The organism is Rhodococcus sp. WS3 (assembly GCF_003797085.1).
Lineage (GTDB): Bacteria > Actinomycetota > Actinomycetes > Mycobacteriales > Mycobacteriaceae > Rhodococcus_F > Rhodococcus_F globerula.
In genome coordinates this window covers 1,543,790-1,659,132 of the sequence record NZ_RKMA01000001.1, presented here as the reverse complement: position 1 = coordinate 1,659,132, position 115,343 = coordinate 1,543,790, and the positions used below count along the sequence as shown (strand labels likewise).

Annotated in this window: 82 protein-coding genes and 1 tRNA gene (2 of these 83 running past the window's edge); 49 read left to right on the top strand and 34 right to left on the bottom strand. The window is 60.6% G+C overall.

All coding sequences use genetic code 11. The features are described 5' to 3' along the window. Positions 1-878, bottom strand: the 5' portion of a protein-coding gene (locus EEB13_RS07515) for a hypothetical protein (protein WP_141484952.1). The gene continues 262 nt to the left of window position 1, outside the view; the window shows 878 of its 1,140 coding nt (coding positions 1-878); it begins with the start codon at positions 876-878; its stop codon lies off the left edge, out of view. 584 nt (positions 879-1,462) lie between these two features. On the opposite strand from EEB13_RS07515, the gene EEB13_RS07510 reads away from it, so the two are divergent. Further along, positions 1,463-2,632 (top strand): hypothetical protein, encoded by a 1,170-nt coding sequence (locus EEB13_RS07510; protein WP_261984462.1) that lies wholly within the window; start codon positions 1,463-1,465, stop codon positions 2,630-2,632. 15 nt (positions 2,633-2,647) lie between these two features. Here EEB13_RS07510 and EEB13_RS07505 read toward each other — a convergent pair whose 3' ends face one another. From EEB13_RS07505 to EEB13_RS07495, 3 genes are all read right to left on the bottom strand, one after another. Then, positions 2,648-4,144, bottom strand: coding sequence for a sugar transferase (locus EEB13_RS07505; RefSeq protein WP_258956890.1), 1,497 nt, complete (start codon positions 4,142-4,144; stop codon positions 2,648-2,650). Between the two features lie 155 nt (positions 4,145-4,299). Continuing rightward, positions 4,300-4,992, bottom strand: a complete 693-nt coding sequence (locus EEB13_RS07500) for a GAF domain-containing protein (protein ID WP_072782266.1) — start codon at positions 4,990-4,992, stop codon at positions 4,300-4,302. A gap of 407 nt (positions 4,993-5,399) precedes the next feature. After that, positions 5,400-5,473 (bottom strand) — tRNA-Gly (locus EEB13_RS07495). A gap of 210 nt (positions 5,474-5,683) precedes the next feature. Here EEB13_RS07495 and dcd point away from each other — a divergent pair. Genes dcd through EEB13_RS07475 form a run of 4 tightly spaced genes read left to right on the top strand, consistent with a single transcriptional unit; the run spans position 5,684 to position 8,324 of the window. Then, positions 5,684-6,253, top strand: a complete 570-nt coding sequence (gene dcd, locus EEB13_RS07490; RefSeq protein WP_033235759.1) for a dCTP deaminase — start codon at positions 5,684-5,686, stop codon at positions 6,251-6,253. Positions 6,254-6,268: 15 nt separating this feature from the next. Next, positions 6,269-6,553 carry a hypothetical protein gene (locus EEB13_RS07485; protein WP_095886885.1) on the top strand — a complete coding sequence of 95 codons (285 nt, stop codon included), beginning with the start codon at positions 6,269-6,271 and terminating at the stop codon, positions 6,551-6,553. 58 nt (positions 6,554-6,611) lie between these two features. Then, the gene (locus EEB13_RS07480; RefSeq protein WP_141484950.1) at positions 6,612-6,794 is read left to right on the top strand and encodes a hypothetical protein; all 183 of its coding nucleotides are present in this window, start codon (positions 6,612-6,614) and stop codon (positions 6,792-6,794) included. 6 nt (positions 6,795-6,800) lie between these two features. Beyond that, positions 6,801-8,324: a hypothetical protein gene (locus EEB13_RS07475; RefSeq protein ID WP_141484949.1), complete on the top strand. Its 1,524-nt coding sequence runs from the start codon at positions 6,801-6,803 to the stop codon at positions 8,322-8,324. Positions 8,325-8,327: 3 nt separating this feature from the next. Here the strand turns inward: EEB13_RS07475 and EEB13_RS07470 are convergent, their stop codons facing one another. Next, a complete protein-coding gene (locus EEB13_RS07470; RefSeq protein ID WP_045064254.1) occupies positions 8,328-9,080 on the bottom strand; it encodes an IclR family transcriptional regulator in 753 nt (250 codons plus the stop codon). Further along, a complete protein-coding gene (locus EEB13_RS07465) occupies positions 9,080-10,585 on the bottom strand; it encodes an APC family permease (protein ID WP_141484948.1) in 1,506 nt (501 codons plus the stop codon). Before EEB13_RS07465 ends, EEB13_RS07470 begins: the two co-directional genes overlap by 1 nt. A gap of 237 nt (positions 10,586-10,822) precedes the next feature. On the opposite strand from EEB13_RS07465, the gene EEB13_RS07460 reads away from it, so the two are divergent. Genes EEB13_RS07460 through EEB13_RS07445 form a run of 4 tightly spaced genes read left to right on the top strand, consistent with a single transcriptional unit; the run spans position 10,823 to position 14,202 of the window. Beyond that, complete coding sequence (locus EEB13_RS07460) at positions 10,823-12,403, top strand: flavin monoamine oxidase family protein (RefSeq protein ID WP_033235753.1); 1,581 nt, start codon at positions 10,823-10,825, stop codon at positions 12,401-12,403. Positions 12,404-12,437: 34 nt separating this feature from the next. Beyond that, positions 12,438-13,109, top strand: a complete 672-nt coding sequence (locus tag EEB13_RS07455) for a Rid family hydrolase (RefSeq protein ID WP_141484947.1) — start codon at positions 12,438-12,440, stop codon at positions 13,107-13,109. After that, positions 13,109-13,303 carry a Sec-independent protein translocase subunit TatA gene (gene tatA / locus EEB13_RS07450; protein WP_033235751.1) on the top strand — a complete coding sequence of 65 codons (195 nt, stop codon included), beginning with the start codon at positions 13,109-13,111 and terminating at the stop codon, positions 13,301-13,303. The genes EEB13_RS07455 and tatA overlap by 1 nt, the downstream gene beginning before the upstream one ends. A gap of 20 nt (positions 13,304-13,323) precedes the next feature. Then, positions 13,324-14,202, top strand: coding sequence for a DMT family transporter (locus tag EEB13_RS07445; RefSeq protein WP_045064240.1), 879 nt, complete (start codon positions 13,324-13,326; stop codon positions 14,200-14,202). An 11-nt stretch (positions 14,203-14,213) separates the two neighbouring features. On the opposite strand, the gene EEB13_RS07440 is transcribed toward EEB13_RS07445, so the two are convergent. Genes EEB13_RS07440 through EEB13_RS07425 form a run of 4 tightly spaced genes read right to left on the bottom strand, consistent with a single transcriptional unit; the run spans position 14,214 to position 17,213 of the window. Further along, positions 14,214-14,831 (bottom strand): class I SAM-dependent methyltransferase, encoded by a 618-nt coding sequence (locus EEB13_RS07440; protein ID WP_141484946.1) that lies wholly within the window; start codon positions 14,829-14,831, stop codon positions 14,214-14,216. Next, on the bottom strand, positions 14,828-15,586 hold the full coding sequence (locus tag EEB13_RS07435) for a PIG-L deacetylase family protein (protein WP_051730639.1): 759 nt from the start codon (positions 15,584-15,586) through the stop codon (positions 14,828-14,830). The genes EEB13_RS07440 and EEB13_RS07435 overlap by 4 nt, the downstream gene beginning before the upstream one ends. After that, positions 15,580-16,518: an acyl-CoA dehydrogenase gene (locus tag EEB13_RS07430; RefSeq protein ID WP_092802658.1), complete on the bottom strand. Its 939-nt coding sequence runs from the start codon at positions 16,516-16,518 to the stop codon at positions 15,580-15,582. The genes EEB13_RS07435 and EEB13_RS07430 overlap by 7 nt, the downstream gene beginning before the upstream one ends. Continuing rightward, entirely contained in the window at positions 16,515-17,213 is a 699-nt protein-coding gene (locus EEB13_RS07425) for a glycosyltransferase (protein ID WP_116102049.1), read from the bottom strand. The genes EEB13_RS07430 and EEB13_RS07425 overlap by 4 nt, the downstream gene beginning before the upstream one ends. Positions 17,214-17,496: 283 nt before the next feature. Here EEB13_RS07425 and EEB13_RS07420 point away from each other — a divergent pair, with 283 nt between their 5' ends. Next, complete coding sequence (locus tag EEB13_RS07420) at positions 17,497-18,144, top strand: HemK2/MTQ2 family protein methyltransferase (protein WP_141484945.1); 648 nt, start codon at positions 17,497-17,499, stop codon at positions 18,142-18,144. A 90-nt stretch (positions 18,145-18,234) separates the two neighbouring features. Here the strand turns inward: EEB13_RS07420 and EEB13_RS07415 are convergent, their stop codons facing one another. From EEB13_RS07415 to EEB13_RS32435, 4 genes are all read right to left on the bottom strand, one after another. Next, complete coding sequence (locus EEB13_RS07415) at positions 18,235-18,438, bottom strand: cold-shock protein (RefSeq protein WP_003943666.1); 204 nt, start codon at positions 18,436-18,438, stop codon at positions 18,235-18,237. 289 nt (positions 18,439-18,727) lie between these two features. After that, a complete protein-coding gene (locus EEB13_RS07410) occupies positions 18,728-19,204 on the bottom strand; it encodes an ATP-binding protein (protein WP_051730638.1) in 477 nt (158 codons plus the stop codon). Between the two features lie 159 nt (positions 19,205-19,363). Continuing rightward, positions 19,364-20,140 (bottom strand): GAF and ANTAR domain-containing protein, encoded by a 777-nt coding sequence (locus EEB13_RS07405; RefSeq protein ID WP_141484944.1) that lies wholly within the window; start codon positions 20,138-20,140, stop codon positions 19,364-19,366. Positions 20,141-20,163: 23 nt separating this feature from the next. Beyond that, complete coding sequence (locus EEB13_RS32435) at positions 20,164-20,478, bottom strand: ANTAR domain-containing protein (RefSeq protein WP_410055745.1); 315 nt, start codon at positions 20,476-20,478, stop codon at positions 20,164-20,166. A 184-nt stretch (positions 20,479-20,662) separates the two neighbouring features. Here EEB13_RS32435 and EEB13_RS32430 point away from each other — a divergent pair, with 184 nt between their 5' ends. Next, a complete protein-coding gene (locus EEB13_RS32430; RefSeq protein WP_410055758.1) occupies positions 20,663-20,833 on the top strand; it encodes a hypothetical protein in 171 nt (56 codons plus the stop codon). Continuing rightward, entirely contained in the window at positions 20,793-21,098 is a 306-nt protein-coding gene (locus EEB13_RS07400) for an ANTAR domain-containing protein (protein WP_141484943.1), read from the top strand. Before EEB13_RS32430 ends, EEB13_RS07400 begins: the two co-directional genes overlap by 41 nt. A gap of 252 nt (positions 21,099-21,350) precedes the next feature. On the opposite strand, the gene EEB13_RS07395 is transcribed toward EEB13_RS07400, so the two are convergent. Then, complete coding sequence (locus EEB13_RS07395) at positions 21,351-21,701, bottom strand: helix-turn-helix domain-containing protein (RefSeq protein WP_233365989.1); 351 nt, start codon at positions 21,699-21,701, stop codon at positions 21,351-21,353. A gap of 485 nt (positions 21,702-22,186) precedes the next feature. Between EEB13_RS07395 and EEB13_RS07390 the strand changes: the two genes are divergently transcribed. The 3 genes from EEB13_RS07390 (at position 22,187) to EEB13_RS31420 (ending at position 25,311) form a co-directional block, all read left to right on the top strand. Continuing rightward, on the top strand, positions 22,187-22,399 hold the full coding sequence (locus EEB13_RS07390) for a hypothetical protein (RefSeq protein ID WP_141484941.1): 213 nt from the start codon (positions 22,187-22,189) through the stop codon (positions 22,397-22,399). A 343-nt stretch (positions 22,400-22,742) separates the two neighbouring features. Beyond that, positions 22,743-24,887, top strand: a complete 2,145-nt coding sequence (locus EEB13_RS07385) for an acyltransferase family protein (RefSeq protein WP_141484940.1) — start codon at positions 22,743-22,745, stop codon at positions 24,885-24,887. 283 nt (positions 24,888-25,170) lie between these two features. Then, a complete protein-coding gene (locus EEB13_RS31420) occupies positions 25,171-25,311 on the top strand; it encodes a hypothetical protein (RefSeq protein WP_187328508.1) in 141 nt (46 codons plus the stop codon). 178 nt (positions 25,312-25,489) lie between these two features. Here the strand turns inward: EEB13_RS31420 and EEB13_RS07380 are convergent, their stop codons facing one another. Together EEB13_RS07380 and EEB13_RS07375 are read right to left on the bottom strand one after the other, a co-directional pair. Further along, positions 25,490-26,068, bottom strand: coding sequence for an SGNH/GDSL hydrolase family protein (locus tag EEB13_RS07380; RefSeq protein WP_141484939.1), 579 nt, complete (start codon positions 26,066-26,068; stop codon positions 25,490-25,492). 87 nt (positions 26,069-26,155) lie between these two features. Next, positions 26,156-26,599 carry a hypothetical protein gene (locus EEB13_RS07375; RefSeq protein ID WP_141484938.1) on the bottom strand — a complete coding sequence of 148 codons (444 nt, stop codon included), beginning with the start codon at positions 26,597-26,599 and terminating at the stop codon, positions 26,156-26,158. Between the two features lie 1,560 nt (positions 26,600-28,159). Here EEB13_RS07375 and EEB13_RS07370 point away from each other — a divergent pair. From EEB13_RS07370 to EEB13_RS07355, 4 genes are all read left to right on the top strand, one after another. Then, the gene (locus EEB13_RS07370) at positions 28,160-30,130 is read left to right on the top strand and encodes a hypothetical protein (protein ID WP_141484937.1); all 1,971 of its coding nucleotides are present in this window, start codon (positions 28,160-28,162) and stop codon (positions 30,128-30,130) included. Then, positions 30,127-31,863: a phospholipid carrier-dependent glycosyltransferase gene (locus EEB13_RS07365; protein ID WP_141484936.1), complete on the top strand. Its 1,737-nt coding sequence runs from the start codon at positions 30,127-30,129 to the stop codon at positions 31,861-31,863. The genes EEB13_RS07370 and EEB13_RS07365 overlap by 4 nt, the downstream gene beginning before the upstream one ends. Before the next feature lie 83 nt (positions 31,864-31,946). Then, the gene (locus EEB13_RS07360; RefSeq protein ID WP_261984461.1) at positions 31,947-33,080 is read left to right on the top strand and encodes a cellulase family glycosylhydrolase; all 1,134 of its coding nucleotides are present in this window, start codon (positions 31,947-31,949) and stop codon (positions 33,078-33,080) included. A 267-nt stretch (positions 33,081-33,347) separates the two neighbouring features. Continuing rightward, positions 33,348-34,265 (top strand): UTP--glucose-1-phosphate uridylyltransferase, encoded by a 918-nt coding sequence (locus tag EEB13_RS07355; protein WP_141485557.1) that lies wholly within the window; start codon positions 33,348-33,350, stop codon positions 34,263-34,265. Positions 34,266-34,328: 63 nt separating this feature from the next. Here EEB13_RS07355 and EEB13_RS07350 read toward each other — a convergent pair whose 3' ends face one another. Continuing rightward, positions 34,329-35,783: a glycosyltransferase gene (locus tag EEB13_RS07350; protein ID WP_141484934.1), complete on the bottom strand. Its 1,455-nt coding sequence runs from the start codon at positions 35,781-35,783 to the stop codon at positions 34,329-34,331. Beyond that, the gene (locus tag EEB13_RS07345; protein ID WP_141484933.1) at positions 35,777-37,243 is read right to left on the bottom strand and encodes a hypothetical protein; all 1,467 of its coding nucleotides are present in this window, start codon (positions 37,241-37,243) and stop codon (positions 35,777-35,779) included. Before EEB13_RS07345 ends, EEB13_RS07350 begins: the two co-directional genes overlap by 7 nt. 1,218 nt (positions 37,244-38,461) lie before the next feature. On the opposite strand from EEB13_RS07345, the gene EEB13_RS07340 reads away from it, so the two are divergent. From EEB13_RS07340 to EEB13_RS07305, 8 genes are all read left to right on the top strand, one after another. Continuing rightward, a complete protein-coding gene (locus EEB13_RS07340; RefSeq protein WP_141485556.1) occupies positions 38,462-39,949 on the top strand; it encodes a sugar transferase in 1,488 nt (495 codons plus the stop codon). A 116-nt stretch (positions 39,950-40,065) separates the two neighbouring features. Continuing rightward, positions 40,066-41,385 (top strand): UDP-glucose dehydrogenase family protein, encoded by a 1,320-nt coding sequence (locus EEB13_RS07335; protein ID WP_141484932.1) that lies wholly within the window; start codon positions 40,066-40,068, stop codon positions 41,383-41,385. Between the two features lie 216 nt (positions 41,386-41,601). Next, positions 41,602-42,657 carry a glycosyltransferase family 4 protein gene (locus EEB13_RS07330; protein ID WP_141484931.1) on the top strand — a complete coding sequence of 352 codons (1,056 nt, stop codon included), beginning with the start codon at positions 41,602-41,604 and terminating at the stop codon, positions 42,655-42,657. Continuing rightward, the gene (locus EEB13_RS07325) at positions 42,647-43,639 is read left to right on the top strand and encodes a glycosyltransferase (protein WP_187328507.1); all 993 of its coding nucleotides are present in this window, start codon (positions 42,647-42,649) and stop codon (positions 43,637-43,639) included. Before EEB13_RS07330 ends, EEB13_RS07325 begins: the two co-directional genes overlap by 11 nt. Next, positions 43,636-44,850 carry a polysaccharide pyruvyl transferase family protein gene (locus EEB13_RS07320; protein ID WP_141484929.1) on the top strand — a complete coding sequence of 405 codons (1,215 nt, stop codon included), beginning with the start codon at positions 43,636-43,638 and terminating at the stop codon, positions 44,848-44,850. The genes EEB13_RS07325 and EEB13_RS07320 overlap by 4 nt, the downstream gene beginning before the upstream one ends. A gap of 65 nt (positions 44,851-44,915) precedes the next feature. Beyond that, complete coding sequence (locus tag EEB13_RS07315; RefSeq protein WP_141484928.1) at positions 44,916-46,169, top strand: hypothetical protein; 1,254 nt, start codon at positions 44,916-44,918, stop codon at positions 46,167-46,169. Then, entirely contained in the window at positions 46,166-47,665 is a 1,500-nt protein-coding gene (locus tag EEB13_RS07310; RefSeq protein ID WP_141484927.1) for a hypothetical protein, read from the top strand. Before EEB13_RS07315 ends, EEB13_RS07310 begins: the two co-directional genes overlap by 4 nt. Beyond that, the gene (locus EEB13_RS07305; RefSeq protein WP_187328506.1) at positions 47,652-48,758 is read left to right on the top strand and encodes an acyltransferase family protein; all 1,107 of its coding nucleotides are present in this window, start codon (positions 47,652-47,654) and stop codon (positions 48,756-48,758) included. The genes EEB13_RS07310 and EEB13_RS07305 overlap by 14 nt, the downstream gene beginning before the upstream one ends. Positions 48,759-49,262: 504 nt before the next feature. Here the strand turns inward: EEB13_RS07305 and EEB13_RS07300 are convergent. Then, the gene (locus tag EEB13_RS07300) at positions 49,263-51,113 is read right to left on the bottom strand and encodes a DUF4012 domain-containing protein (protein ID WP_141484925.1); all 1,851 of its coding nucleotides are present in this window, start codon (positions 51,111-51,113) and stop codon (positions 49,263-49,265) included. A gap of 173 nt (positions 51,114-51,286) precedes the next feature. On the opposite strand from EEB13_RS07300, the gene EEB13_RS07295 reads away from it, so the two are divergent. The 3 genes from EEB13_RS07295 to EEB13_RS31415 all read left to right on the top strand — a co-directional run bounded on the left by EEB13_RS07295 (position 51,287) and on the right by EEB13_RS31415 (position 69,288). Continuing rightward, entirely contained in the window at positions 51,287-67,276 is a 15,990-nt protein-coding gene (locus EEB13_RS07295) for a non-ribosomal peptide synthetase (protein ID WP_261984460.1), read from the top strand. A gap of 129 nt (positions 67,277-67,405) precedes the next feature. After that, the gene (locus EEB13_RS07290; RefSeq protein ID WP_261984459.1) at positions 67,406-69,025 is read left to right on the top strand and encodes a polysaccharide biosynthesis tyrosine autokinase; all 1,620 of its coding nucleotides are present in this window, start codon (positions 67,406-67,408) and stop codon (positions 69,023-69,025) included. A 113-nt stretch (positions 69,026-69,138) separates the two neighbouring features. Then, complete coding sequence (locus tag EEB13_RS31415) at positions 69,139-69,288, top strand: hypothetical protein (protein ID WP_187328505.1); 150 nt, start codon at positions 69,139-69,141, stop codon at positions 69,286-69,288. Between the two features lie 93 nt (positions 69,289-69,381). Here EEB13_RS31415 and EEB13_RS07285 read toward each other — a convergent pair whose 3' ends face one another. Beyond that, positions 69,382-69,906, bottom strand: a complete 525-nt coding sequence (locus EEB13_RS07285; RefSeq protein ID WP_141484924.1) for a low molecular weight phosphatase family protein — start codon at positions 69,904-69,906, stop codon at positions 69,382-69,384. 115 nt (positions 69,907-70,021) lie between these two features. Between EEB13_RS07285 and EEB13_RS07280 the strand changes: the two genes are divergently transcribed. Both EEB13_RS07280 and EEB13_RS07275 read left to right on the top strand, forming a co-directional pair. Further along, complete coding sequence (locus tag EEB13_RS07280; protein ID WP_141484923.1) at positions 70,022-71,341, top strand: UDP-glucose dehydrogenase family protein; 1,320 nt, start codon at positions 70,022-70,024, stop codon at positions 71,339-71,341. Between the two features lie 146 nt (positions 71,342-71,487). Beyond that, positions 71,488-73,086 (top strand): Hsp70 family protein, encoded by a 1,599-nt coding sequence (locus EEB13_RS07275; RefSeq protein WP_141484922.1) that lies wholly within the window; start codon positions 71,488-71,490, stop codon positions 73,084-73,086. Position 73,087: 1 nt separating this feature from the next. On the opposite strand, the gene EEB13_RS07270 is transcribed toward EEB13_RS07275, so the two are convergent. Next, positions 73,088-74,353 (bottom strand): YibE/F family protein, encoded by a 1,266-nt coding sequence (locus EEB13_RS07270; RefSeq protein WP_033235722.1) that lies wholly within the window; start codon positions 74,351-74,353, stop codon positions 73,088-73,090. Positions 74,354-74,807: 454 nt separating this feature from the next. Continuing rightward, positions 74,808-76,061 (bottom strand): pyridoxal phosphate-dependent aminotransferase, encoded by a 1,254-nt coding sequence (locus EEB13_RS07265; protein ID WP_033235721.1) that lies wholly within the window; start codon positions 76,059-76,061, stop codon positions 74,808-74,810. Positions 76,062-76,164: 103 nt separating this feature from the next. On the opposite strand from EEB13_RS07265, the gene EEB13_RS07260 reads away from it, so the two are divergent. Then, a complete protein-coding gene (locus EEB13_RS07260) occupies positions 76,165-78,093 on the top strand; it encodes a prolyl oligopeptidase family serine peptidase (RefSeq protein WP_141484921.1) in 1,929 nt (642 codons plus the stop codon). Here the strand turns inward: EEB13_RS07260 and EEB13_RS31410 are convergent. The 8 genes from EEB13_RS31410 to EEB13_RS07225 form a co-directional block, all read right to left on the bottom strand. Further along, positions 78,081-78,224: a hypothetical protein gene (locus EEB13_RS31410; protein WP_187328504.1), complete on the bottom strand. Its 144-nt coding sequence runs from the start codon at positions 78,222-78,224 to the stop codon at positions 78,081-78,083. The two genes, EEB13_RS07260 and EEB13_RS31410, sit on opposite strands and share 13 nt — an antisense overlap. Before the next feature lie 207 nt (positions 78,225-78,431). After that, positions 78,432-79,340 (bottom strand): hypothetical protein, encoded by a 909-nt coding sequence (locus tag EEB13_RS07255; RefSeq protein ID WP_141484920.1) that lies wholly within the window; start codon positions 79,338-79,340, stop codon positions 78,432-78,434. A gap of 230 nt (positions 79,341-79,570) precedes the next feature. Next, on the bottom strand, positions 79,571-82,846 hold the full coding sequence (locus EEB13_RS07250) for a (Fe-S)-binding protein (protein ID WP_141484919.1): 3,276 nt from the start codon (positions 82,844-82,846) through the stop codon (positions 79,571-79,573). A gap of 418 nt (positions 82,847-83,264) precedes the next feature. Further along, positions 83,265-84,575 (bottom strand): S1 family peptidase, encoded by a 1,311-nt coding sequence (locus EEB13_RS07245; protein ID WP_141484918.1) that lies wholly within the window; start codon positions 84,573-84,575, stop codon positions 83,265-83,267. Between the two features lie 150 nt (positions 84,576-84,725). Continuing rightward, positions 84,726-86,075 (bottom strand): protease, encoded by a 1,350-nt coding sequence (locus tag EEB13_RS07240; RefSeq protein ID WP_045064168.1) that lies wholly within the window; start codon positions 86,073-86,075, stop codon positions 84,726-84,728. Between the two features lie 110 nt (positions 86,076-86,185). After that, on the bottom strand, positions 86,186-87,259 hold the full coding sequence (locus tag EEB13_RS31405; RefSeq protein ID WP_187328503.1) for a hypothetical protein: 1,074 nt from the start codon (positions 87,257-87,259) through the stop codon (positions 86,186-86,188). Between the two features lie 106 nt (positions 87,260-87,365). Next, positions 87,366-89,783 carry a helix-turn-helix transcriptional regulator gene (locus tag EEB13_RS07230; RefSeq protein ID WP_141484917.1) on the bottom strand — a complete coding sequence of 806 codons (2,418 nt, stop codon included), beginning with the start codon at positions 89,781-89,783 and terminating at the stop codon, positions 87,366-87,368. Positions 89,784-89,796: 13 nt separating this feature from the next. Next, complete coding sequence (locus tag EEB13_RS07225) at positions 89,797-91,425, bottom strand: Hsp70 family protein (RefSeq protein WP_141484916.1); 1,629 nt, start codon at positions 91,423-91,425, stop codon at positions 89,797-89,799. A gap of 305 nt (positions 91,426-91,730) precedes the next feature. On the opposite strand from EEB13_RS07225, the gene EEB13_RS07220 reads away from it, so the two are divergent. The 5 genes from EEB13_RS07220 to EEB13_RS07200 all read left to right on the top strand — a co-directional run bounded on the left by EEB13_RS07220 (position 91,731) and on the right by EEB13_RS07200 (position 99,820). Then, positions 91,731-93,986, top strand: a complete 2,256-nt coding sequence (locus EEB13_RS07220) for an IniB N-terminal domain-containing protein (protein ID WP_141484915.1) — start codon at positions 91,731-91,733, stop codon at positions 93,984-93,986. A 106-nt stretch (positions 93,987-94,092) separates the two neighbouring features. Further along, a complete protein-coding gene (locus EEB13_RS07215) occupies positions 94,093-95,967 on the top strand; it encodes a dynamin family protein (protein ID WP_141484914.1) in 1,875 nt (624 codons plus the stop codon). Further along, the gene (locus EEB13_RS07210) at positions 95,964-97,436 is read left to right on the top strand and encodes a dynamin family protein (RefSeq protein WP_141484913.1); all 1,473 of its coding nucleotides are present in this window, start codon (positions 95,964-95,966) and stop codon (positions 97,434-97,436) included. Before EEB13_RS07215 ends, EEB13_RS07210 begins: the two co-directional genes overlap by 4 nt. 104 nt (positions 97,437-97,540) lie before the next feature. Beyond that, complete coding sequence (locus EEB13_RS07205) at positions 97,541-99,124, top strand: MFS transporter (RefSeq protein ID WP_092802564.1); 1,584 nt, start codon at positions 97,541-97,543, stop codon at positions 99,122-99,124. A 24-nt stretch (positions 99,125-99,148) separates the two neighbouring features. After that, complete coding sequence (locus EEB13_RS07200; RefSeq protein WP_141484912.1) at positions 99,149-99,820, top strand: FMN-dependent NADH-azoreductase; 672 nt, start codon at positions 99,149-99,151, stop codon at positions 99,818-99,820. Here EEB13_RS07200 and EEB13_RS07195 read toward each other — a convergent pair whose 3' ends face one another. Beyond that, positions 99,821-100,831 (bottom strand): TIGR03617 family F420-dependent LLM class oxidoreductase, encoded by a 1,011-nt coding sequence (locus tag EEB13_RS07195; protein WP_141484911.1) that lies wholly within the window; start codon positions 100,829-100,831, stop codon positions 99,821-99,823. Next, positions 100,828-101,346: a hypothetical protein gene (locus tag EEB13_RS07190; RefSeq protein ID WP_187328502.1), complete on the bottom strand. Its 519-nt coding sequence runs from the start codon at positions 101,344-101,346 to the stop codon at positions 100,828-100,830. The genes EEB13_RS07195 and EEB13_RS07190 overlap by 4 nt, the downstream gene beginning before the upstream one ends. Before the next feature lie 251 nt (positions 101,347-101,597). Between EEB13_RS07190 and dnaK the strand changes: the two genes are divergently transcribed. The 9 genes from dnaK to EEB13_RS07145 all read left to right on the top strand — a co-directional run bounded on the left by dnaK (position 101,598) and on the right by EEB13_RS07145 (position 111,950). Then, positions 101,598-103,451: a molecular chaperone DnaK gene (gene dnaK, locus EEB13_RS07185; RefSeq protein ID WP_033235710.1), complete on the top strand. Its 1,854-nt coding sequence runs from the start codon at positions 101,598-101,600 to the stop codon at positions 103,449-103,451. Further along, positions 103,448-104,053, top strand: a complete 606-nt coding sequence (gene grpE, locus EEB13_RS07180; RefSeq protein ID WP_092802553.1) for a nucleotide exchange factor GrpE — start codon at positions 103,448-103,450, stop codon at positions 104,051-104,053. Before dnaK ends, grpE begins: the two co-directional genes overlap by 4 nt. Before the next feature lie 22 nt (positions 104,054-104,075). Continuing rightward, positions 104,076-105,251, top strand: coding sequence for a molecular chaperone DnaJ (gene dnaJ, locus EEB13_RS07175; RefSeq protein ID WP_033235708.1), 1,176 nt, complete (start codon positions 104,076-104,078; stop codon positions 105,249-105,251). Then, positions 105,251-105,658, top strand: coding sequence for a heat shock protein transcriptional repressor HspR (locus EEB13_RS07170; RefSeq protein ID WP_033235707.1), 408 nt, complete (start codon positions 105,251-105,253; stop codon positions 105,656-105,658). The genes dnaJ and EEB13_RS07170 overlap by 1 nt, the downstream gene beginning before the upstream one ends. Before the next feature lie 342 nt (positions 105,659-106,000). Next, positions 106,001-107,218, top strand: a complete 1,218-nt coding sequence (locus tag EEB13_RS07165) for an ABC transporter substrate-binding protein (RefSeq protein ID WP_141484910.1) — start codon at positions 106,001-106,003, stop codon at positions 107,216-107,218. Next, positions 107,215-108,072, top strand: a complete 858-nt coding sequence (locus tag EEB13_RS07160; RefSeq protein WP_033235705.1) for a branched-chain amino acid ABC transporter permease — start codon at positions 107,215-107,217, stop codon at positions 108,070-108,072. The genes EEB13_RS07165 and EEB13_RS07160 overlap by 4 nt, the downstream gene beginning before the upstream one ends. Before the next feature lies 1 nt (position 108,073). Further along, a complete protein-coding gene (locus EEB13_RS07155; protein WP_141484909.1) occupies positions 108,074-109,924 on the top strand; it encodes an ABC transporter permease subunit in 1,851 nt (616 codons plus the stop codon). Continuing rightward, entirely contained in the window at positions 109,924-110,643 is a 720-nt protein-coding gene (locus tag EEB13_RS07150; RefSeq protein WP_033235703.1) for an ABC transporter ATP-binding protein, read from the top strand. Before EEB13_RS07155 ends, EEB13_RS07150 begins: the two co-directional genes overlap by 1 nt. Before the next feature lie 134 nt (positions 110,644-110,777). After that, positions 110,778-111,950 (top strand): NADH:flavin oxidoreductase, encoded by a 1,173-nt coding sequence (locus EEB13_RS07145; protein ID WP_033235702.1) that lies wholly within the window; start codon positions 110,778-110,780, stop codon positions 111,948-111,950. Positions 111,951-112,016: 66 nt separating this feature from the next. Here the strand turns inward: EEB13_RS07145 and EEB13_RS07140 are convergent, their stop codons facing one another. Then, the gene (locus EEB13_RS07140; protein ID WP_141484908.1) at positions 112,017-113,195 is read right to left on the bottom strand and encodes a serine hydrolase domain-containing protein; all 1,179 of its coding nucleotides are present in this window, start codon (positions 113,193-113,195) and stop codon (positions 112,017-112,019) included. A 191-nt stretch (positions 113,196-113,386) separates the two neighbouring features. Here EEB13_RS07140 and EEB13_RS07135 point away from each other — a divergent pair, with 191 nt between their 5' ends. Beyond that, on the top strand, positions 113,387-115,012 hold the full coding sequence (locus tag EEB13_RS07135) for a flavin-containing monooxygenase (RefSeq protein ID WP_141484907.1): 1,626 nt from the start codon (positions 113,387-113,389) through the stop codon (positions 115,010-115,012). Further along, on the top strand, positions 115,009-115,343 hold the 5' portion of the coding sequence (locus EEB13_RS07130; protein WP_141484906.1) for a mycofactocin-coupled SDR family oxidoreductase. 457 nt of this gene lie beyond the right edge of the window; only the first 335 of its 792 coding nucleotides appear in the window; it begins with the start codon at positions 115,009-115,011; its stop codon lies off the right edge, out of view. The genes EEB13_RS07135 and EEB13_RS07130 overlap by 4 nt, the downstream gene beginning before the upstream one ends.

The following is a 115,343-nucleotide window of genomic DNA, read 5'->3' as shown; positions in this document are numbered from 1 at the left end:
CCCCACGCTCCGAAATCCGTATAGATGTCAGCGAATTCAGAGTTAGTTGTGAAATTCGGTGCAAACGAGACCGAAAAATCGTAGGAGTCTGCGCCGAGCGACTCCTTCGCTCTGACCTCATGCGCCGGAACCAGAAAGCTGGGCAGCGCCGCCGACACGGAGGCGACGACACTCCCTGGCTTGTCGAAAGTGCCGCGCATGATCGCATCCGACACGCCCATGGACACCTGAGCCGGCACAGCGAGATAGGCGCCGGACTGATAGAGATTCATCGCGATCGGGTTCGAGACTCCCGCATCGCGGTAGTAGTTGCCGTTCCGGACGTAGTTGAGCGCCGTGAGCATCAGGAACATGATCGCTACAGCGGTGATGATGTGCCAAGGCCGCAGAGATTTACGGTCCGCGCCCACGGATTTGCGGGGCACCGCTGTCTGTAAGACGACGTACACCACGACCGCCATCAGTAGCGAGAGGCGGGACGCGACCATCGAGTTTGCCACCAGGAGAAGAACGGCCCACAGTACGAATCCAGGATGGAGCACCTTTTTTCGCCAGAGGTAAACGCTGATGGGTGCCGCCAGGATGGTCGCGTATCGAAGCGTCGCGATTCCGGCCGAGTCGGGTAGTGCCTCCGTGAAGGCGTTCCCGGTCTGGGTGGTCAAGGCGTCGACAATGGATGTCGCCGCAGTAATTCGGTAGTACGCATACGCCACGCCGATCGTGGACACTGCGAGGATGAGGAAAAAGTAGCGCCGTTCGAAGTTCGTGCTGGTTGTTCGCTCGACGAACTCCCGTGTCGGCGTTGTGCCCAGTCCCAATCTCCAACCGATCGTTGCGAGCACCACAACCATGCCGTACCAAACCCCAAGCAACGTCACGCCGGCAATGGTGAAAGGGGCGGGTTGGAGGAATCCGCGCAAATTCAGCAGTGAGCCGGCCGGACACTTACCGGCCGAACACCAACCGATCAGGGACGCCCATGCAGTGAAAGATCCCAGGACGGGTAACAGGATTAGGACGGCCGGTGCGAGCCACCATGTCGCTGTACTGCTTTGGGGCGAGTTATCGCCAGCCGCTTTCGGCGAGAAATCAAAATGCATGTTTGTCTTGGTGCATCATTGCGGAATCATTCTGCGGCAGCGCAGGAATGAAACTTCGATCAGGGGGAAAGGATCTCGAACCATACATCGCTGAGCTCCCTCCATCTTTAAAGTGGCTCGATCTCAGCGAGCACGGCAGCCAATCCGTGGCATACACTACTACAGGTGGAGTGTGCATTACGGGACAGAAGCGCGGATGCGCACTGGCCACTCGGAATTAACTTGATCAAATTGAGTGCCAACGTGATTAACGTTAGGTTGCCGCGTTACGGAGCAGTTATCGCCATCAATTTCGAAGAATCGATGATGTGGACCGCGTCTTCCGAGGCCAGAGAGTGACGCGCATTCGATCAGTGCTAGACGTGAAGCGCGTTGAGCCACTGGTGCAAATCGTCGCGGGCCTGGCACTCAACGCCTTCCCGGCAATTTTCATCGCAGTATTCGCACGCATTGCACCCATCGAACAACAAGGCCGCCTTGCCGTTTCGCTGGCGATCGGAACTTACGTGGCGCAGCTGCTGTCAGCACTCGTCGTCGAGTCGCGCCTTGCCACCCCGGAAGCGGATCACAAGGTATCGATGCCCTGGTGGATAGCATTGATGAGCTTGGCATCCGGGACCCTCCTCATTGTGAGTCCGGCGGTTCCGCCAACGGCCATCACACTGATCGGAGTTCTGGGACTGTCGTCGGGCTTGCTGATGGCCCGGACGATCGGCGTAGTGCGGGGTAGATGGAAGCTGGAATCGGTTGCCGCTTCGATCCTTATGGCCGGTTGCCTGAGCGCATTGGTCCTTGCCGTGTACGACAACTCCAACTGTGTCAGGGTTCTTGCAGCGGGCGCTCTCGTGGCCATCCTCATCAGATGTTGGCCTCTGCCTGCTCGCCGAGATCTGGGCTTTCCTCCTGACCTGACCAAGGCTGCGTGGGTCACCGGCGAAACTGCGACAGTCGGTATGGTCCAGCCGGCATTGGCATCTTTCATCCTGGCCGTCCTCGGACCGTCAGCTGCTGTTGGATTCCGGGTTGTATCAACCATTTCGGGGATCCTCGAACCGATTCTCGCCTACGGCCGAGTACGTCAACTCGCCCACGGACACAAAGGCGAGGTAGCCAACGTTGCGATGATCATTGTGGTCGGAACAGTGGCGATCTTCGCTAGTGCCTATCTGGGTGTGTGGAGCCTGATTTTCGGCCCTGCTTGGAACAGTTCACTGTATGTCGCTCTGGCAGTTGCCTGTGCGTGGAAGTTGTGCATGTTGGTGACAACCATCCCCTTTGCGGCTCTGCGCCGGGCGGGGCGCACAAAAATGGTGTTCTGGCTCAGGGCGGCGAACACTGCTCTTTACGTGGTGCTCGGACTGACTTTCTTGTTCAGTTTCCATTCCAGCACTGCAGTATTTCTTTCGTTTGTCATCACCGAGGTGCTCATGTTCGTGCCCTATCACGTGGCAGCCGCGAGGTTAGCGCCGGAATACAACTCGGTCTTCCTCAGCGGGAAGCGAGCGAACGGACTCGCGTCCGAGAAGGCATGAAGACTGCCTCGCCCGTCATTCGGCCTTTTTGAAAACTGCCAGCACGGTCAGCATCAAAATCTTGATGTCGAGCCACAGAGACCAGTTCTCGATGTAGTAGTTGTCCCATTCGGCGCGGTCGGCGATGGAGGTCTGTCCGCGTAAGCCGTTGACCTGAGCCCAACCCGTGACGCCCGCCTTGACCCGGTGTCGCTCGCCGTAGCGGCGGATCTGCGCCTCGAAAAGGGTTACGAACTCTGGACGTTCGGGACGCGGTCCGACCAGACTCATGTCACCCCGGAGGACATTGAGCAGCTGGGGGAGTTCGTCCATCGACGTCGACCGCATAAGTTTTCCGATCCGGGTCCGTCGATCGGTTCCCTCGACGCCGCCCGGTGCGCTACCGGTTTTCGGAACAAACGTCACGTGGTCGGGATCGGGTAGCCGCATCGAACGAAACTTGAGGCAGCCGAAGATCTGGCCGTTGCGCCCCACCCGCTCTTGAGCAAAGAATATCGGTCCCGGCGAACTCCAGCGCACCAAGAGCATGAGAGTGAGGAAGAGGGGGGACAGCACGAGAAGGATGCAGCCGGCGACGATTCTGTCGCTGATGTGTTTGACCCGGAACTGCCAGCCTCGGGGATTGGTGTGAGGCACTGACAACAAGGGCATGCCGCCGATGTGGTCGATGAGGCTCTTCGAGCCGATCACCTCATACATGCGTGGCACCACCCATACCCGAAGTCCGTGGCGGTGGGCGATGCGGACCGCTCCGGTCAGCAGCTCACCGTGAACTCTCGTGAATGCGATGACCAGGCGTTCGGCCTGGGTTTCGGCAATGACGGACTCTAGGCGATCGACAGCGCCCAGGTACGGCACCTGGTCGGCCTCCGTCCCCTGGTCACTGCGTATGGGGGACTCGTCCGACAGCACTCCGACTGGGTTCATGCCGTGTTCAGGAGCCGCGATCATCCGAGCGATCACGTGCTGGGTGAGCTGTCCGGATCCGATGACCAACGTGGGGGACACGAGATGGGAGTTCTGTTGCAGGCGTCGTTGGACCACCACGCGAACCAGACGGCCGAATGGAATCAGGATGCTCGCGCACACCCACAGTTTGGTCACGGCAGCACCGGGGCGATCGGTGATTCCGAACAGGACCAGCGCGCACAGCAGCAGCATTGCTGCGATCGAGCCAGAGGACAGGATCCCGTAGAACTCGTCGAGGAATCGGCGGTTGAGCGAGCGGCGATACAACGACCGCGCGCCCATGACGATTACGACCAGGGGAACAAAGAGTGCGAAGCACCACATGGGTGGATGAACCAAAACTGATGTGAGCGCCCACCACCATGCGAGTGCCACCGCGATTGTCGCCGACAACACATCGATGGAAACACTGACGATGGTGCTCAGCGGATCGGTCCGAATGAGCTGCCCGAATGTTTTACGAGAATTCGAAGAAGTAGGTGGGGGGCCTCCGGGGGCGGTCGAAGTCTCGACCTCCAACAATTGCGGCAATTCCCACTCCATCCACGACAATCCCGAATTAATCAGACAATTCGTACATTCACCATTAATCGCATTCTATAGGGGGACTAACGATATTTGCCGTAGCAACTCGCGCTTGGTTTGAATGCGACTCGGCGTCACAGTCAGCAATCGAAAGATACTCGGCAGCGGTATTTTTATTTGTCGAAGATTACGTTTTGGACGACGTCGGCAAGGTCGGTCATGATCTGGACCTCACCACTCGACCAATGATGCGGTTGGCTGTCCCACGCGCACAGCGTCCCTACGGGATGACCTGCGTCGTCGATGATCGGGATGCCGATGTAAGCGCCCACTACGCCGCTTTGGGCGGCCGAATGATCCCTGAGTACCGGGTGGTCGGCGATGTCGTCGATTATGAGTGGGGAACCGCTCACGACTGTGTAGACGCAGAGTGAGTCGGGGAGGGGATGGGTACGTTGTTCCCCGGTGTCGCCTGAGCGGGAGGCGATCGCGGCGTTGACTTGCTCGACGTCGGTGATCATGTTCAGTGCAGCGTTCGGGATCCCGACCGCGTCGATGGTCAATCCGACGATCTGATCGACTTCGGGATGTGGTCCGGGCGCGAGTAGTCCGGTGTCGTAGACAGCGCGCAACCGAGCACTGTCGTTGAGCGCCGACCACACGTGCGATTGCTCGCCGCTGACAGCGGCACGCAGCCCTTCGAAGACGGCGACAAGCGCGGGATCCGTATACACCTCGTTGATCGCAGCGAACGGGTCGCGAATGGGGCGTTCGGCAGAATCCGCGATCGTCTGCTCGCGTTGACCCGCGCCGTCGTCGCTTGCATTATCGGAACTTGTTGCGTCTGTCGGACTCGGTGGTGTCATATCTCTTTCCTGGTGAATCGGTAGCAACATGTATTACCGCGATTGGTCCGCTCGGCGCCGCATCTCCCATATCCATACCTCATGCTGCTGTATTTATGAATATTGGTGATGCGGACTGAAGCGGACGGACTGTCTCTCGGTACCAGAATGGGAATTTTGACATTGCATTCTAGGGTCGAAAGTCCTGCCTTACGGGTAACCGTAATGTTTCGCAGACGTGGAGGGAAGATATAGCCTGATTGAGATTCGAAAGCTCTCGATTTCTCACCTGGTGTAAGAGCAAATCGAGTCCGACCCGACTGCGCGGCATTCTGGGCTCGAAACATCGTGGTGTGCAGGCGAATCTGATGCCGGCTAGTGCGTGGCGACGACGGTTCGCAGAGGAACGATTGGTCCCGGTTCATAGATGGAGCCGATGACGGGAATCGAACCCGCGTATTCAGCTTGGGAAGCTGATGTTCTACCATTGAACTACATCGGCGTCGCAGCCGGTCGGAGGGGTTTTCGCCCCCGATCAACGTGCTTTCCGAAGGTTATCAGACGCCATTTCCGATGTGTGGGAGCCCCGCCCGGCAACTAGTGCTCACACTCGATTTCTCGCGACACAAGAACCCGAGCTGTTCGTCACAGCATTGTGTGATCTGCCTGGTGATTGGTCTGTGCTGAAGTGGCGACCCGGTAACCTCTACCTGTGCTGCTCTCCGATCGTGACATCCGTGCCGAAATTGCCGTTGGACGCCTGGGAATCGACCCGTTCGACGATTCGATGGTTCAACCGTCGAGCGTCGATGTGCGCCTGGACGGTTTGTTTCGGGTTTTCAACAACACGCGATACACGCATATCGATCCGGCGCAGCGCCAGGACGAGCTGACAAGCCTGGTGGAGCCCGCGGAGGGTGAGCCTTTTGTGCTGCACCCCGGTGAGTTTGTCCTCGGTTCGACGCTCGAAGTGTGCTCGCTGCCCAACGACCTTGCCGGCCGCTTGGAAGGTAAGTCGAGCTTGGGTCGTCTGGGTCTGCTGACGCACTCGACTGCTGGTTTCATCGATCCGGGATTCAGTGGCCACATCACGTTGGAACTGTCGAATGTCGCGAATCTTCCGATCACGCTGTGGCCGGGAATGAAGATCGGTCAGCTCTGCCTGCTCAAGCTGTCGAGTGCTGCAGAGTTCCCGTACGGAAGTTCCGAGGCTGGTTCCAAGTATCAGGGTCAGCGCGGTCCCACGCCGTCGAAGGCGTACCTGAACTTCAACCGGGGCTGACGGAAGACCGCACGTATGACCGCGTTGTTCTACGGCATGGTTTTCATGAACCTGCTGTTTGTGACGAGCACGGTGTGTTTGGTCAAGCCTTCGCGGATCAGCGCGATTGCCACGGCGTTTGCCGCGCTGATGTGGCTGCTGCTCAACGGCCCGCTCGAAGGGCAAGTGTTGTGGTCGCTGACTCCGGAGAACGGCCTCACCGTGTCGGATCTGTTCTCATTCGTGGCGTTCGGTATTGCGGCACGGGGATGGTTTGTGGCGGGTAATCGCAGGCGTGGGAATCGTTTCGGACGGCGATAGCAGGCAGATAGACGTCAGCTATGGGGAATCTCCCCCAAACCGGGCATAATTGCAGGTTATGTGGTGGATTGTTGTCGGCGGACTGATCCTCTGGGTGGCTTGCGCCGTACCTATCGCCATTATTTGGGGTAAAGCCATCGCCCGACGCGACCGCGCTGATTTCGAAATCCGCGATCAGGACTGGTCTGCCGAGCTGGCCAGGTCGATCGAAGCGGAAACCGATCCCGAGACCGAGAAGTGATCGGCCATGGAACTGCCGTCCGACACTCCGGCCGATGTGGTCGAGGCTGCGGCAGCAGGTCCTCGTGTTCCGAAATTTGATTCCACACTCGGTATTCCGGTAGTTCCGGCGGCTGGGCCGGTCGGCCACCGCTTGGTGGTGATCGGAGATTCTCTCTCACAAGGGTTTCAGAGTGGGGCTGTCTTCAATACCGACCTGTCGTATCCGTCGATCATCGCGTGGCAACTCGGCTGGTTCGATAACTTCCGATTCCCGCGATACGGCGGCCCGGGTGGGCTACCGCTGAACATCGAATTGTTGCTGCGCACACTGGAAGAGCGCTTTGGAACTTCGACGGACGTGTGGGAGATTCCGCTGGCATTATTCGCGGCACGCGGATTCATGGATCAGGTCGAGGACTACTGGGAGCGTGGCCCGGGTAGCGTCGCGCCGACGTTCTCGGCAATCAATCACAACCTGTCGGTGTATGGGTGGGATGTGCGCGACGCTCTGACGAAAACCGCTGCGAGTTGTGAAGCGGCACTGCATCAACCACACGACGATCTGCTCAGCCAGATTGTCGAGAACAACGGCGAGCGGACGGCATTGCGAGTGCTGCCGCGAGGGTCCGATGCCGAGAAGAAGATGACGGTGTTCGACGCGGCAGCCGAACTGGGCAAGGAGTGCATCGAAACCTTGGTCGTGTTTCTCGGGGCGAACAATGCGCTGCGGACCGTGACCGACTTGCGAGTGCAGTGGAGTGGCAACAAGTTTCGGGACCCGGATGGCAAACGGGATTACACAGTGTGGCAGCCCGATCACTTTGCCCAGGAGTACGCCGAGGTGCTTGCCGCTGTCCGAAAGATCAACGCTCAGCACGTCATCCTGTGCACAGTGCCGCACGTGACAATCGCCCCGATCGCGCGGGGGTTGGGTGGCAAAGTCGAGACAGGGTCACGGTATTTTCCGTACTACGCCCGGCCGTGGGTGCGTGACGCAGACTTCGATCCACGACGCGATCAGCACATCACGGGAGCGCAGGCTTGGGCGGTTGATACTGCGATCGACCTGTACAACACGGGGATCGAGCGGGCTGTGGCGAGCGCACGCCGGGTGGGCAAGGACTGGCACCTCTTCGACGTCGCGGGGCTACTCGAGCGGGTCGCATCGAGGCGGTATGTCGACGACGTCAACGCAAGGCCGTCGTGGTGGACGCCGTACCCACTGCCCAAGGCATTGACTGATCTTGCACCCGTGCCGGATTCACGATTCCTGGCCGCGGACGGTATGGGCGGCCGAGCGTCGGGTGGGTTGTTCTCTCTGGACGGCGTTCATCCGACCACGGTGGCCTATGGGGTTCTGGCCCAAGAGTTGATGAACATCATGGCCGGCGCCGGTGTGCAGTTCGATTCCCCGACGGTCGATTTTGATCGCCTCGTCAGACGAGACACGCTGGTGCGCACTCCGCCGCAGAATCTGGATCAGACGCTCGGACTCATCGGGTGGGCAGACGAACACCTCGGTTTCGTGAAACGAATCTTCGGGCTGTGATGATCAGCTCGCTCGGCACAATGATGGAGAGACCATCCGGCCGGCATAGTCGCGGAGCAAAGCTTCCAGTCCGGTGTCCTCGGTGGACAATCTGCCGGTCGGGCCGATAGCGGCCAGCGAGCCCACAACACCGTTCTGGCCGTCGCTGATCGGCACGGCGAGCGCTGAGCGGCCGATGCGAATCTCGTCGACTTCTCGCGCCGGCTCACCGCGTCTGATGCGGGAGAGTTCGAGTTCGAGGTGGTCGGCGTCGGTGATGGTGTGGGCGGTGATCCTCTTGAGCGGCGAGGCTGCCAGTTCGGGCCGCGAAGATAACAACAGTTTTCCGATTGCGGAGGCATGCAGCGCGCTCACGAGGGTGCGCTCACCGCTGAGTTCGTGATCGGGATCGCGGTCGATCAGCCGGACCTTTCCCTTGTCGTACGACGCGAGATATACGCCGTAGCGCACTTGTTCGCGCAGTTCTTCGAGCAGTACGGAGTTGTCCACGGGGGTGGGTTCGGCAGCAGCTCCGGCCAATTCGCGGGTGCGTCGGCCAAGTGCAAATCCAGAGAGATCCGCGATACGCACCAGATAGCCGTCGGCGACAAGGATGTTGAGCAACCGGTAGGCGGTCGCTGGAGGAATGCCGGCCAGCGCCGCAATGTCTTTGGCGGTGGCACCGGAACCGAGTTGCGCTGCGGATTCGAGCAATGCCAATGCGCGCTGGACTGCTCTCGGTTCATGTCCACCGAGATCTCGAGGTCGACCGACCATCAGCGCGGACCGGCAGCGTATTCGCCTACCAGCACGATATTGCCGGCGGCATCGGTGCCGAAAACTCCGGCGCCGGGAAGTACGTCCTCGGTTTCGGGCTGATCGAAGGCGCCGATGTGCAGGAGGCTTTGAGGGCTGCGACGACGCAGATAGAACTGCCACAGCGTGCCCGAACTGAGTATCACCAGCACTGCGATCGGTGCGATGTACGTGTGATCAACGATGTTCGCGTACACCAGGTATCCGAGGACAACTGCGCCCGCACCACTGCCACAGGACGCAGCGGCAAGCACGCGGGGTGTGTCTTCGCCGATGCGCGTGAGGAATACGACGGAGCTGATCGCGACCAGCGCGTAGGCGACAATCACGGCTGCCCGCACCGTGAGGCGCAGATCTTCGAAGAACACGCCTCGTCCGATCAGGGCGAAGGTGCCACCGCCGACCAGCACGGTGGCAACAACAACGCTCAACGCGACACTCGGGGTGCGGAAGGCGCTGTGTACGTGCGCAAAAGCGCGGGGGAGGAGTCGCTCCACACCAAATGAGTAGAGCAGGCGCGACGCGGCGTTCGACGACGCCATCGACGACGCCAGCCACGAGCAGCCCATTCCGATGTTGAGCGCGATCACCACGGCTGGGCTGACGCCGGTCGAAGTTCCGTGCAGATAGGCGTTGACGAGGGTGTCGCTGCGTCCGGTCCAGGCGGCCCAGCCGGCAAAGATGAAGAGGCCACCGCAGATGATCGGAGTGAAAAGGACTGTGCGCGTCACGGTTACCAGTGGGCGGCGGGCTTCGGGGCCGAAGAAGGCGGCGCTCTCGAATCCGGCGAGCGCAAAGAGTGCAGCGAGTGCGGTGATCAGTAGTCCGTGGCCGGAGGTGGACGGAATGATCTGCGCGTGCTGATCTCCGCCGATCAGCATGAGCGCGACTATGAAGAGCAGGGAACAGCTTTCGGCCACGAGGATTGCGAGTGCTGCAAATCTGACGCTCCGGAGCAGGCACGCAAGGATGAGTGCGGCGAGTACGGTGTACAGGGCGATCAGCTGAAATGTGCCGTGGACGCGTATGCCGGCAAATCCGAGCAGCGTAATGACCGCCAGCCCACCGTGATACAGGGTCATCACCGCGCTGCCGACGTATTTGACGAGTATGGCTATACCGGTGGTGATGGCGGCCCGGGTGCCGAGTCCGCGAAAGGCAAAACTGTGAAGTCCACCCGATGCCGCCATCCGTCTGGTGAATTGGGAGATGCAGAACGCGATCAAGGTGACCAGCACGGTCGCGATGATGATCGTGATCATCCCGCTCAGTAGGTGTCCGTGTGTCAGCATGGTGACCGGCAGCACAACCATCGAGACAGCCGGTGCTGTGGTTGCTACCGATTGCGCCAGGACTTCGGCGCCCGAGAGTTGTCGACGCCCGAGAGCGCGCAGCGGTGAGCGCGCGGGTGGTTGCTTCTCGCGCGTGGTGAACGATCGCGCGATGGCCTCGGTGAGTGCGGACATGCGCGGGACGCTAGTGCACTTCTGTAACGGAGAAGTTTCCTACGTGAGTCCCCTGATCGCACCCGGCTGAGAGAGCACCTGTCGGTGCGGCAGCTGATTCTCACTCGATTCCCACGGACTGTTTCCTGCACGACAAGTTCTCGACCCATCGCCGAGCCATTGTTGTTTCCACACCAACAACCCGGGTCGCCGGGCGCACACTTGGGAGCTTGAATGTCGTACACACGTAGATCTTTCATGCGCAGTCTGGGACTCACCGGCGGCGCGGGCCTGGCACTGGGAGCCATGGGGTCGATCGGTTTGGCGCCGGCAGCATCGGCGTCGCCGCGACGTTTTCAGGCACCGGCAGCAGGTGACCTGATCGGACAGGTCAAGGGCAGTCATTCTGTTGTCATTCTGGGCGGTGGCCCGGCCGGTCTGTGCTCGGCGTACGAGCTGCAGAAGGCCGGATACAAGGTCACCGTCCTCGAAGCCCGCACCCGTCCGGGTGGACGAGTGTGGTCGATCCGTAACGGGACGGAGGAGACGGATCTCAACGGCGAGACCCAGACCTGCACGTTCTCCGAGGGCCACTTCTACAACCTGGGTGCCACCCGAATCCCGCAGAATCACAACACCATCGACTACTGCCGCGAGTTGGGCGTCGAGCTGCAGATGTTCGGCAACCAGAATGCCAACACGCTCGTGAACTACACCGGCAGCAAGCCCCTTGCCAATCAGTCGATCACGTACCGCGCAGCCAAGGCTGACACCTACGGTTACATGTCCGAGCTGCTGCAGAAGGCCACCAACCAAGGCGCCCTCGACGAGGTTCTCACGAAGGAAGACAAGGAAGCGCTGTCGTCGTTCCTCAAGGACTTCGGCGATCTGGGCAGTGACGGACGCTACGTGGGGTCGTCGCGCCGCGGGCACTCCGTCGAACCGGGTGCCGGTTTGAACTTCGGCACCGAGATCGAACCCTTCGGGATGAGCGATGTAATCCAGGGCGGCATCGGACGCGCGTTCTCCTTCGAGTTCGGCTACGACCAGGCCATGACCATGATGACCCCCGTCGGCGGGATGGACCGGATCTACTACAAGTTCCAGGACAAGATCGGCATGGAGAACATCGAGTTCGGTGCCGAGGTCAGCGGAATGAAGAACGTTCCCGAAGGAGTCACCGTCGACTACGTCGTGGACGGCAAGGCCAAGTCGATCACCGCCGACTACGCCATCTGCACCATTCCGCCGCACCTGATCAAGCGCCTGAACAACAACCTGCCCTCCGACATCCTCCTCGCTCTGGAGGGAGCAAAGCCGTCGTCGTCCGGCAAGCTCGGCATCGAGTACTCGCGTCGTTGGTGGGAGACCGAAGACCGGATCTACGGCGGCGCATCCAACACAGACCGCGATATCTCGCAGATCATGTTCCCGTACGACCACTACAACTCCGACCGCGGAATTGTTGTCGCGTACTACAGTTCGGGTAAGCGTCAGCAGGCTTTCGAATCCTTGACGCACAAGCAGCGCCTCGCCAAGGCCATCGCCGAAGGCTCGGAGATCCACGGCGAGAAGTACACCCGCGATATCTCGTCCTCCTTCTCGGGCAGCTGGCGTCGTACCAAGTACTCGGAGTCGGCCTGGGCATCATGGGCCGGAGCGGGAGATTCGCACGGCGGCATGGCAACTCCCGAATACACGAAACTGCTCGAGCCCGTCGACCGCATTTACTTCGCCGGTGATCACCTCTCCAACGCAATTGCTTGGCAGCACGGCGCTTTCACGTCGGCGCAGGACGTTGTCACCCACCTGCACCAGCGCGTCGCGCAGGGCGCCTAGCTTTTCAACTACCTTCCACTTCCGAGGAGTCACCATGAAATCTCGCACCACCAAAGTTGTTGCCGCAGCGTTTGCCGCGTCCGTGCTGATCGGCACCGCGACCGCGTGCTCGTCCGAAACGGCCGAGGCGGAAACCGCCACCAGTTCCTTCATCTCGAGGTCGGTTCTCGAAGCCGGACAGGCCAATCCGATGATCGCGCAGGGTGTCGCCATCGGCGCTGATACAGCGGTCTACAAGACCAGTGGCATCGGACCCTCGGCCGGAAACAAAGCCGCACCCGAAGGATCTCCCGAGTCGTACATCGACTCGCAGTTCTCCGGTGGCGTACTGCCGGCCGGGGTGACAGTCACCGAAGCGCAGGGCATCAACGTGCTCAAGAAGATTCGTGACAATCTCGAAGCCCAAGGCCTGACGCTCGAAGACGTAGTCACGATGCGCGTCTTCCTCGATAATGCTCCGGGCTCGGACAAGGCCGATTACACCGGCTGGAACCGCGCTTACCGTCAGTTCTTTGCCAACACGAACCTCGACTCCGGTGAGACGGAGTTGGTTCCGATGGGAACTGCGGCACCCATCGCGCCGATCGAACGAAACAGCGCTCGCCCCACTCGCTTCGCGCTTGAAGTTGCCGGACTGCCGGTTGCCGGCTGGCTGGTCGAGGTAGAGGTCGACGCGGTGTACCCCGAGGGTAAGGAACCCGCCTGATGGGCGCGCTCAGCCCGACCCACTGGGCCATCGTCGCGGTAGTGCTGCTGGTGTTGTTCGGTTCCAAGAAGCTGCCGGACGCGGCCCGCGGGTTGGGGCGGTCGATGAGGATTCTCAAGTCCGAGGTCGGTGAACTGCAGGCCGATACCGATCTTGCACTCGATTCCGAGTTGGCGCCGAGCAAGAAGTACTGATCCTGTGCGAGGCTGACGAGGTGTCCCACACTTTCCTCGCAGTGTTGTTTGCCATCGGTGCAGCGGTCTGTATCGCGATCGGCACAGTAGTTCGCCAGCGCACGGCAGCGGTGGTCCCGGATGATTCTATCGGTGCACTCGGACCGATCACGACGCTCGTGCACAGTCCGATCTGGTGGCTGGGCACGATCGTCGGGATGGTGGGTTACGCACTTCAAGCTGCTGCGCTCGGCTTGGGATCGCTGCTGCTGGTGCAGCCGCTTCTGGTGTTGTCCCTGCTGTTTGCGCTCCCGCTCGGCGCAAGATTCAGTGGGCGCACGATCAGCGCGCGGGAGTGGTTGTGGGCGGCGGCGCTCACCACGTCGGTGGCGGTGCTGATCATCGTCGGTGATCCGCGGCCGGGGCAACCGCGAGCGGAAACGCACCATTGGGTCATGATCACGCTGATCGGGCTGCCGTTTGTCGCGCTGTGTCTTTTCGGAGCACATCGGCGCACGGGATCGGCGAGGGCATTGCTCCTCGGAATTGCAGGCGGCTCACTGTTCGGAGTTGCTGCAGTGCTCACCAAAGGTGTTGTGCACCTTGTGACGCTCGGACCTTCAGCCGTTCTTACGTCCTTCGAGTTCTATGCACTTGTCGCGGTTGCAGCGGTCGCGACTTCGGTGCAGCAGTCAGCTTTTCAAGCGGGGGATCTACAAGCGTCGCTGCCGGCGACAACAATCATGGAGCCGGTGATCGCGTCGTTGCTCGGGTTTGTGGTTCTCGGCGAATACCTCGATGCGGATCGTAAGGTGGCCGCGGTTCTTGCACTCGCCGTTGTTGCGATGATCGCGGCGACCGTTGCTTTGGCCCGCAATGCGGCTGACAGCGCGGTTTCGGTGCCGCAGAAGGTTCGTTGAAAGCTCCGGCGTCAGACGAGGCCCTCTGCCCTGGCCACAGACTGCGGAGGTCGTGAGTCCTTGACGAGTACGTCGATCACGACGTCTTCGTCCTGATACGCCGCCAGCTGCGCGAGGCCGGGAGTTTGCCGCACCATCGAGTGAACGCCGTCGCCGGCCTGCGGATACTCGGGCACGATGTGACGCCAATGGGCGCACACCAGCGTGCCACCGGGTTCGAGGTGTTCGACGGTTCGCTGCATCGCCTCGGTGAGCTTCTCGATGCTGAGGTAGTAGCCGATCTCGCTGAGCACGATGAGGTCGAACGTGGCGTCCGGCCAGGCGTCGTCGCCCAGGGCCCATTCCCTGAACTCGACGTTGTACCCGGCGAGTCGTCGACGAGCCGTTTCGAGCGCTGACGGCACGATGTCGGTGGCGATCACCGCGTCGCAACGATCCGCCAACATTTTGGTGAGGACCCCGATGGAACATCCGGGTTCGAAGGCGGAGCGGTATCGGGGCTTGGGCAGCATTGCGGTGGTGAGTGCGTATTTTCTCTTTTCGTACCAGCGTGTTTCGAAGTCCCACGGATCCGACTGAGCTGCGTACATCTTGTCGAAGTAGTCGGGTGGAAGTTGCGGATCACTCATACGAATACGGTCTCATAGGTGCGCAGCAGCCGGGTCAGGGCGTGTGGCGGGAGTATCGGTTGGTCGGCGGGATGATTGGAGAGCGGCAAAATCTGGGTGGTGAACTGTTGCACCGCAGAGGTTTTCGCTTGACGCACATCGGCAGGCAGGGTGATGGTGTGCAGGCGATCCCACGGAACGCTCGGGTGTTCCGGAGTTGCCCAATGCCACGTCCAGACGGGGTACTCGATCAGGCGAGCACCGGTGTAGGCGCACGCCTGCGCTGCTGCAGTTCCCGTTGCCTCGTGGTCGGGATGGCCGTCGCCGCGCCAGGTCGAGGCGCACCAGGTTCCGTCTGGTGCTTCGGCGAGAATCTCGTGGAGTCGCTCGGCTAGCTCGTTGCTGTGCGTGCGGATGTCTCCGTCAGGCAGCATCAACCGGACCGGGACGGGGGTACCGAGTTCCTCTGCCGCTCGGACAGACTCGACCCGTCGACGCTGTTCGAGCTCAGCTCTCGTGAGGGTGGGAGAACCGGGGTGTGAAGCGCCGCCGTCCGTAACGGAGACGATCTGAACATCGATGCCTGAACGCGTCGCCATCAGCGCTGTTCCTCCGAGGCCCAGAATCTCGTCATCCGGATGAGGGGCCACGATGACCAGACGCTTACATGACGAGAGATCGAGCTCGGGGAAAGGGCGCTGCCACTGCTGCCACACGGATTCCGGTGTGCCGCCGTCGTCGACGGGCTTCTGCGCAAACAGTTTCGAGTTCACCACGTCGATGATCCTTGTGCTGTCAGGCGGCCGAGCTGAGCGAGATCCTTCTCGGCATGACTTTGCCGAAGGTAGACGGTGAGATCGGCAACGCGGGCAGCATGGTCGCCGTCCAGGCACAAGGGTGCTGCTCCCAGAGCTCGCCCGACTCGATCGAGGGTTTCGGTAGCTGCCCGTTCCACGATCGAACGGGCTGCCAGTGCTCGCTGTTGTGCCTTTCCGTTCTTGTCGAGAGGATCGTCGTCGATTTCGGCTGCGGCGGCGTCGAGGGTGTAGCGAGCGGCGGTCAACGCGGCATCAACAGCCCCGAAATGGGCCAGGATGTAAGGGTCTTCGGAATGCGCTGCCTTGTTCCTCAACGCGTCGGCGACACCGCAGGCGGCGCCGTACCAACAGGCCGCCACACCGATAGCCCCGTGCCAGAAACCCGGCCGGGTCAGATAATCTCCGATGTTGCCGACGGGAATTGCCGGTACGGCGTCGAAGTCAACTGCACTGGAATCACTTTCGGCCATGCCGACCGCTTTCCACGAACCGGGGACCGGATGCACGCCGGGCAACCCGAGTTCGACGGCAAACAGCGAGGGTGTGCCGTCGATCAGTGCGGTGACCAGAGCGTGCGTGCAGATATTTGCTCCCGAGCACCACAACTTACGTCCGGTGAGCGTCCAGATGCCCACGTGCTCCGAGGCATTCACCACGGGCTGCGGTGGTTCAGCTGCCCACACGCCCCACAGTTGCCCAGGTTCGGGTTCCGGCCCGTCCAGTTCCGCCAGTATCGCAACCGCGTCGGTGTGCGCCTCCGCCATTCGGCCGAGCACGACATTGTCGCGAGCGAGTTCGGCGAGGGCATTCCATCGTGCTGCCGTTGCGCCGCTGCCCGGCAGTGGCAGGTAGAGGTCGGTTTCTTTCAGAAGCGTTTGTAGTCGTGTCATCGCGCCACATCCACTGTCTCGGTGCCGAGTTCTCGTATATGCCCGGCAAAACCGCCTGGTGTCCGTCCATCCGTGCGAGCCGAGGTTGTGACTGCAATGTCCTGCGCCCACGCGATCCTGGCACCGTCCTCGCTGAGACGGCGAACCAGATCGACGTCCTCACCTTCCTCGAGATGGGAGAATCCTCCTACGCTCCAATACTTGTCGGCTCGGATGCCGAGATTTGCGCCGTGGATGTGCCCGTGGCGACCTATCGGATGCGCGTGATACCGCTGTTCGTAAAGCTGCTGGACGGACGACGGCTGATCATCCCAGTCGGCGATGCGCACTGTTCCGGCAACAACGTCCGCGCTCTGCGCGTACTCGAGTTGCCGCGCAAGCCATGTCGGGCCGACAACCGAATCCGCGTCGGTGGTGGCAAACCACGTCGACGCGGACGCAGTGCGACTGTCGGTGCCGAACGTCGAGAATCCGGTGGCACGAGATTTTCCGACATTGTGGTGCTGTGCTCGAATGACGTCGATGCCGCTCGGGATCACTTCACCCGATCGGTCGGAGCAGCTGTCCAGGACCGTGACAATCCGAACGGGAACATCGATCCGACGCGTGGCCTCGAGCAGTGCGTCGATGCAGTGCGGGAGGTCGATCGCTTCGTTGTGGGCGGGGACTACTACAAGAACCTGGTCGATGGTCATAGCGACGATCCTTTCCTCACCCATGCGTCACGCCGTGTTTCTTCCGGCGCGGACTTTCAAGGAAACCATATGGCCGCAATTATCCGCGCCCTTCCCGCGATCCGCCCGCGAGGCGAAAGATGTTTGTGTGAAACATGTCTCGATCGAGTTTGGAGCAGTGAGGAAGTGGGTAAGCCATCTCGCCTGGCGGGTCCTTCGGTGGTGTGAACATGTGCCTCGTCGGGTAGCCGACTTCAGCGACGAATTGAAGACTTCACGCTGACCATCCACTGAGGAGTCGATCATGATCGTGCGGTTACCAGGCGTGTATCCACCGCAGCACGACACATCCCTGCTGAGCGACGCGCTGCTGTTCGAGCCGTTGACGGCCGGCAGCAGGGTTCTGGATCTGTGCTGCGGAACCGGCGCTCTGTCCGTTGCCGCGAGGCGCGCCGGTGCGGGGCACGTCGTAGCGGTTGATATCTCCCGGCGCGCGCAGGTCAACACATGGCTCAATGCTGTGGTCAATCGAAAACGCGTCGACGCACGCCGCGGTGACCTGACGGATGCGGTGGGCAGCGAGTTGTTCGATCTGATTATCTCGAATCCGCCGTATGTCCCTGCACTGGACGACGCGCTGCCGACGGTGGGCATCGCGCGTGCCTGGGACGCGGGAAAAGACGGACGTAGCGTGCTGGACCGGATCGCGGCGAGTGCGCCCGATCATGTGGCTCCGGGCGGAACGCTGCTGTTGCTCCAGTCTGCGCTCTGTGGAGTCGACAAAACCGCGGCGATACTGGAGGAATTCGGGATGCTTGTCGAAGTGTCTGCGCGTGCGTCGGTTCCCTTTGGCCCGGTGATGACTGGGCGCCGGATGATGCTGGAATCGCGCGGGTTGATTACGGCCGATCAGGATACCGAGCAACTGGTGATCATTCGCGCAACAAAATGACGACCGGGATTACACATGAGAAAAGGCTGGATGCCTGCAGCTTGTGCGGGCTTCCAGCCTTTTCAGTCTGAAGTCAGACGGGGATCGAACTCAGATGGCGCGAACGTTCTGAGCCTGGGGGCCCTTCTGGCCCTGTCCGATCTCGAACTCGACCTTCTGGCCCTCGTCGAGGGACTTGTAGCCGCTGCCCTGGATCTCCGAGTAGTGAACGAACACATCCGGTCCGCCACCTTCCTGCTCGATGAATCCGAAGCCCTTTTCACCGTTGAACCACTTGACACTGCCCTGAGCCATAACCAAATTCTCCTGGATCCATCGAGCCGAGCCCTCCCATCGAGAGTTCGGTCTCACCCTTGATCCTGCCATGCTCTTCTTTTTCTGTCTTCGATAACTTCCACAAAACCTTGACGAGTATCGACAATCAGGACATCGACTCACGGGTGCGATTCACCTAATAGTGGCTCTGACCTGCTGTGGAGTTGTGTCTGAGGGGTTTGCGCGTCATAGGCGATGTTGCGGATTTTTTTACGCTCGGCGTGTTATCGAAGGCGGGATGTCGGGTGGAGAACCCATCCGATACGTGTTACTCGGGGCGCTGAAGAAGGTTCTTTTGCAGGGTTACCGTCACGGTGGCGGCGTTAGTTGCATCACGCCGGGGAGCGTCGTCGGTCCCTATGTAGGCAATTGCGCCTTGGCGCACAACGTCGAGTTCGGCGTGGTCGGTGAGCGACTCGAGTACAAACCAGCTGAACGAGCTTTTGCCGGCGGGCTGTTCTGCGGTCGAGATTGCCGACACTGCGATGCGGAGCGCGTTCTCCGGGGCTGTGAAAGTGCAGGTGATGTCGGTACCTGGTGCTGCCAGCGCGATCAGCATGCTGGCTGCTTCGTCGATGGCCAATTCGAGGTCGGCTACGCCGTCGACGTCGAAACCGTGGTTGTAGGCGATGTTGCAGGTCATTCCACGTAGGGTGCTGAGTTGGTCGGCTGCGGCGCGCACTCGAATACAGGCGAGTGTGGGGATTGTCGATCCCGCGTGCAGATCAGTCGGCAAGGTTGTCACTGGCTATGCTCCTGGGTCGTGTCGTAGGGTCTGAAATCGGGTAAGCGAGGTTATAGTTACTTCGCTCCACAGACAGAGGCATACCCAGGTGTAATTCGTTATAAACCAATGGTTCGGCAAAGTGACGCAAGTCGTACCCTTGGTTTGTTTTGTCCAAATTCACCCTGTGGCTTTGGCACGCTCGACAATCTCCTCGGCAATGACATGCAGCTTCTGCTGCTTTCGCTGCGACTCCTTGACGAGGACGTCGAACGCCCTTTCGGAACCGAACCCGTGTATTGCCATCAGGATTCCTTTGGCCTGTTCGATGGTTGCCCGGGACTTCATCGCTGTGTTGAGACCCGCGATTTCGTGTTTCGCGAACTCGATTTCCCTCGACACGCGCAGTAAACCCTCGATCGAGGTTGTGTACACACGCAGGATCAACGCGTCCACTTCGCTGAATCCGTGGGCGCCACGGCTGTAGATGTTGAGTGCTCCAGCGTGTCGGTCGTAGATCCAGATGGGTGCTGACAGGAAACTCTGTACTCCCGCTCCGCGAAGATTTGCTGTGAAGGTCGGCCAACGCAGTTCGGAATCCGCGACGGTAGCGCGCACGACCGATCGCGTCCGCGCGGCCTCGAGACACGGGCCTTCTCCGGATATGTACTGTTCGAAGTCGACATCCAGGACGGCTTTGTTGGTGCTCGCTGCGGTCCGGGGGACCCCGGATTCGGAGAGAAGAGTCACCCCGGCCATGTCGGCTCCGGAAATAGTCTCCACAGTGCGTACGCATACCTGCTGCAAGAGGGCATCGGTTGCGTTGCCTGGACCTACGCGTGCGGCGACATCGGACAATGCGGTGACGAGCGCGTCGAGTTTCTCGATGAGCTCGCCTGGATCGATGTCCTCGCCCAGTGCTCTGTCGAGGACGTTGTCTTCAGAGCGCTCCTTCATAGCTACCCCGCTCAACTGGTTACTCAGGCCGGCCCGTCATCGATGGACGCGAGTTTCTGACGGACTACATCAAGTATATTGTCCGAATTTGCGGCGGATCGGGTTTCCAATTCACGAAATGCAACCGAAGCGTCACAATCGGTTTGGTTCATAACGACGCCCACCGCACGCTCGATGTCGACGCGCACTCCGATTGCGTCGCGCAGAGCACCAGTCGCTCTGCCGCGCTTGTCATCGTGAGCCCGCAGCTTCGAGAGCACTTGAGCGAACCCACCGGTGATTGTCCGGCAAAAGTGGTACTGCAGCCGATTTGGGAGGTGGCAGGTGGCGTGGTTCATCGCCGACTCCGACTCTTGGACGGGGAGGCGAAAGCGATTGAAAAATCCGCTTGGGGGAATGCGGGCCACGGATTGAATCGGCATCGAGATCGTCTGCGAATCCGTCGAGGAGGGGTTTGAAACGCACCACAATCTGGTGCACCGCAACCCTGTGGTGCTGAGTGCATTGACGGGGGCGGTGGTCATGATCGACGACTTCGAGATTGCCGGCCCCAGATGGCATGCGTTTGCGCAAGCCGCGGCGCGCTCCGGACTCGGCGCCTGCCGCGTGTTTCCGCTGAGGCTTACCGAGCGGCCTCTCGGTGCACTTTGCTGTGTTCACGACCGATCCGTGGAACTCCCGGCCCCGGGATAACGCGTTTGGCCAGTCGCTGGCTGATCTGGCTGCAATTGCACTGTGGATGTCCGACGTCAACGAACGGTCTGGAGCGGCAACCATTGCGGCACAACATATTCTCGCCTCCCGCACCACAATCGAACAGGCCGGTGGAGTGATTGCCGAACTCAATCAGGTCGACATCGACTCTGCCATGAAGACTTTGGCTGCCCGGGCAGCAGACCAGGGTATGACTGTTGCGCGGTATGCCGCGTATGTGGTCGAGGATCCTGAACTTTGTTGATCGCAGGATTGTGTTGATCGATATCCTTGCGGCGTAGGAATTTTCAGCGTGGTGGGTAGGACTTTGGTCCGTGTGTCTGGTGGACGTAGTGCGTGAGTTTGGAGAAGGGTGGAGGTCCAGGCGGGCGATCACCAAATGGAATCTCAGTTGGTAAGGCCGTGTGGTTGCGGGCGGGTGATTCGGTCACGATGACGGCGGTAGATGGTGGACCGGCGCAAGTGATCGCAGGATCGACGCCCGGTTCGAGGTATCTCACCAGCCATTACTTGCAGTGTCGGCCGTTCGGCTCAGTATCTTTATTGTGGAGTCTTCGCGTCGGGAGAGCTCTGCCAACAGTTCCTGTGTGCTGAGCTCCGATGTCGGAAGTCCGTCAGGTGAGGCCTCCTCGACTGTCAAGTACTCCGCAGCGATCAGGATCTCCCGGATGGGGGCATCGAAGACACGACTAGCCAAGCGCATCGTCTCCTGAGTGGGCGGGCGCTTCGACCCGAGCCACCGTTTCAACTCGGACGGTCGGATCTGTAGCGCACGCGCAGCATCGGAGATGTCTTGGTCAGGGCGAAGTTCTAGTTGACGCTCGACCCATCGAGAGAAACCGCTCATATCGGACATATTGCCTGAGTATGGGTCCGTGCACCAGTGGGTGTTGCGATTGTTTGTGTGACATTGTCGGTTGCGCGACAGTTCGGCAACATTCTCGTGCCAACTGTGCATTCGGCTAGTTACAAAAACGTAAGTCCGGAGACCTTTTGCTCGGGCTCCAATGCGGGGTACATAGTGAGTCTTTCTGGGGCGGTTGGTCGTGCGGGTTTCGAGCCTTGTGGACCACCCGACGAGATAGTCGGAGTGAGACGATTCCTGGGTGACGAAAAGCTCTCGATCTGGACGAAAATTCTTGCGCATTGATCCCCGCATTGATCCCACTGGCCAGTTGGAAACTCTGCTTGTGGGCGGACTGTGCATCCTTGCCGTAGCGGCAGTCGCTTGCGGTCTTCTCTACGACCAAAGTCGTTGGGCTGAGCTCGTACTGGCGGACTGACCGTCTCCGGGACGAAAGGCCTACGCTTCGCGGACCAAAGAAATGGCATATGAAACTATTCTTCAATGTCGAAACACCAGAACAGAAGGTTAAGCGCCGGGTTAGACGTGTAGATCCTGTAGATCAACTGACGACTCGACTGGTCATTGCTCTGTGTATCTTCACCGTGTTTGCAGTTATCTGGGGAATTCTCTTCGACACAGGTCGCATGGCCGGGCCTGTAAGTTTGGGCACCATTTCGCTGCCGCTTGCCATCGCGTGACTTACGTTCCGCCATTCCGCCTGAAAGCAGATGTTCTTTGTGTGAACGGCTGACGCCGAATCACAGCTGACCAGTGGCTGGAATGGAACTGGCACCGTGCTGAACAAGCGTATCGCTGGCCTCGTGTTCGAGGTCGTAGTGGTGCAATGAGCGCACATTGTGGGCCTGCGCCACAATGTGCGGGGCATTCTGAGCAATTCTGGGCGGTAGCTTTCTGTCCCGCATTTGACGGGACTAAAGTCCATTGTGCATTTCACGATCGGGCAAATACCCCACTTGACGGCTATATTCCGTTAGTCCCTCAAACATTTTCGAGGGTTCATATTTATTGAGGGGTCGATTCGTGGTTACTGCACTACTGGCGGGGTCCGATCGCGGGCGGCGGCGTAAGAGTAAGCAGGAGGTGAAGCCGAATCAGCGCCTCGACATTCAGGGCCTGCGCATGGTCGCGGTCATGCTGGTCGTGCTGTCGCATCTTTTCGACTGGCCTCGTGGTGGCTTCATCGGTGTCGACGTCTTCTTTGTGATCTCAGGATTCTTAATCACCGGATCGCTGATGCACACCGTGGCGAAGACGGGCAGCATCTCGTTCTCAAGCTTCTATCGTCGCAGGGTCCGGCGCATTCTGCCCGCAGCCACACTCGTCTTGGTCGCGACTGTCGCGGCCTCGTATTTCATCTACGGCGCGGCGCGCTTCAAGTCGACGGTATGGGACAGTGTCGCGGCATTCTTCTTCGTGTCGAACTGGCGCTACGGAATCGAGGGCACCGACTACTTCACCGCGTCGGGCCCGGTCTCTCCGCTACAGCACTACTGGTCACTGAGCGTGGAGGAGCAGTTCTACTTCGTGTGGCCGGCAGTCATCTTCGTGATCGCGGCCATGGCAGCACGTATGGCGTGGACAGGTCGGGCCCGGATTGCGCTCGCGGGCGGCGTCATGGGCGTAGTGGTTATGGCCTCGTTCATCTATTCGCTTCTCGACACCGCGAGCAATCCGACGTGGGCTTACTTCTCGACTCTCACTCGCGTATGGGAGCTGGGCGTCGGCGCACTACTGGCGATCACCATTACCTACTTCGATCACATCCCCGATCGGTTCCGGCCATTCATTGCATGGACTGGACTGATCATGATCACCGTGGGCGCCTTCGCAATCACTGAGGGTGGGGGCGGATTCCCGGCACCGTGGGCCGCGGTACCAGTACTGGGCGCGGCGCTGATAATTTGCGCCGGAGTCGGTGGCGAGCAGAAGTATTTGCAGGTGCTGACGAATCGGGTAAGTACTTACATCGGAGATATTTCGTATTCGCTGTACCTCTGGCATTGGCCCATCATCATCTTGCTCGCCGCCGTGATGGACAGTGGCATCTATTACTACATTGCGGCTCTTTTTCTCATGTTCGGATTCTCAATTGCCGCTTACCATTTCTTCGAGAACCCGATCCGCGCATCGAAGTGGCTTGAGACTGGGGCAGAACGTAAGGAACGCAGCTTCCTGGACGTATCTCGTTGGCGTTTGCCGGCATTGAAGATGAGCGAACTCAACCAAACCATTGGCATCGGCGCGGTGGCACTCATTACCGCAGGGTTCGCCGCGTACGCGCTTCAGCCCGCGACGCCGCCGACGGCTCCGCCCACCCGTACTGTCGCGCAAGCGGAGACGGTCTCGGGCACCCCCGAAGCTGACCTCGCTGCCCAGATCAGCGCGGCTGTCGACGCGACGGAATGGCCCGAACTCGTCCCGTCTATGGACGATGCGATCCAAGGCAAGCAGGCGCCGGCAGACGTGCTCCCCTGCGGCGCGGTCAAGCGCCTGCCCGCATCCTCATGCACCTGGGGCAACCCAAATGCCGAGAAGAACATCATTCTTATCGGCGACTCGGTTGCTATGACCTATGTCGAGCCGCTGCGGAAATTCGCGGTCAACAGCAACGGAGAATGGAACATCCGCGCCGAAGCGATGTTCGGATGCCGGTTCGTCGACATCACGTTCCGTGACGACAACGCGTTCAACGAGTCATGCCCTGGTCGCAAAGCGGACGCGATAGCCGCCGTCAACGAAGTCCGGCCGGAGGTTGTCATCATCGCGAATGGATACGGCAACACAGATTCCGCCGAGTGGGAGGCCGGGATCACCCGGCTCACCTCCCAGTTCGCGGCGAACGCCGGGAAGATTGTGTTCCTCTCTGCGCCGCCGAACGGAAAGAAGCCAGCGGACTGCTACAACCGATCGAGCACACCCGCCGACTGCCTCAATCAGGTATCCGAGATGTGGACCGAGCGAGCCGCAGTCGAGCAGCGGATCGCCCAGTCCATCGGCGCAACGTTCATTGATTCACGCGGCTGGTTTTGCACTGCGGACAACTTCTGCCCGAGCTTCGTTGGCGTCACCCCGGTGAGGCTGGATGCCACGCACATGACACCGGAGTACGCGACTCTCATGTCTCCAGCGTTCGCCGCGACACTCAAGTCCGCCGGTATTGCCTAGCCGCAAACCCGCTACTGGGATCCAGCCGGTGTTGCCGGTGCTGCAGGTTCTAACCGCCGGCGAACTCCACCAAAGCCCCCCGTATCGCCGAGATGTACCGATACCGCATGCGCAATGCGCCGATCGACGAGGGATGCTGGCTATCATCCGACACCAGGAGATCCCGGTTCCGTCTCCTCTCAGATTGCTCTCAGTAAGCGAGACTGTGCCGGATGCAGTTGCGTTCGCAGAGAGGGTCGCGGCGCCAGCGCTGGTAAACCCTGTGATCGGTGCGCCTGCGGGGATGCCTGTGCCGACTACCGGTGAGGCGACATCTTTCGCCAGGAAACTGTTCGCTCCAGCGCTTCCCGGCGCTGTGATGTTCGGCGATCCGCTAGTGGTGGTCACCGTGGTCACCGTGGTCACCGTGCGTGAACGTTCGTAACCGGTTCCGGTCAGCCACGACACCGGAATCCAGTTGGGTGGGTCGAACGCAGCTGGAGCCGACGCGATCGCGACTCGCGCAATCTGTACCGATCCGCGTGCGAGCGCCCGATCCCCTGCCGCGTTCGTGTCTCCGGTCGTGTACGTAGGCAATGGATCAACCGTTCCGGTCGGGTCGATCAATGCGATGACGTTCTTCGCGGAGGCCGTCGCGGTCCTGAGCGCGCGCAACACTTTCGCGATCGGCGCGCCGGTCTCACCATTGGACCCGCGAGGTCCGGGGCCGATGGCGATCGCCGGGTTTGAGGGAAAGCTGCGGCGTGGGCGGCGTACAACTCCACGGCTGCCGCAGCAATGGCCACCTCCGCCTCAGTCGAGTCATTGCCGGAGCCTTCAAAGATCGACAGGTCGAACTTGATACCCGACGCGATCGCCGCATTGAGCTGCGTGGTGAAGTTGCCGTTTCCGGCGTCAGTGATGTACCCGGCACCGGACCGGGCAAAGTTGTAGAACTCGATGTCGAGATCGTGCGCGAGCCCCCAAACCCACGAGTCGAGAAGTCGCGCCACCGAACCGGAGTTGTCCGAGAACGAGGTCCCGATCACCAGAGCTTTGAGGCGCTTGCGCATCGGTGCGGTGATGGTCGCAGTCTTCGTGATGTCGAGCCACCGGAAACCGCACCGGGCGAACTCCACTCGCCACACGTGCGGCCTTTCCAGCATCCGTGGGAGTGACGTGCGTCCAGAAGACCTGTTCATTACCCAGTGCTCCGTCGGATGTGACCACCGTGGGAGCCTGACCATTCATCACGCCACCCACATACTGATCATCACAGATAATCCGCATCATCGGCGCTGCCGCAAGGGCTCGTGCTGCGATCTGAAACGGCTGGTGGTGACAAACTCGATGGCGTACCCGGCGCGCACATCGTCCGCGGTGGACGCTCCGATCGAGTTGCGTACATAGGCGCTGTCGAGGTTTCCGGAGGTCAGTAGCGGGACGCAATGCAGCAAATCCATGGGGCCACGGAGGACGCCGTAACGCAATCCGTCCTGGATCGGCCACGTCGAGACGGTGCCCGAGTAGTTCTTCCACGTGATCGCCGGCGGTGTCGGGTAGAGATCGCTCACGGTCTTCGGTCGGCGATTGGTGAGCGCCCGGAACATCTCGCGCTGCGTGGCATTAGTGCTTGCCGCTTCAGTCTTGTCGAGCTTCGACGTGGCCACCGAACCCGGGGCATAACTGCCATACAGAACAGCTTTCGCGGCGGTACTGAGGATGACCAGCATGGCCCAACGTCGTCCTTGGACGACAACCCAACCGCCGAAGCGACTGCGCCTTTGGCCTCATCACGCGAGGCTGCGAGCGTTCAGACAACAGGCTATCCATGCCCACTTCTCAAGAGTGCTCGGGCCCGAAATCGCAGCGATCTGGTGCAGCATTGTGACCACTGGCCCGCGCAGACTTGTGGAAGTTTCGGCCTGCCCTATCTCGGGTGCTGTCCGCGCTTTTCGCTCAAAGAGCGCCTGAGCCGCATCTCTACTTCAGCAAGTGTGAAGCTGAATCGAAAATGTGGGTGCCTCGTAGACATTGCGTGCATCGAAACTTTCCTCCCTGATATCACGGGACCAAATACCGTTGCTTCTGCCCAACGCATGTCACACTTGCGGGTATGTGGTGGATTACCGAAATTGTCGCCGGATGGATCACAACAGGCGCGTTACTAGCGGTATGGCTAGGCCGTGCCATCAATCACGCCGAGTTCGCAGACCACAACGGCCTCGCGGTGAGTGACTCTGATCAGCGCAGTTAGGCGCAATAGCTGCACCGGCGATGTGCCGCGCAACCTGGCCTAGCATATTAAACAGTGAGTTCGTCCTTGCTAGGCACTGCGTGGTTGGGCGGGCGGGCGAAGGTGGATTGCGTCACTTCAATCGGGATCATGATGCATGTTGTCGCGGGCGGTACGCCATGCAGTGTAATGAGTCCGCTATGGCTGCAAGGTAACTGAGGATGGTACTGAACGCGAGGCGGCGGATCCGGGCGCCGCAAGGCAATGCAACGGTTATCGGCTATCTGGAAACTGATTGAGCCACAGGCCTTTCGCGCGTGCATCGTAAGTCACTACTTGGACACTTGTACGAGTGTTCGCGTCCGAGACTATCGAATTCGTTAACTCGGACAAGGTGTAGGGGTGGAATTGTCACTGACTTCGCGGCGGTTGAAGTCTCGAAGGTGAAGAGTGCCTTGCCTCTGCGAAGTGTGGCCACTTCGCTTGCCCTTGGACCGCGAGTTAGTCGAATAGTGCGGTGCCCGAACATTTTTAGTGAATTCTGACATCTGGGCGGTCGTGTAACGCGAAGAAGGCGCGCGATTGCGAGACTGGTGCGTTGTGCCGTGCGCTCGAATCGGAACTGACGCATATACGAGGTGTAGGCAAGCACTTGATAGTTATCTTGGACTGCAAGTCGCGGTCATGAATTCGGGGCGGAGGTGTGCTCGGGCCAAGGTAGCGATTGTAGGGTCTGGTGCCAGTCGGGATTGGCGTCGCGGGATTGCGAAAAGATAGCAAGAACGCAATTCCTGTGCAGCGTCAGTGAACTCGCTGTAAATCTACGTGCCGTACAGGTTGCTGAGACGTTTGGCATATCCCTTCGTGACCTAGCGCCTAGTCGGCGCAGTTAGGTAAATCTCATTGTCCGGGATAATTAGCCACCGTACTAATCGGCGGTTATGGTCTGTTTGTTGAAATTAATCCGATCACGTGATCGTTGGGTGGGACGGTCGTAACTCTTCTGCCTTGAAGCATCGTTCATGTTTCGTGAGATCGATCCCGAGGAGAGTTGTAGATGGTCCCCAGTTTCACCGGGCTGCGTCGCAATCTGATGATGACGACGGCGGTTGCTATCTGCATGGTCTTTGCGTCCAACACAATTGCGGTGGCGCAGGTGGTCGACAAGGCTACTGAAACCAATGTCGCCGCTGATGCCAACGTCGGCGCGATCTCTCTCAAGGAACTCGGCCGGGGAACTGATGTGGTGTTCTCAGCAAATGATGAGCCGCTGACTGTTTCACTACCGGTACCTGACGGACTCACTGCAACTGCTCTGATCGGGACAGTCACGGCACCTATCGATTTCAGCCGAGGGTGGATCGAAGTGAGTGCTGATGGCCGCCCAGTCTCGCGGGTGGAATTTGATGCTGCTCAAGTTGGCCAAGGACTGCCGATTTCGATACCGCTTGCCGGTCTGACGGTTATCGATCGGAGCATCGCCGTTTCGATGATCGGGCACCTCGTTCCCGTTGATGATCGTTGCTACGACAGAAGCAACTACCAACCACTCGCGTTGCGAAACACTTCGATCGTGTACGACGGCACCGAAGCGCAGCCGTCGACTGTCTCGAACTACTTTCCGCCGATTCTGCGTAAAGCCACGATCTATCTCGCGAACAGTACGTCACAGGCACAACAGACCGCCGCACTGCTTCTCAGCACATCGATAGTGAATCGCTATGGCAGTCAACCAGACGCAGTGGTTCTCGCCGAGCTACCGGCCGGGCAGTCGCTCCCAGACAGCGTTCCCGGTCTGTTCGAGCGGAACATTCTGGTTGGTGCCGAGGGTGAGGGCGGAATCGACCTCGTCGCCGGACCCAGTGGATATCCTGTCCTGCGTTTGGCCGGTGACGACAGATCTCTTGTCCCACAGGTTAATCTGCTCGCGGCAAACTTCAATGGTTTCTGGGCCGCAAGCCAGGCACTGACGGCATCGGCGAAGGCTGTCGCGGAAATCTCTCGCGACGTTGTTCCTGTCGGCGACTTACGACTCGGTTCTTTGACGTCGTCAGGGCTCGAGCACGTCCAGGTTGAGGTGCCGTTCACCCAGTCCCAATTGGGCCGAGCAATGAAAAACGTAACCGTGCGCATGATCGGTACCTATGTTCCGATGCCGAGTACACGAAGCGCTCAGTTGTCGTTCAGCGTGGGGGATCAGCGTCTCGACAGTCGGGCAGTGGATAACAGTGGTCGCTTCGACATCGAATTCACGATCCCTGACGAGTTGGTGACGCGGGAGATGAACGTGACGGCAGCGCTGGATGTTTCTGGGGATTTTCAATGTGGGAGCAGCAACGGATCGACGCTGACGATTGATCCGGAAAGCACGATCAGCTCAAACGTCGCTGAACCGGCAAATCCCGGGGGCTTCCAGTCATTGCCACAGTCGATGCTGCCGATTGTAGAAGTGGGGACCACGCGCGGAGATTTTGCCGATACTGTTCGGGCGCAGCGTGTTCTGGTTCAGATGCAGCGGCTGAGCTACTTGCCGTTGCAGCCGCGAGTTCAGTCGTTTGTCGATGCGGCTTCCAGTCCGTTGCCGGCGGTGCTGGTCGCTGCAGACGGAAAGCTTCCGGATGGCGTGGATCTCGACCTGCCGATGGAAACCGCCGATCAAGGCTTGCTGCGGTTGCGCGGTCTTCAGTTCAACGCGCCATACGGCAGCATGCAGGTTGCTGTGGTTCCCAACCACGAAATCGTTGTTGTTACCTCTAACGGTGACGCAGCCGATGTCGACAACATGCTGAACTGGCTGGAAGGTGATCCGGCACGGTTCGGAAGGCTGGCTGGTGATGTCCTTGTTGCTCCTCGCGATGTCGATCCTTTCGACATCAGCGTCAATCTTGCACCGGTAAGTGGGGCGAAAACCAGCGACGACGATAGCGGCATCAGCTCCACCACAATCGGTTTGATCGCAGCAGGCACCGCAGCACTGGTAGTTATTTCTGTGGGTGGCGTGCTGTTCTTCAGGCGCCGTTCACAATGATTGTCGCCGCACCGGCAGAGTCACGAACGTTGGACTCTGCCGGTCCCATTGAGGAAGAACGTCAACGACTGCCCTGGGGGGTCTACACCGCGGTGGCCGTGGTGTACATCGTCCTTGGCGTGTGGCTGAACGCGGAGATCAAATTCATCTTCACCGATGCAATGAGTCGGGTTGCTGCAGTATCTGCAATGTTGTGGAGTCGCGATCCGCACTTTGCAGCAATCGGATTCGTCTTCACTCCATTAACCGCAGTTGCACAGATTCCGCTGGGTCTGTTGGGGAACTGGTTTCCGGAGTTGTTGCGCTGGAACATCACTGCATCTGTGACGTCGGCGCTTTTCATGGCCGGAGCGGTCATGCAGATTCGAGGTATTGCACGTGATCGTGGGTGCGCTCGATGGGTGACGATCGTGGTCACTGTGTTGTTTGCTCTCAATCCCATGATTCTCATGTACGCGGCCAACGGCATGAGTGAGGCGCTGTATCTCTTCTTCGTCATCTGGGCTGTTCGCCGCCTCATCAGATGGATGCGCAACGACGACGCGCATGAGCTGATCGCCGCCGGTTTGGCGCTCGCACTGGCCTATCTGACCCGGTACGACGCCCTTGCACCTATGTTCGTTGCGGTGGTGCTCGTGTTCGTGGTCAGTTGGTTGAGATTTCCGAAGACTGACACCGACGACAAGTTTCATCGGTCGTGGGCAGCTGCGATTGACGCGACCGTTGTGTTGCTTCCGGGGCTCATCGCATTTCTTGCCTGGTCTGCCTCTAGCTGGTTGATCACAGGGCAAGCGTTTCAACAGTTTTCGTCGGTGTACGGCAACAGTGCGATTATCGAGCAGGCCGGTGGTGCTGCCGATGCACCGCTAAGTCGGCTGGCTTTCTCGCTCACGGAGATAGCGGTACTCGGTCCGGCGTTCCCGGTGTTAGCCGCCGCGGCAATTGTCTTGGCGTGGCGGCGGCGCGATCCCGAAGTAATCGTTCCGATTGTGCTGTTCGGCTCAGTGCTCGGCGCCCAAACCCTGCTCTACATGATGGGCTCGACGTTTCCGTTTCTGCGTTTCTATCTTGCTGTCGTCCCGCTGTGTTTTGTGTTGGCAGTATTGATCTCACCGCGCGAGCGGCCCGTTGTGTCGCGTAGGCCTGGGCGCGCGGCCAGTGCCGAGTTGGTCCGGGATCAGCCGAAGTACTCCGGTCCGTCGATCATGCTCGTTGTTGCGCTGGTACTACTGCTCGGGTCAACTGCGGTCACCTTTGTCGCAATGGGAAGTCCGCGACTGGCGTCCTTGGAACACTCGCTTGCGAGTGTGGTCATTCCAGGGCGCCAGGATGCCGCCGAACAGGCGATTCTGCGGACCTTCGGAGCAGAACGCAGGATAGCCGACTATCTCGACGACCTCGATCTGCCTGATGGATCGGTGCTGACCGATACGGTCTTGGCCTTCGGTGTCATCACTGCGTCTGATAATCCGAAACAGTTTGTGATTACCTCCGACACCGATTTTGTGAAGATATTGAACAACCCGTCGGAGTCCGGAGTTGAGTACATATTGACCGTTCCCAACGAGGAGCGCGGAGTGGCTGACGCCATTAATCGACGGTATCCGACCATGTACGAAACAGGCTCCGGTGGAATTGGTGCGTTGGTCATCGAAGTGGAGAACGACGGGGGAACGGTACCGCCAAACTGGCGGCTGTATCGGCTGACGGGCAATAAGCAAGAGGGAGGCTAAAACTCCGGATTTATGGGACACTTTGGACGCGGGGGGATGCTGCGTTCGAGCGATGGGTAAACATGTCTCCGAGAGTGAAAAAAATGAAACCTCCAACGTCTGTCTGGCGTCGAGTGGCCGCAGTTCTTGTCAGTGCCGCTACTGTTCTCACCGTGAGTGGCGTGGCCGCACGCACGGTGGATGCGGCCCCGCAACCGGGAGCCCGCGTCACCGCCACCGTCGATGGATTGAAACTCGACGGACAAGATTGGTTTCCAACAGGTTTCAATGCCTATCAGCTCGCCACCGATTGGGGGGTGAACTGGGGTTGCGGTGCGATGGTCGATCTCGACGACTATTTTGGATCGTTGCCGGCAAAGTCTCTGACGCGTTTCAATCTGTTTCAGGCCTTGGCGATCAACAAATTCACGGGTGAGCTGGATTTTGGACCTATGGACGCGGTATTCGCTGCAGCCGAGGACCACAACCAGATGATTCTGCCCGTCCTCTCGCCGCAGGACGGAGCCTGCGAGAACGAAACTTTCAAGGAACGTAGCTGGTACGTCGATGGTTGGAAAGACTTCGACGCCAATGCTGCGAAGTCGCTGATCAGCTTTCAAGACTGGATGCATATAGCAGTCGCGAGGTGGAAAGACTCTCCGTCGCTGGCGGCTTGGGAATTGGTGGGAGAACCTGAACCGAGCCTATGCACCGACACGGCGTGCAATTGGTGGACCAGGACGTGCCCGTCCGACACAGCGCAGATTCTGCGCTCGTTCTACGACGCGGCTGGTGCAGAAGTGCGGGCGCTCGATCCCAAGACCTTGATTACGGCTGGTCTTCTCGGCGGCGGCCAATGTGGCACCGGCGGTGACGATTACCAGTACGTCAGCGAGTCGCCCTACGTCGACGTTGTTCAGTACCACGATTACGGCGCTGATGGTGTTGCTCTTCCCGGTGACCAGTGGAATGGACTGGCGCGTCGCATTACCCAGGCCACTGCGGCCGGAAAGCCGCTGTTGGTGGCCGAAATCGGTGAATTGGCCGGTAGCTGTGAGCCTCTCGCAACTCGGGCGACACACATCGGCGACAAGATTGCGGGTCAGAAGACAGCCGGCACCGCCGGGGCGTTGCTGTGGGCCTTTGTGCCTGATCCTCGTCCGACGGAATGCACCATGGATATCGGTTACGACGACCCGCTATATGGAGTTGTCGCGGCTGAAGCCGAATGGGGCTGAGAAGCTCCGAATTCTAATAGTGCCCCTGGGACTAAGGTCCCAGGGGCACTAGTTCTTTCGGCGGCTTTTTGGGGAATTGTGTAGCTTCCTTCATGAAGCGGAGCCGGTGTAATGTATTGCAAAACTGACGTATGTTTCGCAGTAGTTGCAACGTGCAGCTCAGAATCCGATAGGCACTCATCGAAGAGATCCGCGCGGCATCAGTGGCGTGTAGATGAAACATCAGCGGCGTGTAGATGAATGAGTCTGCATCAGGAAAGGTAAATGATGACTACAGTGCGATCATCCTCGATCAAGACTGCGGTGGTGCCGGCAGCTGGGCTTGGCACTCGTTTCTTGCCGGCAACCAAAACGGTTCCCAAAGAGCTTCTGCCGGTGGTAGATACACCGGGGATTGAATTGGTCGCCAGTGAGGCTGCTGCTGCGGGAGTGGAACGTTTGGTTATCGTCACGGCGCCCGGAAAAGCGGGTGTCATGGCGCATTTCCTGGAAGATGTTGTGCTCGAAAACAGATTGCAGGATGCGGGAAAACATCATCTCCTGGAGCGGGTCCGAAAGGCGCCGGGGTTGATCTCGGTGGAACCTGTTGTTCAGGAGTCTCCTCTCGGTTTGGGGCACGCCGTCGGCCTGGCGGAATCGGTTCTCGGCCCCGACGAGGACGCCATCGCGGTTCTGCTTCCGGACGATCTAGTGCATCCCGGTGGGGTGCTCGAGGCCATGTCGAGGGTCAGGGAGGAGCGCGGAGGATCTGTTCTCTGCGCATTTGACGTGCCGCGACATGAAGTCAGTGCATACGGAATTTTTGACGTGGAGCCAGACTCCGACAACCCTGACGTTCTCAAGGTCGTTGGCATGGTGGAGAAGCCGGATACGCACAGTGCGCCCTCAACTTTAGCTGCTGTTGGCCGGTATCTATTGGATCGCAAGATCTTTGACGCCCTGCGCTCCATCAAACCGGGTAAGGGCGGTGAGTTGCAGTTGACCGACGCGATTGCCTTGATGATCAGTGAGGGGCATCCCGTCCACGTTGTGGTGCACCGGGGATCGCGTCATGATCTCGGAAACCCGGGTGGATTCCTACGAGCCTCACTTGACCATGCACTGGGACGTAAAGAGTACGGACCGGAATTGCGAATCTGGCTGGAGGAGCGTCTTCGCCAACCGGACCCGCAACTTACCTACTGAGATAAACAACTCCGCCCGGGACATCGTCCCGGGCGGAGTTGTCTGTGTGTGTGGTCGGAAGAATCAGTTGCTCAGACCATGAAACGTTTTCTCCCAGTAGGACGGGTTCATAATCAATTGGTAGGTGCCCTTGATCGCTGCGATGCTCATCAGCACCCAATACAGTGGCGCGGTCAGGCACGCAATCAACAGGGCGGCATTCCGCGTCTCGCGGCACGCAACAAGATTCATGTACATCACGGCGGCGTTTCCAAAGACGAGCGACGCGAGGGCCGGGAAGTACACGTAGCTGGGGAAAATCTGTTGGATTATCGCGGGTTGGCCGAGTATCCAGCCCAGGCTCAGAAGCCAGAAGATCGTGTTCAGTGCGGCAACCACCGGCGTTCCCGCCATCAGGATGGTAAATCGCAAGAACCCGACGGTCCCAATCCCGCGCCACAGCTTCACCGGCTGGCGCATGTGAACCAGCCAAGTCTGCAAGTAACCCTTGTACCAACGGGATCGCTGACGGATCCAGTTGATGGTGTCGCTGTTCGCCTCTTCAAGCGTTGTCGAGTTGAGGACGGCGGTGCGGTAGCCGCTTTCAGCGATCCGCACACCGAGATCGGCGTCCTCTGTGACGTTGAATGGATCCCAGGCGCCAATGTCGTCAAGCACGCTGCGTCGCAAATGATTTGATGTCCCACCCAGGGGAATGGGGGAGTTGCTTCGCATGAGGCCGGGCAAGATGAAGTTGAACCACAGGGCGTAGTCAGCGGTGAACCATGCCGTCAGCAGATTTTGTGTGCCGTTGTGAAAGGCAAGTTTCGCCTGGACACATGCGGTATTTGCCGGCAACTGAGCGAAAGTTGCTACTACTCGGCGCAATTGAAGTGGATCGGGCGAGTCCTCGGCGTCGTAGATCGTGATGATCTCACCCGTAGAAAAGTGAAGTCCGTAGTTGCAGGCCTTCGGCTTGGTGCGTGGATCTGCCGCCGGGACTTTCAAGATGCTGACAACCTTGTCGACGCCGGCCAATTCGGCGGCTTCGATGGTGATGATGTCGTCTTCCTCGAGAAGGAGGAGAACTTGGAGTTTTTCCTTCGGGTAGTCGATTGCCCGCATTGCTGCGATCAGATCGCCCACAACCTCTGGCTCGTTGTAAGCGGGCACCAGGATCGTATACAGCGGCAGTTCGTCATCGGTAAGGGCAAGTGCCACCTCATCACTGATGGTCATGATGGCCGACGCATCCAGGCCTCGCATGAAGAGAATGAGCCGATCAACCATCGTCCAGACATATCCGAGCGTGCACAGCAGAGTGAGTGTGATCAGAGTGGGAGTGAGGAAAAAGACCAGGCACAAGATTGCGACCGCGAGAAGCGCGAACAGGACATTGCGCTGCCAGGGGTAGAACGCCACCGAGGCGGAGGAAATCGGCTTGCGCTCACGCAGACCATTCACTGCGTCATGGAGGGCAGCAGCTTTGAATGCATCGGAGGCTTTGTCGCCGTGCACCAGCAGATCGGTGTTCACCATTTTTGAGCCTCCACGATGAGTCGTCCCAATGCCTTGAGCATCCCGAGGTCTTTGTACTGTGATTCGTTGTCCTCGGTTGAGCTCTTCCCTCGCAAGAGCAGAGCGAGACTATTTCCGCCATTCGAGGCCATCGACGGACTGGGCTCCGGGAAATAGGCGTCCGGTTCGTGGTTGTCGACGGTGATGAGACTGACGCGTTGTGCGGCACCGTCGCCACGGGTCCAGATGAAGTTGAGATTGCTCCAGGTGAGAAGGAGAGCATCGTCGACGATGGTGTACATCTCGGCCACGACACCGCGCGTGAGTTCGACCTGCACAGTGGGGCTGACACGCGCGTTCTGCAACTCGTACGTTGCACTGCTCGGGTAAACAGAGAGAGTCGCTGCACGACGGACCTGCAGAACATCCATTTGTACAGTGCGCTGGCGCATGAGAGCGTCCCACGCGGGATTTGGCGTATCGGCGCGAATTGTCTGTCGCGTCAGCGTGGATGTAGACCCGAAGTACCGCTGCGGCCAATCGAACTCTTCGGTGGAGATTTGACTCCACCCCGCCGGTACCACCAATCGAGGATCCGCAGTGGCCGGTGGGCCTTGGGAAATCGGAATATCGTCGGCATTGGGGAGCGGTGTGAGGGCGATCAGTATTGCAACGCCGAACACGAAGAGGATGGTCCAGTCGCTGGTTTTGGTTGACGGCTTGCGGAGCGGACGATCGAAAGGTTTAAGCGCCGTGCCGCGGCGTTGATACAGATAGAAGATAGCGCCGACCAGCAGCGCAGTTCCGACTGCGGGAAATAGTTGAACCAGAAATAGCGGAACCGTCGGAAACTGGTTCGACAGGTAGTACACCAAGGCAGTGCCGAGGGCGATGGAGATCAAGAAGGCAACCAAACCTCGTCGCCAGTTTCGACTGACGGCAATGGTGGTGGCCGTGGAGGCGACAACAACCATGATGACGCTGTAGTCGAACCGAGTACCGCCCAATTCGATTGCCAACGTTCGGTAGAAAAGCGGGCTCAAAACCATGGGCGTCAGCCAGATCAACCAGTACCGATTGACGGGGCGAAGTCCGAACATGAGAACTGCTGCGCCCCAGACAAAGACCCAAGCCGCCAACGCATCGATGTGCATCAGCTCGTAGTTGTCCCCGAATCGCGGCATCAGCAGCGCCTGCATACCCAGCGCGACGAGTAAGCCGATGCCGCCAACGATCTTGTCCGTTTCCCGATCATGGATCGGGAGTTCGGGACCCCGCCTGAGGTCTGTGCCGACAGCTGCAACAACACACAGCAGTGGCAGTACAAATACGAACCCAATCGCGGTGCCATCGACTGTGCTGCGCCACAGGTTGTTCCACGTTGGCCAGAACGCAAATATTGTGGCTGCTGCGATCATCAACCAACGGACCGTGAGCCGCGGAACAATTCCCGACTCAGCGCGGATAGTGCTGATCTTCAAGGTGTGAGTCCCATTCGAGCGTGACTGGTCAACGAACCGGATTGCGGACCTCGTTGGGGAGTCTTCGGGTGTATGTCCGAATTTTGACCTTACGCGATTTTGTGGGACGCACGAATTGGACGACATGCGTTTCACTGGTCGATTGCTATCCCATCAAGTTTGTACGCGTTGTAGTTCGCGCCTCCAAGATCGAGCGCGGAACGCCTATCTCGGCCGCGTATTTCACTCTTATCAATTGCATGCACCATTAGGGACGTAAGTCCCTAATGGTGGTTACTTTCGGTCAGTATTGTAGATTCCGTGAGGTGCGGTCTCGAATGAGCAATGCTACGAGATTTACGAGCGGACGAATCTCGAAGTAACCCCTACTTTGCGTCGCAGATAGACGGCGATTTGTCCGATTTCTCGGCTTGGTGAGGCATGGGCGTGACCGACGGTAACGGGCTGCCACATCGACTTGCATTCGTTGCTGTTTCACATCCTGAGATTTAACGCTCCTGTGAGCAAAATAATATAGACGGTAAGTGGACAATCGTCCAGCAGGAATCCTCGGTGTTGCACGGTTTGGGCTTTCGCGGTACCGGTTCATTCGCTTCTGGATAGCCGTAGTTATCGCCCGCGAATGGTCAAAAACCGAAACGGGACAAAGGTCGCAAACTTCTCGGGTGATTTGGTCTGTATCCCGTTCGTAAAGTCGCAATTACAGTTGATTCGACGGAAAAGGCTTTGATCTGCACATATCTCCCCGGTTTACGTGGCTGGCAACTGATCGGCGCACTGTTGCCGAAGCGACTAAGAGGGCGAGGACCGGTATTTGCTCAAACTTTGCTGTCAGGCCTGAAATTGCCCCAACCTGGCGAGCGGATGACTTGACCACTGAAAAAAATGATCGGCGATCTGCCGTTTTGAACCAACTTGGCGATCGAGGTTCATCACCTGTGCCGACCTGCGCTGTTAGTTAAATTTGATCCATCTGCAGGGTGGTGGTGAAATAGATCCCGCATGGTACGTAACGGACAGCCGCAGAATGCGATCAATCAGTGTGAAACGGATGTGCGAGACGATTGCTCAAGTCGCGTCTGGTGGTCAGGCAATTTCGGATTGTTTCGAGCACTTTTCATAAGAGTAGTTGATTCGGAAATTTCCTGACCAGGAAGGAGAGCTGACAAAGTGACAGCGCTCAACGAAAGCGAAGGGTCTCGTACGAGCCCTCGTGCGGTGGCGCCGGCAGTTCAACCGGCGGCGCCTGACGCTCATTCGGAGGTGTCTTCGCGACATCGATGGCAAGCGGCTTACGTTCGACGGTTGGCCGTCAGTGATGCGGCAATTATTGTCGCAGCGGTTTTTCTTGCTCAGTGGTTCCGTTTCGGCGCGGACTCGGGTGGGGTGAGTACCAACGGCGTTGGGAACTACAGCTACACCGCCGTCTCGCTAGTCCTGATCGTCGCGTGGATCGCAACGCTCAGTATCTTCCGAACTAGGTCGATCCGAGTGATCGGGAGCGGGCCGGAAGAGTATCGGCGGATCTTTGTCAGCACGGTGCGACTGTTCGGCTTGATCGCGATAGGAAGCCTGCTCCTTCAGATTGACATCGCACGTCTCTATCTGGCGTTTGCCTTCCCCGTCGGAATGATCGCATTGATGGCCAACCGTTGGTTCTGGCGACGAATTATTGCCCGTCGACGTGCACGGGGTGAATTCAGAACCTCGGTGCTTGTTGTGGGAAATCGCCACGCCGTTGTGAATCTGGCGGAGAACTTCGAGCGCGGATCGGCTGACGGATTCAGGGTGGTTGGTGTTTGCACACCGGGCCATAACAGTGACATGAATGATGTGATCACGGTCGGAGGCCGACGTATCCCGGTCTTAGGCGACGAACGCGATGTCACCCGAGCCCTTGATGTGGTGGGTGCAGACACCGTCGCCGTCACCGCGACCGAGCATCTGGGCTTGGACGGAATGCGCAAACTCGCATGGGATCTCGAGGGCAAGCGAGTCGATCTTGTTGTCTCGCCAGGCATTCTGGATGTCTCAGGCCCCAGGCTCTCGATGCGGCCGGTTGCAGGCCTTCCGTTGATCCATGTGGAACGCCCGCGCTATCACAGCGCGCAGAAGTTTGCGAAGACATCGTTCGACATTGTCTTTGCCACAATGATTTTGATTCTCATTAGCCCTGTGCTGCTCGCTACAGCGGTGGCTGTGAAGATGACCAGCCCGGGCCCGGTCTTGTACAAATCGGAGCGAATGGGCTTGGACGGCAAACCCTTCCCGATGCTGAAGTTCCGTTCGATGGTCCAGAATGCTGATAAGCAAGTCGACGCTCTGATGAAAAACAACGAGGGTGCCGGCGTTCTGTTCAAGATGCGTGACGACCCTCGAGTCACGTCGGTGGGCCGCTTCATGCGCAAATTCTCGATCGACGAACTACCACAGTTCCTGAATGTTCTGCGACGCGAGATGAGTGTTGTTGGACCGCGCCCTCCACTGCGGCGAGAAGTAGAGGCCTATGACGGCACAGTGAGCCGGCGGCTTCTGGTCAAGCCCGGAATCACCGGTCTCTGGCAGGTAAGTGGACGTTCGGACCTTTCTTGGGAAGACACTGTGCGGCTTGATCTTTCATACGTCGATAACTGGTCAATGATGGGCGACGTGCTGATCGTTGCTAAAACGCTCAAGGCTGTAGTGGCTAGTGATGGGGCGTACTGATCTGACGTCCAACCTGGGTAGAACCCATAGGCCGCATCGCATCGTGCGACAGAAACCATCTTTCAGAAATCATTCGCTCACACTATGTCGGCTGAACGTAAAGGAAATGCGAGAGCATGCGAATCACAGTATTCGGTACAGGCTATCTGGGTGCCACGCACGCGGCGTGCATGGCCGAGTTGGGCCATGAAGTACTCGGAGTCGATGTCGATGAGTCGAAGTTGCAGAAGCTTGAGGCCGGTGAGGTCCCGTTTTGGGAGCCGGGGCTCGAAGAGATCCTGCAACGTAATATCGCTGCTGGCCGCCTGCGCTTCACTTCGTCCTACGAAGAGGCGGCCGAGTTTGCTGATGTTCACTTTCTTGGTGTCGGAACGCCCCAGAAGAAGGGCGAGTTTGCCGCTGACATGAAGTATGTGGACGCTGTGATCGAGACATTGGCACCACTGCTGACGAAGCCTGCAGTCATCTTTGGCAAGTCAACGGTGCCCGTAGGTACAGCCAAGCGACTTGGCGCGGTTGCTCGGAAACTGGCACCTGCAGGCGACGGAGTTGAGGTGGCGTGGAACCCCGAGTTTCTCCGCGAAGGATTTGCAGTCAAAGACACTTTGCATCCGGATCGGTTGGTCCTTGGTGTGGAGCGGGGAAACAAGGGTCGCGCTGAAGATCTGGCACGTGAGGTTTACGCGCAATTGCTAGACGAGAAGATACCGCTCATAGTCACTGATTTGGCAACCGCTGAGCTGGTCAAAGCGTCAGCCAATGCATTCCTGGCCACCAAGATCTCGTTCATCAATGCAATCGCTGAAGTCTGTGAAGCTGCAGGTGCCGATGTGACTGTCTTGGCCGACGCAATCGGCCACGACGAGCGTATCGGTCGCAAATTCCTGAATGCCGGTATCGGATTCGGTGGCGGGTGCCTCCCCAAGGACATTCGTGCATTTATGGCGCGAGCCGGTGAATTGGGCGCTGATCAGGCATTGACGTTCCTGCGCGAGGTAGACAACATCAATATGCGTCGCCGCACACGGATGGTGGAGCTTGCGAGGGAAGCATGTGGGTCTCTCTTAGGTGCGCGGGTCGCAGTGCTTGGAGCCGCTTTTAAACCTGATTCCGACGATGTACGCGATTCGCCCGCGCTAAACGTCGCCGGCCAGATTCAGCTTCAGGGCGCCGCTGTGAATGTGTACGACCCTAAAGCGATGGAAAACTCACGTGCACTCTTTCCCACGCTTGCGTATAGCACGTCGGTATCGGAAGCGTGTGATGGAGCAGATGTTGTGCTTGTTCTCACCGAGTGGAAAGAATTCAAGCAACTCAAGCCGAGCACGCTCGATTCCGTTGTACGACAGAAGAAGTTGATCGATGGTAGGAATTGCTTGAATCCTGAACAATGGCGCGCGGGCGGCTGGATATACCGCGGTTTGGGCCGACCATGACGGAGATAATGCGAAACGTTGCCGCAGGAAATGAAGTAGCAGTCCGGTTTTCGGACGGACGATCAAAATTCTGATTTTTCGGTGTCGAATGTTGAAACCCCTGCGTCGGTGGTGATTCAAGGAATGGATGGAAGCAATGGAGCGTAGTGAGATCGCTGTTGGGGGCCCTTTATATCGACCAGCAAGGTCGTTGAGTGCTGTGTCCGTGGAGGCGCTGTGAGAAATCACCGTCAGGCAGAAAATCTGGAGGTAGTGCACGTCGGCGTGGTCGGTGATTTGCCTGGAGGCATGGCACAAGTTGTGTCGGAATACCTAGCATGGGACTACGAGGTCTGTTCGGTTCGTGGACTACGATCGACAAGAGGCAGGAGAGATTTCCTCTCTCCGATTACTTGGGTTCGTAGCGCTTTTAACATTGCGATCACAAGCCGAAGTGCAGGCAAAACAGTTTTCATATTTCACCTTTCGCAAGGCGGCGCCTTTATAAGAGAGGGATCCCTGGCATTCTTAGCAAGGATGTTAAGAATTCCTGTTGGAATCCATCTGCATGGAAGCAACTTCGTTGAATTCGCGAATCGTAGACCAAAGCTCGTCCGCGGCATTTTGAATCAAGCGTCAACTGTATTTGTATTGACGGACGAAACTGGCGAGAAAGTAAAATCGCTGGTCGATGAATCAGTTCGAGTCGCGAAGACACGCAATGGTGTTTCTGTTCCAGCAGCGATCGTGACGAAAGAGCAAATTGTTTTATTTGCGGGCGAGTTATCGAACCGTAAAGGTGTTGATGTGCTTCTCGATTCTTGGTCGCAATTGGGGTCGGTCAAAGAAGGATGGAAACTGCTACTGGCTGGTCCCGATACAATGGGTATCAAGACAGAAGACGCAAGCATACAGGTATTGGGAACAGTGCCGCATTCTGCGGTTAAGGAGCTGCAGAGTAGAGCAGCAATAGCGATACTCCCTTCGAGGGCAGAGGCTCTGCCGATGTTTCTGCTTGAGTCCATGGCTCATCGATGCGCCGTAATATCCACCCCGGTCGGACAAATTGAATCGCTTCTGAAAGATGTTGGATTGGTGGTGACTGTCGGTTCTGATTCTGCGCTCTCGGAGGCGCTGTCATTCCTGATGGAAGATAGTGATGCTCGAAATAATCTTGGCGTTCTAGGGCAAGAACGAATCTTGGATGAGTTCTCCGAGAGAATTATCGCGCGTGAAATGGAACATGAATGGGTCAGACTATCGAATGAAGGATGCAAAGAGAATGTCGCTTAGACAACTTCCCGACCCCATCGGTAGAAGCGGTACGATCCTGGTCGCGTCGACAGGGGGGCATCTCGCGCAGTTGGTGCGTCTACGACCGAGATTGGATATTCAGAACGATCCGCTTTGGATAACGTTCGACCACCCGCAATCGAGGTCGTTGCTGGAAAACGAACGCGTGACCTACGCGCCCTATATTGCTCCACGTGACTTCAAAGGCTTGATCAAGGCTATCCCCTCTGTGTTCCGTGCGTTAAAAGGCGAACGGTGCACCACAGTGATAAGTACTGGCGCGGCGATTGCGCTTGTTGCGCTGCCCCTCGCGAGACTACTTGGGCGTGAATCAATCTACATCGAAAGCGTCTCACGATTCGACGGTCCATCGCTTAGCGGCAAGATCCTCGCTCGTATTCCTGGAATACAAACCTATACGCAGCATGCAGGATGGGCATCCAGCAAATGGAAATACAAAATGTCCGTTCTTGAGGACTATTCAGTTTCTAAGAAATCAACTTCTCCGAGGAGTGGTTCGCTGAAAGTTTTCGTAACGCTAGGAACTATTAAGCCATACAGGTTCGACAGGTTAGTTGACGCGCTGGCGAACACGATTCCTGGGAACTGCGAAGTTACATGGCAACTTGGGGTTACAACTCGCACTGACCTGCGGGGAACGGTGCATGACACCATTAGTGCGACCGAGTTCAACGAATTGGTACGCGAAAGTGACATCGTGATTAGTCACGCCGGTGTGGGTTCCGCAATGCAGATTCTGGATCTGGGTAGGTCTCCAATTCTTGTCCCACGAAGAGCAGTTAGCGGCGAACATGTTGATGATCATCAATTACAGATTGCGCGTGAGCTCTCATCTCGCGGGCTGGCTAGAAATATCGATGCGGACGAAATTACCTGGGAAGAGTTGGTTGCAGCATCGACCGTTGTAATTGAAGGACGATCACAGGATTCATCGTCACGATCTGAGGAAACGGCACGATGAAGGTCGTAATCACAAATGCGGTGTTGAGCAATACGGGTGACGCTGCAATATGTCAAGGTATCCGCGAGGCACTTATCGCAGAGGGGGTTAGCTCTTCATCTCAGATAACGGTGATGGACGCAAATTCGGAAGTGACTTCTTTGCTGTACCCTGAGTGGAACGTCCATCAGCAGCTTTGTTACCCCGTCCCAATGAAAAACAGATATGTACGCAAGATTCGCCAGCAATTGAAGATACTTAGCGTGCTATTTCTACTCTCAAATTCCACGTTGACTCGAAAGTTCATTGATCGAATTAAGAAAATTGATAGCTCTTTCGGGCGCAGCCTAGCCATTTATGCCGACGCGGATCTCGTGGTCAGCAGTGGTGGAACGTATTTGGTTGATCATTACGATTTTCGCCCGAGGGAACTTGAACTAAGATTCGCTGCGAAACTGGGATCGGATGTAGTTCTCTGGACCCAATCTATGGGTCCGTTTTTGACGAATCGATCGGCGCGCTCAGCCTCGCGAATTGCTAGCGTAGCTTCGGCGGTATTTTTCCGGGATCAGCGGTCCGCTGATAGCTGGGGCAAGCTAACCGAGAAAAGGCTGCCCGGCGGAGTTTGTGCGGATGCAGCCTTCGCGCTGAAACCGCATCCGAAACCTCGCAATTCTGAACTCAAGACCGTGATTATATCTGTACGCGAGTGGAATCTGACATCCACTGGTCGACCCCTTGGATCGTCGCAGTACGGCACAGCATGTCGATCTGCTGTCACAGCCGTGGAAAATCATGGCGGTACTGTTCGAGCTCTTTCGACGTGTCAGGGAGTCCAAGGGTACGGCATTGACGATTCAATCACAGCGACCAAACTTTTTCAGGATTTAGGCATAGCCATCGATTCCCAACATCATACTCCGGACGATTTGCTCGATGAGTTGAACCAATCGGCCGGAGTGATTACGACCCGGATGCATCTGGCAATATTAGCCCTTATTGCCAGGGTCCCAGTTATTGCTATCGCATATGAGTTCAAGACTGTGGAGCTATTTGCACGTCTTGGATTAGACGACTATGTCTGCAGGATTGAAGATGTATCGAGCGAGTGGGTCACCGGAAGGGTCACTGAGCTAATGACCAACCCTGAGACCATGATGTTGTCGCCCGAGACTGTTTCCGAACTCAGGGAAGAGTGTCTCCATGCGGCAATTGTGGCTGGATCGCTATGAACGTATCGCATTCTACTGCGAAGGTCCGTTCCGGTGCCCAACACGCCAGGAAAGTTCCAAGTAGAATGCGCGGTAGGTTGGGTGCCTCTGTTCTTGACCAAGCATTGGCCAGTCTTTCTAACCTTGCGATGTCGATCGCAATTGCTAGCCAGGTTACTCTTGGAGAATTCGGAGCATTCGGTCTAGTATTTGCACTTTTTCTAATCGTTCAAGGCGCTTCCCGTGCGTTTATCGGTGAAGCGCTGCTGGTGCGAAATTCCGCAGTCGGCGAGATTCTAAATGTTTCTGAAGCCAGGACCGTCTCTGCGGCTGGAGTAATGTTTGGTTTGGTCGGGACAGCTGTTTCATTGGCCATGGCAATCATGGCAGACGGCGTATTGCAGCGATCGTTGCTTGCGCTTGCTCTTATTTTTCCTGTTCTAATATGGCAAGACGTAGGGCGATACATAAGCTTCAGCGTTGGGCTGCCCCGAAATGCGCTCTACGCAGATACCATCTGGTGCGTTGTGCAGTTTGGTTTGTATCTTATATTCATTGTCCGCGGTGTCGGAGATGTGGTTCCATATATTGTTGTGTGGGGGCTGGGGGCACTGGCATCTGTAATATTTCAAACTTTCCGTTTAGGATCGTTACCGGACCCTTGTGGCATTTCTCGGTGGGTGTCGGAGCATCGAGATCTGTCACCTAGATTCTTAATCGAGTTCTTCACTTTGGCAGGTGTGCAACAAGGGACCGTATTTATTGTGGGCGCTTTTGCAGGACTGGCGGAGGTGGGTGGTTTGCGCTCAGCCCAAGTGATGCTTGGACCTGTGAACGTGCTTGCACTGGGTGCAGCAGTCGTCGTTCTGCCGGCCGCAGCCAACCTTGCGAAGAAAAATAGCAGTGCGCATTTGCGAAGATTTGCCGTACGTGTGTCATTGGGTTTGTTTTCCGTGACATTGACCTATCTAGGACTGCTTTTTCTGTTGCCGGAACAATTTGGGCGACTCCTCCTAAATGATTCTTGGGACAGCGGAATCGTGCTGGCCCCGCTCCTCGCAATTTCAATCGCACTGAATAATCTTAGCTACGGCGCTACTTCATCGATCCGAGGAATGCAGCGAGCAGCGGATTCACTCAAAATGCGGCTGTGCACAGCGCCTGTGAGTATCGGAGCGGTAGCGTTGGGTGCGTTGTCGAACGGCGCATTTGGAGCATTGGTCGCCTTGATAATTGCCAATTCAATTCAAGTAATTCTATGGTGGTTGCTTTTCTTGAGGTTGAGCAAAAATATTGACAATTCTCGCTCAAGTATTACCGTTGAGGAGGATAACTCATGAATGTGTCAGAATTTCCGAAAAAGTCCCTTTCGGGTGTCTATCAACGCGCCATTTTCTGGATTCTTGTTGTCACGCTTGCTGCGTCAACAGGAGTTGCGGTCTCGACGAATTCTCGTGCAGTTTTTGTTTTATTTGGAGTAATCGCAGCTGTAGCTTTCGCAACGCGCGCGCCCAAATCGTTCGTCGGTTTTTCGGGATTTATATTCTTATTTGTTCGCACAATTGAATATAGATCCGGTGCGCCTATCGCAGGCTACCTAGACGAAGCCTGTGTCTTTATTAGTGCTGCTGTATTTCCGATCCGGTCATTTATGGCAACTCGTCGGCTTCATTCCATACCGGGGTTGCCTTATTTCTTGATATTTTTGGCTTTCGGACTTATTTCTGCATTTGTTCGTCAGGTCCCGACGGAGGTTTTGCTTAGCGGCCTGTTGCTGGCAGGTAAGGGAATACTATTCGGGTGGTCTGTCGCACAGTTGGATTGGCGTCCAAGTGACATACCGCGAATCGTTCGAGTTTCAGTTTCCATTATGTCGTTTATATTACTGTGTGCGTTCGTAAATTTGGTGGCCCCGTCTTTTTGGATGAATTCGGTGATGAAATCTTCGGGTTTCGGTTATCGATATGGATTTCCGCCAATTATTGGACCTTTTGTCCATCCTGGTTATTTTGGGACGACCGTCGCGCTGTTCGCTATTGGCGTTTTGGCATATCGGCTGCAATTCGGTAAGAGTGCAGTGAATACTATCCTTTTAGTGGCCTCTTCTATGGCTGCAATTCTGACGTTCAGGCGGAAAGTTCTGGGAGCGCTGGCTCTATGCTTCGGATATTTGCTTGTTCGAGGCAGAGGTGTTGTCGGTCTATTTGCCCTGCTTGGATTGTCTCCTATTATCGCGATTTTGGCCTGGCCATTCATATCGTCAATATGGGACTCGACTGCGACTGAGTACCTGTCGAATCCTGGTGCGGTGGCTCGGATTCGCTTATATATCGATGGATTTAGCATTTCGGCCGACTATTTTCCATTTGGTGCGGGTCTGGGTCGCTTTGGCAGTGCAACGGCTCGTTCCTATTACAGTCCAGAATATCGCTCTCTCAACTATGACTCTATTTGGGGTTTGGGTTCTACTCCTGAGTCGGGAAAATTCCTGACCGACACGTTCTGGCCAGCGGTTTTCGGAGAATCTGGTCTGATCGGCGGTACATGTTTCGTTCTTGCCCTGGTCGCGGTATTTCGACGATCGTTAGCCGGCTGTCGGATAGCGGTAGACCCGGGTTCTAAATGGATCATGCTTGTATGCGCGGTGTGGACGGTTGAGTTATTTGTTGAGTCATTGGCAGGGGCTGTGTTTACCGCCGCCCCGACTTATGGTTTGTATTTCGGCCTGATTGGTATTTGTGCGTCTCTTGCGAGATGCTTACCATCCGAAAAAGCACTGAACGGCGATGAACCCGTTGTCGCGGCGAAGGAGAAGATACGGCATGATTTGGCGTAAAAATGCCCGACAACGCCTGGTGAGAATCGCGCATGCAGAAGTTACGCCGACTGCTGGTGCGGGCAGACTTGCTTGGGTAGATGTGGCACGTGGAGCTTGCGTATTATTGGTAGTACTTCATCACGTTGTGCGACAGTTCGACGCGGAGTCTGATGGCCCTTGGCGAGTGGCAGTAGGTTTTTGGATGTCGGTCGACACCGTTCTGACGCCTATTCGGATTCCGTTATTCTTCTTAATTTCTGGTTTACTTGCATCCTCAAAATTGCTGGTTTCACTGAATTCGGCAAAAATGAGATATATTGTACCCCTTTACCTCTATTTTCTGTGGTCTGTGTTGTTGGGAGTTCGCGAGTTCATGCCCGGGCAGAATTCCGGAAGTGCATTTGATACGACTACTCGAATCGCGGCGTCAATCGCTTTGGTTTGTAGCGGATATTGGTACCTTTTTGCATTGCCCTTATACTTCTTTTTAGCGAGGCTACTCTATCGGTGGAATAGGGTTTCTGTGTTATTGCTTCTGGCAGTTCCGATGATATTTAGAGTTCCAATTACTGATTTCTTTGTTGACATTTCAGTTCAACTTACCGGGTCGCCCAGTTTGTTAGGTAGCGTGTTTGCGAATGTTATCTTCTTCGTGATCGGCGCCTATTATCGAGAACAAATTATAGAGTTCGCTACTGGATCAGATGTTGTTCGCCTTCTCTTTGGCTTTCTTGCGTACTCGGGATTAATCGGTCTTTACGTCTGGACTAACATTTCGGTTATTTCGCTGGTTGCCAGTGTCATAGGTATTGCGTTTGGTATTACCGCCGCGTTTTTGGCAGGAAATTCCGTCTTTGCGAGGTGGCTAAATTATATCGGTGCGCGTACTTTGCCGGTTTATGTTTTGCAGTTCTTCTTCATTTCGGTTCTAGCGTTTGTGTGGTCAATATCCGGGGACCGAATTGAGTCGGTGATTACGGTTGGGGCTTTCGCATACCCTGTGGCGCTGACGATCTTGATCACAGTTGTTTCGCTAGTCTTCTACCGGGTCGCTCCTAGTGTTCGGCTGGGCTTTTTGTTCGAGCCGCCACGTTGGTTGGTTAGGTCGTGAGTCCCTGGATGGCATAGTCCCTTCTATTAATTGTTCGATCAGGTTCAGTTGGATACCACGTTTGATTCAGGTATTTTTCCGATCTTTGGCTGTAAGATTGTCGTTGACTTATCGTCGTTAATTGCAGTCTGTGTCGTTCTTCTTTGGTATTCAGTTTTTGTGACGAGTATTTTCTTGCGTGTAGCGATGATCGTCATATGCGATATCCAGTCACTCAAAGGCGCGACGGGATATCGCATATACGATCTACCTGCGTTGATGCCACCCAATGGCCGAACGCTTCTGTAATCTTGGAACTGCGTTGCCATCTTCCTCGATTAACTGACGGCGTCGCTCGATCTGTTAGCGCTCCTTAGATCGATAATTCAGCGGGCATATGAAATCTCGTGAATCTCGAACCGGCTACCGCAAGCGCTTGGGTTCACTGGCATCTGATGGGATCATACTTCGTGCCATTGGCGGAACACCTGAAGTATGTCGCCGTCGTTGAACGTGACGACCTCACTAGCATGTGGGGACCGCGATATTGACCGTCGGTTCGTCGACTAGCGGCTGTACAGGCACTCGCGCTTCACCTGCTGTGGTTGGCTCGGTGAGATTGAAGACAACATCCACAGTTTGGCCCTTGGGAATCTCGGCCAAGGTCATGAAAACTGGGTGACCAAGTTCCTGTCCTGTAGCGGAAAAGGCGATCTTTCCGCCTGCCGCAACACTTTCCAGCTTCGCGCCCTGAGTTGCGAGCAGAGAAACAGCAGCCATGTTGGTTCCCTGAGGAAGTTTCTTGGGATTTGCCACCATACCGTCCACATAGTCTGGAAGATCCCCTGCCGGAGCGTTATTGGTGAGACTGACCGTAACCTTTGAGCTTCGGGTATCGCCCTCGCAACGGTCAGCCGAGTAGTTGATCGACCGTGTCAGGTAGTAGTCGAGCTTATTGCCGGCCTGGTTGTTGATCACCACAGCCGCAAATGGCGCCTCATCCGTGGGCACGGTATGACCCAAAGGTGTTGTTGCAAGCAGTTCCTGCTCGTCTGGATGTGAACTCCACACGGCGATACGGCCTTCGGAGACACCGCGACCCAAAGCGTCGAGAAGTGCGCTTGCAGAGCTGATATTGCCGGTCATCTTGTCCACCACAAGTGCGGCAATAGTCTGCAGGTACTGCTTGCGCGCGTTGTTGTCATCCGCGAAACGGACGTAGGCCGTTGACTCGGTGAGTTCCACAACGTTGTCGGCTGTAACCTTTTCGCCGTCGGGCATTGTGACCGACCCCACAACTTTCAGTATGTAGCTCAACGCAATTGGATCTATCGCGATAGCTCCGTCGACTACCTCGCCGTTTGACTCCTGCTTCCACAATGACTGCCAAATTTGTGCAGCGTAGGGGAAGTGTGAACTGAGGTTGCTGTTGCGGAAATCGGTGGTGGGACGGCTCATTCCGTAGAGAGCGGCAAAGTCAGGACCTAGGTCTATTGGACTGTTGTCCATGCTCAGCTCGGAGTTGCGCGCCAACGTCTCGACTCGCGCGGCCCCGTCGTCGACTCGGACAATTCCGTAGCCGCCCAGCAGTCCGCCTGTACCGCGTGCCTCGGCGTTTGTCTGGAATCCGATGAAGTAATTGCGTGGTCCGTCGGCTCCGAGCATCGTCGGTGCGAGCCGTGCCGCGAGCGCCGTGTTCTCCAGAAGGTTAGTCAGCTCAGTAGTTTGATCCACTAACGAGGTGCGCGCATCGTTAACTGCGCCTATGAAGTTGGCTTCCGGGACGGCCGCCGCTCGGGTCGACAACTCGGCCGCGGAGGCTGCTGTCTGTTCGAGAACGGGTGTGGCTTGCCGCAATGGTTCGAGCGCAATCTGGCCCCCTGACTGAATCAATTCACCAGGAGCAAGCGCGGTTCCAGCATCGACCGCGGGCAAGAGGACGTCGTTGGTCAATCCATGGACCACATCTGTCATTTGTTTGGTGGTCTCGAACGGGCTGCCGACGACTGGGATTGCTGACGCGATGCTCCAGGGGAGGGATTGCGTCTCCGAATATGCCAAACTCGCATATTTGTCGGCATCGGCTGCAGACTGCTCGGCGGCCTCCGTGTCGCCAGCGAGGAGTGCCGTCTTGGTGGACTGCGCGTGATCGCGTGCCGCTTCGAGATTGCTCTTTGTTGTGATGGCGGAGTAGCCCATCCATGCGCCAAAAGCGACGACAACCAGCACAAATGCACTGGAACCGGCAACGATGTTGCGTCGACGGTTGGACGTCTTGACGCGACTGCGGCGTCGAATCCGAGTAGTAGATGTGGATGTTGAATCTATTGCTTCGGATTCGTCATCGGACCTTGGTCCCGATGTGGTGCTGGACATTGCGAATTACTCCTGACTTTCGGGGTCGTCAGAGGTTACCGCGGTGTGCCAGAATTGACCCTGAAGTGGTGGGAGGGGGCGTCGCACCGTAAACTTCAGCCTGGCCGTTCTTGTTGTGCGCGTAATTAGATGGACCTGATCAGCCGGCGTTTCCAATACATAATTCGGGGCTGATGAAGGTGGAGGTATCGGGTTTGAACTCTTTCCCGCTGTCTCGTGCCCAACAGGCGCTGTGGCTGGCGCAGCAAGTCAATCCTTCAACCCCTTTTGTTGTTGCCCAGTACGTGGAACTTCGGGGACTTATCGACGTGTCCGCTTTGATCGAAGCAACGGACCGTGGGTGCCGCGAGATCGAATCTGCGCTGGTACGGCTGGTCGAGACGGATGCGGCACCACGCCAGGTTGTTGACCTTTCAATTCCCGATTCGCTTGGCTATGTTGACCTACGCGGCAGTAAGAATCCGTTCGAAGCAGCACATCAGTGGATGACGCTGAGATATTCACGCCCGATTGATATGTCGGTCGATCGTCTAATTGCCGCCACTTTGTTGCACGTCTCAGAAAATCATTACTTCTGGTATTCGCACGCCCACCACTTGGTACTCGACGGACATGGCGCAATGGCGCTTATGAATCGAGTTGCGGAGCATTACACACATTTGGTGGAAAACACTGAGGTGCCGCCCTTACGTGCGCTCGGATTGCATGAGCTGTACCAGTTGGATACGTCGTATCGTTCGTCTTCCCGATTCGAAACAGACCGGCAATATTGGGCTCAGCTGGTTGACGGTATGCCAGAACCCGTGCGGTTGACCGAGCGCCGCGCAGCGCCGTCGATGCCGCAGCGCATGCTCACCCGCACCATGGACGCAGATCTCGCCGCGCGGATCACCACAGTTGCGAAACTGTGGGAAACCAGCGAGGTTCCGATTATCGCCGGTGCCTACGCCGTGTACCTGGCCCGCATGGCCGGAGTTACCGAAGTTACTCTGAGCCTTCCCATTTCAGGACGGACGACGGCCGCGATGCGACGCTCCGGCGGAATGCTCGCCAACATCGTGCCGATGCGCGTGTCGGTTGATCCGGAATTGACAGCGGCCCAACTCGTGAGTCAGCTGTCCACGCAGTTGACCGGCGCCCTGCGCCATCAACGATTCCGTTACGAAGATATGGCCGGCCCCGGCAGCCGCGGTGGGACCCGTGATTCGGCTGGGCCCGCCGTGAATATCATGATGTTCCACAACACTATTCGCCTCGGCGATGTTGTCGGAGAATTTCACGTACTCACGTCCGGCCCTATCGACGATCTGTTCTTCAGCATCTACCCAGCGGTTGCGGGCGCTGATATTCGGTTGGGATTCGAGGCCAACCCAGGTGTCTACAGCGAGCAAGACCTCGAGCTTCACCACCAGCAGTTTGTGCAGGTTCTGACCGAACTTGTCGATGCGCCGGCGGATCTTCCAGTGGGCGGGCTTGGTGTACTGACCGCCGATGATTACGCGATGCTGTTGCCCAGCAGGGGGTTACCGGCAATCGCGCCGCAGACACTCGACGCAGTTCTGTCCGAAGGATCCGGCGGCGCCGGAACACCGGCAGTCCGCGCGGACGGCGCTACGATCACCTATGGCGAGCTCCGCTCCCGATCAGCCTTCTTGTGTAACAAGCTGATTGATCGCAGGGTTGGCGCCGGCGATGTGGTGGCGATCATCGCAGCGCGTTCGGCGGGGTCGGTAATCGCCTTCCGCGCGGTCATCCGATCAGGCGCCGCGTTCATGTTTGTCGATCCGGACTACCCGGCCGAACGTATCGAATTCATGTTGGCGGACGCGGGCGTGAGCGTCGTAGTTGCGCCGCGATCGTGGTCGGCGCCTACGGGAATCACGCACGTGGACATCAACACCGACCACTACGACGATGCCGATCAACACGAAACACCTGTACTGCGCGCTGCGGCGATCGATGATGTTGCCTACATCGTCTACACATCAGGCTCCACCGGGCAGCCGAAAGGTGTTGCGGTTACACACCGCGCCGCGACTTCGCTGCTGCGCGCCCACTCCAGGAATCTTGTTGTCGACGCGTCGGCCCGGGTCGCTCACTTTGTTTCACCCGCTTTCGACGTTGCGGTACTGGAACTCCTTCTTGCACACGGAACCGGCGCAACCGCAGTAGTGGTGCCGCCCGGCTTGATCGGCGGTGCTGATCTGGCCGACTACCTACGCGCAGAACGCGTGACGCACTTCCTGTCCACGCCGGCGGTGGCGTCGTCGATGGATCCGAGCGGCTTGCCGGATCTGCGCATGCTCAACGTCGGCGGCGAGTCGCCATCGCCGGATCTGATCGAGCGGTGGTCGCCGTACGTCGGCGTCGTCAACTCGTACGGTCCCACCGAAGCGAGTGTGACCGCGTTCATGAGTGAACCGCTGGACCCGGCGCAGCGAGCACCGATCGGCCGGCCCATCGACGGCGTCTCCGCCGTTGTGCTGGATGCACGTCTGCAGCCGAGCGCAATTGGAGCAACCGGCGAACTGTATGTGATGGGCCCCGGGCTGGCACGCGGATACGTGCGCCGCGCGGGCCTCACTGCTGAGAAGTTTGTTGCGGCGCCGTACGGAGACCCGTCGAGTCGCATGTATCGAACCGGCGACCTCGTCCGATGGTCGGCAGAGCGCCAGCTCGAATTTGTCGGGCGCGCAGACCATCAGGTTAAGATTCGTGGTGTCCGGGTTGAACTCGGTGAGGTGGAAGCGGCACTGACGTCCGTCTCGGGCGTGGCATCAGCGCTGGCTGTCGCCCGCGACGGCGAAATCGCTGCGTATGTTGTACTCACGGCCGATGAGGGGCCTGAGTCCACCGACACGTCGATTGTCACTGAGACGTCGTTTGTCACCGAGCATCTGGCGAATGTCCTGCCCGCTGCGATGATGCCGTCCTCGGTGACCGTGGTGTCTGGCTGGCCGACCACAATAAACGGCAAGATCGACCGAGACGCGCTACCCACGCCGCATCGCGAAGCGGACGTCGCGCTGCAACCGGTCGATCACCACGAAGCTCTTGTTGCCGCCGTGATGGCAGATGTGCTCGGCGTTGCATCGCTGGGTACGGATGCCGATTTCTTTGCCTCCGGTGGTAACTCGCTTGCCGCGGTGTATGTCGCGAACAGGCTGTCCGAGGCCCTTCGCATTCGCGTAGGTGTCCGCGACGTGTTCGAGGCCTCGACACCGACGGGACTCGCGCAGCACCTTCGCCGATCGGCCGCAGGTTCGGCGTTGCCGGTGCCTGTTGTGGTCCCCGCCGATATCGTGGTGGAACCGTCACTGGCGCAACAACGTATCTGGCTGCTCTCACGCCTCGCCCCGGAATCTTCCGCCTACAACGTCTCTTTCGAGGTGACACTCGGCGGAGGGCTCGACATCGGCGCGCTCGAGCAGGCGTTTGCCGACGTCCAACATCGGCATCGCGTCTTGCGGACGACGTATCCCATCGGAACTGCAGGCACAGCAGTGCAGGTCCTGTCGGAATCCGCGACAAGCCTGCTGCAGGTGGGCGCGGACGAGTACGCCGCCGCGGCCGCAGATGCAGCCAGGCGCGGATTCGACGTCGCCGCCGAACTGCCACTGCGCTTGGTCTTGGCGTCGTTCGGCGAACACGACCACCGCTTGACCGTCGTTGCTCATCACATTGCTGTGGACGGACTCTCGTTCGGTGCGGTGGTAGGTGACCTGGTCCGGGCGTATGACGATCGCGTTCGCGGCGCACAGCCGAACTGGCCGGCGCAGGCGCTGGATTATCGCGACTATTCGGTGTGGCAACGAGCAGCGCTCGGTGATCCCGATCAGCCGGGAAGTCTTGCTCATGGCCAACTTGCGTTCTGGGAGAACACGCTTGGGTCGCTGCCGACGCACGTGGATCTACCCACCGACAGACGTAGGGCGATCGGCACGGAGCCGCCCGCTGCCACTATCGCATTCGACATTCCGGCAGATCTGCACGGACAGCTGACGGCGATTGCCCGCGAGCACAACGCCACCACGTTCATGGCGCTGCACGCAGTGCTCGCCGTCTTGCTCCACAAGATCACCGGCGCAGAGGATTTTGCGATCGGGACTCCCACGTCCGGACGCGCACACCCGGCGTTCGATTCCACAGTTGGCATGTTTGCCGGCACGGTGGCACTGCGCACGGCGACCAAGCCGGGGGACACCTTTGCTGCATTCCTCGAACAGGTTCGCGATGTCGATCTCGCCGCAATGTCACACGCGGACGTGCCGTTCGATTGGGTGGTCGATCGGGTTGCACCCAACCGTGGACTGAACCGGAATCCGTTGTTCCGTGTGGTGCTAGCGCTCGACGCGTTTGGTACCGAGGCCGATATGGCACTCGGCTCGGCGACGGCACACGGCGTGGGACGCACCCCCGATCACGCTCGGTTCGACATCGAAATGGCCGTCCGTGAAGAACGCCTTCCCGACGGCTCGCCCGGAGGAATCGCCGGGTCACTCACCTACGCTGCCGATATCTTCGACGCGGAGACCGTGACCGGATGGATGGACCGGCTGCTGCTAGTCTGCGAAGCCGTCACGGCCACGCCGGATATCACGCTTCGTGCTGTCGACATCCTGAGCAGCGGCGAACATGATGCGCTGACGCCGGTTGTATCGGAGCCTGCCCACTCGGCACACTCCTTGGCAGAACTGTTTCTGGCACAGGTGATTACACACGGTGATGACGTTGCAGTAGGCGTCGGCGAAGATCGTCTCGCGTACTCTGAACTCGAATACCGGTCCGCAGTGCTGGCCGGCGCTTTGATCGAGCGTGGCGTTGAAGTGGGTGACCGGGTGGCCGTTGGGCTGCCGCGCTCGCCGGAGTTTGTGGTTGCGGTGCTGGCCGTAGTTCGGTCTGGCGCCGTATACGTTCCCCTCGACCTCGACTATCCCGACGCGCGAGTCGAGTATCTGCTCGGCGACGCCGCACCAACACACGTGCTCTGCGCCGAATCTGCGATGCCGCGCCTGATGAACTTCGGCCGCAAACTGATCGACGTTGCGGCAGTGGGTGATCCCGACCTGGCCCGACGCCGTGCTGTGGTGCCTGCGCAAGACGCGTATCTGATCTACACCTCCGGCTCAACCGGCACCCCCAAAGGTGTTGTGGTGTCACATGCCAACGTCATCGCGTTGCTGGCGGCAACTGAAAAGATTCTCGATGTCGGCGCAGGCGACGTGTGGACGATGTTCCACTCCGGCGCATTCGACTTCTCGGTCTGGGAGATGTGGGGAGCGTTGACAACCGGTGGACGGTTGGTTCCCGTCGACGCCTATGTCGCCCGGTCCGCTCCGCAGTTCGCGCAGTTGCTGGTAGACGAAGGTGTCACTGTTCTCAATCAGACTCCGTCGGCGTTCCAGGCGCTTGCCTCGATAACGCAGTCCACCGAACTGCCCTTACGGCTGTTGATCTTCGGGGGAGAAGCACTGGATGTGGGCTCGGTTCGCGGCTGGCTCGACAGCCATCGCGAGATTCGCGCCGTGAACATGTTCGGCATCACCGAAACCACGGTGCACGTCACAGCATTCGATCTTTCGGGCGCCGGTGACGACGATTCGGTCATCGGCACGGCGCTTCCTGGACTCCGTACGTATGTATTGGACAGCTCGTTGCGGCCGGTGCCGGAAGGTACCGTCGGCGAACTGTATGTTGCCGGCCCACAGGTTTCTGCCGGTTACTTCGGTAAACCCGCACTGAGTGCCACCAGGTTTGTTCCCGAACCTGGAGTTGGCGGATCGGTGATGTACCGCAGCGGCGACAGGATTCGGATGTACCGGGGCGCGCTGCGGTACAGCGGTCGTGCCGACAGTCAGGTAGAGCTGCGCGGCTATCGCATCGAGCCGGGCGAGATCGAAGCGGCGCTGCTGCGTCGACCCGAAATCAGCGCGGCCGCAGTAGTTCTGCGTGAGCTGCCCACCGGACCGGCGCTGGTCGCCTACATCGCGCCGGACATCGACGATGCGGACGCCGTTGTATCGGATCTGCGCAACCAGTTGCCCGCTCATCTGGTGCCCACGCTGATTGTGCCGCTGCCCGCACTGCCGATCACTGCGCACGGCAAACTCGACCGAGCAGGATTGCCTGAGCCTGCCTCGCGCCCCACCCACGGGCGGCCACCGCGCGACCCGATGGAAGAAACCGTCGCATCAGTATTCGCCGAACTCCTGCACCTCGAAACCGTGGACATCACACGGAGTTTTTTCGACCAGGGCGGAAACTCTCTTATCGCGACCCGTCTGTCTACCCGGTTGAGCGCGGTCTTCGACACCGACATCGATGTGCGTGAAGTATTCGAGCGCCCCACCGTCAGCGAATTGGCCGCAGGCATCAGCGCCAGGATCGGCAGTGGCCGTCGACGCATCGCTCTCGAACCTGCCGGCAGTGATGCAGAATTGATCCTCTCGCCGGCTCAGCACCGCATGTGGATTCTCAACCAGTTCGACACCACCGCAGCCGGATACAACATTCCCGTGATTCTGCGACTCGACGGAAACGTCGACGCCGAGACGCTGCGCAAAGCCGCGGTTGACGTAGTAGAGCGGCACGAGACGCTCCGGACGATCTACCCAGTGGGAGTCGATGGTGTGCGTCAGGTGGTGCTCGAGGCCGAACTGGTCACTCCCGCACTCGAACCCGTGACAGTCGGCTCTGAATCGGTCATGGACCGGGTTGCCGCGCTGGTGGGATCAAGCTTCGATGTCACGGTTGATCCACCGGTTCGCGGCGAACTGTTCCGCCTCGACGAGGGCTCTCATGTTCTGGCACTGGTGATCCACCACATTGCTGCGGACGCGTGGTCGATGGACGCCTTGATTCGAGACACCGTCACCGCATACACCGCCCACGCGAAAAGCGTCGCGCCGTCCTGGCAGCCGTTGCCGATTCGGTACACCGATTACAGTGTGTGGCAGCGCGATTCGGGAGTCCCCGATCATGTCGCCGAATACTGGCTGGAGAACCTGGCCGGTTTGCCAGATCAGGTGACGTTGCCGCTGGATCATCCACGGCCGCTGACGCCGTCGGGCCTGGGCCGATCCCATCAGGTCGAGCTCGGTGATTCCTTGCGCGGGCCGCTCGACACTCTGGCGCGATCACACAACGCCACCACGTTCATGGTGATGCATGCCGCGCTGGCCGCGCTCGTCTCGCGGTACAGTGCCAGCGCCGACGTGCCGATCGGGACAGTGGTGGCCGGCCGCTCCGATCCCAAGCTGGACGATCTGGTGGGAATGTTCGCGGGCACCTTGGTTCTGCGAACCACGATCGATCGAACCGCGTCCTTCGCGGAGCTGTTGGGCCACGTTCACCAGCAGGACCTGGCCGCATACACCCACGCGGACATGCCTTTCGAGACACTGGTCGAACAGCTGAATCCGGCCAGGTCGCCGTCGCACCATCCGCTGTTCCAGATCGCGCTGTCCTTCCAGGCGCCGCGGCCGACCAGCTGGGAACTGCCGGGCCTGACTCTCACCCCGATGGTCGCAGAGTTCGAACACGCAAACTTCGATCTCCAGCTGAATGTGACTGACGCCGCCGACGATCATCCGATGCGTCTGGAATTTGCCTACAACGCAGATCTATTCGACGCAGCCACGGTCAGCCGGTTCGCGGAACGGTACGTGCGCTTGCTCGAGCGGGTAACCGCTGATCCGTCGGTGATTCTCGGGCGGATCGATCTTCTGGACTCGGGCGAGCGCGCCGCGTTGGTTCCGGCCAGCGGGGTCGACACCAGCGCGACAACCACATTGGCGTCGATGCTCACCCGTGGCGTGCACACCGCACCGGACGCGCTGGCAGTAACCGGCAACGGCGACACCCTGACCTATCGCGAACTCGATCGCCGCTCCGACGTTGCCGCGGCAGACTTGCGCGCGGACGGTGCGGGTCCCGAACGTGTGATCCCGTGGACGGCGGATCGCACTGTCGATTCCATCGTCCGGTTGTGGGCCATCGCCAAGACCGGTGCGGCGCCCGCCTTGATCGACCCCGCTCAACCGGCGTCGCGCACCCTTGATGCGCTCAGCGCGGTGCTTTCCCCAGATCTTGGTGCCGCAGCGACAGAGACGATCCCGAGCGGCGGCGCCGCCTACGTCGTGTTCACCTCGGGTACCTCGGGAGCGCCCAAAGCCGTGGTGGTCACGCAAGAGGGACTGGGAGCGCTCGACGCCGATCTGGCAGCGCGTTACCGCGCGAGCACTGGTTCGCGCGTACTTCACCGCGGCGCACCGGGATTCGACATGACGCTCCTGGAGGTGTTGATCGCCGGCTCGAGCAGCGCAACGCTGGTGCTCGCGTCGGATGCCGAGTTTGCCGGTCCCGCGCTCACCGACCTGCTTCGACGCGAACAGATCACGCACCTGTGCATCACACCGACGGTGATGGCAACGGTCGAGGACAACGATCTGCCGCACCTCGAGATGGTGATGCTCGGTGGTGAGCGCCTGACCGCCGACATTGTCGAACGGTGGTCACCGGGACGGCGCGTAGTGAACGGCTACGGTCCGGCCGAGGCAACCATGTACACCGTTGCGACAGAACCGCTTATCGCAAATGGCCGCGACATCCCGATCGGGTATCCCGTAGCCGGCGTCGACGCCTTTGTTCTCGACAACTTCCTCGAGCCGGTTCCACCGGGCGTCGCGGGTGAGCTCTACCTTGCGGGTGCTGCGCTTGCCCGTGGATATGCCGGTCACCCCGAATGGACGGCCGAACGCTTTGTTGCCACCGCAGGCGGCGCCAGGATGTACCGCACCGGCGATCTGGTGATGTGGAAGAACACCGGTAGCGGCCACCGGTTGCATTACCTCGGCCGCAACGACGCGCAGTTGAAAGTCAACGGCGTGCGGATCGAGCCGGCCGAGATCGAAGCGGCCATCGCGGCGATCGCGGAAGTCGACTTCTGCGCAACGGTTCTGCGCACCAGCACCGCCGATACTCCGATGCTGGTGACGTACGTACGCCCGAAACGTGGTGCGGAGCTTGACGGTGACGACCTGCGCCGCAGGCTTGCCGATGCGCTCCCGTCGTACATGGTCCCCGGCGCCGTTGTGGTGTTCGACGGCGATCCGCCCGTGGTGAACGGCAAACTCGACGTGCGCGCATTGCCGACACCCCGCGTTTCCGCCTTGCCCTTCGAGCCCCCGCGCACCGCCACCGAGCGTGCTGTGGCCGACGTATTCGCCAGCGTGCTCGGAACCGATCACATCGGCCGTGGCACACACTTCTTCGATCATGGCGGAAACTCGCTACTCGCTACCCGGGTGACGTCGCAGGTAGGAAACACCCTGGCACGGAACATCTCGCTGAGACTGCTGTTTGCACACCCGACCGTCGCGGAGCTTGCTGCGGCGCTGGAACAAGAGCCGGATTGCGATCGCGGTGTAGCGGACATTGTTGCCGGTCCGCGTCCGGTAGAAATTCCGCTCTCACGCAATCAGCAACGTATGTGGGTGCTCAACACCCTCGACGCCACCAGCAGCGCGTACAACCTGCCGGTTGCCGTTGACCTACGCGGTGAGCTCGACGGTGCGGCTTTGCAACTCGCCCTCGGTGACGTGCTGAACCGGCACGAGATCCTGCGAACCGTCTACCCGCAGCGGCCACCGGTACAGCAGATTTTGGCCGATGCGAACCTGATACTTGAATCTCGTTCTGCCACCGAAGACTCACTGGATGCCGATCTGTATGCCTTTGCGTCCCAAGGGTTTGACGTGAGCATTCAGCTCCCCATTCGCGCCGCACTGTTCGCGCTCGCGCCCGAGCATCATGTGCTCGCGGTGAATGTGCACCACATTGCCGCAGACGGTGGCTCTCTGGTGCCGATCGTTCACGACGTGCTTGCTGCCTATTCGTCCCGGCGCGTAGGTTCGGCTCCGCAGTGGCAGCCGCTGCCGGTTCAGTACGCGGATTATGCAGTGTGGGAACAGACTTCGGAAACCGAATCGGTATCTCACTGGCAGACGGAACTCGCGGATGTCACCTCGGTGGCGCCGCTGACGCCGGATCGCGGCATCGTGTCGACGTCGTGGACAGCAGATCGTGTGGAGTTCTCCCTGGACGCCCACACCACGTCGGCGATCGCGGACTTGGCCGGCCGGGCCCAGGCAACACCATTCATGGTCTTTCACGCCGCACTGGCAGCAGTTCTCTCGAGGTTGAGCGGCAGCTCGGACGTGGTGATCGCAACCGCGGTGGACGGCCGCCGATCACCGGCTCTCGACAATCTGGTCGGAATGTTTGTCGATACTGTCCCGCTGCGGGCACAGATTCTCCGCGACACGACGATGCTGCAGCTCGTGGAACAGGTTCGTGACCGAGATCTTGCGGCCTTCGAGCACAGCGATGTGCCCGTGGAAGCTCTGACCTCGATGCTCGGTGGCCGGATGCCGCAAGTTGCGTTGGCACTGCAGAACTTCACCATTCCTGACGTCGACATCGCCGGCCTGGCCGTCAGTGCTACCGAGATCGATACCGGTGCAGCCAAGTTCGAGATGCAGGTATCACTGACCGAGCGGCCGGACGGCCACACGGACGGGCTGGTTGTGTACGCGCGAGAGTTCTTCGACGCCGCGACTGCGCAATCGGTGGCCGACCTGTTTGTCGACGTTGTGCATCGCGCGCTGGCCAACCCCTCGGTGGTGGCGTCGGAAGCATCAACGATCTCCGCACCCGGTTGGGTGGCAACACCCGTTGATTCGTCCCGGACTCTGAGTGAGATCTTCACCCGTACCGCAGCGGCGTTTCCCGACCACGTTGCACTGCGCGACGGCACAGAGATGCTCACGTATCGAGAACTCGACGACGCGTCGAACGAATTGGCACGTGAGCTGGTGGCTGCCGGTGCCGGACCGGGCGCGGTGATCGAGATCAGCGCGGTGCGATCGATCGACTACGTCATCCGTCTGTGGGCGATAACCAAGACCGGCGCTGCTTTTGCGCCGATCGACCCTGATTTCCCTGACGCCCGTCTGCGTCGGTTGCGGTCGGTGTTGCACTCGGTCAGCCCTGTTCCCGGCACGCAGAATCCGGACGCCGTGGCGTATGTCATCCATACCTCCGGGTCGACCGGTAACCCCAAAGCAGTTGCGGTAACCCACCGCGGGCTTGGCCCGCTCACGGACGAAGCTGTGGCGCGATACCGCGTCACACCGGATTCGGTTGTCCTGCAGGGCTACAACCCGAGCTTCGATGCCGCTCTGCTCGAGATGTTGCTTGCCTTCGGCAGCGGAGCAGCATTGGTTGTGGCGCCGCCCGACGTCTACGGTGGCCGAGACCTCGAAAAGTTCGTGGCAGAACACCGCATCACGCACCTACTGTCCACCCCGGGTGTGCTCGACACGATGGACCCGGCCGCACTGCCACTGCTCGACGTGGTTGCCGTGGGCGGCGACGTGCTCTCGCCCGCGACCGCACACGCCTGGAGTGCCGGCGCACGGATGCTCAATGCATATGGCCCCACGGAAGCCAGCGTCGTGGCAACTCTTGCGGATATCGACTCGGACACCGGAATTGGTGAACCGATCACCGGTACCGGAGCCGAAGTGCTCGACGGCGCTCTGCGCCCCGTCCCGTTTGGCGGGGTGGGGGAGTTGTACGTCAATGGTCCCGGTCTCGCGATGGGTTATCTCGGCGATCCCGCCGCAACGGCTACATCCTTTGTGGCGGCAGCGGGCGGGCGGCGACGTTACCGCACCGGGGACCTGGTACACCGAACAGCAAGCGGCGCATTGGGATTCGTCGGTCGGTCGGACCGCCAGGTCAAGGTGCGCGGTGTGCGAATCGAGCTGGCCGAGATCGAGGCTGCGGCGCGGTTGCTCCCCGGAGTGAGTGCTGTGTCCGTGCTCCTGATTGGCGATGTGATCACCGCATTTGTCGTTGGCGAGGAAACCAGCGAAGACGCGCTCCGACATGAAATGGCGGCGCAGCTACCCGGGTACCTCGTGCCGGGACGTATCGTCATGCTCGATGCGTTGCCTCTCACCCGCAACGGCAAGGTGGATGTGAGCGCACTGCACGCGCACCTCGGCGAATCCACACCTCACGCCTGGCCGCTCACTGCTACAGAAGAATTGGTGACGGCAGTGATGTCGCACCACGCGGGCAGCACTGTGGGTGTGAGCCACAACTTCTTCGAATCCGGTGGAGATTCACTGTCTGCCACGGTGGTCGCGGGTCGACTGGCTTCGGTGTTCGGGCGCGACGTATCCGTTGGTGCGGTTTTCGAGAATCCGTCGCCGCGTGCGTTGGCTTGCTGGATCGATGCGGCCGAAGACGTTGTGGTCCGGCCACCGCTCACCAGTCGCGCCGCCGAAAGCCGGGTGCCGTTGGCTCCCGCGCAGCAGCGTATGTGGTTGAGCTCGCAGCTCGGTCCGGCGTCGTCGGCATACAACTTGGTATTTGCGGTCGCCATCGGACCGGACATCGAGGTAGACGCTCTGGCGGAAGCCATATCGGATGTGGTTGGCCGGCACAGTATTTTGCGCACTGTCTTTCCCGCTGATTCCGTCGGGCCACACCAAGTAGTCGTAGATGTCGCGGCAGTCGATCTTGTTCCCGTGCTTGTCGGCGATCTGTACGAGGGCGCAGCGCACTTTGCGTCCGCGCCATTCCAGTTGGAACACCAACCGCCGATGCGCGTGCAGTTGACCGTTGACGGCGCCGGCGCCCGGGCCTTGGTTGTTGTGGTGCACCACATTGCGCTCGACGGCGGTTCGACGGGCATCGTGCTCACGGATTTTGCCGCCGCACTGTCTGCGAGAGGTGCGGGGCATCAACCGGATTGGCGCCCGCTGCCCGTCGACTACCAGGACTACAGCATCTGGATGCGCGGCGTGCTCGGTGACAAGAACGATCCGACCTCACTCGCTCACCGCCAACTGGACTACTGGACAACAGTTCTCCGCGGCGTCGACGGCGTTTTGCCGCTGCCGACAGACCGCCCGCGCCCCGCTGCTCCGACGCAACAAGGTTCCGTCGTGTCCGCCGCGGTTGACGGTGACCTGTACGCGGGGCTGACAGCTCTGGCCCACTCGCAGGGAGTGACTGTCTTCATGCTCCTGCACAGTGCGATCGCGGTGCTGCTCGCGCGTGAAAGCGCAACCGACGACGTGGTTGTCGGCACAGCGGTCAGCCTACGAAACGACCCGGACCTGCAGTCGATGGTCGGAATGATGGTGAGTACCGTCGCGCTGCGGACGAATATCCGTCCAAGCGATCGATTCTCGGACATCCTCGACCAGGTACGACGCGTCGACCTCGGGGCCATGGACAACGCCGACGTGTCCTTCGACGACGTGGTTGCCCGAATCGCGCCGCCGCGCACGGCAAACGAACACCCGCTCTTCACCGTGATGCTTGCATATCAACGTGCATACGAACTTCCGAGTGTGCCCGGGATCGAACCGCTCCGGCTGACCGGGGAAGCCCCCGTTGCCGCCGATTACGATCTGACCTGGGATCTGACCGATACCGGCGTCGGTGTGCGCCTGCGATTGCTGTATGCCACCGACCTGTTCGAGCAGTCGACAGCAGAACTGTTTGCCGCGAGGTTCGTGCGGATTCTGGGCGAAGTGGTGGCGCATCCGCAGAGTGTTGTGGGTGACATCGATGTACTCGGTGACCGAGCGAACCAGCCGCAGCGCAGTCGCGGTGATATCGCGCCGCTCACCCTGGCCGCACTCATCGGCAATGTGCTCGCTGAAGCCCCCGAAGCCATCGCGCTCGAGGCAGACGGCACGGCATGGACTTACCAAGAGCTGTTCGACCAATCAACATACTGGGCTCAGGAACTGGTGGATCGGGGAATCGGGCCCGACGACGTGGTTGCCGTTGCAACCGGGCGCGGACATCTGTGGGTAGTTGCACTCTGGGCCGTGACGCGAGCCGGCGCCGCCTGGGTTTCCGTGGACCCGGACCAGCCCCGTGAGCGACTCGAAGCGATGGTTGCCGACAGTGGAGCAATACTGGGGCTGTTCGTGGCAGGCGCACGCTCGCTGCCGGCTGTACTGACGTGGCTTCCGATATCCGATTGCACTACGACAACGCCGCTGACCGGCGCGCGGGCAGCTCACCCGGACAACCTCGCTTACGTCATCTACACCTCGGGATCGACCGGTACCCCTAAAGGCGTTGCGGTATCTCATCGCGGCCTGGCAAATGTGTGTGCCACCCATCTCGAGATGTTCGAGACGGGCACCGCCATGCGCATCCTGCAGCTGGCGTCACCTACCTTCGACGCCTCGGTCCTCGAATTCATGATTGCGCCGGCCGCGCTCGGAACGCTGGTACTGGCACCGGAATATGTCTTCGCGGGAGCCGAACTGACGGAATTCATCGTCTCGCACGCGATCACCCATCTCATCGCAACACCCACGGTTCTCTCGACACTCGACCCGAACGAGATCCCGTCGCTGACAGTGGAATCGGCGGGAGAGATGTTGAGCGTGGACCTGGCGGCGCAGTGGTCCCGCCGGCATCGGATCTTCAACGGATACGGCCCTAGTGAGACCACCATCGCGGCGGCAACGTCGGCGCAGATATCCGGCGGAGACACAGCAATCGGCGACCCCGTACATGGAGCGTCGACGCTTGTCCTCGACTCCAGGCTGCATCCCGTTCCCGACGGCGTCACCGGCGAGCTCTACATCGCCGGTCACAACCTTGCCCGCGGATACATCCACGCGCCCGAGCGGACAGCTCTTCGGTTTGTTGCCGACCCGAACCGTCCCGGTGCCCGGATGTACCGCACCGGAGACCTCGTTCGACGACGGCGAAACGACGGTGCCCTCGAATTCGTGAGCCGCAACGACGACCAGGTGAAGATCCGCGGCATCCGCGTCGAACCCGCCGAGGTCGATGCCGGATTGCGTCAGCATCCCGCTGTCACGTTTGCGGTAACCGTTGTGGTGGACGGGGAACTGGCGTCGTACGTCACGCTCGAGGATGCGTCGGCGGATCCGAGCAGTCTGCGCAAGTTTGCGTCGGCAACCCTGCCGAGTCACCTTGTTCCCGCAACCGTCACGGTGATCGACGCGGTTCCGGTGCTACCGTCCGGCAAGGTCGACAAGGTGGCATTGCCGGCGCCGGATCGTGGCAGCGTCGGTGTGATCGAGCCACCCGAAACGGAACTGGAAGAGTGCATCGCACAAGCGTTTGCGCACAACACATCCGCGCACACGGTTGGCAGGTTCGACAATTTCTTCGATCTCGGCGGCACCTCCATGGGCGCGGTTGACGTAGCGTCGACGCTACGCACGCGGCTCGATCGTGATGTGCAGGTTCAATGGATCTTCACCGATCCGACGGTGGCCGAACTTGCCGAACGTATCGAGGCCGGCGGAAAGACCGATCCGATGGACACCATTGTCCTGCTCGGGGGAGATCCACTCGATCAGCGTCCGCCGCTCTTCTGTGTTCACCCCGTGAGCGGATTGGCGTGGTGCTACGCCGGTGTGGCGCAGCACCTGGGTGGCCGTCGGGTCTACGGAGTGCAGGCAACGGGTGCGGGCGAGCTGCCCGGGACCCTCAACGCGCTTGCCGAACGGTACGTGGACGCGGTGCGGATCGTTCAACCCGAGGGCGCGTACCACCTGCTCGGCTGGTCGCTCGGTGGAACCGTTGCGCAGGAGATGGCGGTGGCGCTCAAGGAGTCCGGTGCGAGCGTCGGATCGGTTGTCATGCTCGATACGTTGCCGCCGGAGAGGATACCGGCCATTCAAGCAGCTCCCACCGCTGGCGAGCTATTTGCCGAACTGGGTCTGACCGAGCTGGAAGCGCCGCGCGTCGATCTGACCTTTGCGCAGGCGGCCGACGAGATCCGCACCAGAGCTCACCTGGATTTTGTGACCGCTGAACTCCTGGAAGCTGCTTCCGAAAGGGTGGAGAAACTTGCCAGAATGGCGAGTGACCACGAACCGAGGAGCTACCGCGGAGTTGTGGATTTTGTTGTTGCGCAGAGAGATCTCCATCGTCATCGCGACCTGGTCGAGCGATGGTCGGATCGGGTCGCGATCATTCGCGAACACTCGGTCGATGCCACGCATGCCGAGATGATGGCGCCATCAGTTCTCTCTCAGATCTTTGACCTGGTGCGGTATCGAGAGGATTCTGATGTGACGTAGCAAGCAGTGTCTAAGGATTTGCTGTTCAATTGAATGTCAGGTATGCGGCAAATGTCGCGGGTTCTGACGTGACGCTTGTGATCATCGCTCCAACGCGCAGCTCAGTGCGTGAGCCGAAAGGGATTGAAGATGGAAGTACAGGACTACCTGAAGGTATTGCAGGCGCGCTGGAAGATCATCGCTGTTGTCACCGTTGTCGCGATTCTCGGCGCGTTGGGCGCCTCGCTGATCTCGACCCCGATCTACCAGGCCTCTACCAGGCTGTTCGTGTCCACCACGCTGGGAAGCTCCGTCAACGAGGCATACCAGGGAAACCTGCTGTCACAGCAGCGGGTTACGTCGTACACCAAGCTGCTGACCGGGCAAACTCTCGCGCAGCGCACTATCGATCGGCTCGGTAGCGATGCAGTCAACGGAATGACGCCGGCCCAACTCGCGGCAAGCGTTGTGGCGACGTCCGCACCCGACACGGTTCTGATCGACGTGGGCGTGAAGGACCCGTCGCCCGAACGTGCACGCGATATCGCCAACGCACTGTCGGACGAGTTTGTCTTGATGGCAAAGGAATTGGAGACCCCGGAGACGGGTGGAACCCCGGCAGCCCGCGTGGTCGTCGAGCAGGAAGCGGGAACACCCACCACGCCCGTATCGCCGAACACCAAGCGCAACATCGCACTCGGCGCAGCAGTTGGCCTGCTTCTGGGTATCGCGCTTGCCGTCTTGCGTGACCGTCTCGACAACACAGTCAAGGATCGTCGGGCTGTCGAAGAGGTAGCAGGCTCCGCGTTGGTCGGAACCATTCCCTTCGACAAGGAAATGCAGACCAAGCACACCATCGAATTCAACGAAGGCAACTCTGCCAGCGCCGAGGCCTACCGCGAGCTGCGTACCAACCTTCAGTTCCTCGAAGTGGACAACCCGCCACGCGTCATCGTTGTCACGAGTTCGCTTTCCGCAGAAGGTAAGACGACGACGGCCGTCAACATCGCTCTGGTTCTCGCCGAGGCCGGAAAGTCGGTCTGCCTCGTGGAAGGCGACCTGCGCAAGCCGCGAGTCTCGAAGTACCTCGGCATGATCGGCACCGTCGGCCTCAGCTCGGTCCTGGCCGGTCAAGCGCAACTCGACGACGTACTGCAGCCGACAACGCACGGCGATCTGGTTGTCCTTGCCTCAGGACCTATTCCGCCGAACCCCAGCGAATTGCTCGGCACCGATCACTCCCGACAGGTTCTTGCCGAACTTCGTGATCGATTCGAGTACGTCATCATCGACGCGCCGCCGCTGCTTCCGGTCACGGATGCGGCAGTTCTGACCGCAATGTCAGACGGCGCCTTGGTAATTGCGCGCCACGCCAGCACCAAGCGAGATCAGCTTGCCCGGGCCGTCGGCAATCTTCAGAGCGTCGGCGCACGCATCTTGGGCACCGTCATCACGATGACGCCCGCCAACAAGCGGGGCGGTGGATACGAGTACAAGTACTACTACGAAACCGACAAGACGGTGCCTGCGCTCGCTGAGGCTGCACCGTTACCGGGGGCCTCAGCAAGTTCTGCGACTCCTGCCAAGGCCACCGCACCGAAGAATGCGCCGGTGCCCGCGACGGACTCCACAGAATCCAATGCCGCTCCCGTCAAGGCACCCGTGAAGGCTCCCGAGGAAACCTCACACTCCTCGATGCCGTTCGATGATGCGCCAACTCAGGAATTCCAGCTCCGGACGAGTGAAAACGGACATCGCTATCTCGATTGATTCTGTTACCGCGGAATCAGCCTGAGTACATATACGGGACTTTGGTCCGGAAATGATCACATTTTCTCCGACCAAATGCCCGGAATGTGCTAAAAACGGTTAGTATCACGGCGATGGCAATCCGCCATTCACTTAATTATCCGGAGGATCTCATGCTCGGTTCCCTGTATTCTTTCAGCGCAGAAATCGGTGTCCCGTCTGTTGATGCCATTCTGGCATTCATCGGCAAGGGCATCGGGTCGATCTTGAACGTGAGTGCGTAGTAGCTAACAAACAGCCCCTGTCCAACTGAGCTGGACAGGGGCTGTTTTCTGTTTGAGGGCAATGATTGCCGAAGGGGATCGGCAAGCGAAGTCCTATTGAGCGGGAATCGCAATGCGCCGTAGCAAAGGCCCCAGAAGAGTGGCGATCTCCAACCCCACAGCGTGGAAAGTTTCCTCATCCGCGCCAATAGGATCGGCAACGTCTTCACTTTCCTGAACCTGATAGCGCGGGCGAGCGCCGGCCAGTTCGGCAACTGTTGTTGCCGCCGATTCTTCCGCTAACCGAGCGGCCTCACGCAATGTGAAAGTTCGCTTGAACTGCGATGGCGCCAACGCCAGAATCTTGTCGCGATGACGCTCCGTCATAGCCAGAATCAAATCGGCCTCGGACGCGATCGCAGTGGTAAGCCGTCGAGCGCGAAAATTGGAAGGATCGCCTCCCAGGCCTTCCAGTACCAGCGCCGCTGTCGGTTCCACCGCATGACCGACAAGGGCGCGCGTGCCGGCACTCGACGCCGTGAGATCCGTGATTCCCGCTTCCTCCGCAAATGCTCGAGCAAGGCGTTCCCCTGTTGGCGATCGGCAGATATTTCCGGTGCAGACAAAGAGGATGTGCATGAGGTCAATCATAAAGGGGCAGCGCCACAATGCGGCACCATGATGTCGCGAAATGTTTGCACATCGACTACGCGGTGTTCCCGCCGCGTCCGTCGTTGGGATATATGAACTACTCATGAGACTGACCGTGTTCGGGACCGGGTACCTGGGGCTGACCCATGCCGTGTGTATGGCGGAACTGGGACATGAGGTTCTGGGCGTCGACATCGACGCCGCGAAGGTCGAGATGCTGTGCGCCGGTCATGTTCCGTTCTTCGAACCTGAACTGGCACAGCTGTTGACGCGGAATCTCGAGTCCGGGCGGCTGGGCTTCACGACGTCGTACGCGGAGGCCTCGGAGTTCGCGGATCTCCATTTTCTTTGCGTGGGCACTCCGCAGAAGCGCGGCGAGAAGGCCGCGGACATTTCTTACGTCGATGCCGTGATCGACACGCTGGCACCGCTATTGGAGCGTCCGGCCGTCATTGTCGGGAAGTCGACAGTTCCCGTGGGGACAGCCGCACGGCTAGGCGCGCGGGTTCGGGCCGCCGCCCCGGCAGGCGACGGCGTCGAGGTGGCGTGGAATCCCGAATTCCTGCGCGAAGGAAAAGCCGTCGCAGATACGTTGCGTCCGGACCGGCTGGTTGTCGGCGTCGATCGGGATCGCCCCGGCACCGCCGAATCTGCTCTTCGGGACGTCTATGCCTCGATGCTCGACGCGCGCATCCCGTTTCTGGTTACCGACCTTGCGACGTCGGAGCTCGTCAAAGGTTCGGCAAACGCCTTTCTGGCCACAAAAATTTCGTTCATCAACGCGATCGCGGAAATCTGCGAGGCAACCGGAGCCGACGTCACCGTGTTAGCTGACGCCCTTGGTCACGACGCGCGGATCGGGCGGAGCTTCCTGAATGCCGGTCTGGGATTCGGCGGCGGTTGCCTGCCGAAGGACATTCGGTCGTTCGCGGCGCGGGCCGGAGAGCTGGGCGTTGATCAAGCCTTGTCGTTCCTCCGTGAGGTGGACAGCATCAACATGCGACGCCGAACCAAGGTCCTCGAGATGGTGACGCAAGCCTGCGGCGGCAGTTTGCTGGGAATGAACGTGGCTGTCCTAGGGGCGGCCTTTAAGCCTGAATCGGACGATGTGCGCGATTCGCCCGCACTGAATGTTGCGGGCATGATGCAACTGCACGGCGCGAACGTGACGGTGTACGACCCCAAGGCGATTGAGAATTCGCGCAGCATTTTTCCCACGCTCAACTATGCAACGTCGACGTCAGAGGCGTGCAAGCGCGCAGATGTCGTGCTGGTTGCCACCGAATGGTCTGAGTTTGCCGAACTCCAACCGTCGCAGCTGGATTCGGTTGTGCACGGGCGGGTGATCGTCGACGGACGCAACTGCCTCGACCCGTCACTCTGGCGATCGGCCGGCTGGATTTATCGCGGGGTAGGGCGGTGAGAGCTAAGGGTGAATAACTGATAAGTTGCCAGCCGTACGGTCGGTTCGACTCTGCACATCTCCACGATGCAATCGAATGGGTAGACTTCCCGCCGGAAGGTGACGGGTCTGCTCATGGATCTGTTTGCAGTCGACGAAGGTGGCTCATGAACTTGGTGCTCGGTGTAACAGTGGGGGCGAGCGCTGTGCGCTTGGCACGCCCAGGAGCGCCGGAGCACGGTGGGCCGGTATTTCGATCCAGAGCGATCGTGCGCGGACACGAAACCCCCGAAGACGTGGCAGCCGATTCCATTCGCGTCGCGCTCGCGGAATTCGCCGGCCAAGACAACTCCGTCGCTGTCGTCTACCGCGATCAGAGTCAGGCAGGCGCCCTCAGCCAGGCACTTGATCGTGGCCGGATCGACAACTACCGGCTGATACCCGAATCGGCGGCAATTCTGCGGATGCTCGAGGAGCCGGGAACGCTGGGCGCACAGAACACCCTGGTGGTCATCGACCTCGGTGCCACCGGCGCAACCGTCGACGTCCTCGATCGCACCACCGGTGCAACCGTCGTCACCGCCAGATCCAGTCAAGTCAGCGGCGATCAGTTCGACGCACTCGTCTACCTCGACCAAACCGAACGACGTCGCATCGCGACGCCTACCGATCCCGAAGGCATCGCAGAACTCCAAGCCCGGAGCCGACTGGCCAAGGAACAACTCTCGACCCGCAGCGCAGTCTGCCTCCCCGGACCAGGCGGATTACTACTCCTCTCCCGAGAAGTCTTCGACTCCTTGGTCGCGCCCAGCGTCGAGGCTCTGGCCCGAGAGGTCCGTGAGGTGGTTGCCACCTCCGGTCGGCGCCCGGACTCCGTTGTACTGATCGGCGGCGGCGCCCGAGTCCCCATCATTCGCACCGTGCTGGAACGGTGGATCGAAATCCCCGTCATAGCGCCGGAACAGCCAGACCTCCTCGCCACGCAGGGAGCCGCACTGCTCGCGGGCGGCGCGCCCCGCAGAGAACCCGTCGCTGCGCCCGCCGTGACTGTTGCGGCCCCGGCAGTGGCGCCGATCTTTGCGCCGTACCCGATCAACACTCCTGCTGTGGCGCCGGCGCCCGTCCAGGCATTCGCCCACGGTGGCCTTGCAACGATGACCGGGCCAGGGCCTGCGCCGGCTAGTGCCGATCTCCATGCGCCCGCGCATGCGCAGGTGGCGCCCGCACCCGAGTCAGTACCGACCCAGGCTCAACCAGCCGCCGACTACGACAGCGACGAATCAGACGTCAAAGAACCCGTCATGGTCGATGCCCAGGCGTACTCGGCTGTTCACGAGGACGTCAGTGGGGGACAACCCACCTGGCTCGCCGCTACTTCGCACGACGAGACAACCACCCCGGAGTCAGGCAGGCAGTTCCGATTCGCCGGACTGGGAGCCGGTGTTGTTGCCGCGATCGTCATCGTCGGTCTGGGAATGGGCTACGGCGGGAAGGTGTTCGGCGATTCGGGCGAAGCCGGCCCGGTAGCAACAGAGGTCACCACAACACAAACGCCGTCGACGACGGTTCCGACCACCACCACAACACCGCCGCCTACCACCACAACAGAGCCGCCTCCGGTGACGGAGGAAGCTCCCGTGTACGAGGCACCCTACGAGGCGCCGTACGTCCCGCCGGCACCTGCGCCGGCGCCGCCGCCCGCACTGTACATTCCCGGGCTGCCCCCGATCCTGCTTCCCGTTCTGCCGCCCATCCCCGGTTTGTGAGCTAGCGCTTGGAGTGACGCCCACCGTTCGATGCGGTGGCCGTCGAACTTCCCGGCGGACGGGCAAGGAGCACTGCGATAGCCGTCGTGAGCGGAACCGACAGCGCAAGCGCGATGCCGCCGACAGCAGATCGCACGATTTCGATGGCTACGGCGTCGCCGACCAGAACGTCGCCCAGCGGACGGCCACTGACACTGAACAACAGCAGCAACGGCAAAGCGCCGCCCGCATAGGCCAAGACCAAGGTGTAGACGGTACTGGCGATGTGATCGCGACCCACGCGCATCGAGCCGGCAAACACCTGGCGTCGGGTCGCGCCCTTGTCCAACTGCGCCAACTCGAATGCCGACGACGCCTGGGTGATCGTGACGTCGTTGAGCACACCCAGCGAGCCGATGATGAAGCCTGCGAGCAGGAGTCCGGTGATGTCGACGTGCTGAATGTAGGTCTGCACGTTGGTGTTCTGCTCTTCGGATAGCCCGGTGAGTTGTGTCAGTTCGATCGACAGGTAAGACAGCACCGCAGCAAGAACCATGGCGGCGAGGGTTCCGAGAAGCGCAGAACTGGTTCGGAGCGAGACCCCGTGCGCGAGGTACAAGACGGCATACAAAATGACGGCGCCCGACACCAGCGCAACGGGTATCGCGGGTTTTCCGTCCAACAAGGCGGGGAGCAGAAAGCCGACCACCACGCCGAACGCCACCACAAGCCCGAGAAGTGCCCGCAATCCGCGCCACCGGGCAACAGCGATGATCACCACGGCAAAAGCCACGACGATGAGCGTCAGCGACAATCCGCGTGAATAGTCCTCGAAGGAATACTGCGTCGCCCCGGTCGGATCGGTCTGGCGCAGCAGACGGATATGCTCGCCGACTCGCAAATCAGGTTGGCCGGGACCCGGAATGATCTCCAGCAATGTCTGGGTACCGGCGTTCGGACCCGATTCGATGTCGACGATGCTTCGCTGACACTGATAACTCGTATTCGCCGGGGGTGCCGGTTCGCCGACGAATGGTCTTCCCGCCGAGACACTTCCGCAGGCGCCGATCTCCTGGAGGGTGACCGTGCCGGCCTCCGTGACCACTGACCCGCCGTCGGAGTTCTGAAACGGCAACGGGATGTCGAGGTTGGCCTTGTCCGGCCACAGAGCGATGACGCCGACGAGTACGGCTAGACCGACGACGGTGAGGATGCCGACGACAACGCGGGCAGCAGTGGCTCCGATGTGGAGTGGGCCGTCATGACCATGGCCGTGACCGTGGCTCATCGGAAACTGAGTGTCGGACTGGGGATTTGCACCGGTGCCATGTTAGCGGCAGTTGCTGTGAACAGGTGAGTCACCGGACTTGGCGGCTGGAGAGGAAGAGTTCGAGCTGGGTGGCGGGGAACAGGGGGGGTTGTCCCCGCCACCAACCTGGTATCCACAGGGGGGGGAGGGATACCAGGTGCTCGCGGCACCGAAGTGCTGAAACCAATGTACCCAATTTCAAACCAATCTGGTGCATTGTCTTGCTACTAATTTACAACGGTTATCGGACCAATTGCGCTGTTTCTACCGTAGCGGCAGGTCGCGACTAGTCAAACACTCAACCAAACCGATTGGTTTCGGAAATTTGTGACCAAGGTCGCACGAATGCCCCGCACATTTATCCGTGCGGGGCATCCATAGAAAAACAAACTGGTCAAACGTCCATGGCCGTGGCCAGTGGGTTTCCAGCTTCCTACTGTTTGTAACTCGTAAGGAAGTTGCCAAACCGCTCGATTGCGACAGCGAGGTCACGGGCCCACGGAAGGGTAACGATTCGCAAATGGTCATGATCGGGCCAATTGAAGCCCGTTCCCTGAACCATCAGGATCTTCTCCTGCAGAAGAAGATCCTGAACCAACTTCTCGTCGTTGTGGATCTCGTGAACATTCGGATCCAAGCGAGGGAACGCGTACAGCGCACCACGCGGCTTGACACACGAGACACCCGGAATCATGTTGAGGCGTTCCCATGCGACATCGCGCTGCTCGAGCAGGCGTCCGCCCGGGAGGATGAGGTCCTCGATGCTCTGATGGCCACCGAGCGCCACCTGGATAGCGTGCTGACCCGGAACATTCGGGCACAAGCGCGTCGACGCCAAGAGGTCGAGACCCTCGAGGAAACCGCCGGCGTGCTCCTTCGGGCCGGTGATCGCCACCCAACCCGAACGGTAGCCCGCAACGCGATACGCCTTCGAGAGACCGTTGAACGTCAGGCACAGAAGATCAGGAGCCAACGACGCAAGCGAGATGTGCTTGGCGTCGTCGTACAAGATCTTGTCGTAAATCTCGTCAGCGAGCAGAAGAAGCTGATGCTTGCGCGCCAGATCGACCAACTGCTGGAGAATCTCCATCGAGTACACCGCACCCGTAGGGTTGTTCGGGTTGATGACCAGCAAGGCCTTGGTCTTGTCGGTGATCTTGGATTCGATATCCGCGATATCGGGATTCCAGTCGTTGCCTTCGTCGCACAGATAGTGCACCGGAGTTCCACCGGACAAGCTGGTCATTGCCGTCCACAACGGGTAGTCCGGCGCTGGGATCAGCACCTCGTCGCCGTTGTTGAGCAGGGCCTGCATTGTCATGGTGATCAGCTCGGACACGCCGTTGCCGAGGTAGATGTCATCGACGTCCACCTCGGGGAAGCCGGGAACCAGCTCGTACCGAGTCACGATCGCGCGCCTGGCCGACAAAATGCCCTTGGACTCCGAGTACCCCTGAGCGTAGGGAAGAGCGGCGATCATGTCGCGCATGATCACGTCCGGTGCGTCGAAACCGAACGGTGCGGGGTTTCCGATGTTGAGCTTGAGGATCCGGTGCCCTTCCGCCTCCAACCGGGCGGCATGCGCGTGCACCGGTCCACGGATTTCGTACAGGACGTTCTGGAGCTTCGACGACTGCTCCAGCTCGCGCTGCGGCTGACGATGGCGGACGGGTTCTGGTGTGCTCACGAGTTACATGATTCCACCTGTGCGCAAGTGGATTCTTCCGGGCACGACAGAAGGTGCCGTCTGTTCGGTTGGCTTACACGTCGGTTGGCTTATTCTGGGGCGCATGACGCCGACCGACGTGATCGCAGCCCCGTACGGATCGTGGGCCTCGCCCATCGACGCAGCAGATCTGGCCAACGGAGGTCACCCGGTAGAAGGTGGCCGCTACGTCGGTGACGAGGTGTGGTGGGCGGAGCTGCGGCCAACCGAAGGCGGGCGCGTCGCGATCCGACGGTTGGGGCTCGACGATCAGCCCGTCGACGTACTGCCCGCGCCGTGGAACGCACGCACCCGAGTTCACGAGTACGGCGGCGGCGCGTGGACGGTCACGGACGCCGGGCGGTTGGTTTTCAGTGAGTTCTCCGATCAGCGGGTGTACATCCTCGAAGGTCTCAGGCCGCGAGCATTGACACCCCCGACGTCGTCATCGGTGCGATACGCGGATCTGTCGATCGTCGGAGCCGACGTGTGGGCAGTGCGCGAGTCCCACGCGCCAGGCGGCACGATCACGCGCGACATCTGCGCCATTCCGCTCGACGGATCCGGCGAGATTCGCGCCATCGTCGGCGGTTCGGACTTCCTTGCATACCCGCGGCCCTCCCCGGACGGAAGCAAGATCGCCTGGATCGCGTGGAATCACCCGCAGATGCCCTGGGACGGAACCGAACTGCGGGTTGCGGATCTGGTCGACGGCGTAGCGGGTCCGCATCGAGTTCTTCTCGGCGGCACGGAAGAGTCAGTGCTGCAACCGGAATGGATATCGGGCGACGAACTGTACGTGGTCAGCGATCGCAGCGGGTGGTGGAATATCTATCGCGTGGGTCCAGACGTGGCCGCGCTCTGCCAGGTTGATGCCGACTTCGGTGACGCGCTGTGGCAGTTCGGCGCCCGCTGGTACGAGGTGCTCGGCAACGGAAAACTGTTGACCGTGCGCACTTTCGGCACGGATACCCTCGCGGTGCTGGATCCGGAAACCGGCGACTTGCGCGACATCGACGTCTCCGGCGTCACCAGCATCGGACTCATGCAGGTGCGCGATGATCAGCTGCTGATCAAAAGCGGCGGCGCAAAACTGGCTACCGGACTGCGTGAACTGGACCTCGGCACCGGCGCGCTGCGTGATGTTCGCCTGTCCGTCGACGCGCTTCCCGAATCTGCTTATCTCCCCGAAGCTCGAACCGTTGTTGCACACGGGCACGGCCGCGAAGTCCACGCATTTGCCTACCCGCCCCGCAATCCCCGCTACCGCGGCCAAGACGGTGAACTCCCGCCGTACGTCGCCTTCGTGCATGGCGGACCCACCGCGCACATAGCGCCAGCTCTGAACCTCGTGTACGCCTACTTCACCAGTCGGGGAATCGGCGTCGTGGACGTCAACTACGGCGGATCCACCGGATATGGCCGCGAGTACCGCAATCGTCTGCGTGGCCAGTGGGGCGTCGTAGATGTCCAGGATGTGATCACCGCCGTCACGGGACTCGCCGAACAGGGGCTTGCCGACCCTGCCCGCCTGGCCGTCGAAGGCGGATCTGCGGGTGGCTGGACCGTGTTGGCGGCGTTGACAACCTCCGACGTGTTTGCATGCGGCGCTTCCTATTACGGCGTGGCCGAACTGGACGGCTTTGTCAAGGAAACCCATGACTTCGAATCGCGGTACATCGACGGACTGATCGGGCCGCTGCCGGAATCGGCGGCGCTGTACGCGGAGCGCGCACCGCTCAACAACGTCGACGGTTTGAACTGCCCGGTCCTGCTGCTGCAAGGTCTCGACGATCCGATCGTTCCGCCGTCACAAGCCGAACGCTTTCGAGATGCACTGGTATCGAAGGGCATTCCGCATGCCTACCTGGCCTACGAAGGCGAATCCCACGGCTTCCGTAAGCAGTCCACGATCATCAGTTCCCGCAACGCGGAACTGTCCTTCTACGGACAGGTGCTCGGGTTCACGCCGCCAGGTGTTCCGCAGCTGAAGCTGTGGACTCACGAGGTGTAGCTGCTGCCCAGGAGGATCGTGACCGCCCAGTTCTTCTCGGGGACAAGATGAGTCACCGACGTACAGCCGTTGGTTGCGGCTCCTGCAGTGCCGGGGAAGAGGGTGAGTGCCACTGTAAGTGTCACTGCCACTGCAAGAGTCCGCGTGGCTGCAGACTAACCGGTCTGAACTCTTGGCGGATGGCCAAGCGGACAATTCGGGTACTTGGTCCTCGGGGGATCAGTGGTTGTGGGGAAGCCGACATGGTTTGTGCGCAGTGAACATGGTGTGCGGCACGCTGGTACGGGTGTTCACTGGACAGAAACTGTGCTCACTTGCAGGGTTGGCTGGGCGGCCGGCTATGGGATGCGGCCGCGGTTGAACGCCGTACGGGTCCGATCTGCGACCACCTGCGGCGTCGACAAGTCCGCCCACGTCCACCGAACCACCTGCCAACCCGCATCCCGCAGACGGTCTTCGCGGAGCTTCTCCGCCCAGAGCACATCCCCAGGGGTGCGGCCGACGGGAACGAAGCGGCCGTACTTGACCCGGCCGTCGAACTCCCCGACAGTGCGATGCTCGCGCCACAGGAAATCGACACGAGCATCACCGATCTGAACTTGCGGTTCGGGCATCGGCAAGTGCTCGGAGGCAAAGAGCGCCAAACTCCGTGACTCGCCGACGCTTTCGATCCGGCCGTCCATCGCGTCGATCACATGAAAGGCATGGCGGTGCGACGGATGGCGCGGCACCCCAGCCAGATTCGAGGTGATGTCGGCCAGAGCGAGCGGTGTTCGGTGCAGCGCTGAGTTCCCCGCGACCAGGGCCGGCTCGAACGGCAGTGAACGGGCGAGGTCGACTACCGTGCGCGCAAGCGTTGTCACCCGCAGACCGTCGACGGTCGTGACTTCGTCCGTGGTGAACAACGCAGAGTGCACCTGCCTGTGAGTGGACGTGCTGCCGCCACCTCGACGGTTTCGAGTCAGGTGAACCAGGCGGAGCGGAGTGTTCCACAATTCCAGGCCGTGCAGTACTGCCGCGGAGGTATGACTGACAACTGCGTCGGCATTGGCTGCCCTGGCTATCGCGTGGACCTGCAGACGATGGCGCGCATGTGCGTCGAGTTCGGAGAACGGCTGCGTCGACACGTAGGCGCCGCGATGTAGGCGGGTCCAGTCGCCGTGTGAACAGCTGCGACGGATCTCGGAGTCGGTGCCGCCGGTGGCGAGATGCTCGGGTCTGCGGACGATGTGCGGTTGTTCCCCCATGCCGAACAATCCTGGTGTATCGGAGCCCGTCTGGGCCGACGGGTTTCTGTGCTGTGGATAGGTCGCGCAGTGTGCATGGTTTGTGTGTAGTGAGCAGTGTTTGTGTGCAGTGAGCAAGGGTTCCGGCGAGCTGGAAGGGGTGCTCGCTACCCAGAAACCCTGCTCGCTTACGAGCCTGGCAAACACGAACGCCCCCGCCGTGATGGCGAGGGCGTTCGATGACGTGATTACTACTTGCGGCCGGGAGCCTTTGCGCCTGCCTTGAATCCGAGCCCGCCCGGCTTTGCGGCCGGGGGAGCCTTGGGGGCCTGCGCAGCGGGAGCCTCGGTGGCTGGTGCCTCGGCAGCGGGTGCCTCAGCAGCCGGAGCTTCAGGTGCAGCTGCTTCTACTACCGGTTCGGCAGCGGGAGCCGGTGCTGCAGCAGCGGGCGCTGCCTTGCGTGCACCGGGAGCCTTTGCACCCGACTTGAATCCGAGCCCACCAGCCTTGGCAACCGGCGGAGCCTTAGGAGCGGGAGTCTCGGCAGCCGGTGCTTCAGTGGCGGGTGCCTCGGCAACAGGAGCCGCCGGGGTTTCCGCAACGGGAGCCGGAGCTGCGGCAGCGGGAGCTGCCTTCTTTGCACCGGGAGCCTTTGCGCCCGACTTGAATCCGAGCCCGCCGGCCTTGGCAACCGGCGCAGCCTTGGGTGCCTCGGCAGCAGGTGCGGCGGGGGCCTCAGCAGCAGGGGCCGGTGCAGCAGGTGCAGCTTCAGCAGCCTTTGCGCCCGGAGCCTTGGCCCCACCCTTCATCTGCAAGCCCTTGCCGGGAGCCTTGGCGCCGGACGCCAGGCCCAGACCCTTCGGCTTGGCGGGTGCGGCCGGAGCAGCGGCTTCGGGTGCAGCAGTTTCAGGAGCGGGTGCGGCTGCAGCCTTTGCGCCCGGTGCCTTGGCAGCGCCCTTCATCTGCAGACCCTTGCCACCGGGAGCCTTGGCTCCGCCGGCCAGGCCGAGGCCCTTGGGCTTTGCGGCGGGTGCAGCTTCGGGTGCTGCAGACTCGGGAGCTTCGGCAGCTGCCGGAGCAGCCTTCTTGGCACCGGGAGCCTTTGCCCCGCCTGCCATTCCGAGTCCCTTGCCGGGTGCTTTCGCGCCGGGTGCCTTGGCCAGACCCTTCATTGCGAGGCCCTTGCCGGCGGCAGCGGGTGCTGCCGGGGTAGCGGCCGGAGCTGAGGGCTCGGCCGCGGGTGCGGCTTCTTCGACGACGGGTGCCGCGGCAACCGGTGCCTTCTCACGCGGGATCACCTTGATGTTCTCGGTGAGCTGGCTGGGTTCGAGGCGGGTGACGGAGTTCAGCATCAGCTGTGCGACGTCGACAACCTCGACGCCTTCTCCCTTGCCCTGTTCCTGGCGTGCGGTGACGCCGTCGTTGAGCATGACACGGCAGAAGGGGCAACCCGTTGCGATCTTCTTGGGGTTGGTGGACAGCGCTTCGTCGACGCGGTCGACGTTGATGCGCTTACCGATGTTCTCTTCCATCCACATGCGGGCGCCACCGGCACCACAGCACATGGATCGTTCGCCGTGACGCGGCATTTCGACGAGCTTGGCGCCGGATGCTTCCATGAGTTCACGGGGTGCGTCGTAGACCTTGTTGTGGCGGCCGAGGAAGCACGGGTCGTGGTAGGTGATGTCTTCGCTCACCGACGCGACGGGGATCAGCTTCTTCTGGCGCACCAGGCGGTTGAGCAGCTGGGTGTGGTGCACGACCTCGTAGTCGCCGCCCACCTCCGGGTACTCGTTGCCGAGGGCGTTGAAGCAGTGCGCACACGTGACGACGATCTTGCGCTTCTTCTGCTCGACACCTTCGAAGACGGAGTTGAGCATTTCGATGTTCTGCAGCGCGAGCTGCTGGAAGAGGAACTCGTTGCCGGCGCGGCGAGCGGAGTCGCCGGTGCAGGTTTCGTCGGCGCCGAGGACCATGAACTTCACACCCGCGGTCGCGAGCAGTTCCGCGACAGCCTTCGTGGTCTTCTTGGCGCGGTCTTCGTAGGCGCCGGCGCAGCCGACCCAGAACAGGTACTCGTAGTCCTCGAATGTGTCGGCGTCCTTGCCGTACACGGGGATCTCGAAGTCCATCTCGTTGATCCAGTTGAGGCGGTCCTTGGAGTTCTGGCCCCAGGGGTTGCCCTTGTTCTCGAGGTTCTTGAACAGGCCGGCGAGCTCGGACGGGAACTCCGATTCGATCAGGACCTGGTAGCGGCGCATGTCGATGATGTGGTCGACGTGTTCGATGTCGACCGGGCACTGTTCGACGCAGGCGCCGCAGTTGGTGCAGCTCCACAGGGTTTCGAGATCGATGACCGGTGCGAGTTCACCCTCGACCGTCTCGCCGACGAGTTTGCGCTCGGCTTCCTGGCGGGCGGCCTCGGGGATTGCGGCGAGGGCGGCTTCGTTGACGTTGCCGTCGGCGTCGACCAATCCGATTTCGTCGCCGCCCATGTCCTTGCGGCCACCGGCCAGCAGGTACGGGGCCTTGGCGTAGCCGTGGTCACGCAGCGACATGATGAGGAGCTTGGGAGAGAGCGGCTTTCCGGTGTTCCAGGCGGGGCACTGGGACTGGCAGCGGCCGCACTCGGTGCACGTGGTGAAGTCGAGCCAGCCCTTCCAGGAGAAGTCTTCGATCTGGCCGGCGCCGAGGGTGTCGGTGTCGGGATCGACGTTGTCCATCGTCAGGGCTTTACCCGCGCTCATCATGGGCTTTGCCGCGCCGAGAGCAACGGTTCCGTCGTCTTCACGCTTGAAGTAGATGTTGAAGAACGCGGAGAAGCGGTGCCAGGCAACACCCCAGGTGATGTTGCGGCCGACGATGTACAGCCAGATCATGCCGGACATCAGCTTGATGAACGCGAAGATGGCCACCATCATGGCACTGGCCGGGAGCAGCTTGGCCAGGTTCATGGTGAAGAAGTCGGTCCACGGATTGGCGTGACCGTAGGTCGCGATCTTGCCGGCCTTCACGAAGATCATGCCGAGGCCCTCGATGAGGACAACGGTTTCGACGAAGTAGGCGGCCTTGAAATCCGAGCCGCCGAAGCGGGACAAGCGGATCGGCAGGCGCGGGTGGTTGAGCTGGCGGATGACGATCAGCGTGGTGATGCCGATGACGGTGCCAAGACCCAGAATCTCGTCGACCAGGTGGTAGATGGCCCAGTTGCCGAAGATCGGCCAGTGGAACTCGGGGTTGAACGTCTGGCCGTAAGCCTCGAACCAGACGATGGCGCCGAGCAGGAAGCCGACCATGACAAGCCAGTGAGCCCAGCCGACGGTACGGAACTTCGCCATGCGCGTGTGCGCGATGAACTCGATGACCATCTGCTTGAAGCGGGGGAAGAACGGACGCCAGCGGTCTGGTGCTGATTGGCCGATTTGGACGACCTTCACCATCTTGAGCGCGCCACCGATGAAGGAATACCAACACACGAGGCTCAGCAGCACACCGATGGTGCCCAACGTGATCGTCAGGGCATTCATGTCGCGGCCTTTCATTTCAGGGCGACGCGTCGGCCACCTGGTAAGAGCCCACTGATACTAACCTGCCATATGTTACCCACCAGTAGCTTGATGTGTCGACCATGTATACCGGCGAGTAACCATGCTTGGCCTGGCGAGATCAATTATTCCGCAACGACGGGCTGGGCCGCTGCGCAAACTTATCTACCGTCACGTTAGGTGGTGTGCATCTCGCCCCTGTTAATCAGGCAGCCCTAACCTGCCATCTGCGCTGTTTTGGCGGTACCGACCGACCCGTCCGGAGCGAACGTACCTTTCGGCGCATCCAGGGCGATGAAAGGTACGTTCGCACCGGTAGGGGCGGGGGGAAAGGGCGCATTTTCGACAAAAAACTGTGGCCCACCTCGACAGGAGGTGGGCCACAGAAGGTGCGGTGCGATCAGTAGTCGCGGACTTTCAAGCCGGGGTTTTCGGCGAGGATGTCCTTGATGGGCGTTCCGTACTGAATCGGCTGAGGGCTGCCGATGAGTGTCGCCGCCCGAGCGACCTCGCAGAAGGAAGATGTTGCGACCGTCGACGCGCTGGTGATGCCCAGTGCCCGGGTGCCGGTCATGATCGGGCCGCCGCTGTCGCCCTGAAGGACGCAGATGTCGGTGGTGAAGAGGTTGGACATCGGCTGCTCCGAGACCACTGCATTGCGATTGACGCTGGTGACAACGCCGCAGCTGTAGCCGGTGGTCGATCCGGCCTTGCACACCGGTGCGCCGACAACGGGATCGGCAACCCCGTCAATGTTGACGGATCGGTTGAAGGGAACCCGGACGCTGTTGTTGTCGAACCGGTACTTCGCCTGGTCGTCGATGTTGATGATCGAGTAGTCCCGCGGCCCGAACACGCTCTTGGCGAAGTATCCCACTCGCGGTCCCGGCTGGTTGTTGACGAGCGGGAAGGCTTCAGAGGCGTACTGCGTGCCTGCGGCGATGCGGTTGGGGTCGCAGTGTCCTGCGCTGATGTTGACCGTGCGACCGGAGGCATCGGTTCCGTTGAAACCGAAGGAACATTTGAACCCGTTGAAGCCGGAGATTCCGCCGAACGCGTCGCCGCCGAGTGCGGCGTCGCCGGTCAGGGAACCGGTGGCGGGGAGGAGGTCGACAACGATCGGCGGCACGGAGATCGGGACGGCGGCGTGGCGGACGGTTGTGTTCAGGAAGTCCGGCAGGGTCAGTCCGGCTGCCGGATCTGCGGTCAACTCGACGCCGTTTCCGACAACGTCGATGGCGATTCCGCGAACGAGATCTGCGACGGCAGGTGGCTGCGACTCGAGCCAGGTGTTGAGTGCGGACACCTCGTTCTGCAATGCCGATTCACTTTGTGCCACGTCATTGACCTGGAAACCGGCTTTTTCGGCGGCCGAGCGAGCTGTATCGTTGCTCTGCCCGGAGGCCAGTGCAACAACGGCCTGCCCGAGGTCGTCCAGCCAGACTCCGGCAAAACTGTCGGGGAACTGCACCCGCGCGATGTCTGCGAACTCGGCAAGTTTCTGCGCGAGTTCCGAACGCGTCAGGTACTGATCAGGCGTCAATGCCAGATCGTGCTGAAGTGCCTCGGCGAGTTCGACGGGCAGATGTGCGGCCTGGTCGGACACACCGGGCGTCGATGGTTCGGCGCTCGCAACAGCGGCAATCGGTCCGAGGAGCAGCAGCATCGTCGAGCCGAACACTGCGGCGCGACGTGCGGTGGAGCTTCGCATGTGGGCCTTTCCGCTTCATTGACCGCGTGCGGCCCCCCTGGGTGCACGCGGATACGGCCCGCCTTTCGGCGAGCCGTATCGCAGTCGCACACGACTATAACGGGTTCTTCCCCACGAATCCCACCCGTTACAACGAGTGAGTTTCAGTGATCAGCCGATTGTGCGAACCCGGATTCCGGATCCGACGCCACCGCCGGAGGCTGCGTCTGCGGCCTGTGTGATGTTGTCGACGGGGATTCCGATGTTCGTGGTCCCACCCGACATGGCGAGGACAAGATTCGCTTCGGTGCAGTTGGGTGCGCCGGTGCTGTTGGAACCGCTCGTGATTCCCAAAGCCAGAGTTCCGGTGACGATGGCTCCGCCGCTGTCGCCCGCGAGCGTGCATGCTGTTCCGGCAAAGCCGCGAACGGTGCGCGATTCGCCGCCGGGTCGGACAAGCTGGATTTCGACCTGATCGGCTGCGACCACGCCACACGTGAACGAGCTGGCCTGACCGGACTTGCACATCGGTGCTCCGATGACGGGGCGTGCGGTGCCCGTGATCTCGAGTGTCGTGCCACCGGCGCCGCGCACCGATGCGCGGTCGAGTCCGGCGTCGACGCCTGCCTGGTTGAGCTTGATGACGGAGTAGTCGAGTTCTTCGCCGGCCTTACCTACCGCGGACTGGGCGAAGTTGCCGACCTGGAGGCTGTCGTCGATGTTCTGCGGGTTGGGCAGATAGACGGGTGCAGCGGTTCCCTCGGCCTTATTGCAGTGTCCCGCACTGATATTGAGCGCATTGTCGTGACTGTCGACGGCATTGAATCCGAACGAGCAGACGGAGATGTCCTCGGTCGGTGTCTCGCGGATCGGACCCGGTGACGTGACATAGATGTCGCCGCCGAGTGCGCGAGCGTCGATCGCGCCGCCGCCATCCGGGCTGAGCCGAATTTTGGTGTTCTCGAGCATCGTGGGCAGGTTGAGTGCCTTGCCGACGGGGCTGTTGGCAACGTCGACGACAACCTGGTTGTTCAGTACGTCGATGGAGGTGGAGCTGACTGCCGTCGCGATATCGCCGGGCAGTTTCGCGATCCATCCGTTGACGTCGGCAAGGCTCTGTTCCAGACTGCCTGCGGAGACCGGTGCCACATGCGTGACGAATCCGTCGGCTGCGGCGACGCGTGCTGCATCGGCGCTGGTTACTGCCACAACCGGTTGACCGTCGAGGTTCATCCACGAGCCCGCGTAATCGCCGGGGCGCGAGGACCGGAAGCTTTCCGCGTACGCACCCAACTCCTGGGCCTTGGCGGCGCGATCGAGATATTCCTGTGGGGAAATCTTCAGATCTCGGCTGATCGCCTCGACCAGTTCGGCGGGTAGCTGATCCGCGGAGAGCTGTTCGACTGATGATTCGGATGTGGGTTCTGCCGGCTGCGCCAAAGCTGTAGCTGAGAACGATGTTGCGAGCAGAAGTGCCGAGGCGCCGACCAGAACGGTCCGGATCGCCGACGAGTTACGCATGAAATCCCTTCGAGTCTTTCGGCCGTAACGCCGGAAGGTACCGCCCCACCATAGGGGAAGGCTCCGATGTGAGGTCGGGCGCCTAGGTCGAGGGAAGTCGATATGTGCAGCTAGGGAGTTGTTTCTGGTGCCTGTTCGGGATCGACGGGCTGCGGGTCGACAGGCTGCGGGTCGACCGGTTCGGGATCGACAGGCTGCGGATCGACCGGTTCCGGATCAGTTGTGCCAGGGTCGACGGGATCGGTCTGTTCGCCGCCAACGTCGTAGTCGTCCACGGCGGGGATCTCGGATGCGAGCGGTTCGACGCTCTCGTCTTCGGTCGGAACGTCGTCGAACTCGTCGACCAGAAGGGCGTCCTGGGTGGGAGCCTGATATCGCGGGGTCGGCGTGCGGTTCTGTGGGACGACGGCCACGGGCGCGGCAGTGGGGAATTGGATCGGAACCTCGCGAAGGGGCGCGGGATCGGTGGGCGGCGCTATTTCGGCATACGCCGGGACGGCGGCGTCACGAATTTCCGGCACCTGCGTTGTGGGGGCGTTACCGATCAACACCGCGAGCGCGCAGGCCGCGGCAGTCAAGAGACCGGCGACGGCGGCTGCGAGGTAGACGGGCCGCCGACTCGGTGCGTCATCTGTGCTGAGGATGTCTTCCGTCTCCGGCGCCTGCTCGATGTCGGGGACAGCAGCAATCGGCGCGCGGGGAACAGCCAGAATCGCGGCTCCCCGTGCCGAGCGTTCACCCGTGGTGATGTCGGAATCGAGGTTGTAGGCGCCAAGGGTCGCGGAGTAGGGCGCAAGTTCGATGTAGTCGAGATCCATGCTGTCGAGCGCGGTTCGCAGCGTGTCCACAGATCGAGCCGAGAAGTTGGGAGGGATGGCGGCGACAATGCGCAGCGGCTGATCGGTGAGGCTGTGCACTTCCGCAACGAGGCAGTACAGCGCGGTTGCGACCAGTTCTTCACCGCGCGTCCGCTGGGTGGGAGCCGCTTCGTTGTCGGTAGTGACTCGGTCGAGGAACCGTCGTACGCCCGGTGAATGTGTGTGGGCAGTACCCAGTGCGATAGTTCCGTCCGGCGCGTGGTGCAGCACGGATTCGTGGTCGATGATCACCGGTTCGGCGTCGGGCACGGCGAGCACCGCAGTGCAACGTGTGTTGCCGACATCAAGTCCGACTCCCCAGGTCACCGCGTCCCCCTAATATGGCTATCGCATCGCATCGCACAAAAAATATGCACTGGCTGTGGAAACTACCACTCGAAAGCTCGTTCGTGTCGGGAGGGTGAATATTCAGTTAATTCCGGTTCTGGGTCGTGAGGCTGCGCAGGACTACCAGGAGTTCTGAACGGGACTGCGCTCCGACTTTCCGCTTGATGCGCGCGACATGATGTTCGACGGTTTTCGCGGAGATGTAGAGGCGCTCACCGATTTCGCGGTAGGTGAGCCCGAGTACGACAAGTTCGGAGATCTGGTGTTCGCGCTCGGTCAAGGGCGAGTCGGGGAGTGCGTTGGCATCTTCTCTCGAGGAACCAGGCTCAGGTGTGTTGACCCGAAAGGAGCGCGCGAGCTGAAGCAACGTTGTTGCGGACTTGGTGTCGGGTGCCCGAAGCGCGGCCTCTCCCGCAAGGCGCGCAGCGTCCCACGAGTGACCGATTCGATTCAGAGTTCTTGCAGCGGTCTCGATTTCGTCGCCGCTCACCGTTCCTTGAAGGACAAGCAGCCATTGGCGGCCGGCTTCGGCGAGACCTGCGGAATACGAGTGGATCTTGGCTGATTCCGCGAGCGCACGCGCGTGCGGCAGCAGATCAGCCGGGGATTGTCCCAAAATCGCGGCCTGGACGCCGTACCAGTGAAACAGCGACGACCACAGCGGCGGATCGCCGAGCAGCCGTAGCAGATCCTGAGCCTCGTCGATGAGATGGTCGACGTGTTCCGTATCGCCGAGACGAACTGCGGCCAGCCACAATTCGCAGATCGGCAACAGATCGAGCAGATTGACGCTGCATTCGAAGAGGGTTCCCGACGCCCGAGACCACGTGCGACGCACGTCCTCGAGGTCCCCGAATCTCCGGGCGACACCCACTTCCAACGCTAGGAGAAACAATGTGTCGCGCTGGCCGAGGGAATCCGTGAGCGCTGATTCGGGGATGTCGGCGACGGGGTTTTCACTGCCGGCGAGCAGTGCTGCCCACGCGGCGAGAATCTGATGACGGGCCCACAGATGGCTGGATGTGTCGTGCGCTGGGGTTGCTTTCGCCAGAACGTCTCTAGCCCGATCATGTGCTCCGGTGTGCATGAGTGCAGTGGCGACGATGGCAGCAGGGGAGTCGGCCTGAAAGCGCGAAGCCCCAGGAGATCGAGGCAGTGTCAGCGCCCGGGACATCGTGTTGAGCGCAAGCGGAGGCGGTCCCGTCAGCGACTGCATGAGTCCACGGGCGAGCAGGCCGGTACCGGTACTGCCTGGCGATGGTGCGCCGCTGGTTCCGGCGAGCATCGCCGTGGCGTCGTCGATGCGGCCGGACGCGACGAGGAGGATCGCTCCGAATGCCGATTCCGCGTCTGCTCGCGCGGGGCCGAGCCACGCGTAGAGTTCTGCGCCGGAGGCGATCTGACCGCACACTGCGGATACCGCTGCTGAGATTCGCACTGCAACAGCTAGATCGGCGTCTTGTGCGCTCTGATCGCCGAGTATCGAATCTGTCAGGCTGACAGCGGTATCGAGGTCGCCGTGCGAGGCCGCGCACTCCGCGTGGTGCAGCATGGTTTCGGCAGAAGGGGATTCGATCACCGCAGCCCGCTGATACAGGTCCGCGGCCGCAGCGGGGGTGGCGCGCTTGGCGTGCTCGTAGAAGTGTTGTGCGATCCCCGGGTGACGTACTCCTGCATCAAAAAGTCGCACAGCGGTGTCGATATCGAGAACGCCCGCTTCGATGCGCCGGTCCAGTATTCGATCCAGTGTCGCGCGCTCCGGGCCGACTCCGAGAGGATGCGCCAGTGATTCGACGATCGCGGGGGATTGCGCAGCAAACAGTCCCGTTCCCAGCGCGCGATCGAATGCGTCGCTCGGACCGCCGAGTTCCAGTTCGTCGGGCGCGAGATTGTGCACGATACTCGAGATGTGCAGAATCTCGCGTTGCCGGGCATCGAGCGCACCCACGGTGCGGGCGAAGTACCCCCGAAGTGCATCGTCGACGGTCTGACGCCCCCGAACCGGCGACCGAAGGGCCGCGTCGAGGGCTCCGAAATGTCCACCCGACAAGAACTCGAGATCGCTGGCTTCGTCCGGCGCGAGTGAATGCCCGTACCCGTTCGCGAGTGCCTGAATATCCGAGCAGCGCAAACGGTCCAGGTGGAGTACCGAACCTGACGCGGAGAAGTCGGCCGCAGTGTCGGCCAGACGCGGATCGACCATGTCCGTCGCCACGATGGCTGAGATGTTGGTGCGTCGCAGCGTTTCGAGGACCTTCGCAAGCTCGGCCGCGTCGAGGTCCAGCGCGTTGTCGATCAAGAGAACGGTATCGGGCCCACGGTCGTCTCCGGTGAAATCGGCTGTCACGACGACGGCTTCGCGGCCGATCAAGCGTCGGTGCACCGCTGCGACAAGCTGTGGCCGAGCACTTGCACCGGAACCGGTGACAAACAACCTCAGCGGTTCGGCCTCCAAGTCGATAGTGCTCAGAAAGTCACGGATATAAGGAGATTCACTGTTCACGACGCAGCCTCGGCTATCCGACGGGAAAGCGTGGGATGGCCGTTGGCAGTGTCAGTTGGTCCGGGAATTGCGGCGCGACAACAACGGGAAGCTCCGGAACCTCGAACGCGGGGACCTGTGGAATCTGAAATGGCGAACCGGAGTCGACGTTCTGCTGGGCGGTCGTGGGATCGGAGTTCGGCTGCGCGGCAGCAGGTGAGTCTGTGGCTACTGGTGCGGCGGGCGCACCCGTTCCGGCAGCCCCCGTCGTCGCGACGCCCACAGATCGGGTGCCGGGGGCGGGCGACCCGGTGACGGCGACAGCTGCGCCTGTCGACGGCGCGGCGTCGGCCACCGGGTCGGAGCCCGATGGCGCGCTCGGATTGGACACTGTTGCGGAAGTAGGGGATTCGATACTCGGGTCGGCGGAACTCGAAGCGGGTTTGATCTTGTCCACGGCGGTACCGATTCCGAGTCCACCAGCCGCGAGGATCGCACACGCGCCGACGACAGCTGCGACGATGCCCACTCGGGACGAGCGCCGCGCCGCCGATGTGGCCTCGGGGTCCGAAGTAACAACAATCGGTGTCGAGAATGCCGGAACGGGAATCGGTTTCGGCTGCGAATGTTCGACGGCAGTAGCGGTATTTCCTATTGCGGTTGCGCGAGTTGCAGCTCCGGCCGCCGCGCAGGATCGTGGATCCGGTGCGGCGATCATCGGTACTCGGAGTTCGGACGACAACAGTTCCGCGACCAGTGGGATGGACGAGCTACCGCCCGCGAGAACAACATGACTGACGTCGTTCGACTCGACACCGGCTGATCGCATCGCCTCGTGTACCAAGGCAACCGATCGTGTGATCGCGGGACGGAGTAAGTCTTCGAGTTCGGACCGGACAAGCCGTAGGTTGTGGGAGTCGCCGGGAAGATCAACGTGGACAACCGTTTCGGTATCGAACGACAGAGCTTCCTTGGCCTCGCGAGCGTGGCCACGAAGCGCTGTCAAGGCTTCGAGAGTCTCCGGCACGGACGTGTCGATGTGTGTATCGCGGTCGAATTCGGTGAGTAGATGCATGGTGACAAGCTGATCGAACTCGTCGCCGCCGATGTCGTCGGAGTGCAGGGGCTTGCCGACGATCGTGGTATTTCCACCGGTCGTGGTCACGACAGTGATGTCGAGCGATCGGGCACCGAGATCGAAGACCACGGTGAGCCCATCCGAATCGGGGTGACCGGAAGTGCGTAACCAGTCCACCACGGCAATCGGCTCCGCGACCAGCGTCGTATCTACCGGGGTGGCGTCGTGAATCATTTTGGTAGACAGAGCGTTTTCCAATGCCGAAACCGCGTGACGGCTCCACCAGGCGGGATGGGCGATGACAACGTGGCTCGGCTGGTCGTGATCAGCAAGAGCGTCGCGCATCAGCGTCGTAATCGCTACCGCGGTGAGGTCCTCGCCGCGATGTGGGGTCCCGTCGGCGGAGAACAGCGGAACCGGGTCACCCACGCGTTCCACGAAATCGGTGAAGACGCTGCTCGGATCCAGTTGAACGACACTGTCACTCCGCACGGTACGTCGGGAGCTTGCGGGGGCGTCGTCGAGTTTGTCGACGACGGCCACCAGAGTTGTCGAGCCGATACCGATGCCGAGCCCTGCCTCCATGAAAGTGAACTCCTCGGTAGTGGATGATCGAACGCCCGTCGCAGTTGTCTGCAATGTCGGGATGAAGGACGGGTTTGTTACTCCCCGGAGGCTCCTCGATGCGAAGTAGGGGAGCGATCCCCTATCGGGGGCAAATCCCCTAACGCCGATACCGGGGGATTCTCTCTGCGATCTGGAGCAGGAGTGGGGGCGTTCCCCGTTGGGGTCGGCGCTCGATCGACTTAGCGTTGACGGCAGTCGATTCGCATGCAGCGAAGCACCATCCGCTCGAACCGCGATATTCACCAAGATTCTAGGAGAACCCAATGGCTACCAATGCCGTACTCGAATTCATTCTCGGTCTGTTGCGTGACGACGAGGCCGCCGCTCAGTACTGCGCAAATCCCGTCGCAGCACTCAATGCAGCCGGCCTGTGCGAGGTGAGTCCTGCCGACATCGTCGCCGTTGCACCTCTTGTCGCCGAGTCCGGACTTTTTGCCGGAGCGGGCGCTGACCTGTCCGCGATCGTCAACGCCGGAACCCAGGCGGCCGGAGCACTCGGCGGCACCCTGGGCGGCGGACTGGGCGGCGGACTGGGTGCTGGCCTCGGTTTGGGAGGCAGCGTCGGTCTCGGCGCGGGAGCCGGATTGGGTCTCGGCGGCGCGCTCGGTGGTGAGTTCGGTGGTGGCATAGACGTCGCCGGTGATTTTGCCGCGGCACTGAGCGCTGCCCTCGCAATCGGTGGTGACATCAGTGCACAGCTCGGAGCCGCTTTTGGTGGCGTCCTCGAAGCTGGTCTGGGGCTGGGCTCGGCTGTTGATCTGGAGGGCGTTCTCGATATCGGAGCTCAGCTCAGTGCGGCTCTGAGTGGGGCGCTCGGCGTGGGTGGCTCTCTCACCGCTGAGTTGGGTGCGGCGCTGGATGCTGCGATCGCAGCAGCCGGTGGACTGGACCTGGCGGCCGGGCTTTCCGGAGCATTGGCGCCGGTGTTCGCGGTCGGTGGGGATATCGGTGCGGGCCTCGGTCTTGCGCTCGGCGGGGTGCTCGACGGTGCCGCTAGCCTCGACGGACTCCTCGCTCTCGGCGGTGGGTTGGGTGCCGGCCTGTCAGGCGCACTCGAATCGGCGCTGGCACTCGGTGGTGGCATCGACGTCGCCGGTGATCTTGCCGGTGCTCTGGGCGCGGCTCTCGGATTCGGTGGGGACATCAGCTCGCAGCTCGGAGCTGCTTTTGGCGGAGTCCTCGAAGCTGGTCTCGGTCTCGGTTCCGTGGTTGATCTGGGGGGAGCTCTCGACGTCGGAGCTCAGCTCAGTGCGGCTCTGAGTGGGGCACTCGGAGTGGGTGGCTCTCTGACGACCGAGTTGGGAGCAGCCCTGGACGCTGCGATCGCCGCAGCCGGTGGGCTGGACCTGGCGGCCGGGCTATCCGGAGCATTGGCGCCGGTGTTCGCGGTCGGTGGAGATATCGGTGCGGACCTCGGTCTGGCGCTCGGCGGAGTGCTCGACGGCGCCGGGAGCCTCGACGGGCTTCTGGCTCTCGGCGGCGGATTGGGCGCAGAGCTGTCGGGCGCACTGGAATCGGCGTTGGCGCTGGGCGGTGGAATCGATCTCGGCGGCGATCTGAGCGCTGCCTTGTCCACTGCACTCGCGGCCGGCGGATCGATCGGCACCGATCTCGGAGCGTCTCTCGGCGGCACGCTGGGGGCCTTGACGGACGTCAGCGCATTGACCGGGCTGGCCGGCGATCTGGATCTCGGCACCGTGCTCAGCGGGGCGCTGACAAGCGCACTGGGAGTGGGCGGCAGTCTCGACACCGGGGTGGAAGCTGCGTTGGCAGGCGCTCTGGATTCAGCTCTGGCTCTCGGCGGCGGACTCGACCTCGACGCCGTGCTTGGCGGGAGCGCGGATCTCGGAACCGAGCTTTCCACGGTGTTGTCCGGCGCTCTGGGCGGCGGAGGATCGGTCGGAGCAGACCTCGGCGGCGCACTCGGCGGCGTGTTGAACGGATCCACAGGCTCGGCAATCGGCGGCGACGCCGTCGCAGGGCTTGGTGCGTCATTGGATGCAGCATTGAACGCCGGCGGATTCGATACCGGTTCGATCGGCGCAACCCTGCCCAGCCTCGACCTGGGGGCCGTGAACCTCGGTTCCGTCAGCGCGGATCTGCCGGAACTCGATCTCGGCGGCTTCTCCGCTGAAGGGCTGGACATCGGCGGGGTCAGCGCCGGGCTGAACTCGACGGTTGGCGGTGTGCTTGACGCAGGTGCCGGTCTCGATGCAGCAGCCGGCCTCGACACGGTCACTGATGCGGCGACGCAGATCGGTGGCTCGCTCGAGGGCGCACTTGGCGGTTCAGGCGCACTCGGTGGATCGTTCGATGGTGGTCTTGGCGGTTCATTCGATGGCGGTCTTGGTAGCTCGACCAACCCCTGGTCGTCGATCGACGCCAGTGACGCATTCGGAACCGGATCAAGCGGCTCCCTTGACGCTGATTCCTCGGAGTCGTTGTTCGCGCCGGACTCGGTTGCCGACGCTGTCGAGCATGTCGATCCGCTGGCAGTACTCGACAACCTGCACCCCTGAGTCAGCGGGTACGGAAACGGACTGATGTAACAATTCCGTCCCTGTGTGCGCTAAGCGTGCAGGGCCGGAATTGCCGAATCGGAAGAACTGCGAGTCGACGGAACACATGGAAACTGCAGCGGATCAGGTCAGCAGTCGTAAGGCACGCGTCGCGTCGGCGGCCGCGTCGTTGCTCGATCGAACGGCGGTACTTGCGAGAGATATCGATCGATCCGATCTGGTCGCACGCGCCGAGAGCGCGCTGGTGCGCGTCACCGATCCCCGGATTCGCATCGTTGTCGTAGGCCCGCTCAATCAGGGCAAGAGCCAGTTCGTGAATTCGCTGCTCGGTTGCGACGTGTGTTCCGTCGGAGACGACGAGACAACGGCCGTTGCGACGGTAGTTCAGTACGGGGAAACCGCTGGCGCAGAGCTGGTTCTGGCCGAACCTGGTAGTGAACCTCGGAGAGTTCCGCTCCCGCTCGACGAGTTGCTCGGCATAACGCCCGCAACACCACGGGCCGACGGACGGGAAGTCCTCCGCATCGACGTTTCCGTTCCGAGCCCGCTGTTGGCCGACGGGCTGGTCTTCATCGACACACCGGGCGTCGGAGGGCACGGAAATCCGCATGCTGCTGGAACTTTGGGATTGATTACGTCGGCAGATGCGGTGCTGGTGCTCTCGGATTCCAGTGCGGAGTTCACCGAGCCTGAAGTCGCGTTCATCCGGCAGGTCCTGAATCTGTGCCCCGTTGTTGCCGGTCTTGTCAGCAAGACGGATCTGTACCCTCACTGGCGTCGGATTGTCGACGCAAATCATGGTCACCTGCAACGCGCCGGCCTCGAGCTTCCGCTGATTCCGATATCTTCCGTCCTGCGATCGCATGCGCTGCGCTTGGACGACCGGGAACTCGATGCGGAATCCGGATTCCCCGACCTCTATCAGTTCTTGCGGGACAAGGTTGTTGCGCGCGGCGAGGCAAATACGCGGCGAGCGGTGGTGATGGACGTGCAGTCCATTGCCGCCCACTTGTCGCTGGAAATGGGCAGTGAGCTTGCGGCGCTGCGTGATCCGTCGACGGCGCAAGCAGCAGTGGCCGGATTGCATCGGGCCAGGGAAGTGGCAGAAGAACTGCACAAGAAGACCTCCCGCTGGCAGCAGAGCCTCGGCGACGGAATCGCAGATCTCGCTGCAGATATCGATCACGACCTGCGTGATCGTCTGCGCCGCGTCACCCGAGCGGCCGAGGAAACTGTCGACGAGTGTGACCCGGGCAAGGACTGGGATGCCGTCGGGACCTGGCTCGAGCAAGAGATCGCCACAGCCATCGGAGACAACTTCGTCTGGGCGCACGATCGTGCGCAGTGGTTGGCTGAGGTAGTGGCCGAACACTTCGCCGAAACCGGTGACGTGGCACTGCCGCAGATCGACCTTGCCGACACCGACGCTTTCCTCGAACCTGTTGCGGCGCTGTCGGATCTCGAATCCGGCCGTATCGGCATTACGCAGAAAGTTCTGGTGGGCATGCGCGGTTCCTACGGTGGCGTCCTGATGTTCGGGCTGATCACCACGATGATGGGTATGGCGTTGGTGAATCCGATCTCGATCGGTGCCGGAGTTCTGCTTGGCACCAAGGCTTATCGTGAAGACAAGCAGACACAGGTGCTGAAGCGCCGGGCCGACGCAAAGTCGGCGATCAGGCGCTACGCGGACGACGTGAGTTTCCAGGTGGGCAAGGAATCGAAAGACCGGCTCCGCCTGGTGCAGCGGCTCCTGCGTGATCATTTCACCGACATCGCCGAGCAGGCTTTGCGATCGATCAACGAATCGTTGCGAGCGACGCAGGAGGCGGCCAAATTGGAATCGAGCGAGCGGGCAGGACGTATCGCGCAGCTCGAGGAGAATCTGCGTGCGGCAGAGGAATTGACCACGCGTGCCGGATCGTTGGTCGGCGAGCGAGTGCAAGCGGGCAGGTCTCGGAAGGCTGAGGTCGGAGCATGAACGTCACCGCCACGGAGTCGGCGCGCACGTTGATCGAGCAGGCGCGAGGATCTTATGTCGACAGCCCGGAACTCTGTGCTCAATTGGACGAGTGCGCGGCGCGGTTGGACGAGCCGCTGCGGGTAGCTCTGGCTGGTTCGCTCAAGGCCGGTAAGTCGACGCTTCTCAATTCTCTTGTCGGGCAGGATATTGCACCGACTGATGCAACCGAATGCACACGAGTTGTCACCTGGTATCGAAACGGCACGACGCCGAAGGTAAGCGCTACGGACTCCAGCGGCACCGAGTTCCACATACCGGTGGCACGCAACAGCGGCCGGCTGACGTTCGATCTGGGTGAGCGAACATCCGAGATCGTCGATCGAATCGACGTGGAGTGGCCGTCGTCGGCGCTGGCGCGCATGACGATCATCGATACACCAGGCACGTCGTCGCTGTCCACCGACGTGTCGGCCCGGACGTGGAAAGCCCTTGTTCCCGACGACGGGGTGCCGGGCGCTGATGCCGTCGTGTATTTGCTGCGGGCGCTGAATGCGACTGACCTGCAGTTCTTGACGAAAGTTGCCGAACACGTCGGTGGTGAATCAGGTCCGCTCGGTGTGATCGGGGTGCTCTCGCGCGCGGACGAAGTGGGCGCGGGCCGAATGGACGCGATGGCGTCGGCCGACGATGTGGCGGGACGGTTTGCCGAGGAACTCGGCCGCTCGGGCCTGTGCCAGTCGGTGGTGCCGGTCGCCGGACTGTTGGCACTGGCTGCCCGAACTTTGCGGCAGAGCGAGTTTGCCGCGTTCGCGGCGCTTGCCGAGGTGCCTGCAGCCGATCTGAGCTCGGCGATGCTGTCGGCGGATCGTTTTGTCCGCGAAGACAGTTCGCTGCCGGTCGATGCGGCGATGCGGGCTCAGTTGGTGGAACGGTTCGGGCTGTTCGGGATTCGGCTGGCGGTGACGTCGGTCAAGTTGGGCGTCGGCGATTCTCCCACGCTGGCAGCGGAATTGCTCCGCCGCAGTGGATTGGACGAGTTGCGTCGGGTGATCGACGTTCAGTTCGGCCAGCGCGCCGACCAACTCAAATCCCATACAGCGCTGGTAACACTGAGCCGACTGCTCGAACGCAACCCGCGCGAGAACACTGCACCGATCGCAGCGTCGGCGGCGCGACTCCTCGCCGACGTGCACGGTTTTCGTGAACTACGACTGCTCGGGCGGCTCAGATCGGTTCACACCGATCTCTCGCCCGAAGATCTTGCGGCGTTGCAGCGATTGATCGGCGGCCACGGAATCAGAACGCACGAGCGCTTGGGGGCGGCAGAAGGGGAGAGCCTCGATGCTCAGCGCGCCCAGGCCGCGGACGCAGCGCAGCGGTGGCGCACATTGTCGTCGCACCCACTGTTCGATCAGTTCGCAGCGAGAGCGTGTCAGGTCGCAGCGCGCAGTGCGGAAGGTGTGCTCGCGGAAATCGTGGCCGAATAGGGATGTCATTAGTCCTGCGCGAGCGAGCTGACGGATCTATGTTGAGTTCGGAATGATCCGGACAAAACGCCTGGTTCGGATTCGGCCTCGTTGGGAGCAGCCCTATGTCGAACGACATCACGTCGAAGTCTCCGGATCGTGCCACGTACGTACTCGGCACACTCATTCTGGTTGCGGCGGTGGCAAACCTCAATCTGTCGGTGGCCAATGTCGCCCTGCCTGACATCGGCAAGGCGTTCGACGCGAGTCAGACGCAACTCAATCTGATAGCCGTCGGGTATTCACTGGGATTGGCAGGCACGGTCCTGTATCTCGGTGCGGTCGGTGACCGATACGGCCGCAAGATGCTCCTGGTTACGGGTATGGCGTTGTCGATTCCGGCGTCACTCGTCGCGGGGTTCGCAGGCGGCTTCGAAGTATTGTTCGCGGCCCGCATCGTCGGTGGTATCTCGGCGGGCTTGGCGTTTCCGACAACGCTGGCGATCATCACGGCACTGTGGGCGGGGCCGGCGAGGACCAAGGCGATCGCGATGTGGTCTGCGATCGGTGGCGCGATTTCGGCTCTCGGTCCGATCGTTTCCGGGGCCTTGCTCGAGAAATTCGATTGGGGCTCGGTCTTTTTCGTGACCCTCCCGTTGGCTCTCCTAGCCTTGGTGTGCGCGGTGATTCTGGTTCCCGCCCATGTCAACGAGACCACCGATCCGGTTGATCATCTCGGCGGAATCGTGTCCGTCGTTTTCATCGGGGCGCTGGTGTTGTCCATCAACTTCGCACCGGTCAAGGGCTCCGGAACAATGGCGTTGGTCCTGGGCGCGATCGCACTGGTCGCAGGTATCGGGTTCTTCCTGCAACAACGACGCGCAGTCAATCCACTGTTCGACCTCCACGTAGCCGCTCGTCCCACCTTCTGGGTAGCGGCCGTTGGCGGCTTGGTGGTGTTCGGTTCGCTCATGGGCGCAATGTTCATCGGCCAGCAGTTCCTGCAGAACGTACTGAGTTACTCGACGCTGGCGGCGGGTGCGGCCATCATTCCGGCCGCTCTTGCGATGGTGATCGTTGCGCCGCGGTCGGCGACGATGATCGAAAGGTACGGCGCCCGCGTCACTCTGCTCTCCGGTTACCTGTTTGTGGTTCTCGGATTGTTTGTCGCGCTGTTCATGTGGAACGAAAGCACACAGTACTGGCAGGTCGCGCTCGCCTACGCGCTTGTCGGCATCGGCGTCGGCCTGGCCGGTACTCCCGCATCGCGTTCCCTCACCGGGTCCGTTCCCGTACACCGCGCAGGTATGGCGTCGGGTACCTCGGATCTGCAACGCGACCTGGGCGGCGCCATCATGCAGTCCATTCTCGGTGGAATACTCACGGCCGGGTACGCAAAATCGTTGGGGAATGCGATCTCGTCATCGCCGGAAGCATCCCAGGTAACCCCCGAAACTCAGGCCGCACTCACCAAATCGTTCTCCAGCGCCGAAGTTCTGGCAGAGCGCTACCCGCAATACGCGGATCAGATCATGACCGCCGCCAAAAGCGCCTTCCTGGACGGCGATACCAAGGCCTACATTGCGGCAATCATCATCGTGTGCGTCGGCGGCGCGGTGGTGACGTTCTTCTACCCGCATCGCGAGCGCGAGCGTGTTCTGCTGGCGCAGTACGCGGCGGAATCCGATCTCGCAGAGGAGAAGAGTTGAGCGCGCTCTGGTACTGATGGAAGGATGCCACAGCTACTGCACATCGATTCGTCAGCCGACCTTCACACATCGACGTCCCGTGAACTCACCGCGTTGTTCGCTCAGACGTGGGCCGAGATCAGCCCTGAACATCAGGTAGTCGGGTTGGATCTGCACCGGGATCCCCTGCCACACCTCTCGGACGCGGCCCTGCACTACGCACAGCGGCTGCGAGTGGCTGGAGAGCAGCCGGATGCCGACGCAGAAGCACTGCAGGGTCGGGTCATCGAGCAACTCGCTGCTGCGGATGTTGTCGTGATCGGTGCACCGATGTACAACTGGTCGATCCCGTCCACGTTGAAGGCGTGGATCGACTACGTGCATGTCCTGGGAACGACTGTGCCTTTTGATACGCCGCCTGCTGGAACTTCTGCTCAGCCCATGGCGGGTAAGCCGGTGGTGATCGTGTCCAGTCGCGGAAACACCTATGCGCCGGGTTCCGGGAACGAAGGCGATGACCATACCGTGCCGCCGCTCGTTCAGGTGTTGGGTGTTTCGATGGGTATGAACGTCAGCGTTATCACCGCGGAACTGACTTTGGCGCAGCGTATTCCGCCCATGGCACCGCTGATCGAGCAGGGGAAGATCAGCCTGAGCGCTGCCCGTGATTCGTTGATCGATCTTGCCGGCACGTTGGGGCGCGATCAGGCGGCGTGATCAGGATTGGGCGAGCGCCGAGATCATCGACGCCACATCTGCCGGATCCGCGTCGTAACCCGGGAAATAGCAACATACTTCGGTGGCATGATTTCCGAATCGTCGCCGGATTTCGGTAGCGCATTCTTCCGGCGTGCCGACGACAGCAAGTGTTGTCAGCATGGGATCGGTTATCAGTGACGCCATTTCGGCGTACCCGCCTCGTTTGGACAGCGCGTTGAGCTGGGGCTGTACGTCGCCCCAACCTTCGATGTCGAGCACCTGCCGGTAGGCGGGGGTCGAGCCGTAGAACGAGAGCAGGCTGCGGACTCCGCGGGCCGCTGCATCCAGTTGCTCGCCGCCACGTCCGACGCCCACGATCACCTGCGGGATGATCGTGAATTCCTCTCGGGTGCGGCCGGATTCGTGGAGGCCGGCGTCGACGGCCGGCAGGGTTCGCTCGAGGAAATGGCGCTCGGAGTGGAACGGCATGACCAGCAGACCGTCGGCCACTGCCGCCGAGGTTCGCGTCATGATCGGCCCGAGTGCGCCCATCAGAATCTGCGGGCGACCGAACGGGTTGGGGCCGGGGTTGAAGGTGGGCGGCATCAGGGTGTGGGTGAAGAACTCGCCACGGAAGTTCAAGGGAGTTCCGTGTTCCCACGCGTCGAAAATTGCGGTGATCGCGCTGACGGTTTCCCGCATGCGCGCCGCCGGCCGCGACCACGTTGCGCTGTAGCGCTTCTCGATGTGCGGTTTGATCTGCGAACCGAGGCCCAAGCGGAACCGTCCCCGGCTGAGAAGTTGGAGATCGTTCGCGGAATGTGCCAGGTGCATCGGGCTGCGGGGGAGCGCGATGGCGACGTTGGTCATGAGGTCCAACTCCACCGACGACGCGGCTTCCACGAGCGGGAAGAAGACGTCGTGTGGGCCTTCGAACGTGAAAAGCCCACCGGCGCCGGTCTGGGCAAGTTCGCGACTGCGGGCGGCCCCGTTGCCGGGTGCGGAGTCGAGCTGAATGTGAACTTTCATCGGCGCAGGCCGGTGATCGCCGCTACCGCTACAAGTGCGCAGTACAGGAGTGGTCCCCAACCGAGTACGGCGCTCACGTCGTCGGCGCCCGAGACCAATGACCGGAATCCCAGGCCGGCGGCAATCCCGAGTACGCCCACCGCCGCGCCCACGATCCGAGCGGAAGCCTTCCGGGCAGACAACAGTTGCACTGTCAGAAGCGTGAACAGAAGTAGAAGGACAGCAGCGGCGCCACTGCCGATCAGGACGACGGTGACCGCGTCGGAGATGTCGGTTGCCGAGTAATCGGGATTGTCCCGCGCGATCGACGCCTCTAGTGCGCTACGGATCTCGGTCAGGTTCACGATCATGATCGCGGCGATTGCCAGGAGTACAACGACGGACCCCGCCCAGGCCGCCATCGAGACTTTTGGTGTTCGATGGGGCGAGTGCTGGTGCAGCGGACGGATCGAGACTGCGGGCCTCGCGGGACTGGGGCGCGTACCGGCGCTGGGAGATTTGTCGGGATCCGTCACGGGCCGATCGTAACCAGTCCGGGTGATCCGGAGCACATTTCGGAAATTTCTCGGAGGCCGGGAACAAATTTACCGGTGTTGTAGTTGACCATTTCGACAAGCTTGAGCGCCCCCGGCTCAACTTCGAGTTGACTCTCAGCCTCGGTTGAGGGCAAACTTGAGCGGAGGACGCTCACCAAGCGAAAAACGCGCGGTCATGGCCGAGATCAAGCACTCGGACAGAGCACCGCAGAACGAAAGGTAGGAACACTATGGCTCGTGCAGTCGGTATCGACCTCGGTACGACCAACTCGGTAGTAGCAGTGCTGGAGGGCGGCGAGCCCGTAGTGGTCGCCAACTCCGAAGGCTCGCGTACCACGCCGTCCGTCGTCGCATTCGCAAAGAACGGCGAGGTCCTCGTCGGCCAGCCTGCGAAGAACCAGGCGGTCACCAACGTCGATCGCACCCTCCGCTCCGTCAAGCGCCACATCGGCACCGACTGGAATGTCGAGATTGACGGCAAGAAGTACACGCCGCAGGAAATCAGCGCTCGCACGCTCATGAAGCTCAAGCGTGACGCAGAGGCTTACCTCGGCGAAGAAATCACGGATGCCGTGATTACCGTCCCCGCATACTTCGAGGACGCACAGCGTCAGGCCACCAAGGAAGCCGGCCAGATCGCCGGCCTCAACGTTCTCCGTATTGTCAACGAGCCCACCGCGGCTGCACTGGCATACGGCCTGGACAAGGGTGACACCGAGCAGACCATTCTGGTCTTCGACCTCGGTGGCGGCACCTTCGACGTCTCCCTGCTGGAAATCGGCGACGGCGTCGTCGAGGTTCGCGCAACCTCCGGTGACAACCACCTCGGTGGCGACGACTGGGACGAGCGCATCGTCTCCTGGCTCGTCGACAAGTTCAAGGCTCAGAACGGCATCGATCTGACCAAGGACAAGATGGCCCTGCAGCGTCTGCGTGAGGCTGCGGAGAAGGCGAAGATCGAGCTCTCCAGCTCGCAGAGCACCTCCATCAACCTCCCGTACATCACGGTCGACGCGGACAAGAACCCCTTGTTCCTCGACGAGCAGCTCACGCGTAGCGAGTTCCAGAAGATCACCTCTGATCTCCTCGACCGCACCCGCGCGCCGTTCCAGGCCGTGATCAAGGACAGTGGCATCTCCGTCAAGGACATCGACCACGTTGTTCTCGTCGGTGGCTCCACCCGTATGCCGGCTGTCTCCGACCTGGTTCGCGAGATGACCGGTGGCCGTGAGCCCAACAAGGGCGTCAACCCGGACGAGGTTGTGGCCGTCGGTGCTGCTCTGCAGGCCGGTGTCCTCAAGGGTGAGGTCAAGGACGTTCTGCTCCTCGACGTCACACCGCTCTCGCTCGGTATCGAGACCAAGGGTGGCGTGATGACCAAGCTCATCGAGCGCAACACCACCATCCCGACCAAGCGCAGTGAAACCTTCACCACGGCTGACGACAACCAGCCTTCGGTGCAGATCCAGGTGTTCCAGGGTGAGCGCGAGATCGCTTCGCACAACAAGCTTCTCGGCTCCTTCGAGCTCACGGATCTGCCGCCCGCACCGCGTGGCGTCCCGCAGATCGAGGTCACCTTCGACATCGATGCCAACGGCATCGTGCACGTGACCGCGAAGGACAAGGGCACCGGCAAGGAAAACACGATCAAGATCCAGGACGGCTCCGGTCTGTCCAAGGAAGAGATCGAGCGCATGGTCAAGGACGCCGAGGCTCACGCCGAGGAAGACAAGGCCCGCCGCGAAGAGGCAGAGGTCCGCAACCAGGCCGAGTCGCTGGTCCATCAGACGGAGAAGTTCGTCAAGGAACAGCGTGACGGCGAGAACGCTGGCAAGGTCTCCGAGGAGATCCTGACCAAGGTCGAGGCAGCGATCAAGGACGTCAACGACGCCCTCGCAGGCACCGACATCTCGGCAGTGAAGACCGCCGTGGAGAAGCTGGGCACCGAGTCGCAGGCTCTTGGCCAGGCAATCTACGAGGCCTCCGCAGCCAGCGAAGCCGGAAACACCGACGGCGCAGGCAATGACGACGACGTCGTCGACGCCGAGGTTGTCGACGAGCCTTCCGACTCGGACAAGAAGTGACCTCGGACAACTCCGAGAACAACCCGGTCGACCCCGAGACCGGTGCACAGGGAGAGGCGGCCGGCGAAGGCCGGCCGCCGCTCGACTCGGAAGACACAGGGGTAGTGCAGGAAGCCGAGGCCATCGTGGAAGAAGCGACGTTGGCTGACCAGTTGGCAGAACGCACTGCAGACCTGCAGAGCTTGCAGGCACAGTTCATGAACTACAAGCGCCGCGTCGACCGCGACAAGCAGGTCGACATCGCCAACGCGAAGGCCTCCGTAGTGGGAGTGCTCGTCCCGATCCTCGACGATCTGGATCGCGCTCGTGCACACGGAGACCTCGAAGAGGGTCCGCTGCGAGCCCTCGCGGACAAGCTCAACACCACCCTCACGGGTCTCGGTTTGAGCGAGTTCGGCGCCGTGGGAGACGCTTTCGATCCCGAACTGCACGAAGCTGTGCAGCACGAAGGTGAAGGAGCCGACCCGGTCCTGAGTGTGGTCATGCGTAAGGGCTACAAGTTCGGTGACCGCGTCCTGCGACACGCGATGGTAGGCGTTGCCGATCGAGTGGGCGAGCAGCCTGCAGACGGCAGCGCAGGCGCAGAAGAAGAATCAAAGTAACAGCGAGAGGAGGAGACGCCCAGTGAGTCAACGGGAGTGGATCGAGAAGGACTTCTACAAGGAGCTGGGCGTCTCGTCCTCAGCTTCGGCCGACGAGATCAAGAAGGCGTACCGCAAGCTGGCTCGGGATCTGCATCCCGATGCCAACCCTGACGATCCCAAGGCCGAAGAGCGCTTCAAGGCTGTCAGTGAAGCGAACACGATCCTGTCGGATCCGGAGAAGCGCAAGGAATACGACGAAGCCCGAAGGCTCTTTGCCAGTGGCGGATTCGGCCCCCGGGCGCAAGGCGGCGGTGGCGGATTCAACCCCGGCGCCGGCGGCTTCGACATCAACGACCTGTTCGGCGGCGGTGCCGGCGGTCAGGATTCAGGTCTCGGCGACATCTTCGGTGGATTGTTCAACCGCGGCGGCGCCGGTCAGCGAACCTCGTCCGCTAATCGTCCGCGTCGGGGCAAGGATCTCGAAACCGAAACCACACTCGGGTTCCGCGAAGCGGCGCTCGGTGTCACGGTTCCGCTGCGGATCACCAGCCCGGCATCGTGCACCACGTGCCACGGCAGCGGCGCAAAGCCGGGCACCAGCCCGCGAGTGTGCCCGCACTGCAACGGAACCGGTGTCATCAACCGTAACCAGGGTGCTTTCGGATTCAGCGAGCCGTGTGACGATTGCCGGGGAACCGGTTCCATCATCGACTCGCCCTGCGAGGACTGCCACGGCAGCGGCGTCACCAACCGCACCCGCACCATCACGGTGCGCGTGCCGTCCGGCGTCAGTGACGGTCAGAAGATCAGGCTCAAGGGCAAGGGCGAAGCGGGACTCCGCGGCGCTCCCGCCGGCGACCTGTTCGTCAACATCCGGGTGCGTCCCGACTCCGTGTTCGGACGCAACGGCGACGACCTCACGGTCACCGTGCCGGTGAGCTACGGCGAACTGGTTCTCGGTACCACACTGTCGGTACCGACGCTGGAAGGCCGTGTTGGCGTCAAGGTTCCACCAGGAACTGTGGACGGGCGTGTTCTGCGGGTTCGCGGACGCGGCATCCCGAAGCGGCCTGAAGGAGCCGGCGATCTGCTGGTCACTGTCAAAGTGTCTGTCCCGCAGAAGCTGGACGACGCGGCGATCGAAGCGCTCGAGACCTATCTCGAAGCAGAGAAGGCGAGCGGATTTGATCCACGGGCCGGGTGGGCCGGTGTGTGATGACCGAGCAGCCGAAGAATCAGAGAGACGTATCGCTTGACCCCGATGCTCAGATCTTCGTAATTTCCGTGGCCGCCGAATTGGCGGGCATGCATGCGCAGACCTTGCGCAACTACGACCGTCTCGGTTTGGTGACCCCGCACCGCACCACCGGTGGCGGGCGCCGTTACTCCCCGAGAGATGTTGCGCTTCTTCGTGAGGTGCAACGCCTTTCGCAGGATGAAGGCGTCAATCTTGCCGGAATCAAGCGGATCATCGAGCTGACAAATCAGGTCGAGGCTCTGCAGCATCGAGTTCGGGAAATGGCTGAAGAGATCGCCAAGGTCCATGCCGGCTACCGCCGGGAACTGGTGCCGATACCGCGCAACAATGCGTTGGTGGTGTGGAAACCGCGTAATCAGCGGTAGCGCGTAGCAGCACGAACTTACGGCCCGGTGGCCTTCGAATCACAGGATTCGCAAAGGTCACCGGGCCGTTTTGCTGCGTTCTTTTGATGATTTTCATGTACTTCCACCCAGCGGGAAATGCCCTGTCGAGACGGCCTGAATGTGCATAGCGTTCGCCTGGATGGCCCGTTTGACGTTAGCCAGATCACATCCTATGCTTCGAACCCAAGCAACCGCTTGCTGGATTATCAAGCGGGTGCTTGGTCGACTGATGCCCAAAACGAGGTGTGTCCATCGGTCGGGCTAATTCCACGTCAGGTATTCGCCTGACGTTCGATACAAATGGGTTCTAGGAGTGCGGACATGAAACGTCGGCCTATTCTTGTGGCGGCAGTTGCTGCGACGGCGGCTCTGACTCTCGCGGGTTGCAGTGGCTCCACCGATTCGGAAGGCGGAGCAGACTCGCCCTACCGGGTTCTGCTGACCGGCGGTATCAGCGCTCAGGGCGTTCTGGCGGCGAACTCGCAGACGTCGCTGCTCGCGACCAAGGCCGGCGTCCAGGTCCAGAACGCGGCCGGCGGTATCGATGGTCGTCAGATCGAGTTGACGACGGTGGACGATGCAGGCGACGCGACCATCGCGGTGACCAAGCTGCGTGAGGCGATCAACTCGGGCAACAAGCCGGACCTCTACCTGAACTCCGGCCCGTCGTCCATCGCGGCTGCGGTGCTGCCGATCCTCAAGCAGAACAACATCCTGTCGATGAGCATGGCGCCCTCGCCCGATTCCACGGACCCCGCGAAGTTCCCGCTCAACTTCGACCTCGCACCTGGTGCGACGGATACCGCTCGCGGAATCTCCGAGTACGCAAAGACCAAGGGTTACACCAGTGTCGGAGTTCTGCATGGCAGCACCGCCTACGGTGAGCTCTTCGGCGAGGAGATGACAACCGAGCTCGGCAATGCCGGGCTGAAGGCCGCCGGAAACGAAGAGTACGACGCTGCCGCTCTGGACATGACGGCACAGTTGCAGTCGCTCAAGAACTCCGGGGCCACGGCAATTGCGTTGGACGCGTACGGCGCCCCGCTCGGATACGTCCTGCAGAGCCTCGAGCGTCTGGGCTGGGATGTACCACTGATCGGCAACACGTCGGTATCGGCCACCAACCTCATCGCCAATGATCCGCCCGCCGGTGTCCTGGGCACTCCGCAGGTGAAGAACCTGGTGACGCAGGTGTTCACCAGCACGGTGTTCGATCCGAACAACGAACTGGTCAACACGATGGTGGACACGATGGCATCGCTGGGTTCCATCCCGTCCACGCTGATCCTCGCGGACAACTACGACGCGTTCCCCCTGGTTGCGGCCGCAGCGGAGAAGGCCGGCAGCTCGACCGACCCGAAGAAGCTTGCCGAAGCACTGGAAACCTCTGAGGTCCAGGAGAATGCCAAGACGGCGTTCCTCTCTCGCTACAATTTCAGTGCCGACAGCCACGGTCCGAACCCGAATACCAGTGAGCTGCAGTTCATCAGCCCCACGAAGATCCTCAACGGCCAGTTCGGAAACCCGGCCGCCTCATGACAATTCTGTGGTCCGGGTTGGCGCTCGGCGCGGTCTACGTGCTCGTCGCCATCGGATACAACATCGTTTTCGTTTCCTCCAACACGTTCAACTTCGCTCAGGCTCAGCTGATGATGGTGGGCACCTTTGTCGCCTACACCGGGTTGGTCACTCTGAAACTCCCCGTTCTGGTCGTGGCGGTCATGGCCACCGTGACGGTCATGCTGTTGGCAGCAGTGGAGGAGATCATCGCGATCAGACCGGTCGCCGATCATCAAAATCAATTGGTGACAACACTCGGCGTTGCCACCCTGCTCAACGGTGCGACGCAGTTGATCTGGGGCAGTGAGCCTCTCACGGTTCCGTTCTTCGGCTCGAACGATCCCATCACCTTGCTCGGCGGCCGTACCTACCCGGTGGAGATCGCCCTGCTGGTTGCGGCGATCGCACTGGTCATCGGGTTGAGCTACGTCTCGAAGAAGACGATGACGGGTCTGGCGCTGATCGGAATCTCCGAAGACCGTGAAGCGGCGATGCTGCGCGGAGTCAACGTACGACGGCTGGCACTGGGAGCGTTTGCCTTCTCCGGTGCCTTGGCAGGTGTCCTGGGACTGTTGGTCGGTCCCAAGACGTTTGCGGTCGCGACGTTGGGTGCCGCGCTGGCACTGAAGGGGTTCGTGGCGTTGGCGATCGGCGGATTCGGCTCTCTGCCAGGTGCTTTGATCGGCGGGCTGACCGTCGGTCTGGTGGAATCGTTCACCGCGCTGTGGGCGGGCAGCCAGTACAGCAATATCGCCGTCTTCACGGTGCTGATCGTCATCTTGATGGTCAAACCGGCCGGATTGTTCGGCAATGTCCGAGAACGGGTGGTGTGAAATGGTAAGCGCGTGGCGGACTTTCCGTTCCCTTCCGAGTTGGATCCTCCCGCTGGTCCTGGCCGTGGTGATCTTGCTGCTGCCCGTGATGGGGCTCGACCTGTCGACGTCGCGGCAGATTCAGTTGGCGTGCATCCTGGCGCTGGTGGTCAGTGGTCTGAATCTGAGCCTCGGCTTTGCCGGTGAACTGGCGCTCGGGCAGGCCGCGATGTACGCGGCCGGCGCCTACACCGCGGGTCTGATGTCGCAAGCCGGTCACACCGACATCCTGGTCCAGCTCGCCGCGTCCGGTGCGGTGGCTCTGGGCGTCGGTATTCTGACCGGTGTTCCCGGTCTGCGCCTGGGCAATTGGTCACTCGCCATGACGTCGTTCTTCCTGGTGCTGCTCGTGCCCGACGTACTGGCGATCTTCGGCGGCAAGACCGGTGGCCGAAACGGCCTCACCGGCATGGAGCCGCCGACGCTCTTCGGTTCCGAACTCGACACCCAGCAGTACTACATGGTGGTCGTCGTCGTGACCGTCCTCTGGTTCGCGGTGATGCGCAACCTGGTGGTCTCACGCCACGGCATCGCGTTCCGCACGCTCAAGCAGTCGCCGGTGTTGGCGTCCTCGCAGGGTGTGTCGGTCTTCCGGATGAAACTGCTCGGCTATGCGATCGGCGCGTTCCCGGCCGGTCTGGCGGGTGCGTTGTTCGCCAACACCGACCTGTTCATCTCGCCGGAAGCGTTCGGGTTCACCTTTGCCACAGCAGTTCTGGCGGCATCGATCCTGGGCGGCGCGGCAAGCGTGTACGGCGCCGTTGTCGGTGCTGCGATCATGCAGCTCGGGCCCAATCAGTCGACGGCGTTCCAGGAGTACTCGCTGATCTTCTACGGCGGCTTCCTGATCATCGGTGGTGTGCTGCTCTCGGGTGGATTGACGAAGGTCGGCCGCTCGATGGTCTCGAAACTTGATCGCAGGGCGGGTCTGGGCGCCGTACTTCCGAAGGAGGATGGCAGCGCCGCAGTCGAACTGGCGCCGATCAACGGCGCTCGGTTGGTGGTCGACGGGGTATCGAAGGCGTTCGGTGGCAACCAGGCACTCAACGCCGCGACCCTGAGCGCGGAGGCCGGTAAGGTCACCGCGTTGATCGGGCCCAACGGTTCGGGTAAGACGACCATGCTCAACATGATCTGCGGGTTCTACACCGCAGATGCCGGCGTGATCACGATCGGCGACACGGTGGTCTCCCAATCCTCACCGCACACGGTGGCGCGTGTCGGTGTCGCTCGGACCTTCCAGACTCCGACGATTCCCGAGAACATCACGGTCCTGGAAGCTGTTGCCTCCGGACGCTATTCGGTGCACTGCGCGTCCATGGCGTCGGCTGTGCTGCGGTTGCCGAGCTTCCGTAAGGTCGCGAAAGCCGACATCGTCGAAGCCGAGCGGGTGCTCGAGTTGGTCGGGATGTCGCACCTGCGCAACGAGATCGCGACGTCGCTGCCACTGGGGATGCGTCGTATGCTCGAAGTTGCCCGCGCCGTCATCGCCGAACCGCGAGTCGTTCTCTTCGACGAGGTGGCATCGGGACTCGACGAGGACGAACTCGAACGTCTGGCAGATCTGATCCGGGTACTGCGCGATGCCGGGGCCACAGTGGTGTTGGTGGAGCACAACTTCCGGCTCGTACTCTCACTCGCGGACGAGATCGTGGTGTTGGCGCAGGGGCAGGTGATCGCCACCGGTGACGCGGCGGCCATCGAACACCACCCACGCGTGCTCAGTGAGTACCTCGGGGTGAAATCCGGTGACGAACAAGCGCTTCTCGAAGAAATCGGTGCCGTCGACCATCAGAGCAGTGAGGTGAAGTGATGGAACCGATTCTCAAGGTCCGCAACCTGCAGACCGGGTACGGCGATCTACGCGTCGTCTGGGATGTCTCCTTCGACGTCTATCCCGGCCAGGTCACGGCTCTGCTCGGCCGCAACGGCGCCGGCAAGACCAGCACGTTGCGCGCTCTGTCGGGGCTGAACAAGGTGGCGTCGGGGACCGTCGAGATGGACGGCGCCGACATCACCGGAGTTCCCGCGCACAAACGGGTGCGCCAGGGGATGGCGTACGTGCAGGAGGGCAAGCGGGTCTTCCACAAACAGACCGTGGAGCAGAACCTTCTTCTCGGCGGGTACACCCGCAAAGTGAAACGCGGCGAACTCATGGAATCCGTGGAATCCATGTACGAGATGTTCCCGATCCTGGGGGAGAAGCGTGCGCTTCCCGCCGGTTCCATGTCGGGCGGCCAGCAGCAGATGCTCGCGATCGGCGCGGCGCTGATGGCGCAGCCGAGGTTGCTCCTGCTCGACGAACCTTCGGGCGGTCTCGCTCCCGTGATCGTCGGTGAGGTGATGGACCGCGTCCAGCAACTCAAGGAAACCGGGTTGGCGGTCCTGCTGGTGGAGCAGGCAGTCGAGGCGGCGATGAGCGTCGCCGATCACGTGACGGTCCTCGACATCGGCAAGGTGGTTCTCGACGCCGACGCCAAGGACATCGACGACCTGGCAGTGCTCAAGGACGCGTACTTCGGACGCGTCTGAACAGCAGCGAAAAGGACTTCAGCCCGGCCACCACGGCCGGGCTGAAGTTGTCTCCCGCTCCGTGGCACGGCCCGTAGCCAGCCGTCGAGCATGCGCCTACCGTCGTCGAACAACTCCTGTGAGAGGCAAACTCGATGACTGCTCCTGATGTGCTCGCTCCGGCAAAGCTCGGTCCGGTGACCCTGCGAAACCGCATCATCAAGTCCGCAACGTTTGAAGGCAAAACTCCCGATGCACTGGTCACTGACGACCTGATCGAATTTCATCGGCGCCCGGCAGCAGGCGGCGTTGGAATGTCTACCGTCGCGTACTGCGCAGTTGCGCCCGAGGGACGCACCGAATACGGCCAACTATGGATGCGGCCCGATGCCCTGCCCGGACTGCGACGGCTCACCGACGCGATTCACAGCGAAGGTGCGGCCGCGTCCGCTCAGCTCGGACACGCCGGCCCGGTCGCGAATCAGAAGTCGACCGGACTGCCCGCACTTGCACCGTCGAGCTCATTTAATCCGTTGAGCATGAGAATGATTCGCACCGCAACCACCGCGGACATCACCCGCATTGCTGCCGCACACGGCAGCGCCGCACAACTTGCTGTCGAGGCAGGATTCGACGCAGTCGAAATCCACTTCGGCCACAACTACTTCGCGAGCTCGTTCCTGAGCCCGAAACTGAACCGTCGCAAAGATTCCTACGGTGGATCGCTCGAGAACAGGGCCCGGGTTGTTCTCGAGACCGCACGCAGCGTTCGTGACGCTGTCGGCGACAAGATTGCGATCTTGGCCAAGCTCAACATGGATGACGGTGTGCCAGGCGGATTCTGGGTGGACGAAGCGATTCAGGTGGCGCAGTGGCTGGAGGCGTCCGGCAGTGTCGACGCGTTGGAATTGACGATGGGCAGTTCGCTGCTCAATCCGATGTACCTGTTCAAGGGTGACGCGCCGATCCGTGAGTTCGCTGCCGCGATGCCGCAACCGGTTCGACTGGGTGTGCATCTCGTGGGTAAGAGCATGTTGCATGCGTATCCCTACAAGCCGCTGTTCATGCTGGAAGAGGCTCGGCAGATCCGTGCTGCGGTGAAGTTGCCGCTCGTGCTGCTCGGCGGTGTCACGGACAAGGCGGGGATGGATACCGCGATGGCGGAAGGATTCGAGTTCGTCGCGATGGCCCGCGCCTTGCTCCGTGAACCCGACCTGGTGAATCGGATTGCGGCAGAATCCGATACCCGATCGCTGTGCATCCACTGCAACAAGTGCATGCCGACTATCTTCAGCGGTGCGCGCTGCGTGCTGGTCGAGCGCGCCTGAACGTTCGAGGACGGCTGCGGCCCGACATCTTCGTGATGTCGGGCCGCAGCCGTCCGAAGGGTGAATTTACTCGGCTTCCTTGATCCAGTCCGTGGCATACATCGTCATGGGACCGAAGAACTCGTGAACGACGTCGTTGACCGCTTCGAGTCCGCTTTCGCTGTTTGTCATGATCACAACACTGCGACCTGTCTCGGGGTAAGCGATGAAGAAGGCTTTGAACGCGCCGTTGTCGCCCCAGTGCCAGATCGCCTTCCCGAGTTCATTTTCCTGCAGTCCGATGCCGAGGCCCCACTTGATGTGGTCGATCGCGTCTTTGTTGCTGCCACCGTGGTCAGCGCTGCCGGCAGCGGTGAACATCATGTCCCGAGTTGCAGGTTCGAGTCCTTCGCCTGCGAGAAGTGCTCCGCGCAGGAACTTCGAGTAGTCGCCGGCCGTCGTCTTCAGGGTGTACGCGACGTTTGCCCGGGGAAAATTGCGCAGGGCCTTTGCCGTGCCGTCGGCGGTATGACCGACCGCGGTGACGGCCTCGAAGGCCGGGTTGGTCAGTAAGTCGCTGCTTGTCATTCCGAAACGCTGGAAGACGCGCTGCGAGGCAAGTTCCGCAAACGGTGTGCCGGTGAGCGACTCGACGGTCTTCTGCAGGTAATAGAAGCCTTCACCCGAGTATGACCACTGGGTTCCGGGTTCGAAAGTAGTACTGACCGGCGTGGTCTCGAACTCTGCACTCGATGGGCCGGTCGCCCAGTTGGGCAGGCCGGTGGTGTGCGTCAGCGCCATTCTGGCGGTGATCTTGTGGGCTGCAGGATCGGCCGCGATGCGTGGGTATTCAAAATACTCGGACAGTGGCCGATCGAGATCGATGACACCCTCGTCCACCAGTTGGAGGACAACGTACGACGCCACCACTTTGGTCAGCGAGGCGGCCTCGAAGACGGTATCCGACGTGACGGCGTTGCCGGTCTCGATGCTCGAGACACCGTAGTTGAACTCCTGTCGTCCCTTGCCGTCCGTGTACACGACCTGTGCTCCGGGAATGCCATGCGCGGCAAATGCTGCGTTGATTCGCTGCGCTAGCGCGGGATCCGTGCTTCCGCTCAGGGAACCGGTATCGAGAAAGGCAGATCCGGTGGTAGGGAAATTGATCGGCTGAGCCCCGGCGCCGACTGCGGTCGAGATAACGATTGCTATGGAAAATGTTGCGGAAAGTGCAGGTATTAAAACCTTGCGTTGAGCGGACTTCACAAAGACCTTCTTCGAATACAGGGCTGATGGGACTCCCGAATGTTAGGAGACCCGTTTGCCTGTTTTCCCAGGTGTAACTGCGGGGTCATTAACTCTCAACGCGATTGAAACGAGTCAGGCGTGATCATGACTGCCCATCCACCGGGAGAAGCCGTTCCGGAACCGATGGAGCAACTCGTACCGTTTTCAGCATGACCGATCCTGATATCTCCACCGCACCACTCGACGTCGTAGTCATCGGCGCCGGCGTCGCAGGCCTGTACGCCATGTACCGACTCCGCAAGCAGGGACTGCGTGTCCACGGCTTCGAAGCCGGCTCCGGAGTTGGTGGAACGTGGTACTTCAACCGCTACCCGGGGGCTCGCTGCGACGTCGAGAGCTTTGATTACTCATTCTCATTCTCCGAAGAGCTGCAACAGGATTGGGACTGGAGTGAGAAGTACGCTGCGCAGCCCGAGATTCTCGAGTACCTGGACCACGTGGCGGATCGGTTCGACCTGCGGAGCGGTTTCACCTTCGACACGCGAGTGAAGAGCGCGCAGTTCGACGAGGAATCGGCACTGTGGCGGGTAAATACAAACGCCGGGCACGACGTCACGTCCCGCTTTGTGGTGTGCGCCACTGGCAGTCTCTCGACAGCGAACATGCCGAACATCGACGGGCGAGATTCCTTCGCGGGGGATATTTTTCACACCGGGTTCTGGCCGCACGAAGGCGTCGACTTCACTGGAAAGCGAGTGGGTGTCATCGGCACCGGATCGTCGGGAATCCAGTCGGTGCCTCTGATCGCCGAGCAAGCCGATCATCTGTATGTGTTCCAGCGATCGGCGAATTACAGTGTCCCGGCTGGAAACACACCTCTTGACGACGCGCGCCGCGCCGAGATCAAGGCAAGCTATGCCGAGCGTCGTGCGCTCAGCAAGCGCAGCGGCGGCGGCTCACCGTTCATCTCGGACTCGCGAAGCGCGCTGGAGGTTCCCGAAGACGAGCGGACCGCAGCGTACGAGGAACGTTGGCGCCTCGGGGGAGTGCTGTTCGGCAAGACATTTGCCGATCAGACCAGCAACCTCGAAGCCAATGACACGGCACGAGAGTTTGCCGAGACCAAGATCCGTTCCGTTGTGGAAGACCAGTCGATCGCGGATCTCCTGATCCCGAACGACCATCCGATCGGAACCAAGCGCATTGTGACGGACACGAACTACTACCAGACGTACAACCGGGACAACGTCAGCTTGGTCGACCTGAAGAAGGCCCCGATCGAAGCGATCGACGCGACCGGGATCAAGACCACCGAATCTCACTACGACCTGGATGCGCTGGTGTTTGCCACCGGATTCGACGCGATGACCGGTGCACTCGACCGAATCGACATCCGTGGACGCGGCGGGGAAACGTTGCGTGAGAACTGGCATGCCGGGCCGAGAACGTATCTGGGGCTCGGGGTCAACGGATTCCCGAACCTCTTTGTCGTGACCGGACCAGGCAGCCCGAGCGTTCTGTCGAACATGATCCTCGCGGCAGAACAGCACGTCGACTGGATTGCGGACGCAATTGCCCATCTCGACGCGAATAATCTGACCACCATCGAACCCAGCGTCGAAGCAGTCGACGGATGGCTCGAGGAGTGCTCACGACGAGCGTCGGCCACACTGTTTCCTTCGGCCAACTCCTGGTACATGGGTGCAAACATTCCCGGCAAGACGCGGATCTTCATGCCCTTCATCGGCGGGTTCGGCGTCTACAGCGACATCTGCGCTGACGTTGCGGCGCAGGGATATCGAGGCTTCGAACTGAACAGCGCGGTCCACGCATGAGGCGGCTCGAGGGCGCGCGCGTATTGGTGACCGGGGCGGCCGGCGGCATGGGGCGTGCGCATTGCATTCGGCTCGCCGAGGAGGGCGCGTCGGTGATCGCGTTGGATATGGCGGCGTCCGGACTCGATGAAACCGCTTCGGCCGTGCGTGATCTCGGCGGCGCGGCGGTCACGGGCATTGCCGACATCCGCAACTACGAGGAACTCGCAGCAGTGGTGGCGGACTGCGTCGCCGAAATCGGCGGACTGGACGTCGTTGTTGCCAACGCAGGCGTCTACGACACGCCCGGACCTACGTGGACCATCGACCCGTCCGTGTGGAACCGTTCGCT

Bases quoted from the DNA above. Each gene is read 5' to 3' on its own strand.
- EEB13_RS07505 (WP_258956890.1), bottom strand. From the start codon at position 4,144: ATGGAGTGGGAATTGCCGCAATTGTTGGAGGTCGAGACTTCGACCGCC.
- EEB13_RS07500 (WP_072782266.1), bottom strand. From the start codon at position 4,992: ATGACACCACCGAGTCCGACAGACGCAACAAGTTCCGATAATGCAAGC.
- EEB13_RS07485 (WP_095886885.1), top strand. From the start codon at position 6,269: ATGACCGCGTTGTTCTACGGCATGGTTTTCATGAACCTGCTGTTTGTG.
- EEB13_RS07480 (WP_141484950.1), top strand. From the start codon at position 6,612: ATGTGGTGGATTGTTGTCGGCGGACTGATCCTCTGGGTGGCTTGCGCC.
- EEB13_RS07475 (WP_141484949.1), top strand. From the start codon at position 6,801: ATGGAACTGCCGTCCGACACTCCGGCCGATGTGGTCGAGGCTGCGGCA.
- EEB13_RS07470 (WP_045064254.1), bottom strand. From the start codon at position 9,080: ATGGTCGGTCGACCTCGAGATCTCGGTGGACATGAACCGAGAGCAGTC.
- EEB13_RS07465 (WP_141484948.1), bottom strand. From the start codon at position 10,585: ATGTCCGCACTCACCGAGGCCATCGCGCGATCGTTCACCACGCGCGAG.
- EEB13_RS07460 (WP_033235753.1), top strand. From the start codon at position 10,823: ATGCGCAGTCTGGGACTCACCGGCGGCGCGGGCCTGGCACTGGGAGCC.
- EEB13_RS07455 (WP_141484947.1), top strand. From the start codon at position 12,438: ATGAAATCTCGCACCACCAAAGTTGTTGCCGCAGCGTTTGCCGCGTCC.
- tatA (WP_033235751.1), top strand. From the start codon at position 13,109: ATGGGCGCGCTCAGCCCGACCCACTGGGCCATCGTCGCGGTAGTGCTG.
- EEB13_RS07440 (WP_141484946.1), bottom strand. From the start codon at position 14,831: ATGAGTGATCCGCAACTTCCACCCGACTACTTCGACAAGATGTACGCA.
- EEB13_RS07430 (WP_092802658.1), bottom strand. From the start codon at position 16,518: ATGACACGACTACAAACGCTTCTGAAAGAAACCGACCTCTACCTGCCA.
- EEB13_RS07425 (WP_116102049.1), bottom strand. From the start codon at position 17,213: ATGACCATCGACCAGGTTCTTGTAGTAGTCCCCGCCCACAACGAAGCG.
- EEB13_RS07420 (WP_141484945.1), top strand. From the start codon at position 17,497: ATGATCGTGCGGTTACCAGGCGTGTATCCACCGCAGCACGACACATCC.
- EEB13_RS07415 (WP_003943666.1), bottom strand. From the start codon at position 18,438: ATGGCTCAGGGCAGTGTCAAGTGGTTCAACGGTGAAAAGGGCTTCGGA.
- EEB13_RS07405 (WP_141484944.1), bottom strand. From the start codon at position 20,140: ATGAAGGAGCGCTCTGAAGACAACGTCCTCGACAGAGCACTGGGCGAG.
- EEB13_RS32435 (WP_410055745.1), bottom strand. From the start codon at position 20,478: ATGAACCACGCCACCTGCCACCTCCCAAATCGGCTGCAGTACCACTTT.
- EEB13_RS32430 (WP_410055758.1), top strand. From the start codon at position 20,663: ATGATCGACGACTTCGAGATTGCCGGCCCCAGATGGCATGCGTTTGCG.
- EEB13_RS07395 (WP_233365989.1), bottom strand. From the start codon at position 21,701: ATGAGCGGTTTCTCTCGATGGGTCGAGCGTCAACTAGAACTTCGCCCT.
- EEB13_RS07390 (WP_141484941.1), top strand. From the start codon at position 22,187: ATGAAACTATTCTTCAATGTCGAAACACCAGAACAGAAGGTTAAGCGC.
- EEB13_RS31420 (WP_187328508.1), top strand. From the start codon at position 25,171: ATGCCTGTGCCGACTACCGGTGAGGCGACATCTTTCGCCAGGAAACTG.
- EEB13_RS07380 (WP_141484939.1), bottom strand. From the start codon at position 26,068: ATGAACAGGTCTTCTGGACGCACGTCACTCCCACGGATGCTGGAAAGG.
- EEB13_RS07375 (WP_141484938.1), bottom strand. From the start codon at position 26,599: ATGCTGGTCATCCTCAGTACCGCCGCGAAAGCTGTTCTGTATGGCAGT.
- EEB13_RS07370 (WP_141484937.1), top strand. From the start codon at position 28,160: ATGGTCCCCAGTTTCACCGGGCTGCGTCGCAATCTGATGATGACGACG.
- EEB13_RS07365 (WP_141484936.1), top strand. From the start codon at position 30,127: ATGATTGTCGCCGCACCGGCAGAGTCACGAACGTTGGACTCTGCCGGT.
- EEB13_RS07360 (WP_261984461.1), top strand. From the start codon at position 31,947: ATGAAACCTCCAACGTCTGTCTGGCGTCGAGTGGCCGCAGTTCTTGTC.
- EEB13_RS07355 (WP_141485557.1), top strand. From the start codon at position 33,348: ATGACTACAGTGCGATCATCCTCGATCAAGACTGCGGTGGTGCCGGCA.
- EEB13_RS07350 (WP_141484934.1), bottom strand. From the start codon at position 35,783: ATGGTGAACACCGATCTGCTGGTGCACGGCGACAAAGCCTCCGATGCA.
- EEB13_RS07335 (WP_141484932.1), top strand. From the start codon at position 40,066: ATGCGAATCACAGTATTCGGTACAGGCTATCTGGGTGCCACGCACGCG.
- EEB13_RS07325 (WP_187328507.1), top strand. From the start codon at position 42,647: ATGTCGCTTAGACAACTTCCCGACCCCATCGGTAGAAGCGGTACGATC.
- EEB13_RS07320 (WP_141484929.1), top strand. From the start codon at position 43,636: ATGAAGGTCGTAATCACAAATGCGGTGTTGAGCAATACGGGTGACGCT.
- EEB13_RS07315 (WP_141484928.1), top strand. From the start codon at position 44,916: ATGCGCGGTAGGTTGGGTGCCTCTGTTCTTGACCAAGCATTGGCCAGT.
- EEB13_RS07310 (WP_141484927.1), top strand. From the start codon at position 46,166: ATGAATGTGTCAGAATTTCCGAAAAAGTCCCTTTCGGGTGTCTATCAA.
- EEB13_RS07305 (WP_187328506.1), top strand. From the start codon at position 47,652: ATGATTTGGCGTAAAAATGCCCGACAACGCCTGGTGAGAATCGCGCAT.
- EEB13_RS07300 (WP_141484925.1), bottom strand. From the start codon at position 51,113: ATGTCCAGCACCACATCGGGACCAAGGTCCGATGACGAATCCGAAGCA.
- EEB13_RS07295 (WP_261984460.1), top strand. From the start codon at position 51,287: ATGAAGGTGGAGGTATCGGGTTTGAACTCTTTCCCGCTGTCTCGTGCC.
- EEB13_RS07290 (WP_261984459.1), top strand. From the start codon at position 67,406: ATGGAAGTACAGGACTACCTGAAGGTATTGCAGGCGCGCTGGAAGATC.
- EEB13_RS31415 (WP_187328505.1), top strand. From the start codon at position 69,139: ATGGCAATCCGCCATTCACTTAATTATCCGGAGGATCTCATGCTCGGT.
- EEB13_RS07285 (WP_141484924.1), bottom strand. From the start codon at position 69,906: ATGCACATCCTCTTTGTCTGCACCGGAAATATCTGCCGATCGCCAACA.
- EEB13_RS07280 (WP_141484923.1), top strand. From the start codon at position 70,022: ATGAGACTGACCGTGTTCGGGACCGGGTACCTGGGGCTGACCCATGCC.
- EEB13_RS07275 (WP_141484922.1), top strand. From the start codon at position 71,488: ATGAACTTGGTGCTCGGTGTAACAGTGGGGGCGAGCGCTGTGCGCTTG.
- EEB13_RS07270 (WP_033235722.1), bottom strand. From the start codon at position 74,353: ATGAGCCACGGTCACGGCCATGGTCATGACGGCCCACTCCACATCGGA.
- EEB13_RS07260 (WP_141484921.1), top strand. From the start codon at position 76,165: ATGACGCCGACCGACGTGATCGCAGCCCCGTACGGATCGTGGGCCTCG.
- EEB13_RS07255 (WP_141484920.1), bottom strand. From the start codon at position 79,340: ATGGGGGAACAACCGCACATCGTCCGCAGACCCGAGCATCTCGCCACC.
- EEB13_RS07250 (WP_141484919.1), bottom strand. From the start codon at position 82,846: ATGAATGCCCTGACGATCACGTTGGGCACCATCGGTGTGCTGCTGAGC.
- EEB13_RS07245 (WP_141484918.1), bottom strand. From the start codon at position 84,575: ATGCGAAGCTCCACCGCACGTCGCGCCGCAGTGTTCGGCTCGACGATG.
- EEB13_RS07240 (WP_045064168.1), bottom strand. From the start codon at position 86,075: ATGCGTAACTCGTCGGCGATCCGGACCGTTCTGGTCGGCGCCTCGGCA.
- EEB13_RS07225 (WP_141484916.1), bottom strand. From the start codon at position 91,425: ATGGAGGCAGGGCTCGGCATCGGTATCGGCTCGACAACTCTGGTGGCC.
- EEB13_RS07220 (WP_141484915.1), top strand. From the start codon at position 91,731: ATGGCTACCAATGCCGTACTCGAATTCATTCTCGGTCTGTTGCGTGAC.
- EEB13_RS07215 (WP_141484914.1), top strand. From the start codon at position 94,093: ATGGAAACTGCAGCGGATCAGGTCAGCAGTCGTAAGGCACGCGTCGCG.
- EEB13_RS07210 (WP_141484913.1), top strand. From the start codon at position 95,964: ATGAACGTCACCGCCACGGAGTCGGCGCGCACGTTGATCGAGCAGGCG.
- EEB13_RS07205 (WP_092802564.1), top strand. From the start codon at position 97,541: ATGTCGAACGACATCACGTCGAAGTCTCCGGATCGTGCCACGTACGTA.
- EEB13_RS07200 (WP_141484912.1), top strand. From the start codon at position 99,149: ATGCCACAGCTACTGCACATCGATTCGTCAGCCGACCTTCACACATCG.
- EEB13_RS07195 (WP_141484911.1), bottom strand. From the start codon at position 100,831: ATGAAAGTTCACATTCAGCTCGACTCCGCACCCGGCAACGGGGCCGCC.
- dnaK (WP_033235710.1), top strand. From the start codon at position 101,598: ATGGCTCGTGCAGTCGGTATCGACCTCGGTACGACCAACTCGGTAGTA.
- EEB13_RS07170 (WP_033235707.1), top strand. From the start codon at position 105,251: ATGACCGAGCAGCCGAAGAATCAGAGAGACGTATCGCTTGACCCCGAT.
- EEB13_RS07165 (WP_141484910.1), top strand. From the start codon at position 106,001: ATGAAACGTCGGCCTATTCTTGTGGCGGCAGTTGCTGCGACGGCGGCT.
- EEB13_RS07160 (WP_033235705.1), top strand. From the start codon at position 107,215: ATGACAATTCTGTGGTCCGGGTTGGCGCTCGGCGCGGTCTACGTGCTC.
- EEB13_RS07155 (WP_141484909.1), top strand. From the start codon at position 108,074: ATGGTAAGCGCGTGGCGGACTTTCCGTTCCCTTCCGAGTTGGATCCTC.
- EEB13_RS07150 (WP_033235703.1), top strand. From the start codon at position 109,924: ATGGAACCGATTCTCAAGGTCCGCAACCTGCAGACCGGGTACGGCGAT.
- EEB13_RS07145 (WP_033235702.1), top strand. From the start codon at position 110,778: ATGACTGCTCCTGATGTGCTCGCTCCGGCAAAGCTCGGTCCGGTGACC.
- EEB13_RS07135 (WP_141484907.1), top strand. From the start codon at position 113,387: ATGACCGATCCTGATATCTCCACCGCACCACTCGACGTCGTAGTCATC.